We start from the raw sequence: 114410 nt of genomic DNA, 5'->3' as shown, positions 1-114410 counted from the left end.
CCCAGGTCCTCGGCACTGGTGCCGAATTCCATACCGATCGCGCCTTGCTGAACCAGTTCTGCAGCGCTTGGGCCAATCACGTGGACGCCCAATACGCGGTCAGTCTTGGCATCAGCGATGACTTTGACAAAACCACCGGTGTCGTTGGCTGCCATGGCACGGCCAGAAGCGGCAAACGGGAAGGTGCCGACGTTAACTTCAACGCCTTCAGCTTTCAACTGCTGTTCGTTCTTGCCGACCCATGCAATTTCCGGGTGGGTGTAGATAACCGAAGGGATCAGGTCGTAGTTCATCTGGGTTTTGTGGCCCTTGATGCGCTCGACAACCATGATGCCTTCTTCGGACGCTTTGTGCGCGAGCATCATGCCGCGAACCACGTCGCCAATGGCGTAGACGCCAGGCACGGTGGTAGCGCAGTGATCGTCAACGTGGATGAAGCCACGCTCGTCGATGTTCACGCCGCTGTCAGCCGCCAGCAGGTCGGTGGTCACTGGACGGCGACCCACGGCTACGATCAGCTTGTCGAAAGTGATGGTCTTTTCACCATCCTTGTCGGTGTAGTTGACGACAACTTCTTCACCGTTGACTTTCGAACCGGTCACGCGAGCGCCCAGCTTGATGTCCAGACCTTGCTTGGTCAGGGTTTTCAGCGCTTCCTTGGACACAGCCGTGTCGGCAGCCAGCAGGAACGTGTCCAGGGCTTCCAGCACAGTCACTTCAGCGCCCAGACGGGACCATACCGAGCCCAGTTCCAGGCCGATCACGCCAGCGCCGATCACGCCCAGGCGCTTTGGCACAGCCTGGAATTCCAGGGCGCCGGTCGAATCAACGATCACCTTCTGGTCAACTGGAGCGGGTGGAATGTCGATTGGACGCGAACCTGGTGCCAGGATCACGTTTTCGGCTTCGATGACTTCAACCGAACCGTCCGGCTTGGTGATTTCGACTTTCTTGCCGGCCAGCAGCTTGCCGTGGCCCTGGATCGAAGTCACGCCGTTGGCCTTGAACAAGGTGGCAACGCCGGAAGTCAGGCCTTTAACGATGTTGGCTTTACGGCCGACCATTGCGGGTACGTCCATGGTGACGCCAGCATGGTTGATACCGTGGACCGCGAAACCATCCTGGGCTTCGTGGAATTTCCAGGAGCTGTCCAGCAGCGCCTTGGAAGGAATGCAACCAACGTTCAGGCAAGTACCGCCCAGTGCCAGTTTGCCTTCCTGGTCGGTGTATTTTTCGATGCAAGCAGTCGAGAGGCCCAGTTGTGCGGCCTTGATGGCGGCAACATAGCCGCCAGGACCTGCACCAATCACAACAACGTCAAATTTCTGCGACATGAAAATAGTTCCTCTATTTAGCAGCAAGCTTTCAAGCCGCAAGCTCCAGGCCAGGCCGCCTTATCCGGCAACCTGCCCGAAGCCTGCAGCTGCTTCTATCAGATATCCAGCAGCAGACGAGCCGGGTCTTCCAGCAGGTTCTTGATGGTCACCAGGAAAGTCACGGCTTCTTTACCATCGATCAGGCGGTGATCGTACGACAGCGCCAGGTACATCATCGGGCGGATCACGACTTGGCCGTTGATGGCCATCGGACGCTGGATGATGTTGTGCATGCCCAGGATCGCAGCTTGTGGCGGGTTGACGATCGGAGTCGACAACATCGAACCGAAGGTACCACCGTTGGTGATGGTGAAGGTACCACCGGTCATCTCGTCGATGGACAGCTTGCCGTCACGGGCTTTCTTGCCGAAGGTGGCAATGCCGCCTTCGATTTCAGCCAGGCTCATCAGCTCGGCGTTACGCAGAACCGGTACGACCAGGCCACGATCGCTGGAAACGGCAACGCCGATGTCCGCGTAGCCGTGGTAAACGATGTCGCTGCCGTCGATCGACGCGTTGACTGCCGGGAAGCGCTTGAGTGCTTCGGTGGCCGCTTTCACGAAGAACGACATGAAGCCCAGGCGCACGCCGTTGTGGCTCTTCTCGAACAGATCCTTGTACTTCGAACGCAGTGCCATGACTTCGGTCATGTCGACTTCGTTGAAAGTGGTCAGCATCGCCATGTTCGACTGCGCTTCTACCAGGCGCTTGGCCACAGTGGCGCGCACGCGGGTCATCGGTACGCGCTTCTCGGTGCGGTCGCCGGCAGCGAACACTGGAGCAGCGGCAGCCGGTGCGGCAGCCTTGGCAGGTGCGGCGGCCGGAGCGTTCTTCTTGGCTTCAACAGCAGCAACCACGTCTTCCTTGGTGATACGACCGTCTTTGCCGGTGCCTTTGACGGAAGCCAGGTTGATGCCGTTCTCTTCAGCCAACTGGCGCGCAGCCGGTGCAGCGATCGGGTCTTCAGCGCCAGCAGCCGGGGCGGCAGCTGGAGCCGACGCAGCCGGTGCGGCAGCGGCGGCAGGAGCAGGAGCGGCAGCAGCGCCGCCCTCTTCGATCGAGCCCAGGACCTGGTTCGACAGGACGGTAGCGCCCTCTTCAGCAACGATCGCGCCCAGCACGCCGTCAGCCTCGGCCAATACTTCCAGTACGACTTTGTCAGTCTCGATGTCGACGATCAGGTCGTCACGCTTTACAGCGTCGCCAGGTTTCTTGTGCCAGGTGGCAACGGTGCCATCGGCAACCGATTCCGGGAATGACGGGGCTTTGATTTCGATAGCCATTATCTGTGGGTCCTTAAAATTCGGTTTCAGTCAGCGCGAAGGCGTTAAACAGTGAAAGCATCTTGCAGCAGTTTTTCCTGCTGCTCGGCGTGCATCGACGCATAACCACACGCAGGTGCAGCAGATGCATCACGGCCGGCGTACTCCAGGCCCAGGGCCTTGTTGTGGTTACCGATGCTGCGACGCAGGTGATGCTGGCTGCTGTACCACGCGCCCTGGTTCATCGGTTCTTCCTGGCACCACACCACGTTAGTGAGGTTGGTGTAAGGCGCGATGGCCTCCATCAGGTCGTCTTCCGGGAACGGGTAAAGCTGCTCGATACGCACGATGGCGATGTCTTCGCGGCCTTCGGCACGGCGTTTTTCCAGCAGATCGTAGTAAACCTTGCCGCTGCACAGGATCAGGCGAGTGACCTTGGCTGCGTCCAGCGTATCGATTTCTGGAATCACGGTCTGGAACGAACCATCGGCCAGATCTTCCAGGGTCGAGATGGCCAATTTGTGACGCAACAGCGATTTCGGGGTCAGCACTACCAGCGGCTTGCGCAGCGGGCGGATCACCTGGCGACGCAGCAAGTGGTAGATCTGGGCCGGGGTGGTCGGCACGCACACCTGGATGTTGTGCTCGGCGCACAGTTGCAGGTAGCGCTCCAGACGGGCCGAGGAGTGCTCCGGACCCTGACCTTCATAACCGTGCGGCAGCAGCATGGTCAGACCGCACAGGCGGCCCCACTTGTGCTCACCGCTGGTGATGAACTGGTCGATCACCACTTGGGCACCGTTGGCGAAGTCGCCGAACTGGGCTTCCCAGATCACCAGCGCGTTTGGCGTGGTGGTGGAGTAACCGTATTCGAACGCCAGTACGGCTTCTTCGGACAGGAACGAATCGTACAGGTCGAAACGTGGCTGGCCTTCGTACAGGTGCTTGAGCGGAATGTAGGTGCTGGCGTCTTTCTGGTTGTGCAATACCGCGTGACGGTGCGAGAACGTACCACGGCCAATGTCCTGGCCGGTCATGCGGATCGGGTGACCTTCGAACGCCAGGGTCGCGTACGCCATGGTTTCGGCGTAACCCCAGTTGATCGGCAGGCCACCGGCTTGCATCTTCTGACGGTCTTCGTAGATCTTCGCAACCTGGCGCTGCACCACGAAACCTTCTGGAATCTCCAGCAGTTTGGCGGACAGTTCCTGCAGGGTCTTGAGGTCGAACGTCGTGTCGTGACGGGCAGTCCAGGCATGGCCCAGGTATGGGCGCCAGTCCACGAACAGCTCTTTGTTCGGCTCTTTAACCAGGCTTTTCACTACGTGCAGACCATTGTCCAGCGCGTTGCGGTATTCATCGACTTTCGCCTGAACACGCGCATCGTCTACCACACCGGCCTTGATCAGGTTGTCGGCGTACAGCTCACGGGTGGTGCGCTGCTTGGTGATCTGCTGGTACATCAACGGCTGGGTGCCGCTTGGTTCGTCCGCTTCGTTGTGACCGCGACGGCGGTAGCAAACCAGGTCGATCACCACGTCACGCTTGAATTGCATGCGGTAGTCGACAGCGAGCTGGGTCACGAACAGCACGGCTTCCGGATCATCACCATTCACATGGAGGATCGGCGCCTGGATCATCTTGGCAACGTCGGTGGCGTACTCGGTGGAACGCGCGTCCAACGGGTTGCTGATGGTGAAGCCCACCTGGTTGTTGATGACGATGTGAACGGTACCACCGGTCTTGAAGCCGCGAGTCTGCGACATCTGGAAGGTTTCCAGGACCACGCCTTGACCGGCGAATGCCGCGTCACCGTGGATGGAAATCGGCAGAACCTTCTCACCGGTGGCGTCGTTACGACGGTCCTGGCGAGCACGCACCGAACCCTCGACCACTGGAGAAACGATTTCCAGGTGGGATGGGTTGAAGGCCATGGCCAGGTGAACTTCACCGCCGGTGGTCATTACGTTGGACGAGAAGCCCTGGTGGTATTTAACGTCACCGGAACCCAGCTCGACCTTCTTCTTGCCTTCGAACTCGTCGAACAGTTCACGCGGGTTCTTGCCGAAGGTGTTGACCAACACGTTCAGGCGACCACGGTGAGCCATGCCGATCACGATTTCCTTGGTGCCGTAGGAACCGGAACGCTGGATCAGCTCGTCGAGCATCGGAATCAGGCTTTCGCCGCCTTCCAGGCCGAAACGCTTGGTGCCTGGGTATTTGGTGCCCAGGTATTTTTCCAGGCCTTCGGCAGCGGTTACGCGCTCGAGCAAGTGGCTGCGCACATCGGCGGACAACACCGGACGGCCACGCACGCCTTCCAGGCGATGCTGGAACCAGTGACGCTGCTCGGAATCGGTGATGTGCGTAAACTCAGCGCCGATGGTGCGGCAATATGTCTGCTGCAACGCTTCGTGAATTTCGCGTAGGCTCGCTTCCTCTTTGCCGATGAACAGGTCGCCGGCACGGAAGGTCGTATCAAGATCGGCATTGGTCAAGCCGTAATGATTGATCGACAGGTCAGCAGGTGCAGGACGCTGCCAGAGCCCCAGCGGGTCAAGCTGGGCCGCCTGGTGGCCACGCATCCGGTAGGCCTGGATCAGTCGCAGTACTTCAACTTGCTTCTTCTCGTGCTCACTGCTCACGCTGCCGGCGGAAACCGGTTGGGCGCGGCGCTGGTTCTTTGCCAGCAGCACAAACTGATCGCGAATTGTTGCATGCGATACATCGGTGGCAGCGTTGCCGTCTGAAGACAACGTCTGAAATTTGGTGCGCCATTCTTCTGGCACAGCGTTAGGGTCGTGCAGGTAGAGCTCATAAAGCTCTTCCACATAGGCAGCGTTACCACCTGAAAGATAGCCGCTGTTCCACATGCGCTGCATCACGCTTTCTTGCATGCTTGGTCACCCTCGGTTAGGGGACACCACCGGCGAAGACACCGAGTCTGCTTGCAAAAGGCCGAGTGCAGCGACCAAAACAAGCCACTTAGGATCACGCTGATAGTCCGGGTACCAACCCGGATGCCCCTGCTTGTCTCATTTCTTCAAAATAAGAGCCGCGACCTTGTAAGTCGCTGCTCAGGTTAAAACTACGGCGCCGGTTGAAGCCTGCGCCGCAGCATCTACGGGCACAACGGTCCTGCTTTGCTACAACGTCGCTTACACGCCGCTTTGCAGCAGCATGTTACGGATGTGACCAATGGCCTTAGTCGGGTTCAGGCCTTTGGGACATACGTTGACGCAGTTCATGATCCCGCGGCAGCGGAATACGCTGAACGGGTCATCCAGTGAAGCCAGACGCTCGGAGGTCTTGGTATCACGGCTGTCTGCCAGGAAGCGATAAGCTTGCAGCAGAGCGGCTGGACCCAGGAATTTGTCCGGGTTCCACCAGAAGGACGGGCACGAAGTCGAGCAGCAAGCGCACAGGATGCACTCGTACAGACCGTCGAGCTTTTCACGTTCTTCCGGGGACTGCAGACGCTCGATGGCCGGAGCCGGCGTGTCGTTCTGCAGGAACGGCTTAACTTTCTCGTATTGCTTGTAGAAGATGCTCATATCAACGACCAGGTCACGGATAACCGGCAAACCTGGCAGAGGACGAACGATCAGCTTGTTGCCTTTCACCACGGCGGACAGTGGCGTGATGCACGCCAGGCCATTCTTGCCGTTGATGTTCATGCCATCGGAGCCACAAACGCCCTCGCGGCAAGAGCGACGATAGGAGAAACCTTCGTCCTGCTCTTTGATCAGTGCCAATACATCCAGCACCATCAGGTCTTTACCACCGGTATCGACCTGGAACTCCTGCATGAACGGCGCAGCGTCCTGATCAGGGTTGTAGCGATAAACACTGACTTTCAACATGGCAGCCACCCTTAGTAAGTCCGAATCTTCGGTTCAAACGTCGGAACCGTCTTCGGCGAGAAGTTCACGGCACGCTTGGTTACGCGCTTGTCACCCGGGAAGTACAGGGTGTGGCACAACCAGTTTTCGTCGTCGCGATCTTCAAAGTCTTCACGGGCGTGGGCACCACGGGATTCTTTACGAACCTCGGCGGCGATCGCAGTCGCTTCAGCCACTTCCAGCAGGTTTTGCAGCTCAAGGGCTTCGATACGGGCAGTGTTGAACGCCTTGCTCTTATCGTTGATCTTGACGTTGGCGATGCGCTTGCGCAGGTCTGCCAGCTGAGCAATACCCTTCTGCATGTATTCGCCGGTACGGAATACACCGAAGTAGTTCTGCATGCAGCTTTGCAGCTCGCGACGCAGGGTAGCCACGTCTTCGCCATCGGTACGCTCGTTCAGAGCGTTCAGGCGCGCCATGGCCCGGTTGATGTCGGCTTCGGTCGCGTCGTCGTAATGGATACCGTCGGTCAGCGCCTTTTCCAGGTGCAGGCCGGCAGCGCGGCCGAATACCACCAGGTCGAGCAGCGAGTTGCCACCCAGACGGTTGGCGCCATGTACCGATACGCAAGCCACTTCGCCTACGGCGAACAGACCGTGGATGATCTCGTCCTGGCCGTCGGCATTCTGGGTGATCGCCTGGCCGTGAATGTTGGTCGGCACGCCGCCCATCATATAGTGGCAAGTCGGAACAACCGGAACCGGGGCAACTACCGGGTCAACGTGGGCGAAAGTCTTGGACAGTTCGCAGATACCTGGCAGGCGGCTGTGCAGTACTTCTTCACCCAGGTGATCGAGTTTCAGCAGTACGTGGTCGCCATTCGGGCCACAGCCGTTACCGGCGATGATTTCCTTGACCATCGAACGGGCCACGACGTCACGACCGGCAAGGTCTTTGGCGTTCGGAGCGTAACGCTCCATGAAACGCTCGCCATGCTTGTTGATCAAGTAACCACCTTCACCACGGCAACCTTCGGTCACCAGTACACCGGCGCCGGCAATACCGGTCGGGTGGAACTGCCACATTTCGATATCTTGTACCGGCACGCCAGCACGCAGAGCCATGCCGACGCCGTCACCGGTGTTGATCAGGGCGTTGGTGGTCGAAGCGTAGATACGGCCTGCGCCCCCTGTCGCCAGAACGGTAGCGTTGGCGCGGATGTAGGTGGTTTCACCGGTTTCGATGCAGATGGCGATCACGCCGACGAATGCACCGTCGGCGTTCTTCACCAGATCCACCGCGTAGTACTCGTTCAGGAACGTGGTACCGGCTTTCAGGTTGCCCTGATAAAGGGTGTGCAGCAGCGCGTGACCGGTACGGTCGGAAGCGGCACAGGTACGGGCAGCCTGCCCGCCCTTGCCGTAATCCTTCGACTGACCGCCGAATGGACGCTGGTAGATACGGCCTTGCTCGGTACGGGAAAACGGCAGACCCATGTGGTCCAGCTCGAACACCGCGGCCGGGCCTTCCTGACACATGTATTCGATAGCGTCCTGGTCACCGATGTAGTCGGAACCCTTGACGGTATCGTACATGTGCCAGCGCCAGTCATCGTTCGGGTCGGCGGAGGCGATGGCGCAAGTGATGCCACCCTGGGCCGATACGGTGTGGGAACGGGTCGGGAACACCTTGGTGATCACGGCAGTCTTGTGACCGCCCTGGGCCAGTTGCAGCGCTGCGCGCATGCCCGCACCGCCGCCACCAATAATGATGGCGTCGAAGGAAATAGTTGGAATGTTAGCCATGAATCAGATACCCCAAAGAATCTGCACACCCCAGACGAAGTAAGCGAACATCGCGACGCCGCATACTGCCTGGAAGAGGAAACGTACTGCGGTCGCGGACTTGCCCAGCGCCATCGGCGTCAGGTAGTCGGTCGCGATGGTCCACATGCCGACCCAGGCGTGAGCGCCCAGGGCTACAAGGGCCAGCAGACTGAAGATTCGCATCGCATTATGGGAAAACAGGCCGTGCCATTGCTCATAGCCGATGCCCGGATTTGCGACGAGGTATCCGATCAGGAAAATGAAATAAGCCGCGAGAACGACCGCAGACACACGCTGTGCCATCCAGTCATAGAGGCCCGAACGCGAAAGGTTCGTAACGCTGGTTACCATATCCAAACTCCTGCCAGAACGATCAGCACCACGGAAATGGCGATGATGATTTTCGAGCCCAGGCGGCCGCCTTCCAGCGTCTCACCGATACCCGCATCCATGATCAAGTGGCGCACACCGGCTACCAGGTGATAAAGCAGAGCGGACAGGAGGCCCCATGCTACGAACTTGGCCAGCGGGCTGGTCAAGCATGCCTTCACCTCGGCGTATCCTTCCTCGGAACCCAGGGATTTGCTCAATGCATAAAGCATGATGCCCAAGCCCAGGAACAGGATGATGCCGGAAACACGGTGCAGGAACGACGTAACGCCGGTGATGGGGAGTTTGATGGTCCTTAGGTCTAGGTTTACAGGTCGTTGGCTATTCACGGCTTTTTTTCACACTGAAGAGCCCCTAACAATCAGGGCAAAGTTGTTGGGGAGTGCACTGGTCAGGTAACCACCACCCAGGGATGCGACCCCCATCAAATCAGGCCCAAAAGCCCCTGGCGGTCGGAGGCCGAGTATAGACAGTTAGGTTACTAATGACAACGCGCACTCCTCACCCGAATAGCGCATTGCTTTAACCGGATAAAAGGCGTAAATGGCAGGCAATTTCGACGAAAAAGTATGGTTAAAGCCTTCTGGAGCAAGACTTTAGGCAAATTGACATCTGAATTTATCTCACTATAGTGGTGCGGGCCCTGCGTGGGGGGTCTGTCTGATGATTTGAAGCATAAATAGGAGGCCACATGGCTGACAAAAAAGCGCAGTTGATCATCGAGGGCGCAGCCCCCGTCGAGCTGCCCATTTTAACCGGCACCGTTGGTCCCGATGTAATCGACGTACGGGGCCTGACGGCCACGGGCCGTTTCACATTCGACCCAGGCTTCATGTCGACCGCCTCTTGCGAGTCGAAGATCACCTATATCGATGGGGATAATGGCATCCTGCTGCATCGGGGCTACCCGATCGAGCAACTGGCTGAGAAGTCGGACTACCTGGAAACCTGCTATTTGCTGCTAAATGGCGAATTGCCAACCGCCGAGCAGAAAGCCAAGTTTGTCAGTAACGTCAAGAACCACACCATGGTTCACGAGCAGTTGAAGACCTTCTTCAACGGTTTCCGTCGCGATGCCCACCCGATGGCGGTCATGTGTGGCGTGGTCGGCGCCCTGTCGGCCTTCTATCACGACTCCCTGGACATCAATAACCCGCAGCATCGCGAAATCTCCGCGATCCGCCTGGTTGCCAAGATGCCGACCCTGGCCGCGATGGTTTACAAGTACTCCATGGGCCAACCCATGATGTACCCGCGCAACGACCTGTCGTACGCGGAAAACTTCCTGCACATGATGTTCAACACCCCGTGCGAGATCAAACCGATCAGCCCGGTACTGGCCAAGGCGATGGACCGGATCTTCATCCTCCACGCCGACCACGAGCAAAACGCCTCCACTTCTACCGTACGCCTGGCCGGCTCTTCGGGTGCCAACCCGTTCGCCTGTATCGCCGCCGGTATCGCCGCATTGTGGGGCCCTGCCCACGGCGGTGCGAACGAAGCCGTATTGACCATGCTCGATGAAATCGGCGATGTCTCCAACATCGACAAGTTCATCGCCAAGGCCAAGGACAAGAACGATCCGTTCAAGTTGATGGGCTTCGGTCACCGCGTCTACAAGAATCGCGACCCGCGTGCCACCGTGATGAAGCAGACCTGCGACGAAGTGTTGAAGGAACTGGGCATCAAGAACGACCCGCAACTCGAACTGGCCATGCGCCTGGAAGAGATCGCCCTGACCGACCCGTACTTCATCGAACGCTCGCTGTACCCGAACGTCGACTTCTACTCGGGGATCATCCTCAAGGCGATCGGCATTCCAACCAGCATGTTCACCGTGATCTTCGCTCTGGCGCGGACCGTGGGCTGGATCTCCCACTGGAAAGAAATGCTCTCCAGCCCGTACAAGATTGGCCGCCCGCGCCAGCTGTACACCGGTTACGAGTCGCGTGACATTACCAAGCTGGAAGATCGCAAATAAGCACCGACTGCTTGTTGCAATGAAAACGGCCTCCCTTTGTGGAGGCCGTTTTTGTTTGTGTCGGCCGGCCTGATCATTCCCACGCTCCGCGTGGGAATGCATACCGGGGCGCTCTGCGTCCCACGGCGTGACGCGGAGCGTCACAAGAGGCATTCCCACGCAGAGCGTGGGAACGATCAAACCACTCGCGTGACATTACGAAGCTGGAAAATCGCAACCAAGGAATGCATACCGGGGCGCTCTGCGTCCCACGGCGTGACGCAGAGCATCACAAGAGACATTCCCACGCGGAGCGCGGGAACGATCAAACCAGTCGCGTGGCATTCCGAAGCTGGAAAATCGCAACCAAGCCGATCGTTCCCACGCTCCGCGTGGGAATGCATACCGGGGCGCTCTGCGTCCCAAGGCGTGACGCGGAGCGTCACAAGAGGCATTCCCACGCGGAGCGTGGGAACGATCAAACGCCAGGCAAAAAAATGCCCCGGCCTTTCGACCGGGGCTTTCTTATCCAGCGCCAACCTTAGTGATTGACCGCCCCGCTCGCCCCCAGGCCAGTCTGCGAACGCACAAACTGCGGGAAGAACAGCGCACGCTCCTTCTCTGCCGCCGCCGACTTGTCGGTGATGGAGAAGAACCAGATGCCGATGAACGCAATGATCATCGAGAACAGCGCCGGGTATTCATACGGGAAGATGGCTTTTTCATGGTGCAGGATCGAGACCCAGATGGTCGGGCCGAGAATCATCAGGCCGACAGCACTGACCAGCCCCAGCCAGCCGCCGATCATCGCGCCACGGGTCGTGAGCTTTTTCCAGTACATGGAAAGCAGCAGTACCGGGAAGTTACAGCTGGCAGCAATCGAGAACGCCAGGCCGACCATGAACGCGATGTTCTGGCTTTCGAACAGAATACCCAGGCCGATCGCCAAGACACCCAAGGCCACGGTGGTGATCTTCGACACGCGAATCTCATCTTTCTCGTTGGCCTTGCCCTTCCTGATCACGCTGGCATACAGGTCGTGGGACACCGCCGACGCACCGGCCAGGGTCAGGCCGGCAACCACCGCCAGGATGGTGGCGAAAGCCACGGCCGAGATGAAGCCCAGGAAGATACTGCCACCCACCGCATTGGCCAGGTGCACCGCCGCCATGTTATTGCCACCCAACAAGGCGCCTGCCGCATCCTTGAACGCCGGGTTGGTGCTGACCAGCAGGATCGCGCCGAAGCCGATGATAAAGGTCAGGATATAGAAGTAGCCGATGAAGCCCGTGGCATACAGCACGCTCTTACGCGCTTCCTTCGCGTCGCTGACGGTGAAGAAGCGCATCAGGATATGCGGCAGGCCGGCGGTCCCGAACATCAGGGCCAGGCCAAGGGAGAAGGCGGAGATCGGGTCTTTGACCAGGCCGCCGGGGCTCATGATCGCTTCACCTTTAGGGTGAACCTTGATCGCCTCGGAGAACAATGTATTGAAGTCGAAGTTGACGTGCTTCATCACCATCAGCGCCATGAACGAGGCACCGGACAGCAACAGCACCGCCTTGATGATCTGCACCCAAGTGGTCGCCAGCATGCCGCCGAACAGCACATACAGGCACATCAGGATCCCCACCAGGATCACCGCAACGTGGTAATCCAGGCCGAACAGCAACTGGATCAACTTGCCCGCGCCCACCATCTGCGCGATCAGGTAGAACGCGACCACCACCAGCGAGCCGCAGGCCGACAGGCTGCGGATCTGGGTTTGGCCCAGGCGATAAGACGCCACGTCGGCAAAGGTGTACTTGCCCAGGTTACGCAAGCGCTCGGCGATCAGGAACAGGATGATCGGCCAGCCCACGAGGAAGCCGATCGAGTAGATCAACCCGTCATAACCCGAGGCGTAGACCAGTGCGGAAATGCCCAGGAAGGACGCTGCCGACATGTAGTCACCGGCAATCGCCAGGCCATTCTGAAACCCGGTGATCTTGCCGCCGGCCGCATAGTAGTCGGCCGCCGACTTGTTGCGCTTGGACGCCCAGTAAGTGATGCACAGGGTCGCGCCGACAAAGGCGATAAACATCACGATCGCCGAGATGTTCAGCGGTTGTTTGTGCACTTCGCCGGTCAATGCATCCGCAGCCCAAACAGCTGGAGCCAACAGCGAAGCGCCGAATACTGCCAATAGACGCCGGATCATTGCGCAGCCTCCTTGAGAATCGCATTGTTCAGGTCGTCAAATTCGCCATTGGCCCGGCGCACATAAATGCCGGTCAGGATGAAAGCGGACACAATCAATCCGACGCCCAAGGGAATGCCCCACGTAATCGAGGAGCCAGGACTGATCTTGGCGCCCAGCACTTGCGGTCCATAGGCAATCAACAGGATGAAAGCGGAGTAAAGCCCAAGCATGATCGCCGAGAGAATCCAGGCGAATCTTTCCCTTTTTCTCACCAGCTCCTTGAAACGCGGGCTGTTTTGAATCGAGAGGTAAATGCTGTCGTTCATTGTTTTTATCCTCGCAGCACAGCTTTTTATTATTGGAACGTATCCACTGTATGCGGCTCTGGAACAGGTTCCAGACGACCTTAGTATTAGAGGGAGTGTAGCGAGGGTTTTCGAGGATGCAGGAGGATTTGCAGAGGGGGGATACCCCTGTGGGAAAGGGCAAGCCCCCTCCCACAAGGTTAAATCAGAGAATATTACTTAGCGGTCCACTCAGCGACGCGCTCAGGGTGCTTGGCCACCCAATCCTTGGCCGCGGCATCAGGCTTGGCACCCTCCTGGATCGCCAGCATGACTTCGCCGATTTCGTCCTTGGAGGCCCACTGGAATTTCTTCAGGAAGGCCGCGACTTCCGGCGCTTTCTTCTCCAGGCCCTTGCTGCCGATGCTGTTGACGGTTTCAGCAGCGCCATAAACGCCCTTTGGATCGTCCAGGAAGCGCAGTTTCCATTTGGCGAACATCCAGTGCGGCACCCAACCGGTGACGGCAATGGATTCCTGCTTATCTTCGGCACGGGTCAGTTCGGCGATCATCGCCGCGCCCGAGCTGGCTTGCAGCTTATAGTCCAGACCGTATTGCTTGATGGCTTCGTCGGTCTTGAGCATCACGCCTGAACCGGCATCGATGCCGACGATCTTGTTCTTGAAGGTCGTATCAGTCTTGAGGTCTTCGATGGATTTGGCCTTGACGTACTCCGGCACGATCAGGCCGATCTTCGCATCCTTGAAGTTGGGGCCGTAGTCGACCACCTTGTCTTTGTTCTTGGCCCAGTACTCACCGTGGGTCACAGGCAACCACGCAGAGAGCATGGCGTCGAGCTTGCCGGTGGCGACGCCCTGCCACATGATCCCGGTGGCGACGGCTTGCAGTTTCACGTCGTAACCGAGTTTTTCCTTGATCACCTCTGCCGCCACATGGGTAGTGGCAACGCTGTCGGACCAACCGTCCACATAGCCGATGCTCAGGGTTTTGCTGTCGGCGCTGGCCAGTGTGGAGCTCATCGCAACTACCAGAGTGGCAGCTGCGCCCAAGAGTCGTCGCATCTTCATAATACTTCCCCGAAAGTGCTGCGCCCGACGGATGCCGGGCGACATCAACCTGTGTTGTTTTAGGGTGCGCCGCGCGCCCTTCACGCGCATCGATCCGGATGTTGCGGCATCAGTGGAGTGCTGACCTTGCGATAATCAACCTGCCGGGGTGTTTGACCTGCTCTGTCAGCGACCTTGTACGAGCAAGAAACGACATCACATAGCCAGTAGGACGCTTTGTCTTACCTGGCGTCAAAATCCCGCCCGAACTTTGCATGTCAAAATCATGCAGCCCACTGAAACGGGCTAAATCGGGGTAAGATGCGCGCCTTTGCTCCCCAGATAAGCTGACCATGCCCGCGACTGCCCGCTTTCCTGCCCTGCCCTACTTTTTCGCTTTGTTCCTCGGCTTGCTTGCCATCGTCGGCTATTGGTACGGCATCGGCCGGCCCGTGGTGCTGCCGGACGTCGCCAGCGCCACACACAAGATGCAGTGCGCGTCCTACACGCCCTTCGATAAAGACCAATCGCCCTTTGACCAGCCATTCAAGCTGCGCCCCGAGCGCATGGATGCCGACCTTGCGCTGCTGGCCACGCGCTTTGAATGCATCCGCACCTACTCGATGACCGGCCTGGAAGCGTTGCCGGACATGGCGCGCAAACACGGGCTGAAGTTGATGGCCGGCGCCTGGGTCAGCAGTGACCCGATTGCGACTGAAAAAGAAGTCGACGAACTGATTGCAGCCGCCAACGCCAACCCCGACGTGATCACCTCGGTGATCGTCGGCAACGAGGCCCTGTTGCGCAAGGAAGTCACGGCCAGGCAACTGGTCACGCTGATCCATAAAGTCAAAAGCCAGATCAAGCAGCCGGTCACCTATGCCGACGTCTGGGAATTCTGGCTGAAACACCCGGAAATCGGCCCGGCAGTGGACTTCCTGACCATTCACCTGCTGCCGTACTGGGAAGATGATCCTTCCGGCATCGACCAGGCTCTCAAGCATGTCGGTGATGTACGCCAGACCTTCGGCAACAAGTTCGCCCCTAAAGATGTACTGATCGGCGAAACCGGCTGGCCCAGCGAAGGCCGCCAGCGCGAAACGGCTGTGCCGAGCCGGGTCAACGAAGCCAGGTTCATGCGCGGTTTCGTGGCCATGGCCGAAGCCAATGGCTGGCGCTACAACTTGATCGAAGCCTTCGACCAGCCGTGGAAACGCGCCAGTGAAGGCGCCGTCGGGGGCTACTGGGGCTTGTTCGATGCCGATCGCCAGGACAAAGGCATCCTCGCCGGCCCGGTGAGCAATGTGCCGTACTGGCCGCTGTGGCTCGGCGTAGGTGGCCTCATCCTGCTGGGCAGCCTGACGCTGGGCGGGCGCGTTCGCAGCCCTCGCAGCGCCCTGGTGCTGCCATTGCTCGGTGCCGTCGCAGCCTGCTCCATCGGCACCTGGGCGGAACTGACCCGCGTGACCGCACGCTTCAATGATGAATGGGTATGGGCAGGCTTGCTCGTGGTGTTGAACCTGCTGGTACTGGCCCACGCCGCCCTCGCCCTCAGCACCCGTCAGGGCTGGCGCGGGCGAGCCTTCAACTGGCTTGAGCAGCGTGCCGGCTGGCTGATCGCAATCGCCGGGTTTGCAGGGGCGGTGATGATGCTGGCGCTGGTGTTCGACCCGCGTTATCGCAGCTTTCCGAGTGCGGCGCTGGTGCTGCCGGCCCTGGTGTATCTGGTACGCCCGGTGACCGGGCCACGCCGGGAGATTGCCCTGCTGGCCTTCATCATCGGAGCCGGCATTGCGCCGCAGCTGTACCGCGAAGGGGTGTTGAACCAGCAGGCTTGGGGTTGGGCGGTGGTCAGCGTGCTGATGGTTGCAGCTTTGTGGCGTTGCTTGCGGGTGCGCAAGGTCTGAAACTGCTATCGGGAGCAAGCCCCCTCTCACAGTGGACTTCATTGCCTCAGGCAAATGCTTTCAACTGTGGGAGGGGGCTTGCTCCCGATGAGGCCCTATCAGACGCCGCGCGGCTTGCGGACCAACCGCAGCCCGGCAATCACCACCGCAAATACCGCAAACGTCGTGTTGTACAACGCCAACGCCGGCAACCCGAACACCATCCCCAGCACAGCCAGCCCCCACCCCGCGCGGCCCGGCACAAAGAACGCCAGCACCGACGCCACCAACGCCGCCCAACCCAGCACCTTGAAGTGAATCATCAACCCCAGGTTGGAGCGCAGCTGGCATTCCCAGCGGCTGGCTTCATCGACGCAAATACCCACCCACCGGCCATCCTCCATGAAACCGTAGCGAGCGCCATAACTGGCGGCCAACCATAACGGCAGGGCAATAAGCAGCAGGATCAGCGGCAAACGACGAGACATGGGGCACTCCGATAGACAAAAACGGCGCCCAGCTTAATGCTCCGACGCCCATTGGCAAGGTACAAACATACAATTAGTGTTCAGCAGGGCCTGGCAAAGTGTATCGTCTGGCTGCTACACCCCCGATTCCTACGTTATTTTCCGATATTTCGTGCCGTGTGATGGCACTTCGGCGACAGGGCGGTGGTCATAGCCTGCGATCTTCATTCAGCACGTTTCCTCTTAGGGATTAAGTCATGCTCCGTTCCTTGCGCTGTGCGGCCCTGTTGGGCAGCCTATTTTTGAGTGCGTCAGCACTGGCGGTCGATATCGACCAAGCCACCTATGGCTACCCTTTGACCAACCCGTTTGAAGCGACCATCGCGACGACACCGCCCGACCTGCGGCCAAAGCTGCCGAGCAACGATGAGATCAACCAGTCCGACTACAGCCTGACCATGCGCCCGGAGCGTGAGTTCAGCCTCCCGGACAACTTCTGGGCCGTCAAGAAGCTCACCTACCGTATCGCCAAGCAAGACCGCGCCGCGCCGCTGATCTTCCTGATTGCCGGCACCGGCGCACGGTATGACAGCAGCCTCAACGAATACCTGAAAAAGCTCTACTACCAGGCCGGCTACCACGTGGTGCAGCTCTCCTCGCCCACCAGCTTCGACTTCATCGCGGCCGCCTCGCGCTTCGCCACCCCGGGCATCACCCAGGAAGACGCCGAAGACATGTACCGGGTGATGCAAGCGGTGCGCGCGCAGAATGCGTCGCTGCCCGTCACTGACTACTACCTGTCCGGCTACAGCCTGGGCGCGCTGGACGCGGCATTCGTCAGCAAACTCGACGAAACCCGGCGCAGCTTCAACTTCAAGAAAGTGCTGTTGCTCAACCCGCCGGTCAACCTCTACACCTCGATCACCAACCTCGACAAACTGGTACAGACCGAGGTCAAGGGCATCAACAACACCACCACCTTCTATGAGCTGGTACTGGGCAAGCTGACCCGCTACTTCCAGCAGAAGGGCTACATCGACCTCAACGACGCCCTGCTCTATGACTTCCAGCAATCCAAGCAACACCTGACCAACGAACAGATGGCCATGCTGATCGGCACCTCGTTCCGTTTCTCGGCGGCCGACATTGCGTTCACTTCGGACCTGATCAACCGCCGCGGCCTGATCACCCCGCCGAAATACCCCATCAGCGAAGGCACCAGCCTCACGCCCTTCCTCAGGCGTGCGCTGCAATGCGACTTCGATTGCTACCTGACCCAGCAGGTCATTCCGATGTGGCGCGCGCGCACCGACGGCGGCAGCCTGTTGCAACTGGTCGACCAGGTCAGCCTTTACGCCCTCAAGGACTACCTGCACAGCAGCCCGAAAATCGCGGTCATGCACAACGCCGACGACGTGATCCTCGGCCCTGGCGACCTCGGTTTCCTGCGTCAAACCTTCGGCGATCGCTTGACCGTCTACCCGTTGGGCGGCCACTGCGGCAACCTCAATTACCGCGTCAACGCCGACGCCATGCTGGAGTTCTTCCGTGGCTAAATATCTTTTGCTGCTCGCCGCCTTGATGTGCGCGGGCGTGGCCAACGCCGACAACAGCAAGGCCCACGAGCCGATCAAGGTTGACTCCGATGGCTTCAAGGAGCCGCTGTCCAAGCTCAAGTTCAACCCCGGCCTGGACCAGCGTGAGTTCGAACGCTCCTCGCTGACCGCGCTCAACGTCTACGACCCGCTGGAGTCGTGGAACCGCCGCGTCTACCACTTCAACTACCGGTTTGACCAATGGGTGTTCCTGCCTGTGGTCGACGGTTATACCTACATCACCCCACGCTTCCTGCGTACCGGCGTGAGCAACTTCTTCAACAACCTGGGCGACGTGCCCAACCTGTTGAACAGCCTGCTGCAGCTCAAGGGCCACCGCTCCCTGGAAACCACCGGGCGCCTGCTGCTCAACACCACCATCGGCATCGCCGGCCTCTGGGACCCGGCCACCGCCATGGGCCTGCCACGCCAGAGCGAAGACTTCGGCCAGACCCTGGGCTTCTACGGCGTGCCCGGCGGCGCGTACCTGGTACTGCCGATCTTCGGCCCATCGAACCTGCGCGACACCACCGGCCTGATCGTCGACTACGGCGCCGAAACCGAGGTCAACTTCCTCAACGTGTCCAAGGTCAGCGAAAACCACCCGGAAATCTGGGCCCTGCGCGCAGTCGACAAGCGTTACCAGACCAGCTTCCGTTATGGGCAGATGAACTCGCCGTTCGAATACGAGAAGGTGCGGTACATCTATACCGAGTCGCGCAAGTTGCAGATTGCCGAGTAACCTCCCGAGGGGCCTGTCGACCGTGGCGGGCCCCTTTTGATCTCGCCGTAAAACAGCCACTCGTCGAATGCCGCCCGCATCGGCCAATCCCGCCTTCGCTTCGTAACACTTCAGCAGTTGCACAGCCGCTAGCAAAACTGCTGCAAAAGCCATCACTTAGCCATCCTCGGTTGCATCGGGTGATCGCCGTCAAAAAAAAACCTCGCGCACTCACTTCCAAACGCTATAACTACGCAGGCCAAACAAGCGAATTGGTTGGCCTCGCTCATTGCCATTACTTGTCGTTACTTCTATAAATTCCCTACCTCTTTTCCAGGGGGTAACAGCTTCGAATAATCGAGGCACTTCAACGCCACTCAGAAATAATAAGCACGTTTCATCCGTGGTGAACTTTCGCGGCCGTTACGGACAGCCATCCGTGAGGGCATCGGACTAAAACAGTTAATCGCAGATTTCATAAGGAAATGACGAAATGAAAACGCTTACTTCAATGCCTCCTTACGTCAAAGATGTCCGCTTATTCTCCGAACAGTTGAAAGAAGCCAACAGTTTTTTTGACGACCCGGCACTCAAAGACATTCAACTCAAGGACAACGACAATCCCTACGCTGATAAGGATGGGCTCATTGAATTTATCATCGGCAACGAACTGGTCAATGACCCGGAGGTGATGAAAAAAATCTCCGAGCTGAAAGAGTACCTGATCGGCATGACGTCCGTCGTTACCAACTATGTGCAGCGCAAGGCCGCCGCCGAAGGGGAGCAGTATAAAACCGATGTAAAACTGTGGAGCCTTGCGCTGTCAAAACTGCCGTTGATGGGTCCTAGTAAAATCGATGAGCAAACCTATTCGCGGCATATTCGCGGGGTCAGTATTGCCACTGACTTTGTGAACTTCATACTGGACATCGTCGCATCGCAAGGAAGCACCGCCCTGGACAGTTTTCAGAAGTTCCTGGCCAAACAAGGTGACGCCCTGCGCTTTGGTGTTGAAAAAAACAAGGACTTCTATAGAACCATTACGGTGGGTGTTTCCGTCGAAGTCTTCAAGATCGGCAACACCATCATGTACATTCCGAAAATCAAACAGTACCGCGTTAATTTCGACAGAAGCAACTCGAAGTTTTCGTCCGCGTGTGCCAGCGCCGAGTTCGTCGACATCAACTTTGCCTACCAATATGGTGCCAATGTCTTTGACTATGAAGCACTGAAGGATCCTGCCATCAAAAAAGACTTTGATGACTTCCTGCGCAAACAACGCAAATCACAAATTGAAGACGCTACTACGTTCTTCGACGATGATTTCCCTGTAAAAAAACCGACATCCGACCAGGTCAGCAAAGCCGGTTAGTTACTCCTGACGCGCCATGACACAGAAGCGACCAGTGAGGGGCCAGCCCTCATTGGTCGCTTTATCTGCTCGTTCAGTGTTACCACCCGCCTCCCGGCAGCCGAACGGTTGTGGGAACACTGAGCACCTTGCTTAAACTCGTGGAGCAACCACTCGACCACATCGCCCGTATACTGCAGCGCAGTCAGCGCAAACGCCCAGCTTGCAAGGGCGCGGCGAGTTTCTTGAGCCCTGCGCAAGGCCGGTGCTACCATGCCCGACCGCCTGTCTTGGCAAGGAATCAACTGGTTTATGAGCAGCATTCGCGAGCGCAACAAAGAAAAGATCCTGCGGGCGGCCAGCGAGGAGTTCGCCGACAAAGGCTTCGCCGCGACCAAAACCAGTGATATCGCCGCCAAGGCCGGGCTGCCCAAGCCCAACGTCTATTACTACTTCAAGTCCAAGGACAACCTCTACCGCGAGGTGCTCGAAAGCATCATCGAGCCGATCCTGGCCGCTTCCACGCCGTTCAACCCGCAGGGTGCCCCCAAGGAAGTGTTGAGCAATTACATCCGCTCGAAAATCCGCATCTCCCGCGACCTGCCCTTTGCCTCCAAAGTGTTCGCCAGCGAAATCATGCACGGCGCCCCGCACCTCAGTGCCGACCAGGTCGAGCAGCTTAATGCCCAGGCCAAACACAATATCGATTGCATCCAGAGCTGGGTGGAGCGCGGCCTGATCGCAGCCATCGACCCCCATCACCTGATGTTCAGCATCTGGGCGGCGACGCAGACCTATGCGGACTTCGACTGGCAGATCTCGGCAGTGACCGGCAAGGCCAAGCTGGATGAAGCGGATTATGAGGCAGCGGCGCAGACGATTATCCGGTTAGTGCTCAAGGGCTGTGAGCTGGACTGATACACCGAGTGGCCTGTGCCCATCGGGAGCAAGCCCCTTCCCACATTTAACTGTGGACACAGTCAAAATTGTGGGAGGGGGCTTGCTCCCGATGGGGCCATCAAGTCAGGCTGACACACCCGCATCCGCCCACAACCCCAGCCCCTCGATCGCCGTGATCGCACACTGCTCGTCAATATCCGACGTATCCCCACTGATCCCGATCGCCCCCAGCACCAGCCCTGCCTGATCCCGAATCAACACGCCACCCGGCGCGGGCACCACGCTGCCCTGCCCCAGGCTGTTCAATGCCGCAATAAACGCCGGGCGCTGCTGGGCGTCCAGTGCCAACAAGCGAGAACCCTTGCCCAGTGCAATCGCCCCCCAGGCCTTGCCGATGGCGATCTGCGGGCGCAGCAGGCTGGCGCCGTCTTCGCGCTGCAAGGTGATCAAGTGCCCGCCGCTGTCGAGCACCGCAATGGTCAGCGGAGCAGCCGAAATCGTGCGGCCTGCGGTAAGGGCCTGCCCGGCCAGTTGGGTGGCGAGTTTCAAGGTTAAAGCGCTCATGGTGCCGTCCTTCTTTTGTTATTGGAAATACGGTGGAGGTCTGCTTGATCAGATGCTCGATCAACCAAATAGAACACAATGAAATAAATTTTTGTATACAATATTTTCAGACAAAGTCTCCACATGTCGGAAAAACCCCTTCCGACGAGCGTAAAGGCTGGTTCATGAAATGCATTGACCTGCGCCTCTCGCCGTGAATACACTTTGACCACTCACCACTTGTATACAATTACAAAACGCAAGAGGCACCAAAACCATGAGCAAAATGAGAGCAATCGAAGCCGCCGTTCTGGTGATGCGTCGTGAAGGCGTCAACACCGCCTTTGGTATCCCGGGTGCTGCGATCAACCCGTTGTATTCGGCCTTGCAGAAGGTCGGTGGCATCGATCACGTCCTTGCTCGCCACGTTGAAGGTGCCTCGCACATGGCCGAGGGCTACACCCGCACCAAGGCCGGGAATATCGGCGTGTGCATCGGCACATCGGGGCCGGCGGGTACCGACATGGTCACCGGCCTGTACAGCGCCTCGGCCGACTCGATCCCCATTCTCTGCATCACCGGCCAGGCACCGCGGGCCCGCCTGCACAAGGAAGACTTCCAGGCCGTCGACATCACCAGCATCGTCAAGCCGGTGACCAAGTGGGCTACCACCGTGCTGGAGCCCGGCCAAGTGCCCTATGCGTTCCAGAAAGCCTTTTATGAAATGCGCTCCGGCCGCCCCGGCCCGGTGCTGATCGACCTGCCGTTCGACGTGCAGATGGCCGAGATCGAATTCGACATCGACGCCTACCAGCCATTGCCCCTGGCCAAACCCTTGGCCACCCGCGTGCAAGTGGAGAAAGCCCTGGCACTGCTGGACCAGGCCGAACGTCCACTGCTGGTCAGCGGCGGCGGCGTGATCAACGCCGACGCCAGCGAACTGCTGGTGGAGTTCGCCGAGCTGACCGGTATTCCGGTCATCCCTACCCTGATGGGCTGGGGCACGATTGCCGATGACCACCCCCTGATGGTCGGCATGGTCGGTCTGCAAACCTCGCACCGTTATGGCAACGCCACCCTGCTCAAGTCGGATGTGGTGTTGGGCATCGGCAACCGCTGGGCCAACCGTCATACCGGTTCGGTGGATGTCTATACCGAGGGCCGCCGGTTCATTCACGTCGACATCGAACCGACGCAGATCGGCCGCGTGTTCACCCCGGACCTGGGCATCGTCTCCGACGCGGGCAGCGCACTGACGATGTTCATTGAAGTGGCGCGCGAGTGGAAAGCCGCCGGCAAGCTCAAGGACCGCAGCGCCTGGTTGCATGACTGCCAGCAGCGCAAAGCCACCCTGCAGCGCAAGACCCACTTCGACAACGTGCCGGTCAAGCCGCAGCGGGTGTACGAAGAAATGAACCAGGTGTTCGGCAAAGACACCTGCTACGTCAGTACCATCGGCCTGTCGCAGATTGCCGGCGCGCAATTCCTGCACGTCTACAAACCCCGCCACTGGATCAACTGCGGCCAGGCCGGCCCCTTGGGCTGGACCATCCCGGCCGCGCTCGGCGTGGTCAAGGCGGACCCGAGCCGCAAGGTCGTGGCGCTGTCGGGCGACTATGACTTCCAGTTCATGATCGAAGAGTTGGCGGTGGGCGCGCAGTTCAAGCTGCCGTACATCCACGTGGTGGTGAACAACTCCTACCTCGGCTTGATCCGCCAGGCCCAGCGCGGTTTTGAAATGGACTACTGCGTGCAGTTGTCTTTCGACAACCTCAACGCGCCTGAACTCAATGGCTATGGCGTCGACCACGTGGCGGTCGCCGAGGGTCTGGGTTGCAAGGCACTGCGTGTGTTCGAACCCAGCCAGATTGCGCCGGCGTTGCGCCAGGCCGAGCAAATGATCGAAGAATTCAAGGTGCCGGTGATCGTTGAGATTATTCTGGAGCGGGTGACCAATATTTCCATGGGCACCGAGATCAACGCCGTCAACGAATTCGAAGATCTGGCCCTGGTCGGCAACGATGCGCCGACCGCCATTTCCCTGCTCGATTAAGGAGAACCTTATGCCGCGTTTTGCCGCCAACCTGTCCATGCTGTTTACCGAGCAGAACTTTCTTGCCCGCTTCAAAGCGGCCGCCGACGCCGGTTTCCAGGGGGTCGAGTATCTGTTTCCGTACGAGTTCAGCTCGGCCGAAATCAAGGCGCAACTCGACGCCCATGGCCTGACCCAAGTGCTGTTCAACCTGCCGGCCGGTGACTGGGCCAAGGGCGAGCGCGGCCTGGCCTGTCATCCGGACCGGGTCGAGGAATTCCGCGCTGGGGTCAAGCTGGCCATCGCCTATGCCCAGGTGCTGGGCAATACCCAAATCAACTGCCTGTCGGGCATCCGGCCTGCCGGGGTAGATGATCAAACCCTGGAAACCACCTTCGTCGCCAACCTCAAGTATGCCGCCGACAAGCTGCAAGCGGCGGGCATCAAGCTGGTGATGGAGATGATCAATACCCGCGACATCCCAGGCTTCTACCTGAACAACACCGCCCAGGCCCTGTCGATCCGCGAGCAAGTGGGCAGTGACAATCTGTTCCTGCAATACGACATCTACCACATGCAAATCATGGAGGGCGACCTGGCCCGAACCATGGCGGCGCATCTGCAAGCGATCAATCACATCCAGCTGGCGGATAACCCCGGGCGCAATGAGCCGGGCACGGGGGAGATCAACTACCGCTTCCTGTTCGAACACTTGGACCGCATCGGTTACACGGGCTGGGTCGGCTGCGAATACAAGCCGCTGACCACCACCGAAGCGGGTTTGGGTTGGTTGAAGACCCACAACGCCATCTAATAAAAAGAGGATTGCTTCATGGCTAAGATCGGATTTATCGGCACCGGCATCATGGGCCAACCCATGGCCGCCAACCTGCAGAAAGCAGGTCACCAACTGTTTCTTTCCGAACACCACGGCAAGGCCCCCGCCGAGTTGATCGCAGCCGGCGCCGTGGCGTTGGCCAACCCGCAGCAGGTTGCCCAGGAAGCCGAGTTCATCATCGTGATGGTGCCCGACACCCCGCAGGTCGATGACGTACTGTTTCGCAAAGACGGCGTCGCCGCAGGCTTGTCACCGAATAAAGTGGTGATCGACATGAGTTCGATCTCCCCTACCGCGACCAAAGCCTTCGCCGCGAAGATCAACGAGACTGGCGCGCAATACCTGGATGCGCCGGTGTCCGGGGGTGAAGTCGGCGCCAAGGCCGGCACCCTGAGCATCATGGTCGGCGGCGAGCCGCAGACGTTTGAACGCGCACTGCCGTTGTTCCAGAGCATGGGCAAGAACATCACCCTGGTGGGCGGCAATGGCGATGGCCAGACAGCCAAGGTCGCCAACCAGATCATCGTCGCGCTGAACATCCAGGCCGTGGCCGAAGCGCTGTTGTTCGCGTCGAAAAACGGCGCCGATCCGGCCAAGGTGCGTGAAGCGCTGATGGGCGGCTTTGCCTCGTCGAAGATCCTGGAAGTGCATGGCGAACGCATGATCAAGGGTACCTTCGATCCTGGTTTCCGTATCAACCTGCACCAGAAGGACCTGAACCTGGCCCTGGCGGGTGCCAAAGAGCTGGGGATCAACCTGCCGAACACCGCCGGCACCCAACAGGTATTCAGTACGTGCGCCGCAATCGGTGGCGGCAACTGGGACCATTCGGCGCTGATCAAGGGCCTGGAGCATATGGCGAATTTCTCGATTCGCGATCACTAAATCCTGACCTGGAATGCGATCGATTGTGGGAGGGGGCTTGCTCCCGATAGCGGTGGATCAGTCAGCAAAGCGGTGAATGACACACCGCTATCGGGAGCAAGCCCCCTCCCACAGATTGATCGCATTTCAAGCTTGAAATGGTTGCACCTCTAATAACAAAAATTCCCGGGAGCCCGCTTATGTCGGTCGATCCGCAACACCTGCTTCGCGAGCTGTTTGCCACAGCCATCGAGGCCGCCCACCCCCGGCAAGTCCTGGAACCTTATCTGCCCGCCGACCGCAGCGGCCGGGTGATCGTGATCGGCGCCGGCAAAGCCGCGGCGGCCATGGCCTTGGTCGTCGAGAACTGCTGGCAGGGCGAAGTCACCGGCCTTGTGGTCACCCGCTACGGCCACGGCGCGCCGTGCAAGAAAATCGAAGTGGTCGAAGCCGCCCACCCCGTGCCCGATGCAGCGGGCCTGGCCGTGGCACAGCGTGTGCTGGGGCTGATCAGCGACCTGGGCGAGGACGACCGGGTGATCTTCCTGCTCTCCGGCGGCGGCTCTGCCTTGCTCGCCCTGCCCGCCGAAGGCATCACCCTGGCCGACAAGCAAGCCATCAACAAAGCCCTGCTCAAATCCGGCGCCACCATTGGCGAGATGAATTGCGTACGCAAGCACCTTTCAGCCATCAAAGGCGGCCGATTGGCGAAAGCGGCCTGGCCCGCGACGGTCTACACCTATGCGATTTCCGATGTGCCCGGTGACCAGGCCACGGTGATCGCCTCCGGCCCCACGGTGGGTGACCCCAGCACGTCGCAACAGGCCCTGGCGGTCCTCAAGCGCTACGGCATCGACGCCCCCGCCTCGGTGCGCAACTGGTTGCAGGACCCGGCCTCGGAAACCGTCAAACCCGGCGACCCGGTACTCGCGCGCAGCCACTTCCAATTGATCGCACGCCCCCAGCAATCCCTCGAAGCCGTGGCGGTCAAAGTCCGCCAAGCGGGGTTCAGCCCGCTGATCCTCGGTGACCTGGAAGGCGAAGCCCGCGACGTGGCCAAGGTACACGCCGGTATCGCCCGGCAGATCGTGCAACATGGCCAGCCGTTGGCCGCGCCGTGCGTGATCCTCTCCGGCGGTGAAACCACCGTCACCGTGCGCGGCAATGGCCGTGGCGGACGCAATGCCGAGTTCCTGCTGAGCCTCACCGACAGCCTCAAGGGCCTGCCCGGCGTGTACGCCCTGGCCGGCGACACAGATGGCATCGACGGCTCGGAAGACAATGCCGGCGCAATCATGACCCCCACCAGCTACGCCCGCGCCGAAGCCCTGGGCCTGTCGGCCAGCGACGAGCTGGACAACAACAACGGCTACGGCTATTTCGCCGCGCTCGACGGTCTGCTCGTCACCGAGCCGACCCGTACCAACGTCAATGACTTGCGCGCCATCCTGATCCTTGAGACTGCCCACCATGACGCCTGACAAGAAGGTCAAAATCCTCGCCACCCTGGGGCCGGCCACCGACGGTATCGACGATATCCGCGAACTGGTGGAAGCCGGAGTGAACATCTTCCGCCTCAACTTCAGCCACGGTGAGCACGCCGATCATGCCCAGCGCTACCAGTGGATTCGCCAGGTGGAGCGCCAGTTGAATTACCCGCTGGGCATTCTCATGGACCTGCAGGGGCCAAAGTTGCGGGTCGGACGTTTTGCCGAGGGCAAGGTGCAACTGGTGCGCGGCCAGGCCCTGCGCCTGGACCTGGACCCGACGCCGGGCGACCAATGCCGGGTCAACCTGCCTCACCCGGAAATCATCGCAGCGCTGGAGCCGGGCATGGACCTGCTGCTGGACGACGGCAAGCTGCGCCTGCGGGTCATCACCAAGCACGCCGACGCCATCGACACGACCGTGCTCAATGGTGGTGAGTTGTCCGACCGCAAAGGTGTGAATGTCCCACAAGCCTTGCTGGAACTCAGCCCGCTGACCGCCAAGGACCGCCGCGACCTGAGCTTCGGCCTGGAGCTGGGCGTGGACTGGGTGGCGCTGTCCTTCGTGCAACGCCCGGAAGACATACGCGAAGCCCGCGAGCTGATCGGCGACAAGGCGTTCCTGATGGCCAAGATCGAAAAACCGTCGGCCGTGCAGCGCCTGGCGGAAATCGCCGAATTGAGCGACGCGATCATGGTGGCCAGGGGCGACCTGGGGGTGGAAGTGCCGGCCGAGAGCGTGCCGCACATTCAGAAAAACATCATCCGTACCTGTCGCCAGTTGGGTAAACCGGTGGTGGTAGCCACGCAGATGCTCGAATCCATGCGCTTTTCGCCTGCGCCGACGCGCGCCGAAGTCACCGACGTAGCCAATGCGGTGGCTGAAGGGGCGGATGCGGTGATGCTGTCGGCGGAAACCGCCTCGGGCGATTACCCACTGGAGGCCGTGCAGATGATGAGCAAGATCATCCGCCAGGTGGAAAACGGCCCGGACTACCAGACGCAACTGGACGTCAACCGACCCAAGGCGCAGGCCACGGTGTCCGACGCGATCAGCTGCGCCATCCGGCGCATCAGCAGCATCCTGCCGGTGGCGGTGCTGGTGAACTACAGCGAGTCGGGCAACTCCAGCCTGCGTGCGGCGCGGGAACGCCCGGTGGCGCCGATTCTCAACCTCACGCCGAACCTGTCCACGGCGCGGCGTTTGAGCGTGGCGTGGGGCGTGCATTCAGTGGTCAATGACCGGCTGCGGCAGGTGGATGAGGTGTGCTCCACGGCGCTGGAGATCGCCCAGGCCCAAGGAATGGCGCAGCGTGGGGATACGTTGGTCATTACAGCGGGGGTGCCGTTTGGGCAGTTGGGGTCGACCAATTCCTTGCGGATTGAGACGTTGATCTAGCGCCTGTCAGGGCCTCATCGGGAGCAAGCCCCCTCCCACAACTGAATGCGCTCACAAATTCTAAGCTGTGAACACCATCAAGTGTGGGAGGGTGGTGCGACGATTCGACTTGCTCCCGATTGGGGGCAACCCAATCCAACTGACTGACCACCATGCACAACCCAACCTGCCCCGACTGGGCCGAAGCCCTGCTCAACGGTTTCAGCCAGATCTTCCTGCAACGCCACCCGCTATGCGGCCTGCTGTGCCTGCTGGCCATCCTGATCGGCGCTCCGGCGCTGTTCGGCGGGGCACTGCTGGGCGGTGTGGCGGGATTGCTGACCGCCCAGCGCCGAGGGTATCCGAAGGCTGAGCGGCAGGCCGGCCTCTATAGCTATAACGGCGTGCTGCTGGGGTTGTTGATCAGCCAGCACTGCGCCTGGTCGGCGTTACTGCCGCCACTGATCCTGGCGAGCGGCGGCTTGAGTGCGATCCTCACACGGCAATGGCTGCAACATGCCACCCAAGCGCAAGCCTTGCCCGCCTACACCGCACCGTTTGTCGGCCTTGGCTGGTTGCTGCTGGGCACGGTGCCTGATAACCCCACTGCCCTGAGCGAACCCGATGCAGTGGCCTTGCTCACCGCCACCTTTACGGGGCTCGCGCAAGTCCTGTTGCTCGATCAACCGCTGGCCGGCGTATCGATTGCCCTGGGCCTGCTGCTGGCCAACCGCAGCGCCGCGTTATGGGCGCTGACCGGCGCCGGCAGCGGCGTGTGGGTCGGCTGGTTGCTGGATGACCCCACCGGCGCCCTGCTCGGCCTGCACAGCTACAACCCGGCACTCGCGGCCCTGGCGCTGAGCCAGGCCCATCGGCGCCCCTGGCTGCCGTTGCTCGGCATCCTGCTGGCGATTGCACTCACACCGGGTTTTGCCGCGCTGCACCTGCCGGCGCTGACCTCGCCGTTTATCCTCGCGTGCTGGCTGGTGCGCGCCAGTTGCCGGGTACTGCAGAAAACCCGCATGGACAGCCCCTTCGAATCCTCCTAGGCTGGCGCGATATTCGATTCAGGCGACTTCCATGGACAGCAACAACTGGCGTCAACGGCTGTATGTAATGGTGTTTCAGAGCGACACCGCGGCCGGGCGACGCTTCGACAGCACCCTGCTCTTGATCATCCTTGCCAGCCTGGTGATCGTGATCCTCGACAGTATCCAGGCGGTGCACGATAACTATGCCGACCTGCTGGCCTACATCGAATGGGGTTTCACCATCATCTTCGCCATCGAGTACGGGCTGCGCCTGTATTGCTCGCCCAAGCCGCTGCGCTATGCCTTCAGCTTCTACGGGTTGGTGGACTTGCTGGCCATCGTGCCGGGCATTCTGGCGCTGTACTACAGCGACGCCCAATACCTGCTGATCATCCGCATTATCCGCATGCTGCGTATCTTCCGGGTGCTCAAGCTGGGCCCCTACCTCAAGCAGGCCAACTACCTGATGTCGGCGCTGCGGGGCAGCAAGCAGAAAATCGTGGTGTTCCTGGTCAGCGTGTGCACCCTGGTCACGGTGTTCGGCACCCTGATGTACGTGATCGAAGGCCCGGAGCACGGGTTCACCAGTATTCCCAAGGGCATTTACTGGGCGATCGTGACCCTGACCACCGTCGGCTTTGGCGATATCGTGCCCAAGACCCCATTGGGCCAAGTGATTTCGTCGCTGGTGATGATCACCGGTTACTCGATCATCGCCGTGCCGACCGGGATCTTCACCGCGGAACTGGCCAACGCCATGCGTGGCGAGCAACTGCACACTGACTGCCCGGTGTGCAAGAAAAACAGCCACGAAGCCAATGCCGCATTTTGCTCCCGATGCGGTAATGCACTGTTTAAGAAAGTGGAATAAGCAAAGTTCGTTTTAATCTTTAAGCGACTATGCGCCCCCGGCTATAGTCGCTGGCAAATTGCCGCCCCCTCTTCTCCCGAACAACAAGGAATGAGCAGTGAAAAAAATCCTCAGCGCGTCTCTACTGGCCGCCGGCCTGGCCCTGGCCGGTGCCGTCCAAGCCGCACCGGTCACCCTGCTCAACGTCTCCTATGACGTGATGCGTGATTTCTACAAGGACTACAACGCGGCGTTCCAGAAGCACTGGGAAGCCGAGCACCCGAACGACAAGCTCACCTTGCAGATGTCCTTCGGTGGGTCGAGCAAACAGGCGCGCTCGGTCATCGACGGCCTGCCGGCTGACGTGATCACCATGAACATGGCCACCGACATCAATGCCCTGGTCGACAACGGCCAACTGGTGCCCGACAACTGGGTCACCCGCCTGCCGAACAACAGCGCACCGTTTACCTCGGCCACGGTGTTTATCGTGCGCAAAGGCAACCCCAAGGCCCTGAAAGACTGGCCGGACCTGCTCAAGGATGGCGTGCAGGTGATCGTGCCCAACCCGAAAACCTCGGGTAACGGGCGCTATACCTACCTGTCGGCCTGGGGTTATGTGCTCAAGAACGGCGGCGACGAAAACAAGGCCAAGGCGTTTGTCGGCAAGCTGTTCAAACAAGCACCGGTACTGGATACCGGTGGCCGCGCCGCCACCACTACGTTCATGACCAACCAGATCGGCGACGTGCTGGTGACCTTTGAGAACGAAGCGGAAATGATCGCCCGTGAATTCGGGCGTGATCAATTCGAAGTGATCTACCCGAGCGTCTCCGCCGAAGCCGAACCACCCGTGTCGGTGGTCGACAAGGTGGTCGAAAAGAAAGGCACCCGCACGGCCGCCGAGGACTACCTGAAATACCTGTGGTCGCCGCAAGGCCAGGAAATCGCCGCCAACAACTACCTGCGCCCACGTGATCCGCAGGTGCTGGCCAAGTACACCGACCGTTTCCCGAAGGTCGACTTTCTGTCGGTGGAAAAAACCTTTGGTGACTGGCGCACGGTGCAGAAGACCCACTTCAATGATGGTGGCGTGTTTGACCAGATCTACTCTGGCCAATAACCCTTTCAGATAAACCTGGTAAAAAATGTGGGAGGGGGCTTGCTCCCGATAGCAGAGTGTCAGTCAATGAATGAGTTGACTGATACACCGCTATCGGGAGCAAGCCCCCTCCCACACTGGGTTTTGTGACTGGCTGCTACATGGGCGGCGTTACGCCGTCCTTGCCGGCTGAGATGGCTTGAGCGGTGATCGTTCCATCCGGCCCTTTCGTCGCAAACAGCACCACCTTCATCCCGGCCTTGAGCAGACTGCGATCCCCCGGCTCCAGGTTGACGATGGGCACACCCTCCGGCACTACGATCTTCTGCTCGCCACCCTTATATTTGACGGTCAGGGTGCGACCGTTACTGACCACCAGATCACCGACGGTGCCGTTGGTCATGCTGCTGCCTTCCTTCAAGTCAAATGCACGGTGCCCGTCGCCGGTGCCAGCCATGGCTGGCGGGAACACGTGCACTTCGAGCGCCGTGAGGGTGCCGTCGGCATTCGGCATTGCGGCCGAGCCGATATAGCTGCCGGGCTTGATTTCATCGATCCTGGCCAGCGTGACGGCGCGCACCTGGGTGGCTTGGGTGAGGTTGACGGTGACCTCTTCACCGCTGTTGGCCTTGACCTGCAGCGCGTCACCGTCGACCGCCGTAATCTCGCCGCGAACCCCGACACGCGGAGCCTCGGCAGCGTGGGCCAAGCCCACGGCCATGGCGGCGGCGAGGGTCGAAGCCATGAGCATCTTGTTCAAAGTGATCTTCATCGCAAGCGTTTCCTGTTTCAGCCTTTGTGCCTGAATGTATCATCACCCTTGGCGCAGAAAATCAACGATTCAGTCATCAATGCCGCGCATGAGTGATATCACTGCCAGCGGCCTACCCCGGCGGTGGTGTTGCCTTTAGGCTTGCGCCACTTTCCTACGCTTTTATGAGAACACCATGAACGCTACTTCCCACACTGCGAGCACGATGACCCGGAGCATGGTGATGCTGTTCGCATTTTGCTGCGGCGCCATCGTTGCCAACATCTACTACGCACAACCGATCATCGAGCTGATTGCACCGGATATCGGCCTGACCCCGGCGATGGCCAGCCTGATCGTGTCCCTGACGCAGATCGGCTACGCCCTCGGCCTGTTCTTCCTCGTACCGCTGGGTGATCTGCTGGAAAACCGCAAGCTGATGATCACCACGACCGTCGTGGCCATCGCCAGCCTGCTGGGCGCAGCGTTTACCGAACAGCCGAACCTGTTCCTGCTGGTGTCGTTGCTGATCGGTTTCAGTTCGGTCTCGGTGCAGATCCTGATCCCGCTGGCCGCGCACCTGGCGCCCGCCGAGTCCCGTGGACGTGTGGTCGGCAGCATCATGGGCGGCCTGTTGCTCGGTATCCTGCTGTCACGCCCGGTGTCCAGTGTGGTGGCCGACCATTTCGGCTGGCGTGCGATGTTCATGGCCGCCGCCGCGCTGATGGCGTTTATCAGTGTGGTGCTGCTGCTGACCATCCCCAAGCGCCAACCCGACCACAGTGCCAGTTATGCTCAGTTGTTGCGCTCCCTCGGCACCCTGGTGCGTGAGCAACCGCTGCTGCGCCAGCGCGCGTTCTATCAGGCCTGCCTGTTCGCCACCTTCAGCCTGTTCTGGACCGCCGCCCCATTGGAACTGGCGCGCAACCACGGCCTGAGCCAAAGCGAAATCGCGCTGTTTGCCCTGGTGGGCGCCCTGGGCGCTGTTGCCGCGCCCATCGCCGGTCGCCTGGCCGATGCCGGCCACACCCACCGCGCCTCGTTGCTGGCGATGTTGTTCGCGGCGCTGAGCTTCCTGCCGGCCTTCGTACACCCGCTGTACAGCGTCATCGGCCTGGCCGTCACCGGCGTGGTCCTAGACTTCTGCGTGCAGATGAACATGGTCCTCGGCCAACGCGCCATCTACGCCCTCGACGCCAAAAGCCGCAGCCGCCTCAACGCGCTGTACATGACCAGCATCTTCATCGGCGGCGCCTTCGGCTCGGCGATTGCCAGCAGCGTGTATGAACAGGGCGGTTGGTTGGGGGTGATGCTGGTAGGCAGTGCCTTCCCGCTGGTGGCGTTGTTGCGGTTCCTGAGTGCGGCACGTGGCGTCTCGGTGGCCACCGCCTGATCGATCTTCTATCCGTCGGAATATTGTTTCAAATGCACAAAAGGGCAGGACTTGATCAATCACCGATCAGTCCTGCCCAGCTTTAACGAATGCCACGGCGATCATTGAAAATACGCCGCATGCCCCTTAGAGATAGCCATCCTCCTTGATATTCAGCCCAATGACATCTTCCGGGCTGATCATTCGTGTGCTTTTGATCAGGAAGTCCGTCTTGCCGTCACCATCCAGGTCTATTGCCAGCAGGTAGCGCCCCGATTGCGGATTGAACTTGATGAGGGTGTCACCCGCTTGACCGGTGTAGGCATTCACGAAGTTAAAGGCAACCTTGCCGTCGATGGCCATCTGCGACAGATCGATCTTGTCCTGGCCGGTGTTGAAGTCCAGCAATAAATCGGCTTGGGTGCGTGTCGAGTCCGCGAAGGCATTGAACTTGAAGGTGTTCCACCCGCCCCCGCCGACCAAGGTGTCCGCTCCCGCGCCCCCGGTCAGCACGTTGTCCGCAGCATTCCCCACGATCCGGTCGTTACCACGGCCCCCAATGGCATTTTCGATCACCGTGTTCTCAGCGATCCTGACGTTTTCCCTCAATCCCCCCACGTTGGACCGTGAACCGCCCCGCAAGTCGATCGACTGATCCTGCTCGAAACCGGAAAAATCAAATGTATCCACTCCTCGGTCGTCCCAGACGGTGAAGTCTGGTTTGTCGGAGGCGGACGTGAGGGTCATTTCCGGTTTACCCGTGTTGGAGTTGAAACCGTAGATGGTGTCATCCGACAGGGTTTTAACTCCAGGTTTCGCGTCATCGGTGGGTTTGGTTTCGCCTTTAGGCTTCGCATCACCAGCGGGTTTGGTTTCGCCTTTAGGCTTCACATCACCGGCAGGTTTGGTTTCATCTTTAGGCTTCGCGTCACCGGCAGGTTTGGTTTCGCCTTTAGGCTTCACATCACCAGCGGGTTTGGTTTCGCCTTTAGGCTTCGCGTCACCGGCAGGTTTGGTTTCATCTTTAGGCTTCGCGTCACCGGCAGGTTTGGTTTCATCTTTAGGCTTCACATCACCGACGGGCTTGGGTTCACCTTTAGGCTTCGCATCACCGACGGGCTCGGGTTCACCTTTAGGCTTCGCATCACCGACGGGCTTGGGTTCACCTTTAGGCTTCGCATCAGCAGGTTTCGTTTCACCCTGAGGCTTGGGTTCTGGAGTTGGCCGAGGTTCATCTCCCTGAGGCATAGGCTCACAGCTGGCAGTGGCTACGTTACCGCTGAAGCCGATGATGGCCGCGAAAGATAAGTTGCTCAAGGCTGTTTCTCCAGGCTGCAATAACTTGGAGGGCACACCGACATTCGGGTTTGATCCATAAAGGCGCTGAAGACTGGAAAACCCATTTGTCACCGACATAGACAAACCGAGCAACGGAGACCGCGTAGAGGTCTGTTTTTCAATAAGCGAGTGCTCGTATGGGTTATGTACAATGGGTAACAGCTGAGGAGCCACATTGGTGGATGCATGGAAATTTACAACGGGTGCATTCACATTAATCATAATTACTTTTCTCTTTAAGTTAAAAAAACAACGGCCCAACACTTCGCAACAGTAGAACTTACGAATTATTAAATAGTTACTTTCGAGCCATAGCTCACACACCAAGGCGATTAATGCACCACCTTAATTTCTGAGCGATGCCAAAAGACCATTCTCATCACACTGGATTTAGACTGATCAAGCGATCAGCGAGAGGATCAACTATTCAAGTAACACAACTTACTTAAATATATTTCACACATTTTTATTATTTAATGGATCGATTTGCCATGCCCGCGCCGTAAATGCAGCGCTATCAAAGGCCGACATCAGCGTCGATCGATGCTCCGCAGATTTGGCATGGAATCTATGTGCGTCATTCAGGCCCCCAGGGCCCACCTGCGGCCCGCAAAGATCCGCTGGAGGTCGTGGACGCGGGTCTGTCTTCGGCTCGCAGACATCCGGACGTGGAGCTGGCTTGGGCTCCTTCGGCACAGGGCATGGCTCCGGCCTAGGCTCTTTCGGCACAGGGCATGGCTCCGGCCTGGGTTCCTTCGGCACAGGACGTGGCTCCGGCCTGGGTTCCTTCGGCACAGGGCATGGCTCCGGCCTGGGTTCCTTCGGCACAGGACGTGGCTCCGGCCTGGGCTCCTTCGGCACAGGGCATGGCTCCGGCCTGGGCTCCTTCGGCACAGGGCATGGCTCCGGCCTGGGTTCCTTCGGCACAGGGCATGGCTCCGGCCTGGGCTCCTTCGGCACAGGGCATGGCTCCGGCCTGGGTTCCTTCGGCACCGGACGTGGCTCCGGCCTGGGTTCCTGCGGCACAGGACGTGGCTCCGGCCTGGGCTCCTTCGGCACAGGACGTGGCTCCGGCCTGGGCTCCTTCGGCACGGGCGAGGGTGCCGGATTTTCGCCATTCGCCTGGACATCCCCCGCCTTCATCTGGCCAATGCTATTTATCAACAGATCCGCCTTGCCGTTGCCCGTCAGGTCCAATGCCAGGCTTCCCTCGCGACTACCCGCGTCGTACCTGAGCACGACTTGACCCGGTTGACCGGTTAAATGATCGACGAACTTGACCGCTTTGATACCTGTAGCTTTCAGGACCGCAGAGAGATCAATCGTATCTGCGCCACTTTCAAAATCCAGAATGACATCGGGGTTGTCCGGGGTGGAGTCACTTGCCCGGTCATAGACAAAAGTGTCGCCCCCACCACCGCCTTGCAGACGATCTGCGCCGCCGCCGCCTTTGAGGCGGTTAGCCACCTGATTGCCCAGCAGCGTGTCATTTCCCTTGCCGCCCAGGGCATTTTCCACCACGACACCCTTGGCGATGGAGACATTGCCCTTTAACGCTCCTACGTCTGAAAACGACTCAGCATTGAGGTTGATCTTCTGATTCTGTGAAAACCCGGAAAAATCCAATGTATCGTTCCCACCACCGTCCCACACACAGAAAATAGGATTGTCGCTGTCCGCCTTCAAACTAAGGGCTTCACGGTTCGTATTGGAGTTGAACCCGTATGTGGTATCGGTATTACGGGTTTTGTTGTTCGCGCCGTAGAGTTTCTGAATAGCCGCAATGTCATCCATCATCGGCGCAGAGGGGTTCAGCGACTTGAAATCGTGCCCGGGCTGATTCTTTTCCGAGAAGTAGCTCATCACCGAGCGCGCCCGGGTATCCCCCGCATACTCCGCGTGAAGCCCATAGTCGCCAAAACCATCATAACCACCTGGGTGTTCCAGCCCGATGGAATGGCCGATTTCGTGGATGAGCACCTCACGGAAAAAACTGCCGATCTTCGGGTCTGCCCCCACACCCAGGGTCCCAATATTTGCGAATGTTCGATTCATTGACTTATTGGGGAGCGAGGCCACGCCAGAAGGTGTTCCAGCCATATCATTGATATCGACATGGCCGTCGGCTTTTTGCGCGTTTTCAGTAAACGTCACATTGGCGACATCCTGCCAAGATTGCAGTGCTTGCCTGGCCTGATCCGCCTGCTGCGGAGTGAAGCCCTTGGCGATCCGATACGACAAGTCAATTTTCTTGTCGCCATCGCGGTCATGAAACCGGTAGCCACCTCGGGTAATTTTCTTCCCAGCCTGCTCTGTTGTTAATACGGCCTTCTTACTGCCCAAGGTGTACGTCTTGATAGGCTGCCCAGGGCTGATACTGCTCCAGGGATTAGACGCCTTATTTACACTAACGGCAGTAGCGGGCGGTCCGGGTACTCTCATAAACCATAGTCCTCATTTCAATCAAACTCGGGGTAAACAATTGTCAAACTCGAGATACCGAATCCCCGTTCATCAAGAGCGGCACTAGTTGTCGGCACACCCTTAAGTTCGCACACAGCCGCTTGGCATTCCAGGCACTAATTAATTCACCCTGACACATTCTAAATCCTGATCACACTTTTCCTTAACCACGCAAAACCCTGAAACCACCCCCACCTCAGACACACACGTAGAACCTTCATAAGCCACTGACTTTGCAGAAAAAACAAATTATAAAGCACACTAAAAATCAGAATAATTTCATCGCATTGCTCACAATCAGATAACACCAACCTCATCAAAAACTCAAAGTTAAACACCCCCTCTCTTACTATGACTACATAACTATCCATTCAAGACAAGGATCTAAGAATCTGGCTTGAGTGAAAAACTCAACATTTCAAAAAAATAGATTATTCTCTGTCTCGCGTCGGTAAATTAATGCCTACAGCATTATTCCTGCCTGAAAAATCAAACCTTCGGAGCGAAAGAAGTAAAATGCAGGCGAATGCGTCAACCAGGTCGACAAGACGGCCAAGTGCACACATTTGCCTCAGCAAAGCTAAGTAGGGGGAAGGATCATGCCAGGAGGGGTTGATAGCGCCGACACGGAGCCTTCAGGCTGCCATGCTGAATCAGAAAGCAGGCTTGAACGCGAAGCCAGGGCGCGTTTCAAGCCTGTAAATAGATAAATATGAGGCTGATAGTTACAGCGAGGGGATCAACGCAATGTTTCCGTGCACATCAGTCGAGCGCACGGCTCATGTGTTCAGGACAATCCGATGACATCCTCCGGGCCGAAAGGCCGAGTACTCTTTATCAGGAAGTCACTGTGGCGATTACCCGACATGTCGACCGCCATAAAATAGCGCCCGCTGTTTGCATTGTATTTAATGATTGTGTCACCGGGTCGCCCCGTGAAGCTGTGCACCAGGTTCAGCCTGACGCCAGCCGCATTTGCCATGCCGCACAAATCAATCTTGTCCCAACCTGTCTTGAAATCCGTGAGCAGGTCGGCATTCTCGTAAGTGGAGTCAGCTGCCGCATTATATTTGAAGACATTACTCCCGCCGCCGCCACTCAATGTGTCTGCGCCCTCCCCCCCAAGCAGGACATTATCAGATGAGTTACCGATTATCCGATCGTTGCCTGCCCCCCCCACAGCATTTTCAATCTTCGACTCGCGGCTGATATAAACATTGTTAGCCATCCCACCGACACTGGAGTAAGTACCCGCCCCCAGATTGATAACCTGATGCTGCTTGAACCCGGAAAAATCCAAGGTATCGTTGCCCCCTGCATCCTTGACGCTGAACCATGGTCTGTCATAGGTAGATACCAGGGAAGTTTGAGTATTCCCGGTATTCGAATTGAACCCATACCGGGTATCGCCCGGAAAGTGTTGCGCCGGACGCGGCTCAGGCTTCGGGCTTGGCTCCAGCACAGGGGCTGGGCATGCCGCCAAGACAGCCTTCGAAGCAGGCTTGGTTTCAGATGCCGGGCGCGGATGCGCACTCCCCCATGGCGCGTATCGGGTAAAAGCCTGCTGGAATTCCATATAGGCCCTGGCGAACAGGCTCATCACTTCGCTCCCCCCTGGAAACCCCGCCATAATCTGCTGATTGCCGCCGGAGGCGGACGGTAGGTTTGCGTTCCCCGGGCCCGCCCATCCCCTGTCGAGTACGTTGGGTGCCAGGACATTTACCGTGGACGAAAAATGACTACGGGTGTGGTAGTTGTGCAGGCGAGAAGTACTGGACATCATCGTATCATCAGGCCGACCACTCAAAGTAGACTGCTCCGCAAAGCGCGATGAACTATACGTTTGAAAACTGATATTAGAGCCATGAACCGTCATAAGCCAACACTCTCCATCCAGAAAATATTTCGAATACAAATAATTAAAACCCATTGCCGGAATCAAATACACATAGGAAATAAATGAGCATCCGATCAAAGCAGCTCTAAATTCTCACGACAAAAAAAGCGCGACAACAGCTTATTTATTTCAGACTAAAACACTCACCCATGCTGACAAGAAGAGCAATACAAAAACACCAATGCAAACTTTGACAAAAACCTTCCAACCCCCTCTTTAAAACTAAAGACAACAGGCCAACCGCTTTTAAAATAACCTCAAATCCTGTAACGCGCTGTCTTTAAACACTAGGTACTCACCCGCACAGGGTACAAACTGGCTTGGCATTATTTGAACCATGAAAATATTCGGCTCACCCAGCCGATGGCCGTCGTGGAGAGTTTATTCACCGTTCTTTTGACGAGCCCAGCCAAGCCGAAAGTGAGCGGGGCCGGAGCCGAGTCCGGAATCGGCTCAGGCTCAGGCTCAGGCTCAGGCTCAGGCTCAGGCTCAGGCTCAATGGTTGGTTCTGGTTCAGGAGCGGGTTCCACATTTGGTGCGACCGTCGGCCCAGGGGCGCTCCAGATCACATCCGTCTGCTTGATCTGGCCACGACTGAGGATCAGCAGATCAGCCTCGCCGCTCCCTGTCGTATCCACAGCCAGGCGGTAACGGCCTGTATTCGAATCATGACTGAGTATGGCGTCGCCCGCCTGGCCGCTGAACCGCTCGGAGAAGTTCAGGTCCTTGAGGCCTGCTGCTCGAAGCACACCGGAAACGTCGATCCGGTCGACACCACTAGTGAAGTCCTCAAGGGTGTCAGGCTTTTGTGGGGTAGAGTCACTGATGCGCTCATAAATGAAAGTGTCCGATCCAGCCCCCCCACGCAGCTTATCGCTGCCCTTGCCGCCTTTGAGGCGATTGTCGCCGTCGTTCCCTTTCAACGTATCGTCACCGTATCCGCCGATGGCATTTTCGATAACCACCCCTTTGGCAATGGAGACGTTTCCCCGCAGCCCACCCACATCCGAGAACGCCTCGGCATCGAGGTTGATGTTCTGGTTATGGGCAAACCCGGAAAAATCCAGCGTATCGTTGCCCGCGCCGTCCCAGACCGTGAAGACCGGCTTTTCAGTTGCACGCTTGAGGCTATAAACCTCACGACCGGCGTTGGAGTTGAAGCCATACGTGGTATCGGTATCTCGGGTCTTGGTGTTCTTTCCATAAAGCCTTTGAACCGCCGCAATATCATCCATCATGGGCGCACAGGGGCTTTGGTTGGCGAAGTTGTGCCCGGGTTGGTTGGTTTCCGCCCAGTAACTCATGACGCTGCGCGCTTTGGTGTCCTGTTTGTAGGCCGCAGAACTGCTGTAGCTGTGGCCCATGCCGTCGTAGTCGCCCGGATGGCTGAGCCCCAGGGTATGTCCCAGTTCATGGATCGCCAAACCCAGGAACGCGCTGCCTATCGCCGGCTTACCCCCGCCACCCCCGGTGCCTATATTGGCGGTGACCCGAGATTGAGACTGGTTAGGCATATACGCGTGACCAGACCAAGAACCCGCCACGCCATTGACCGTGATATGGCCATCGGTGTTCGAGCCATTTTCAACAAAGTTGATGTTTGTAACATCCGCCCAGTATTGCAAGGCTTCCTTGATACGCACCTTCTGAGGCTCGGTAAATCCTCCAACCAGGTTAAAACCAACAACGATTTTATTATCACCATTGCGATCATAAAACTTGCAACCTTCGCGTGTTATATGTTTTGCCGCTTGATCCGTATTAAAGGAGCGCTGTGTACCGACCCACTTTAAAACATCAATTTTATTCGAGCACGGTGGTTCGGACGGCAAAGAATCGGGGTGTGACAGGAAAGGATGTCTGACAGGGATCTGCATGCCATGAATACTCTTGGGCGTTGAGCACAATCCATAATGAATTTTCGATGCTGACCAATCCGTCGCCAGCCCGATAAAAGTCCCATAGATAAAAAGCGCCAGCCACCCAGACTTTATTGCAAGACCACTGCCTGAAAACCGCCGAACAATAAGCTGCCTTGACTGTTCTATTACAAACCGTCAACAAGCTGTTTTATAAAGAAAAAATACTTCGCAACAAGCGAGCAATCTATTGAAGTGAAAACATCAAGAAACCCACCCAAACGCACCGGTAACTAGTGGAACACTCTCGTTACCCCTGTCTCACTTCCAACACGTCTGACGCCTACATTACGCAATGAACGCGGACGTCAGGCACATGCCGCGTCCCCGTGATCCAGGCAGCACAACAGGCGCTCGACGGTATGCTCAAGGGGGCCGGAGTTATCCAGCACGAATAATCCCGCGCCATTGCCGGCAATCAGCTCGGCGGTGAACCGCACGTTGCGCGCCAGGCGCTCTTCAATGTCCGCCAGCGACTCACGCCCGCGTGCGATGAGGCGTTCACGCAACACCGCTTGATCCACGGTCAGCAGCAACACCAACGAGGTCGGATAGCGTTCACGCGTCTGCGCCAGATGCGCTCGGGAGCCATTGACCAGCACATCCTCCCCCGCCGCCAGCCAGACGTCGATTTCCCTCGGGATGCCATAAGACAGCCCATTGGCCTGCCAACTCAGGGCAAATGCGCCCTCGTCCTGCATCGCGGCAAACTGCTGCGGGCTCACGCCCTGCGCCGCCTCGCCCACCGCCTCCGCCGAACGCGTGATCACGCGGCGCACAATGCGGCAGCCGCGCTCAAGCAAACGTGGGCGTGCGGCCTCCAGCAGGCTGTCCTTGCCCGAACCCGACGGCCCGATGAGATAGATCAACCTGCCCGCCATCAAAACACCCTCTTCGCTTGTCGCCAGACTGGCCTGGTAGTCGCTGGAAAGTATACCCAGCAATCCCCCGGCCGCCAGGCCGGCGGCGGCCACATTACCCGAGTGCGGTTTGCCGCGCACTAGGGTCATACCGACCTCCGGGGCGCGAATAAGCCGATACCAAGCCCCCCGTTGTAACAACGCCAGGCAGAGGGATGTGAAGATCCGCCCTACACAGATTTCGGGTTGCGTCCGATGAACCTCGCCGCTAACCTTCGCCGGTCGCTGCAAAATCAGCGAACGGGTGTGGAAGCCCGAACTCTCCAGGCGTATAAGCGCCCATAGCCTCTAGCGGGCGTTTTTTTCATGCCCGCTATAAAGTGTTATGGCGGCTGTGCGCGGGGCACTTTCGAGTGCGCCGGGGTCCTGGAGTCCGGTCTTCCACACCTGCGTACAGTCGCCACCCATCATGTGGAAGTGATTGTGGCGGCTCCGTTAACTCCAGGAGCTATCGTATGAAAAAAGTCACACCCAATCCCCCGCCATCCGACTCGGATGACGCCAAACAACCCCCACCCGACATCATCTTCACCGTTCGGCCTGGCCTGAGTACCGAAGCGGCCTTGAGCAATGCCAGCGAGATGCTGGAATCGGCAACGGCGTGTGCGTACGACTGTGCCGAGCATCTGGATGGATCAAACCGCAAGCAGGTATTGGCGGTGGTACAGATGATTGAGATTGCGCAGTTGCTGGTGGATGACGTACTGAGCCGGGAGTGCCCCGTGGCACGCTAGCCCAGTGGTCTCCTGTGGGAAGAGGCTTGCCCTAACGCCATGCAGTTAAGACATTTTGTAGGAGCGAGCTTGCTCGCGAAAAACTCACAGGCGCCGCGTTCATTCAGGCAACTCGCGTTATCGTTGACGTTTTTCGCGAGCAAGCTCGCTCCTACAGACGGCGACTTAGGGCTTGCCCCTCCCACATTTGCCCAGCAGTGACCGGCAAAGTGGATTTCAACCCCATGAAAAAGGCGACCCGAAGGTCGCCTTTTGTCATTGCGCGTACTGCTTGCTCAACCCTGGCGGCACGCCGTGCACATCGGTCTCTTCCCAGGGGCCGTTCGGGCTGATCGAACGACTCCAGCCGTTGCTCCAGCGGTAGTAGGTGCGCTGGCGATAGAAGGTGTCGGGCTGGTCGTCGAGCACGTAGACCTGCATCTTGCCGTCCCAGTGGCTGGCGGCGCCTGGTGGCGGGGCGAACGTCGGCGATTTGCTGGGCTGTGGTTTGGGGGCCGGAGTGACTGGGCCGGACGGCTTGGTGCTCGGTTGGGTCGATGGGCCTGACGGTGGGATCGTCGGGCCGGTGGGCGCTGGAGGGGGCCGGTGGACCGCACAGGCGCTCAGGCCGAGTACCAGGCTGAGCAAGGTGATGCGTGCAAATGCGGTCATGGCGTTTCCTCGAATTACGGGTTCGGACTGTCGATGGTCAGTTGCTGCAGCGCAGTGGTGCTGCTGGCCAAGGGTTGGCTGCGGCCGATCCACTCACCGGCGGTGGCAACACCCGCCCGGGATATGCGCGCAACCAGTTGGACTTCGGGGAAGTTCGACAGTTTCAACTGCGGCATCATCGCATCGGCGTCGCCCAGTTCGACGGTAATCGGCAGCTCAGCCACGGTAACGCGTTTGGCCGCCAAGGGCGCCGGCGGGCCGGAGACGGCGCGGGCGAAGATGAACACGCTGTCGGTAGGCAGGGCCTTGGCCTTCACCTCGGGCGACACATCCACACGCACTCTCATCACCGCCTTGGGTGCGACGGCGCTACCGCTTTCTTTCAGTTTTTCGGCAGCACGGTCAATCCCACCTTGCAGCGCGGCGCGGGAGTTGTCTTGCGCCGGCAGTTGCGCCAGCAGGCGGCTCCAGTAGTCGATAGCCTCCTGATAACGCTGGCCTTCAAAGGCTGCGATACCCAACAGGCCCAGGCTGGTGACTTCCTTGGGATCTTGCTTCAACGCTTCGTCGGTCAGGGCTTGAACCTTGGGCGACCACTGTTTGTTGTCGGCAAAGTACTGCGCCTGCGCCCACTGGCCGAGCAGTTCGGGCTGGCGACCGGCCAGGGCCACGGTGCGCTCGAAGACTTTCGCGGCATCGGCGGAGCGATCCTGCGCCATGTAGGCGCGACCGAGGAAGTACAGGCCTTCGGCCGAGTCCGGCTGGGCCGCCGCGGCGCGCTCCAGGCGCTGGGTCATGTCTTCCATGGACACCGGCGGCTGGGAGAATTCGCGGGTCAGTTCGACCTTGTCGCTGGCACCGAAGTGCAGGTAGAGGCTGATGCCCAGCACCGGGACCAGAAGCGCGGCGAGTAATGGCAGTGGTTTGCCCAGGCGCGACTCACGGGTTTTTTCCGCCCCTTCGGTGTCAGCCAGCAATTCACGGGCTGCCTCCGCACGGCCGGCATCGAGTTGCGCGGCATTGAGCACGCCTTCGGCCTGCTGCGCTTGCAGTTCGGCAACACGCTCCTGGTACAACGCCACGTTCAACGCGGTGCGATCCTCCTCACGCTGGGCACGACGGCCGCGCAGCACAGGGATCAACAGGAAACTCAGGGCAATCAGAAGCAGCAAGCCGGCTGCGAGCCAGAAATCAATCATCAGTCTTGGTGTCCAGCAATTGGTCGAGACGTTTACGCTCTTCAGGCGACAGTGCGTCGCTGCCATCAATCGGCGCGGCGCGGCGACGGCGCACGATCACCGCCATGACGACCACACCGGCCAGCAACAGCCCGGCAGGGCCGAACCAGAGCAGCGCGGTCTTGCCGGTGAGGGCCGGTTTGTAACGCACAAAATCACCGTAGCGATCGACCATGAAGTCAATGATCTGCTGGTTGTCCTTGCCCTCCCCCAGCATGCGGAAAATTTCTTTACGCAGGTCGGCGGCGATCGGTGCATTGGAATCGGCGATGTCCTGGTTCTGGCACTTGGGGCAGCGCAGTTCCTTGGTCAGGTCGCGGAAACGCTCACGCTCGGCATCATTGGCAAACTCGTAGGTATCGATGGCGGCGTGGGCCACACCTGCCAGTCCGAGTGCCAGCACAGCGGCAGTCAACCAGCGCTTCATGGCTTGGCCTCATCGACCAGGGCCTGGTACTTGGCGGCCAGTTGCTCACGCCACACGACTTCGTCGATCACGCCGACGTATTTGTCGCGGATCACGCCCTTGGCATCGATGAAGAAGGTTTCCGGGGCGCCATATACGCCGAGGTTGAGGCCGAGGTTGCCGTCTTCGTCGCGGATATCCAGCTGATACGGGTTGTGGAACTCCGCCAGCCACTTCAAGGCCGCCGCATTGTCGTCCTTGTAATTGATGCCGTAGATCACCACGCCCTTCTCGGCCAGCTTGTTCAGCACTGGGTGTTCAACGCGGCAGGAGATGCACCAGGTACCCCACACGTTGACCAGCGCCGGCTTGCCCAGCAGGTCGGCCTGGGTCAGGGTCTTGTCGCCCTGCACCGTCGGCAAGCTGAACGCCGGGAACGGCTTGCCGATCATCGCCGAGGGCAGCTCGGCCGGGTCCAGGTACAAGCCGCGATATAGGAACACCGCCACCACCAGAAATGCCGCCAGCGGCAACACCATCAACCAACGCTTCATACCGCCGCTCCCTGCAGGCCGAGGGCTTCGTGCACCCGGCTCTTGACCTTGACCCGATAGCGCCGGTCCAGCGCGGCAAGCAAACCACCGAACCCGGTGAGCAAACCGCCAAACCAGATCCAGCGCACAAACGGCTTCACATGCACGCGCACCGCCCAGGCACCCTCACCCAGGGGTTCACCCAGCGCCACATAGAGGTCGCGGGTGAAACCAGCGTCGATACCCGCTTCAGTCATCATCGATGACTGCACGGTATACAAACGTTTTTCCGGGTGCAGCACAGCCACTTCGCGGCCGTTGCGCACGACGCGCACGGTGCCTTTATCCGAGGTGAAGTTCGGGCCTTCGAAGTGCTTGGCGCCCTCGAAAATAAAGTGGTAACCGGCCAGGTCCATGGCCTCGCCCGGCGCCAGGCGCAGGTCGCGCTCGGCGCTGTTCTGGCTGGACAACACCACGCCCAGGGCGCACACGGCGATGCCGATGTGGGCGATCTGCATGCCCCAGTAGCTGCGGGTCAGCGTCGGCAAGCCTTTGATCAAACCTTTGTGGCGGGTCTTGTCGAAGATATCCCGCACACCCGCCAGCAACACCCAGGCCGCCAGCAGGAAGGTGGCGAGCACCGCCCAGTTGAAGTCGCCATAGGCGATACCGGCGATCACCGCCAGGGCCACACTGCCCAGCAGCACCGGCATCAGCATGCCGGCCAGCCATTTGACGGGCGTGTCCTTCCAGCGCACCAGCACGCCAACCGCCATCACCACCATCAGCAGGCCCATCAGCGGGATAAACAACGCATTGAAATACGGCGGGCCGACGGACAGCTTGGCGCCGCTCAAGGCATCCAGCACCAACGGGTACAGCGTGCCGAGCAGGATCATCGAGGCGGCCACCACCAACACCAGGTTATTGCCCAGCAGCAGGGTTTCGCGCGACCACAGGTTGAAACCCACCTGGCTCTTGACCACTGGCGCGCGCAGGGCGAACAGCGTGAGTGAACCACCGACCACGAACAGCAGGAAGATCAGGATGAATACGCCGCGCGCTGGGTCGGACGCAAACGCATGCACCGAAGTCAGTACGCCCGAACGCACGAGGAAAGTACCGAGCAGGCTGAGGGAAAAGGCAGCAATCGCCAGCAGCACGGTCCAGCTTTTGAACACGCCGCGTTTTTCAGTGACGGCCAGGGAGTGAATCAGCGCAGTGCCCACCAGCCAGGGCATGAAGGAAGCGTTTTCCACCGGGTCCCAGAACCACCAGCCGCCCCAGCCGAGTTCGTAGTAGGCCCACCATGAACCGAGGGTGATGCCGATCCCGAGGAAGGCCCACGCCACAATGGTCCATGGCCGCGACCAGCGCGCCCAGGCGGCATCGAGGCGCCCACCGAGCAAGGCGGCGATGGCAAACGCGAAGGCCACCGAGAAGCCGACATACCCCATATAGAGCATCGGCGGGTGCACGATCAGGCCGATGTCCTGCAGCAGTGGGTTGAGGTCGCGACCGTCCACCGGGATCTGCGGCAGGATGCGGCTGAACGGGTTGGAAGTCATGATCAGGAACAGCAGGAAACCCACGCTGATCATGCCCATCACCGCCAGCACGCGGGCCAGCATCACTTGCGGCAGTTGGCGCGAGAACACCGACACGGCGAACGTCCAGCCGCCGAGGATCAACGCCCACAGCAGCAGCGAACCTTCATGTGCGCCCCATACGGCACTGAACTTGTAGTACCAGGGCAGAGCGCTGTTGGAGTTATTGGCCACATAGGCGACGGAAAAATCGTCGGTCATGAAGGCGTAGGTCAGGCAGCCAAACGCAAACACCAGGAAGGCGAACTGGCCCCAGGCGGCCGGCTGCGCCAGGCTCATCCACAGGCGGTCGCCGCGCCAGGCACCGAGCAACGGCACCACGGCCTGCACGATGGCAAAGCACAGGGCGAGGATCATCGACAACTGGCCCAGCTCAGGAATAAACAGTGCGGACGTCATCACTTATCCCTCCTTGGCAGGCTGTGAATTAGAGCTTGGGGCGGATTGACCACTGTCTTTCAACGCTTTGGTCACTTCCGGCGGCATGTATTTCTCATCGTGCTTGGCCAGCACTTCATCGGCCACCACCACGCCGTCGGCGTTGAGTTTGCCCAGGGCGACAATGCCCTGGCCTTCGCGGAACAGGTCCGGAAGGATGCCGCGGTAGGTAATGGTCACGGCCTTGTTGAAGTCGGTGACCACGAAGGTCACGTCGAGGGAGTCGGCAGAGCGTTTCAGCGAGCCTTTTTCCACCATGCCACCGGCGCGGATACGCGTGTCCTGCGGCGCTTCGCCATTGGCGATCTGGGTCGGGGTGTAGAACAGGTTGATGTTCTGCTGCAGGGCGCTCAAGGCCAGGGCCACGGCGATGCCGACGCCGGCCAGGATGGCAAGGATGATCAACAGACGTTTTCTACGCAGCGGATTCACTTATCGGTCTCCCGGCGCAGACGACGCGCCTCTTGTTGCAGGTAACGCTTGCGGGCCAGGACTGGCGCGGCGACGTTGAGGGCCAGCACCGCCAGGCAGATGCCGTAGGCCGTCCAGACATACAGGCCATGGTGGCCCATGGCGAGAAAATCACTGAAAGAAGCAAAGCTCATCCACGCGCTCCCAGGCTGGCTTGCACTTCGGCCTTGACCCAACTGGCGCGGGCCTCACGCTTGAGCACTTCAAGGCGCATGCGCATCAAGAGCACGGCACCGAAGAAACAGTAGAACCCCAGCACCATCAGCAGCAACGGCGCCCACATTTCCACGGGCATCGCCGGCTTTTCGGTGAGGGTGAACGTGGCGCCCTGGTGCAGGGTGTTCCACCACTCGACCGAGTACTTGATGATGGGGATGTTGATCACGCCGACAATCGCCAGCACCGCACAGGCCTTGGCGGCGCTGTCACGATTGCTGATCGCATTGCCCAGCGCAATCAGACCGAAGTACAGGAACAGCAGGATCAACATGGACGTTAGTCGCGCATCCCACACCCACCACGAGCCCCAGGTCGGTTTGCCCCAGATCGCGCCCGTGACCAGCGCCACGGCGGTCATCCATGCGCCGATGGGCGCAGCACATTGCAGGGCGACGTCCGCCAGTTTCATCTTCCACACCAGGCCGACGATGCCGCACACCGCCAGCATCACGTAGCAGGACTGGGCCAGCATCGCAGCGGGTACATGGATATAGATGATGCGAAAGCTGTTGCCTTGCTGGTAGTCCGGCGGCGCGAAAGCCAGGCCCCAGACCAGGCCGACGCCGATCAGCAAGAGGGCGGCGATGCTCAACCACGGCAGCAGCTTGCCGCTGATGCCATAAAACCATTTGGGCGAGCCGAGCTTGTGAAACCAGGTCCAGTTCATTGCTGTTTCCATCACGGTGGCTTCCCGTCGTAGCGGGACGCTCAGGGTCTTTACTGGTCAAGGGTATGACGCGCTCAACCAGACCTCATTATTCGCCGACGCTGATCTTCAGGCCGGCGGCTATAGCAAAGGGTGTCAGGGTTACCGCCAGGGCGGTCAGGCTCCCCAGCCACAGAAGGTAACCGGTCGCCGGCATCCCCATGAGCGCGGCTTGCAGAGCGCCGCTGCCCAGGATCAACACCGGGATATACAAAGGCAGAATCAACAGGGCCAGCAACAGGCCACCCCGCTTCAAACCGACGGTCAACGCTGCGCCCACCGCCCCCAACAGGCTGAGCACCGGCGTACCGAGCAACAAGGATAGAAGCAATACCGGCAGGCACTCCACGGGCAGCCCGAGCATCATCGCCAGTAACGGGGAGAGCAAGACCAGCGCCAGACCGGAAAAAACCCAGTGTGCCAGCACCTTGGCCAGTACCAGAAGTGGCAGGGGGTGCGACGAAAGGACCCACTGTTCCAGGGAACCGTCTTCGAAATCACTGCGAAACAGCCCGTCCAGCGAGAGCAGGACGGACAAAAGCGCAGCCACCCACACCAGGCCCGGAGACAAGGTTTGCAACAGTTTAGTCTCGGGGCCGACCGCCAGCGGAAACAAGGCAATCACGATGGCGAAGAACACCAGCGGGTTGGCCAGTTCGGCTGGGCGACGGCACAGCAGCCGGGCTTCACGCGCAACCAACAGGGCGAACACACTCATAGCGACCACCGCCCCAAATCCAGCTCACGATAACCGGCCGGCAGGCGGGCCAGGGTGTGGTGCGTGGTCAGCACGACCAGACCGCCCTGCTCACAGTGCCGGGCCAGGTGCTCTTCGAGTTGGGCGACGCCTTGTTTGTCGAGGGCGGTGAACGGTTCATCGAGAATCCACAGCGGCGGGCCGGGCAGATATAAACGCGCCAGGGCCACGCGGCGCTGCTGGCCGGCAGACAGGGTGTGGCAAGGCACGTCTTCAAAACCCTTGAGGCCGACCGCCGCCAAGGCCTGCCAGATGGCGTCGCGGGAGGCCGGGTGATGCAGGGCACTGAGCCAGCTGAGGTTTTCTTCAGCGCTGAGCACATCCTTGATACCGGCGGCGTGGCCGATCCACACGAGGTTGCGCGCCAGCGTGCTGCGTTGTTCGTTGAGGGGCTTGCCGTTGAGACGAACTTCGCCGGCCGTCGGCTGCATCAAGCCGGCCAGCAGGCGCAGTAAACTGGTCTTGCCACTGCCGTTGGGGCCGCTGATTTGCACCATGTCGCCGCCCGTCAGCCGCAGTTCGAGGTGTTCGAACAGCAGGCGCAGGTCGCGTTCACAGGCAAGCGCTACGGCTTCAAGAAGAGGGTTGGTCAAGAGATCGCGGGCCTTTACGGTTCAAGTCGGCGGTGCAGCGGCCGTTATAGAGAGATGCACAATAACGGCTTTGGCGACCGATTTTAGAGAGCTGGATCAAATAGTTGTGAGGTTTTTACCGCTCTCTTTGCAGACGGGCGGCATTATACATGTGATGCCCTACTCTAAAGAGGGCAATTTCCCCAGAGACGACGCGCACGATGACCGGTGAGATCAACCTTCCTCCGCTGCCTCCCACCCCGGCGCCCGGGCCTGCTCCACTGCCGGCGACCGGTGAGTTGCTCAAATTGTTGGAGCCGCAGGCGGGGCTGATCGACCCTGGAAAAACCGCAAACGCCGAAGTGCTCGCGCTTAAACAAGGCGGAGACTCGTTTCAACTGCTGCTCAAGCTGACCCTGGATGGCGGGCGCCAGACGTTGGTGCAAGCCAGCAGTGCGCAACCGCTGCCACTGGGCAGCAACGTGGCGGTAAGCCAAACGCCGACAGGCAACCTGACCCTCTCCCTGCAGCAAGCCATGAGCGCCAACGTCGCCGCCCTCACCCGCATCGACACCACGCAAATGCCCGAAGGCACGCTGTTGCAGGCCAAGGTGCTGACTACCCAGATGTTGCCTCAGGGCGCCACGCAGCCGGCAATCTATCGCTCGCTGGTGAGCGTGCTCAATAACGCCCTGGCAGGCACCACCCTCACGGTGGAGAGCCCGCAGCCGCTGCGGGTCGGCAGCTTGCTCAGCGCCGTGGTACAGAATGCGCAAACCCTGAATTTCGTGCCCTTGAGCGGGCTCAAGGATCAACTGGCCATCGCGCAGCAACTCACCACCCAGCAAAGTCGCCAGGGCTCGCTGGATGTGCTGTTCACCGCGTTGCAGAACCTGCCCGCCAGCAGCACGTCCGCCGACCTGCGCGCCGCCGCCGACCGCTTGCTCGCTGCCCTGCCCGACCTGGCACAAGCCAGTAACCCCAAGGTGCTGGCGCAACTGGTGCAGAACAGCGGCGCCTTTCTCGAAGCCAAATTGTTGGCCGGGCAAAACCCGCAGATACCGCCGCTGGATATGAAGGGCGCGCTGCTGCGCCTGGTCGCCGACTTGCTGCCGGCCCTGCCCACCCCGACCAACCTGAACGCGGTGCTTGCCGCCAACACCCTGGCCCAGGTGCTGCCGAACTTCGTACGCAACCCGCTGAACACCCTTGGCCAGATCGGTGCCCGTCAAGCGCCTGCGGGCTTTCCGTTACCGGACCGGCTGATGCAGCGCCTGGAAGGTGAAGGCGACCTGGAAAACCTGCTGCGCCTGGCGGCTGCGGCGATCTCGCGGTTGCAGAGCCATCAGCTGTCGAGCCTGGAGCAGACCGGCACCACCGCCGATGGCCGCCTGCAAACCACCTGGCAGTTGGAGATCCCCCTGCGCACCCTGCAGGACATCGTGCCGTTGCAAGTCAAGTTCCAGCGTGAAGAGCCAACGCCGGACAAGGAGCAAACCGAACGCAAAGACAAAAAAGACCCCAAGCAGATGCTCTGGCGCGTCGAGCTGGCGTTCGACATGGAGCCGCTGGGGCCATTGCAGGTCCAGGCCCAGCTCAGCCAGGGCAAACTGTCCAGCCAGTTATGGGCGAGCCGGCCCTTCACCGCCAGCCTGATCGAAAGCCATTTGGGCAGCCTGCGCGAGCGTCTGGTGACCTCGGGGCTCAACGTCGGTGACCTGGATTGCCACCTCGGCACCCCGCCACGCGGGCCGCGAACCGGGCTGGAACAACGCTGGGTGGATGAAACCGCATGAAGAACGCTAACCCGCCGCGCCAGGCGATTGCCCTCAAGTACGACGGCCAGCAGGCCCCGACGCTGACGGCCAAAGGCGATGACGCACTGGCTGAAGCGATCCTGAAATTGGCGCAGGAGAATGAAGTACCGATCTATGAAAACGCCGAGTTGGTAAAGCTGCTGGCGCGCATGGAACTGGGCGACAGTATTCCTGAGGAGCTGTACCGCACGGTGGCCGAAATCATTGCGTTTGCCTGGACGCTCAAGGGCAAGTTCCCGGTGGGCTACGACCCCCATGCGCAGCCGCCGGAACGAGACGTCACAGAACGTGGCGACGACTATTAACCCTCGTAGTGAGCGGGCTTGCCCTAATGCCAGTCAGTTAAGCGATAAAGCGGGCGATGAATAAATTGTGGGAGGGGCGGTGCGACGATTCGACTTGCTCCCGATGGACTGCGTAGCAGGCCCATTTTTGAGGCCGCTGCGCGGCCTATCGGGAGCAAGCCCCCTCCCACAGTGACCGCATTAATCCTTAACTGACTGGCATTAGAGCAAGCCCCGCGCTGGGTGGCGCAGCCGCCCCAACAAGACCGCCCCGGTGTTTCAGAAAGACCGAGGTGCCTGGGTTTGGGGCCGCTTCGCAGCCCAGCGCGGGGCAAGCCCGCTCACTACAAGTGGGCTCTGGGTCAGTTCAGGACTTCACTCAACGGGATGAAATTGACTCGATCACCCACCGCCAGCGTCGTGCCTTCCAATACCTCCACAAACCCCTCCGCCCACGCCGCGCTGCGCAGCACGCCGGAGCTCTGGTTGCGGTAGATGATCGCCTTGCCCTGTTCGATGCGCCCGCGCAGGTATTCGCGGCGGTTACCCGGTTTGGGCCACACGAACCCCACCGGCACTTCGAAACGCAGCGGCGTCACTTCGTGTACGCCTTGACGGCGCAGTAGATACGGGCGCGCCAACAGGGCAAACGTCACCAGGGTCGAAGCCGGGTTACCCGGCAAACCAATCACCGGCACACTGCGAAAGTGACCGAACGTCAGCGGTTTGCCCGGTTTGATCGCCAACTTCCACAGGGCCAGTTCGCCCTCTTCGCGCAAGGCGATGCCAAGGAAATCCGCTTCGCCCACCGACACACCGCCAGTGGACAGGATCAGGTCGACATCACCCAACCCTGCCAGACGCGCACGGGTCTGTTCCAGATCATCCGGCAGGATTCCGCCATCGATCACTTCGCACCCCATACGCGCAAGCCAACTGCACAGTACGCGGCGATTGCTGTTGTAGATCTGGCCCGGCCCCAGCGGCAGCCCAGGCTCGATCAACTCATCGCCGGTGGACAACACCGCCACCCGCACCCGGCGCACCACGCTCAGGCGGTCACGGCCAAGGGAGGCGGCCAGGCCCAGTTCGATCGGGCCCAGGCGCGTGCCGGCGGTCAACACCCGCTCACCAACCGTGGTTTCCTGGCCGCGTGGGCGAATGTTCTGGCCCGCCTGCAACGGCTCGCTGAAGCTCACACGCTCGTCGGCGTGAAGCACGGCATTTTCCTGCATTTCTACACAATCAGCGCCTTCGGGCACCGGCGCGCCGGTAAAGATTCGTGCGCACGTCCCGGCGGCCAATGGCTGCGGCGCCTGGCCGGCGAAGATGCGCTGGCTGACCGGCAGCGGCTCACCCTTCCAGTCCGACAGACGCAGGGCATAACCGTCCATGGCGCTGTTGGGCCATGGCGGCAGGTCGAGGGTGGAGATCAGGTCTTGCGCCAGCACGCGCCCATCGAGGTCAGCCAGGGGCAACACGTCCTGCTCGCGGATCGGCGTGGCTTCGGCCATGTCCAGCAGGCGCTGCAGCGCTTCTTCCACCGGCATCAGGGCGCCGGTCTTGCCGGGCTTATCCACGGGATTCACAGGGCTCGGCCTGCTTCAAATGAGGCACGAAATTGCACGGGCGGTGACGGTTGTCCAACTGCTCGGCGAGGATACCGTCCCAGCCCGTGCGCACGGCGTTGGTGGAGCCCGGCAGGCAGCACACCAGCGTGCCGTTGGCCAGGCCGGCCAGGGCGCGGGACTGCACGGTGGAGGTGCCGATATCCGCCACGGATATCTGGCGGAACAGCTCGCCGAAACCGTCGACCTGCTTGTCCAGCAGGCAGCTCACCGCTTCGGGCGTGCTGTCACGGCCGGTGAAACCGGTGCCGCCGGTAATCAGCACCACCTGCACGACGTCTTCAGCGATCCAGTGGGCCACTTGGGCGCGGATTTTATAGAGGTCATCCTTTAGCAACACGCGCTCGGCCAGGTGGTGGCCAGCGGCGGTCAGGCGATCGACGAAGACCTGGCCCGAGGTGTCGGTGTCCAGGGTGCGGGTGTCACTGACGGTCAATACAGCGATGTTCAGGGGTACGAAGGGCGCATCAGCCTTGGCTTTCATGGCTCGGTCCGGTTGTCGAAGGAACAGCCCGATGTTATATCACAGGGCCTTATTGACCTGCCGCAGCGAAACCGCCATGTCCCTCGATGACTCACCCCTGCCCTGTTCGATCCTGCTGCTGGCCGGTGGCCGCGGCCAACGCATGGGCGGCCAGGATAAAGGCTTGCTGCAATGGCGCGGCCGGCCGTTGATCGCGCACTTGCAGGAGCTGACCAGGCCGCTGACAGATGACCTGATCATCTCGTGCAACCGCAACCATGACCTCTACGCCCCCTATGCTGACCAACTGGTGAGCGACGACAGCCAGGACTTCCCCGGCCCGCTCGCCGGCATCCGTGCCGGCTTGCGCGCCGCACGTCATCAGCACCTGCTGGTCCTGCCGTGTGATGTGCCGAACATTGATGCACGATTGCTCGCCGACCTGTGGAAGACATCGCGTAGCCATCCCTGCGTGCCGGTCATGGTCCGACAAGGTGGGTTCTGGGAACCCTTGCTGTGCATCATCCCCACCGCCCTTAAAAACCCAGTGGAATGTGCCTGGGCCGCAGGCGAACGCAGCCCGCGCAAGATCCTGCTGCAACTGGGTGGCGTCGCACTGGAATGCCCGGACAATGACCCGCGCCTGGCCAACCTTAATACACCCGAACTGTTGCACCCTGGGACTGGCGTGTCAGAATGATGGGCGAACAAGGAACTTTGACGACGCCCTGCGCGTCACAAGCTCAGTCATTCAAAAGTATTTTCTCGGAGACAAACTCATGACTCAACGGACCATCGCCGCTCTCATGCTTGCACTGGGCCTGGCTACCCTCGCCGGTTGCGCCTCGCCAACAGTGATCACCCTGAATGACGGTCGCGAAATCCAGGCCGTCGACACCCCGACTTACGACAAGGCATCGGGCTTCTACGAGTTCAAACAGCTTGATGGCAAGGAAACCCGTATCAACAAAGATCAGGTTCGCACCGTTAAAGACCTGTAAGTCTTAACGCTTGCCGCCCAAGGCCCGCCTCGTGCGGGCCTTGTCGTTTCCGGGGGTCACCAGTCGAGGGTGATCCGGCTGCGGAAACTGCGCTCCAGGCCGGTGATCGGGTCAATAAAACGCACGCCCTGGGCCAGCAGTTTGAGCGGGTTGGCGTAGTCATCCACGGCGTCCTTGATCACATCCGGGTAGAACGGATCGTTGCAGATACTCGCGCCGAGTGCGGTCATGTGCACGCGCAACTGGTGCTTCTTGCCGGTCACGGGAAACAGGCCATATCGCCACAGATCGCCGTGCTGTTCCCGGACCTCAACCGCTGTTTCAGTGTTGCAGGCACCGGGCCCCTCCTGCATGCGAAAGAACGGTTCGCCATCTACCAGGCGACTTTTATGCACCAGAGGGAAAGTCAGGTTGGGCAACGCCGGCGCGATGGCTTCGTAGAATTTGTCGATACGCCGCGTGGGAAACAGTTGTTGATAGGCCGAACGGCTTTGTGGGTTGGCCGAGAACAACACCAGCCCCGCCGTGTGGCGGTCGATACGATGCAGGGGCACCAGCGAGGGGTTGTCCAGGCGGCGGATCAGGCGCCGCAGCAGGGTCTGCTCGACGTATTCGCCGGCTGGCGTCACCGGCAGGAAATGCGGTTTGTCAGCCACCACCAGGTGCTCGTCGGCATACAGGATGGTTTCCTGCACCGCGATGACCTTCTCATTGGGCACTTCCCGGAAGTAGTAGATGCACAGGCCCTCCTTGTAAGCCAGGCCCTGGCTGATCGGCTGGCCATTGAGATCCAGCACTCGCCCCCGCGCAATACGGTCCAGCCAATGCTCGCGACTGATGGCCGGGAAGTGTTCGCACAGGCAATCGAGCACCGTCGCCCAAGGCCCCGGAGGTAGATACAGAGTGCTGGCTTGATGCTGGGACGCGGAAAAACCGGAAGTGGACATGAAGAGGCTCGAAACCTGGAAAAACACAGCGGTATTATCCCGCACGGAGCGGGATTGAGCCTAGGGTCGATCTCAAGCTTTGGCCAATTGGGTTCGCAGGATGGGCGAAGCACTCGCGGCCTCGGTGAACTCCTTGAGCCAGCGCAGCACGTCGACCGCATCCCAACGGCCGGGATCGTACAGCGCGTACAACAACCCCTGGTAACCCACCACATCCAGCTGCTTGTGATAACCGGCGCGCTGGAACAACGCCTCGATCTCGGCAAAGCAGGTGTTGAAATGCACTTTGTTAAACGGCGTCTTGCCTTCCGTGACCAGGCCGTCGAGGCGCAGCTCGTTCACCGCATCACGCACGACATCGACGGACATGCGATTGACGCTGCTTTTCAATTGTTCAACATTCACCACGGGCGTTCCCTCTATTCAATCGCTGTACAAACATACAGTAACTTAATATTTGGAAACCTGCCATCGCATAAAGCTAGAGCAAGAACGTCACGACCTGTTCCGTATCGAACGGCCAATCCAGCTCAGCTCCGGTGTCTACCCGGCGAAGCACCGGAATCCGCAGGCCGTAGGCTTCGGTCAGGTCGTCGGGGTCGGTGATATCGACCAGTTCCACCAGCAAGCCACGTTCGACGAGCGGCATGATTTCGGCTTCGGCAACTTCACAAAGATGGCAACCCAGGGTGCCGAACAACTGGCATTCAGGAGGCATGATGAATGGACCCGGTCAGAAAACAGTCACCTATTCTAAGCCCGGTGACTGCATGAAGCCCACCACCACAAAAAACCTGACCCAGATCAGCATGGCGTATAACTGATTCAGCGATTCTCGCGGCTTTTTGCCCGCCCAACCTGCAAGGAAGCTGTCCGTGTTTGCCAACCTGTTGATCATTCTGGCCTCATCCCTGGTGGTGATTGCGCTATTTCGCCGCCTGCAATTGCCTCCCGTGCTGGGCTATCTGTGCGTCGGCCTGGCCGTAGGCCCCACTGCGCTGGATTGGGTGAATGACAGCGAAGAACTGCCGGACCTCGCCGAGCTCGGCGTGGTATTCCTCTTGTTCTCCCTGGGCCTGGAGTTTTCCCTGAGCAAAATGCTCGCCCTGCGGCGGGTGGTGTTTGGCCTGGGCAGCCTGCAGGTGCTGGGGTGCGGCGTGCTGCTGGGTGGTTTGTTGATGGGCTTGGGCCTGTCGCCCGGTGTGGCGCTGCTATTGGGCGCTGGGCTGGCGTTGTCTTCCACCGCTATCGTCAGCAAGGAGCTGGGCAGCCTCGGGGAAATCTTCAGCAGCCATGGCCAGAATGCGATTGGCGTGCTGCTGTTTCAGGATGTGGTCGCCGTGTTGCTGCTGACGCTGGTGCCGGTGTTTGCCGGCAGCAGCACCCAAGCGTGGTACTGGGCGCTGCCACTGACACTGGGCAAAACCGTGGTGCTGTTCATCGGCCTGCTAGGCGCCAGTCGCTGGCTATTACCGCGGTTGTTCCATGAAGTCGCTGCGTCCCATTCGGCGGAGCTCTTTGTGTTGCTGGCGCTGGTGATCGTCCTGTTGACCGCCTGGCTGACGCACCTGCTCGGACTCTCGCCGGCCCTCGGTGCATTCCTGGCCGGCATGCTGCTGGGTGAAAGCCATTACCGGCATCAGATCGAAGCGGATATCCGCCCGTTTCGCGACATTCTACTGGGCTTGTTTTTCGTCAGCATCGGCATGCTCATCGACCTGCAACTGTTCGTCAGCCATAGCCTGCTGATCCTTGGGCTGACCCTCACACTGATGCTGGTCAAGGGTTGTGTGGTGGCGGGGCTGGTCAAGTGGCGTGGCAGCGACACTGAAACCGCCTGGCGCAGCGGACTGGCCCTGGCCCAGGGTGGCGAATTCTGTTTTGCGCTGATGGCGCAGATGCAACAAAGCCGGTTGATTCCCGATGAGTTCAATGGCCTGCTGCTCGCCGCCACGTTCTGCTCGATGCTGTTTACTCCATTGCTGCTGCGCGCCGCGCCGTCGATCGCCCAGCGCCTGCACCGCAAGCCCAACCTGCAAGTGCAGTTGGAGCACATCACCGCGCTCAACGCCCAGTTACGCGGCCATGCAGTGATTTGCGGATATGGCCGGGTCGGGCAATCCATCGGGCGTTTTCTGCGCCGCGAACAGCAGGCGTTTATCGCACTGGATGACGACCCGGAACGGGTGCAGGAAGCCGCCACTGAAGACAGCAGCGTGCACTACGGTGACTGTCGCCGTGGCGCCTTGCTGAGTGCGGTCGGGCTGGAACGGGCGCGCTTGGTGGTGATCGCGGTGGACGATACGGACGTCGCACTGGTGGTGCTCAAGGAAGCGCGGCGGATCAACCCTGAAGTGCCGATCCTGGTGCGTACCCGCGATGACAGCCAACTGGCCGAACTGAAAGCTGCGGGCGCCAGCGAAGTGGTGCCCGAACTGCTGGAGTCCAGCCTGATGCTCGCCTCCCACGCCTTGATCCTGTTGGGCCTGCCGGACCAACAGGTGCAGGCGCGGGTGGATGAAGTGCGACATAACCGTTATCGCCTGCTGCACGGCTTCTACCCGCAGGCAGAACCGCCGATCAGTCCTGACTGACCGCGCCGATTTTGTGGATCGACAGGTCGGCGCCGTAATACTCCTCTTCCTGGCTCAGGCGCAGCCCATGCACGCGCTTGATCAGGCCATACACCAACAGGCCGCCGGCCAACGCCACCGCGACACCCAGGGCCGTACCGATCAGTTGGCTGATCAGGCTGACACCGCCCAGGCCGCCGAGGGCCGTCTGGCCGAAGATACCGCAGGCGATACCGCCCCAGACGCCGCACAGGCCATGTAGCGGCCACACGCCCAGCACGTCGTCGATCTTCCAGCGATCCTGGGCCGCAATGAAGAACCACACAAACAACCCGCCGGCGACCGCACCGGTGGCCAGCGCGCCCACCGGGTGCATCAGGTCGGACCCCGCGCACACCGCCACCAGCCCAGCCAGCGGGCCGTTATGCAGGAAGCCTGGGTCATTGCGACCAATGATCAGGGCCGCGACCGTGCCACCGACCATTGCCATCAGCGAGTTGACGGCGACAAGGCCGCTGACGCCGTTGAGGGTTTGCGCACTCATCACGTTGAAGCCGAACCAGCCGACAATCAGAATCCACGAGCCCAACGCCAGAAACGGAATGCTCGACGGCGCAAAGGCGACCAGCCGTCCCTCCCTGTATCGCCCATTACGTGGCCCCAGCAGCAAAACTGCCGCCAGCGCCAACCACCCTCCCATGGCGTGCACCACCACGGACCCGGCGAAATCATGGAAACTGGCCCCAAAGGTAGCCTGCAGCCAGGCCTGCACGCCGAAATTGCCGTTCCACACCATGCCTTCGAAAAACGGATAGATAAACGCCACGATCAAGGCGGTGGCACACAGCTGAGGTGCGAACTTCGCCCGCTCGGCAATACCGCCGGAAATGATCGCCGGGATCGCTGCGGCAAACGTCAGCAGAAAGAAGAACTTCACCAGGCCGTAGCCGTGATCGGCGCTGATCACCGCTGCCGGTTGCAGGAAGCTCACGCCGTAGGAGATCCAATAGCCTATAAAGAAATAGGCCAGGGTGGAGATGGCGAAGTCGCTGAGGATCTTCGACAGGGCATTGACCTGGTTTTTCTGGCGCACCGTCCCGACTTCAAGGAACGCGAAGCCGGCGTGCATGGCCAGGACCATGACCGCACCGATCAGGATAAACAGGGTGTTGGAGCTGTGGACTAAGGTGTCTACTGCGCTTTGCACATTTTCCATGGACGTTGGCAGGCCTGCATCAAAGGCAAAAAAGCACCAAACCGGTTCAAGCCAGCGTTTCGCGCACTAAATTGGCACCGACGGCCCCACCCCTCTATTGGGGGTGTGAACCGCTTTAGCGCAGCGATCAACACAACAGGCCGTAACCGACAGGGTTTTTCCGCGAGTTTCAATTATTTAGGGTAAGGTTTTTCAAGGCTTTAGGCCCGACCGCCCGGATTCAGCGCAGCCCGTTGGGCCTGCGCACCAAGGCAAAGCAAAAGCTGTACCAGACAATTGCACTGAACCTTCACCGAACGCGGTGACTCGAAACCACACACACCGATCAGCCAATCACGGAGATACCCATGGCCAGACGCACTGCAAAGACTGCTCAAGAAATACTGATGGCGGATTTTCAAACCCTGGTCAGTGACACCGAAAAGTTGCTGGACGACACCGCCGTGCTGGCCGGTGACCAGGCCGACGAGCTGCGTACCAAGATCCATGAGAGCCTGCTCAAGGCTCGCGAAACCCTGCAACTGACCGAAGATTCCCTGCGTGAGCGTGGCCAGGCAGCGGTTGCCGCCACCGAGGATTACGTACAGGCCAACCCTTGGCAGTCGGTCGGCATCGCCGCTGGCGTGGGCTTTCTGATCGGCCTGCTGGCCACAAGGCGCTAATCATGTCTATCGGCGAAACCGAGTCGTCCAAGGGCGCAAGCTCAACCTCTCGACGCCTGGGCGCGGCCGTTCTGGGCTTGCTGCACAGCCACGTCGAGCTGTTTGGTATCGAACTGCAGGAACAGAAGTCGCGCACCGTCAGCCTATTGCTGTTTGCCGGGCTCTCGCTGGTGTTTGCCTTGCTGTTATTGGTGGGGTTGTCGGCACTGGTGATGATTCTGGTATGGGACACCTACCGTATCACCGGGATCATCAGCCTCTGCGGGTTTTACATCCTGGCCGCGGCATTCTGCGGGTTGCGCTTGAAAGCGGCGATATTCGACGAGTCCACGCCCTTCCACGCGACCCTGGAAGAGCTGGCCAATGACCGGGAGCGCCTGCTGCCATGAGCCTGACTGAAATCCCGCCATCCACCTCACGCCGGGAAATGCGCAAGGCGTTGATTCGCCTGCGCATGGAAATGCACCGCCAGGAGATCCGCCACGAGTCGCAACAACTCATGGTGCCCCTGCACAAAATGCGCGACATGCGCCATAACTGGCAAGACAGCCTGGGAATCAAGCATGCGCCGCTATGGGGCGTTGCGGCAGTGACGTTGCTGGGCTTTTTTACCGGCAAAGGGGCCAAGGGCGGCAGTATCAGTAGTGTGACGCGCCTGGTGCGCTTGGGCGCCGGCTTGATCCCACTGATCAAGCTGGCCATGCAAGGCGCGCGCAAAGGCTGAACCCATACGCTGCCTGTTGCCTCGACAGAACCGGCCTGGCCCTTATCAGAACAGGGCCGGGCCTTTTTTCGCCCGCGCATCTGCCGGTAGATTTTCGCTTGCCCAGGCCACGCCGAACCGGGAAGCTGGGCGCATCCTTCACCAACGGAGAGTACCCGCCTTGGATTGGCCTACCCTGCTGACTCGCGAACGCCTCGGAAAACCCCTGCACAGCCCGGAAGAACTGGGCCGTAGCCCATTTCACAAAGATCACGACCGCATTATCTTTTCGGGTGCTTTCCGGCGCCTGGGCCGCAAGACCCAAGTGCATCCGGTGTCGAGCAACGACCATATCCATACGCGCCTGACGCATTCCCTGGAAGTCAGTTGCGTTGGCCGCTCCCTCGGCATGCGCGTCGGCGAGACCCTGCGCAGCGCCCTGCCCGACTGGTGCGACCCGAGCGACCTGGGCATGGTGGTGCAATCGGCTTGCCTGGCCCATGACATCGGTAACCCGCCCTTCGGGCATTCCGGTGAAGATGCCATTCGCCATTGGTTTCAGCAGGCTGCGGGCCGTGGCTGGCTGGATGGCATGAGCCCTGCCGAACGTAATGACTTCCTCAATTTCGAAGGCAACGCCCAGGGTTTTCGAGTGCTGACCCAACTGGAGTACCACCAGTTCGACGGTGGCACGCGGCTGACATACGCCACCTTGGGCACCTACCTGAAATATCCCTGGACCGCGCGTCACGCCGACTCCCTGGGCTACAAGAAACACAAGTTCGGCTGTTACCAGAGCGAACTGCCGATTCTGGAGCAGATCGCCCACAAACTCGGGCTGCCCCAACTGGAAGAACAACGCTGGGCGCGTCATCCGTTGGTTTACCTGATGGAAGCCGCGGACGACATCTGCTACGCGCTGATCGACCTGGAAGACGGGCTGGAGATGGAGCTGCTGGAATACGCCGAGGTCGAATCGCTGCTGCTCAACCTGGTCGGCGACGACCTGCCGCAGACGTACCGCCAGTTGGGCCCGCTGGACTCGCGCCGACGCAAATTGGCGATCTTGCGCGGCAAGGCGATCGAGCACCTGACCAACGCGGCGGCACAGGCATTTGTCGAACAGCAGGACGCCTTGCTGGCCGGCACCCTGCCCGGCGACCTGGTGGAGCATATGCATGGGCCTGCCAAGCGTTGTGTACTGGATGCCAAAGACATGGCGCGCAAGAAAATTTTCCAGGACAAGCGCAAGACCCTGCATGAAATCGGCGCCTACACCACCCTGGAAATCCTGTTGAATGCATTTTGCGGTGCCGCCCTGGAACAACATGGCGGGCGCACACCATCGTTCAAGAACCGACGCATTCTCGACTTGCTGGGCAATAGCGCACCGGACCCCGCCTGGCCGTTGCATGCCTCGTTCCTGCGCATGATCGACTTTATCGCCGGCATGACTGACAGCTACGCTACCGAAATGGCGCGAGAGATGACCGGCCGCTCCAGCCCCCAATAACCCTCGGATCCCGCAGCCTGTTCCCTGAACAGAATTAACCTACAAAGGGAACAGAGCGGCCTGATCGAATTCGTACAGGCACCCGAAGAATAATCACGCACGCTCCTCGCGGGCGTCGCAAACAATTCCTACATCCCACCGACGCTTGACCCACTGTGTGCTCTCTATGCCCAGACACTCTCTTCGTATTCTTGTGGTGGAAGATCATCCCTTTCAACTCCTGGCCACCCAATGCCTGCTCAGAAGCTTCGGTTTCGATCAACTCACACCCGTAGAAAACGCCGAACAGGCCATCCGCACAATGACCCAGTCCGAACGACCTTTCGACCTGATGCTGTGTGACCAATGCCTGCCTGACTTACCCGGCCTCGAATTGATAGAAATAGCCAGCCGCGGCCGTTTTATCAGTGCTGCGATTCTGCTCAGCGGGTTACCTGCCACCGAATTGATCAACCTCGCTCTACAAGCTGCGCAGCGAAGCCTGCCACTGTGGGGATATTTACCCAAGCCGTTAAATAAAGAAGAACTTGAAAAGCTAATAACATCCAATCGATAAATGTAGGACATTAAACATCTCGACTGGTGAAAAGCGACTCTAAGCGCATCGTAAATTCCCGGCCACTTCCCGTCACCGCTTTCGCGCCCAAAACTCTGTCCGTTTCATTTCACAACTACCCTGTAGCTGGTAGGCATATGCCTTTTTTTATGTAGGACTTTTCTTGTTTTATGTCTAGGCCGTCGGCGTCGATCCTCCTCACTCATCTTCTGAGCTAATGTGCCCGCTTTATTTGCATCGGCGCGGAGCGTGACCATGAATACAGTTTTTATTATCGACGACCATCCGGTTATACGATTGGCCATTAGAATGTTACTTGAACATGAAGGTTACAAAGTCGTTGGCGAAACAGACAATGGCTGCGATGCCATCCAAATGGTCCGCGAATGCCTCCCGGATCTGGTAATTCTCGATATCAGCATCCCCAAACTTGATGGCCTCGAAGTACTCTGCCGATTCAACGCCATGAATACTTCGATGAAAACCCTGGTGCTCACGGCCCAGTGCCCTACCTTGTTTGCAACACGCTGCATGCGCTCGGGCGCTGAAGGCTATGTGTGCAAGGAAGGTGACCTCAGCGAGCTGCTGAGCGCGATCCGTGCAGTACTCTCCGGTTACAACTATTTCCCCAGCCAGGCACTGAATGGCAACGGCAGCGAAGGCGTTGAGGTGGAGGAGTTGGAATTATTCAAAACAGTCAACGACCGGGAGTTGATGGTATTACAACTTTTTGCACAAGGACGCACTAATAAAGAAATAGCCAAAGGCATGTTCCTGAGCAATAAAACCGTCAGTACTTATAAAAAGCGACTCATGCAGAAGCTCAAAGCCAAATCCTTGGTAGAACTCATCGAGATGGCAAAACGAAACGCGCTAGTGTGAGAAAGCGGATGCCCAGCCGTATAAAGGACTATCTGATTGTATTATGTGCCGGCTTGTGCTTCAGCACCGTTGCGCTCGCACAATATCAACCCGACCCGGAACATTTCACCTTATTAAGTCGTGCAGGAAGCGTTCAACTGGACATTCAATTGGACAGAGCACAACGCCAGTGGCTACAGAACAAACGCGAGCTGGTACTGGGCACTTCCGCACCCGACTACCCGCCCTTCGACCTCACTTCCAGCGGCCATGACTATGAAGGCCTCACCGCCGATTATGCGGGGCTGCTGGCCAAGGCACTCGCCTTGCCGGTCAGGGTCGTGCGCTACCCTTCCCGCAAGGCATCCATTCAAGCCCTGGAGGCGGGTGACATTGATCTACTGGGCTCCTCCAACGGCTTTGAAGCCGCGAACCCAAAGCTGATCCTGTCCGCACCCTACGCCGTGGACCAGCCGGTGCTGGTCACCCGTGAGGGTGAAACCCGCAGCCTCAACGATGGCTTGGCGGGGCTTCGCCTGAGCCTTGTCTATCATTACCTGCCCCTGAGTGAAGTGGAAAAGCTGTACCCCAACGCGATCATTCGCGCCTATCCCTCTTATCAAAATGCCTTGAATGCGGTGGCCTTCGACCAGGCGGATGTGTTTCTGGGCGACACCATTTCCACCCATTACATGATCAACAAGGGCTATCTGAAAAATATCCACATGGCTAACTTCGGCAAACATGAGGCCTTTGGTTTCAGCTTTGCACTGCGCCAGGACCAACACATCCTGTTGAGCATTATCGACTCGGTACTGGCCGCCGTGCCTACCAACGAACGGGACAACATAGCCAAGCGCTGGAGTGCCGGTAGCGACATCCTGCTGACCGACAAAAAACTGCAACTGACCCAACGTGAAGAGCGCTGGCTGAAACAGCACCCCGTGGTAAAGGTCATCGTGAACGAAACCTTTGCACCGCTCACGTTCTTCGATGCAGACGGCAACTTCCGCGGCATCACTGCCGACCTCCTGGAGTTGATTCGCCTGCGCACCGGCCTGCGTTTCGTGATCCAGAACGGCCGCGACGTCAACGACATGATCGAGCAGGTCGCCACCGGCAAAGTGGATATGATCGGCGCCATCGTTCCGAGCAACGAAAGGGAAGCGCAGCTCAACTTCCGTCGGCCCTACCTGGAAAACTCCTACGTACTGCTGACACGCAAGGAGCCCGGTGCTCCGCTGAGCCTGGAGCAGATGGCCGGAAAACGCCTGGCCATCACCCAGGGCAACCCACTGGCCGGTACCTTGGGCAAGGACTTCCCACAGATTCACCTGGTGGAGACCAGCGACACGTTCAAGGCTTCGGAACTGCTTGCACAAGGCCATGTGGACGGCGCCGTGAACTCGCTGGTCATCGCCAACTACTTCCTCTCCTCGCAGGTCTTCCAGGACAAACTGCAGATCAGCAGCACTATCGGGACGGTCCCCGCCACGTTTGCCCTGGCCACATCACGCCATGCGACCGAACTGAGTTCGATCCTCGACAAGGCACTGCTCAGTATCGCCCCGGATGAAATGGGCGTGATCAACAGCCGCTGGCGTGGCTATACCGCCGCGTCCGACAGCTATTGGCGCAACTACCATCAATTGATTGCCCGGATCGTTATCGGCACCGGGCTGCTGCTGTTGATCTCCTTGACCTGGAACGCCTACATGCGTCGCCAGATCAAGCATCGGCAAATGGCCGAGCGCGCCCTCAACGACCAGTTCGAGTTCATGCGTGCGCTGGTCAATGAAACCCCACACCCGATCTACGTACGTGATCGCAACGGTTTGTTGCAGACCTGCAACGACAGTTACCTGCAGGTATTCGACGTCAAACGCGAAGACGTCATCGGCAAAAGCGCGGTCCAGATGAGCATGGCCCTCGAGTCGGAGGCGACGCAGTATCACGCCGATTATCAACGCGTCGTGGCCGAAGGTAACCCGCTGATCCTGGACCGCACCCTGCACATCCACGACAAGAAACTGACCATCTACCACTGGATCCTGCCGTACCGCGATTCCACCGGCGAAGTCCAAGGCATCATCGGTGGCTGGATCGACATCAGTGAAAGGCGCCAACTGTTTGATGAGTTGCGCGCTGCCAAGGAGCGCGCCGACGAAGCCAACCGTGCCAAAAGTACGTTCCTTGCCACCATGAGCCATGAGATCCGCACACCGATGAATGCCGTGATCGGTATGCTCGAACTGACACTCAAGCGCGCCGATCACGGGCATCTTGATCGACCGGCCATTGAAGTGGCCTACAACTCGGCCAAGGACCTGCTTGAACTGATCGGCGATATTCTGGATATCGCACGCATTGAATCCGGGCGTCTGAGCCTCGCCCCGGAACGCGTCAACCTGCGGGAAGTAATCGAGTCCGTCGTACGCGTATTCGATGGGCTTGCGCGCCAGAAAACCCTCAGCCTGTTGCTGGAGTTCAAACCCGACCTGAACGATATCGAGGTTCAGATTGACCCACTGCGCTTCAAGCAAGTGCTGTCCAACCTGGTGAGCAATGCGATCAAGTTCACCGAGCGTGGGCAGGTAAAGATCAAAGTTGAGGTGTCGCCGACTCAAGCACCGGAACAGATCGAGCTCAAACTGGTGGTGGAAGACACCGGCATCGGGATCAGCAGGGACGACCAGTTGCGTTTGTTCGAACCCTTCGCCCAAGCGGACAACTCCGGGCACCTGGCCAGGAGCGGCGCAGGGCTGGGGCTGGTGATCTGTCGTAGCTTGTGCGCGATGATGGGCGGCCAGCTAAGCCTGAGCAGCGTGCCCATGGTCGGCACCCAGGTGCACGTCAACCTGAAGATGCCTCGCCTGCACACGCAGAACCAGGTCGGTGAACTGATACCGGTCGCGGCCGCCCCGACCCCGGTGCTCAATGTGCTGGTGGTGGACGACCATCCGGCCAATCGCTTGCTGATGTGTCAGCAACTGGGCTACCTGGGCCACCAGTTCACCGCGGCCGAGCACGGTGCGGCCGGTTTCCAGGCGTGGCGCCAGGAACATTTCGACCTGGTGATCGCCGACTGCAACATGCCCATCATGAACGGCTACGAGTTGAGCCGCTCGATCCGTGAATACGAGCAACGCGAACAACGGCCGCCCTGCGTGGTATTGGGCTTCACCGCCAATGCACAACCCGAGGAACGGCAACGGTGCGTGCAGGCCGGTATGAACGACTGCCTGTTCAAACCCATCAGCCTCACGGTGTTGGAGCGACAACTGGCACACATCGCCCCACAACCGGCGAGCCCGTGCCTGGACCTGGCGTGCCTGGAGGCCCTGACCGGCGGCGATACGCAATTGAGTCGGCGCTTGCTGGAGGAACTGCTAAATAGCAGCCGGCACGACCGCCAGGAACTCATGGGCATGCTGGCTCGACAAGCCCCGCACCAGGACATCATCGAGCAAGCCCACAAAATCAAAGGAGCCGCCCGCATCGTCCAAGCCCACTCATTGGCGGGGCAATGCGAAACACTGGAACAAGCCTGCTCTCGCAGCGAAGATCGTCCCGTGATCGACGCCGGCATCAAAGCCCTGGAAAAGCTGATGCTGGAATTGGAAAGAATGCTGCAAACGCAACTGCATGACCTGGATCGCCAATAAGAGGCAGGGTTGAGTCAAGCGGTAGGAGCGAGCTTGCTCGCGAAAAACGTCAACGATAACGCGTTTTTCCTGGATCAACGCGGCGCCTGTGAGTTTTTCGCGAGCAAGCTCGCTCCTACACAAAGCCTTACCCTGGCATCTTTGTTCAGCAATCCGTCAAACGTAGGAAAATCGCCGCCAGCTGTTCAATCCCGACCTGGTCCTCGGGCGTAAAGCGCGCCAGCGAGGGGCTGTCGAGGTCGAGGACACCAATCAACCGGTTGTCCTTGACCAACGGCACCACCAACTCGCTGTTGGAAGCGCTATCGCACGCAATGTGCCCAGGGAACGCATGCACATCCTCCACCCGCTGGGTTTGCCGCGAAGCCGCAGCCGCACCACACACGCCACGGCCGAACGGAATCCGCACACAGGCGATCTGCCCCTGAAATGGTCCGAGCACCAGTTCTTCGTTACGGTTGAGGTAGAAACCCGCCCAGTTCAGATCATCCAGCTGGTTGAACAGGAACGCGGAAAACTGCGCACTGTTGGCGATGAAATCACGCTCATCCGCCAACAGCGACTCCAACTGCGCGCAAAGCATGGCGTAGCCATCAAGGCCGGTACCGGCCTGTTGTAAATCGATCATGGTTGACGTTCCAGCAATTTGAGACCCACCCAATAACGGGCGAATTGATAAGCACACCGGCCGTTGCGGTTGCCGCGACCGGTAGCCCAGCGCACGGCGAGGATATCGAGGGCCTCATCGCGTTGCCACTGTAAACCGGCTTTATTGGCCAGCTCACCGATCCAGTGCTCCACCACATCCAGAAAGTGCTCCTGGGTAAAGGGGTAAAACGACAGCCACAAGCCAAAACGGTCAGACAAGGCAATCTTGTCCTCGACCGCCTCGCTGGGGTGCAACTCACCGTCTACGCGTTTCCAGTTGTCGTTATCACTCTGGTTTTCCGGCACCAGATGGCGGCGGTTCGACGTGGCATACAGCAACACATTGTCCGGTGCCTGCTCCAGCGAACCGTCAAGTACGCTTTTGAGCACACGGTAATCACTTTCACCGGCTTCGAACGACAGGTCATCGCAGAACAGAATGAAGCGTTGCGGCAGCTTGAGCAGCTGCTCGACCACACGTGGCAGGTCGGCCAGTTGATCGCGCTCGATTTCGATCAGGCGCAAACCCGCCTTGGCATGCTGGGCCAGCAGCGCGCGCACCATGGACGATTTGCCGGTGCCACGCGAACCCCAGAGCAACGCATGGTTGGCGGGCAGGCCCTCGATAAATTGCTGGGTGTTGCGGGCCAGTTGCTCACGCTGCCGGTCAACGCCGATCAGGTCGGACAGGCGCATATCCAGGCTGACGTCCAGCGGCAACAGGAAGCCGCTGCGGCCTTCGCGCTGCCAGCGGGCCGCCAGGCACTGGTTCCAGTCAATAGCTTGGCGTGGGGCGGGCAACAAGGGTTCCAGGCGTGCGAGCACCGCATCGGCCCGCTCTAGAAAGGCATTCAATCGAGAATCCACGATTATTCCTCTGGAAAGTTCCTGCAAAAGATGGCGTATTGGCAACCCTGCGGCAGACCGCACGAGGCTGCGTAAAAAACGATTTATGCCGGGTAAGCCTGAGCCTGTGGATGTTCAGCTATGCTTGCCGGGCGAAGGGAAACGTGAAGTGGTTCAACACTCGATGGATATCAAGTTCGCCCACCGCTTGTCTTATAAACAAGCCAGATTGACTGTGCTGGTCGGTTTCGTCTTGGGAACCCTGCTCAGTCTGATCCAAATCGGTATTGATTATGCCAGCGAAGACGCATCCATCAACCGTGAAATACGTTCGCTGATCGAAATCAGCCATAACCCCGCGTCACGTATTGCCTACAACATCGATGCCGAACTCGCCCAGGAATTGACCCTGGGCCTGCTGCAGTCCCCTGCCATCACTCATGCGCAATTGATCGACAACAATGGCGTGGTCCTGGCAGACGTGGTGCGTGCGCCCAAGGAAAGCAGCTACCGGCCCCTCAGTGATTTTCTGTTCGGCGCCAACCGTCAGTTTGAAGACCGCTTGTTCCTCAGCCATATGCCCAATGATTCGCTTGGGGTGCTGCGGCTGGACGTCGACACCTACGCCTTCGGCAGCCGTTTCCTGCATCGCGCCGAAATCACCCTGCTCAACGGATTTGCCCGCAGCCTGCTGCTGACCGGAATACTGCTGGCGTTGTTCTACGTCATGTTGACCCAGCCGCTGGTGCGCATTATCCGTGCCTTGAGCACCAGTAAGCAGACCCATCTGGACTGCCCGCCGGGGCACGAAAACGACGAAATCGGCGTGCTGGTCAACGTCGCCAACCAGCAGTTCGAAAACATGCAGACCGAAATCCAGCAGCGCCGCCACGCTGAAGACCGGCTGACTGAATACCTCGGACAGCTGGAAGATATTGTCTCGGCGCGCACCCTCGAGCTCAAAGCCAGTAACCAGCGCCTGATTCAATCCAATGATGAGCTGGAAGCGGCAAAAATGACCGCCCTGGGCATGGCCCAGGCAAGGGCGGCATTCCTGGCCAACATGAGCCACGAAATCCGCACGCCGCTGAACGGCCTGCTGGGGATGATCGCACTGTCACTGGACAGCCCATTGAACGCCGAACAGCGCCAGCAACTGTCCATTGCCCATGACTCGGGCAAAGTGCTGGTGGAATTGCTCAACGATATCCTCGACCTGTCCAAGTTCGACGCCGGTCAGCTGGAGCTTGAGCACATCCCGTTCGACCTCGGCTCACTGGTGGAAGACACCGCAAACCTGCTGTCTCAGAACGCAGCTCCCAGTGTCGAACTGACGTGCCTGATCGACCCACAGTTCCCCGCCCAGGTCATTGGCGACCCGACCCGTGTACGCCAAATCGTCAGCAACCTGCTCTCCAACGCGTTGAAGTTCACCCGCTTCGGCCGGGTCGATGTACGCCTGCGCGCTCAAGCCGACCGGGTCAGCATCGAAGTGTGCGACACGGGTATCGGCATCGCCCAGGAAGCGCAGGCGAAGATCTTCCAGCCGTTCACTCAGGCCGGTGCCGGTATCACCCGTCAGTTCGGCGGCACTGGCCTGGGCCTGGCGCTGACCTACAACTTGTGCGAAGCGATGAAGGGCCGGCTGACGATCAGTTCGGAGGTCGGGTTTGGCAGCCAGTTCTGCGCCGATCTGCCTTTGCCTACGCATTTGCCGGCCGCCCCGGTGGCACCGCTGACGGGCGAAGTCATTGCCATAACCAACGCGGGCAGCGGCCTGACGGAACTGCTCACCACCCTGCTCCCCCATTGGGGGCTGACACCGCGCTGCTATTCCCAGGACGATGACTTGAGGGGGCAAACGCCGGACCTGCTGATCACGGATTGCCCCGAGTGCCTGTTCCGCCTGCGCCCGGCGATCAGCGCACCGATTCTGGTGGTGACCGCCTATGGCAACTTCATGCCCAGTGAAGAAGTGGCGGCCCTTGCGCCATTGCAGCAACAGGCACGCCCGTTGAGCCGCAACGCGTTGTACCAGATCTTGCAACGTAACCTGCACAGCGACTCGCCGTTGATCCTCGACCCGGTGCAGATAGAAGCCGCCCCCCTTGCCCACCGCGCGTACATCCTGCTGGTGGAGGACAATCCGGTCAATCAACTGGTAGCCAAGGGCATGCTCAACAAATTGGGGTGCAAGGTCATCGTCGCCGCCCATGGTTGCGAAGCGCTCAAGCTGCTTGAAGACCAGCGCTTCGACATGGTGCTGATGGACTGCAACATGCCGGTGATGGACGGCTACGAGGCGAGTCGGCAAATTCGTCGCAGCGGGCGTTGGCCGGACCTGCCCATCGTCGCGTTGACGGCCAACGCGATGTCTGAAGAACGCGAGCGTTGCCGGGCGGCGGGGATGAATGATTATCTGGCCAAGCCGTTTCGCCGTGAAGAACTCAATGCGTTGCTGGACCTCTGGGTGCCTAAGACGACAACCCTTTGACCTGCGCCAGCAACTGGTCCAGGCCATTGCGCAGGGCGTCAGCCTGATTCAGGTCGATGCCACTGTCGCACAGTAACCGGGTCTTCAAACTCTGAGTCCGGTCGCGCAATTGCACGCCGGCCTCGCTCAGGCTCAGGTGCACTTCGCGCTCATCCTTGGCGCTGCGCTGACGCCTCACCAGTGCAAGCTGCTCAAGCCGCTTGAGCAACGGCGTCAACGTGCCCGAATCCAGCATCAGCCGTTCCCCTAACGCCTTGACCGTGGGTTGCGCCGGTGCAGCGTCGTGCCATTCCCACAACACCAGCATCACCACGTATTGCGGATAGGTCAGGCCCAACTGATCCAGCATCGGCTTATAGGCCCGGGTGACCGCGCGTGAGGCGGCGTAGAGCTTGAAACACAACTGGTTGTCCAGGGCGAGGGATACGCCAGGCAGATCGGTCATTTGAGCAGCGCTTCGATCTCTTGGGTCAGGTCCTCAGGCTTGGTGGTCGGGGCAAAACGCTTGACCACCTGACCGTTGCGACCGACGAGGAACTTGGTGAAGTTCCACTTGATGCCCTTGGAACCCAGCAGCCCCGGTGCCTGTTTTTTCAACTGAACAAACAAAGGGTGAGCATCGCTGCCATTGACGTCGATCTTCTTGAACAGCGGGAAACTGACGCCGAAGTTCAGCTCGCAAAACTCGGAGATTGCCCCTTCATTGCCAGGTTCCTGCTTGCCGAACTGGTTGCAGGGAAAACCCAGCACCACCAGACCCCGGTCTTTGTACTGCTGCCAGAGTTGCTCCAACCCTTTGTACTGCGGCGTGAAACCGCATTTGCTGGCGGTATTGACCACCAGGATGGCTTTGCCGGCGAAATCGGCCAAGGTCTTTTGCTCACCCTTGATGGTGGTGCAAGGGATACTCAGCAAGTTGTCGCTCATGACAGTGCCTCGGATAAGGGGAAGAAGCAAAAAGATAGTGGGTAATTCAATTGTGTGCAATTTAATTACCGGGATTGATGGCGCGTTATCAGCCTCGACTCAGGCCAAATGTGGGAGCGAGCTTGCTCGCGAAAGCGGTCTATCAGCTGACATATCTACTGACTGACACGCCCTATTCACGAGCAAGCCCGCACACAATTGAAGGTCGTTGCCGGTCTAACGCGGTACCAGGTCCAGGCACACCGAATTGATGCAGTAACGCAGGCCGGTCGGCGGTGGACCGTCCGGGAATACATGACCCAGATGGGCATCACACTTGGCGCAGGTGACTTCGGTACGGATCATGCCGTGGCTGACATCGCGGATCTCGATCATCGCGCTGTCGGCAATCGGCGCGTAGAAACTCGGCCAGCCGCATCCCGAATCAAATTTCGTGGTGGAGTCGAACAGCGGCTCATTGCAGCAGACGCAGTGGTACACGCCGTCGGTCTTGGTGCCATTGTATTTGCCGCTGAAAGGTCGCTCGGTGCCCTTGAGACGGCACACGTTGTACTGCTCTGGATCGAGCATCGTCTTCCATTCATCAACGGTTTTCTGCAACTTTTCCATCGGTACACCTCGGCAACTGAAAAACCCTGATCTGTGTCTTTTCCATGGATCAGGCGGCACGTATGATTGCGCCTCTTCAAAACGCCAGTCTGGCACCCACGCTACCGGCATTCAAACGTATTTATCGGATTCACAGTACGGTAGTGTCCACACCGTCTGAATCGTTCATTTTCAGGATCACATCGCCATGCAGGTCAGCAAATCGAACAAGCTCGCCAACGTCTGCTACGACATTCGCGGCCCGGTGCTCAAGCACGCCAAGCGCCTGGAAGAGGAAGGCCATCGCATCCTCAAGCTGAACATCGGCAACCCGGCGCCCTTTGGTTTCGAAGCGCCGGACGAAATTCTCCAGGATGTGATCCGCAACCTGCCGACCGCCCAGGGCTACAGTGACTCCAAGGGCCTGTTCAGCGCACGTAAAGCCGTGATGCAGTACTACCAGCAGAAGCAGGTCGAAGGTGTCGGCATCGAAGACATCTACCTGGGCAATGGGGTGTCCGAGCTGATCGTGATGTCCATGCAGGCCCTGCTCAACAATGGCGACGAAGTCCTGGTGCCGGCCCCGGATTATCCGCTGTGGACCGCCGCCGTGACCCTCGCCGGCGGCCACCCGGTGCACTATCTGTGTGACGAAGGCGCCGACTGGTTCCCGGACCTGGCCGACATCAAGGCCAAGATCACCCCGAACACCAAGGCTCTGGTGATCATCAACCCGAACAACCCCACCGGTGCCGTGTATTCCAGGGAAGTGCTGCTGGGCATGCTTGAACTGGCGCGCCAACACAACCTGGTGGTGTTCTCCGACGAGATCTACGACAAGATCCTCTACGACGACGCCGTGCACGTGTGCACCGCCTCCCTGGCACCGGACCTGTTGTGCCTGACTTTCAACGGTTTGTCCAAGTCCTACCGCGTCGCCGGTTTCCGCTCCGGCTGGATCGCCATCTCGGGCCCCAAGCACAACGCCCAGAGCTACATCGAAGGCATCGACATGCTGGCCAACATGCGCCTGTGTGCCAACGTGCCGAGCCAGCACGCGATCCAGACCGCCCTTGGCGGGTATCAGAGCATCAATGACCTCGTGCTGCCCCAGGGCCGCCTGCTGGAGCAACGCAACCGTACCTGGGAGCTGCTCAACGCGATTCCTGGCGTCAGTTGCGTGAAACCCATGGGAGCGTTGTATGCCTTCCCGAGGATCGACCCGAAAGTGTGCCCGATCCTCAACGACGAGAAGTTCGTGCTCGACCTGCTGCTGTCGGAAAAGCTGCTGGTGGTCCAGGGCACCGCGTTCAACTGGCCATGGCCGGATCACTTCCGGGTAGTGACCCTGCCGCGCGTGGATGACCTGGACATGGCCATTGGTCGCATCGGCAACTTCCTCAAGTCCTATCGCCAGTAATGGATCTATCGCTGTACGGCCCTCATTCGGTCGTACAGCGAGCATCTGGCAACACTTCTCTGCCCTGCTTCTCCGTCCTCCCTGTGGCTGCCCCCACTAATCGGCAAGCCCCCTATAATTACGGGACGGCAGGGTAAAAGTGGGGTGATGAAGGCAAGCTTGGTGGGTCAGAAAATCCTTTCAAGGCTCTACGTTCAGGCTGTAGGACACAGTTTGAAATAGTCGCTCGGTTGAATCACCCCATCCCGCACCTTATATACCCCGCAGTACGCGACATATTAAGCCTGAGGAGAACTCTACAACCATGATGCGCATCCTGCTGTTTTTGGCCACTAACCTGGCGGTCGTGCTGATTGCCAGCATCACCCTGAGCCTGTTCGGCTTCAACGGGTTCATGGCGGCCAACGGGGTTGACCTGAACCTCAATCAGCTGCTGGTTTTCTGTGCGGTCTTTGGTTTCGCCGGCTCGCTGTTCTCGCTGTTCATCTCCAAGTGGATGGCGAAGATGAGCACCAGCACCCAGGTCATCACCCAGCCACGCACCCGACATGAGCAATGGTTGTTGCAGACCGTTGAGCAGCTGTCCCGTGACGCCGGCATCAAGATGCCCGAGGTAGGCATTTTCCCGGCTTATGAGGCCAACGCATTCGCCACCGGCTGGAACAAGAACGACGCGCTCGTCGCGGTGAGCCAGGGCATGCTGGAACGCTTCTCGTACGACGAAGTGAAAGCGGTGCTGGCCCACGAGATCGGCCACGTGGCCAACGGTGACATGGTCACCCTGGCATTGGTACAAGGGGTAGTGAACACCTTCGTCATGTTCTTTGCGCGAATCATCGGCAACTTTGTCGACAAGGTGATCTTCAAGAACGAAGAAGGCCGCGGTATCGCCTATTACGTGGCGACCATCTTTGCCGAACTGGTACTGGGCTTCCTGGCCAGCGCAATCACCATGTGGTTCTCGCGCAAACGGGAATTCCGTGCAGACGAAGCCGGTGCCCGCCTGGCCGGCACCGGGGCAATGATCGCAGCGCTGCAACACCTGCGCTCCGAACAGGGCCTGCCGGTACACATGCCGGACAGCCTGACCGCATTCGGTATCAACGGCGGCATCAAACAGGGCATGGCTCGCCTGTTCATGAGCCACCCGCCGCTGGAAGAGCGGATCGACGCATTGCGCCGTCGCGGCTGATTCCCGGTAACGCAAAAGGGGCGATTATATCGCCCCTTTTTTTTGACCGTGGTTTATACCCTGGTTAACCGATAAGCGCGCTCTTCAAGGCGAGTGACGCCATCCTGCACAAACTTCCAGCTTTCACCCAGGATGTCCTGCTCCTGCAACACCTCCAGCGTCCACCGCTCACCCAATAGCTTGTGCACTTCCTCGTCAGTCACCGCAAACGGCGGCCCGGCTTTTTGCATCTGCTCGTAATCCAGAGTGATCAACAGCCCCTGGCAACCTGGCCGCAGCAGCGTGTTCAGATGCTCGGCGTACTGCACACGCATCAACGGCGGCAACGCGATCAAGGCGGCGCGGTCATAGAGCGCAGTGCAATCAGCCAACGGCTCAGCGCCCAAGGCAAAAAAATCACCACACCAGATTTCGATCAGACCCGCCTGATATACCTTGAACACCCCCCGCTCGCTGATTCGCGGGGTCAGGTTCTGCTCGCTGAAAAACGCTTCGACCGCCTGCTCCGACAGCTCCACACCCAACACCCGCAACCCTTGGCTGGCCAGCCACATCAAGTCCAGGCTCTTGCCACACAGCGGCACCAGCACCTTGGAGCCTTCAGCGACGGCCAATAGCGGCCAGTGTCGTTGCAGATAAGCGTTGACCTGCGGCAGGTGAAAGCCGATCTGATTGCGCGCCCAGCGTTCCCGCCAAAATTTGGGTTCCATGAATCACCCTAAAAATTCGATCAAAAGGGGTTAAAACTTATATTAGATTTAGATCAATGATCTGATTGAAGATGAGCCATGTTAACGCTCAGGACCCGACTTATGCTCCCTAGCCTGTTTATTTCTCATGGATCTCCCATGCTTGCCCTGCAACCCGGCGCCAGCGGCCCGGCACTCCAACGCCTTGCCGCCGAACTGCCACGGCCGAAGGCGATTGTAGTGGTGTCGGCGCATTGGGAAAGCGACCAGTTGCTGGTCAGCGGCAGCGCTGCCCCGCAAACCTGGCATGACTTCGGCGGTTTCCCACGTGAGCTGTTTGCCGTGCAGTATCCTGCGCCCGGCAACCCGCAATTGGCTGGCCGGATCGTCGAACTGCTGCATGCCGATGGCCTGGATGCGCGCATTGATGAGCGCCGCCCCTTTGACCACGGGACTTGGGTGCCTTTGTCGCTGATGTACCCGGCGGCGGATATCCCGGTGGTCCAGGTGTCCCTGCCCAGCCGCATGGGCCCTGCCCTGCAAACCCGGGTCGGACATGCCCTCGCCGAGCTGCGTGAACAGGGCATCTTGCTGATCGGCTCCGGCAGCATCACCCATAACCTGGGTGAACTGGACTGGCATGCGGGGCCGCAGAGCATCGAACCATGGGCTCGGGACTTCCGTGACTGGGTGGTGGACAAGCTTGCCGCCGACGATGAAGCGGCCTTGCATGATTACCGTCGCCAGGCACCCAATGCGGTACGCAGCCATCCCAGTGATGAACACCTGCTGCCGCTGTACTTTGCGCGCGGCGCCGGAGGGACATTCAGCGTGGCACACCAGGGCTTCACTATGGGAGCACTGGGCATGGACATCTATCGCTTCGGTTAACCGCCGGGCAAAAAAAATCCCCGAACCAGTCGGGGATTTTTTAGGTGCGATCAATCAGCCCAAGGGCGGATCAATCTTCGCGGTAGCGACGCAGTTTGAGCTGCTTGCCGGCAACGCGTGTGTCTTTCAGCTTGGCCAGCAGTTTTTCCAGGCCGTCTTCCGGCAGCTCCACCAGAGAGAAGCTGTCACGCACCTGGATACGACCGATGGCTTCACGTGCCAGGCCACCCTCGTTGAGGATAGCGCCCAGCAGGTTCTTGGCAGCGATACCGTCACGCGCACCCAGCGCGGTACGGCAACGAGCACGGCCTTCAGCCAATGGCACCGGAGCACGACGCTCACGATCACCGCGGTCTGGACGGTCACCGGAACGCTCTGGACGATCGCCACGTGGCGCGCTGTTCGGCACCAGTGGGCGTTCTTTCTCGATGGCTGCCAGGGTCAGGGCCTGACCGTTGGTGGCTTTACGCAGCAGGGCTGCTGCCAGGGCGCGCGGGGTGCAACCGATATCGGCGGTCAGGCGGTCCAGCAGGTCGCCATGGGTCGATTCAGCGTCAGCCACCAGCGGCGACAGGCTGTTGGTCAGCTTCTTGATGCGAGCATCCAGAACTGCCTGGGCATCCGGCAGGCGGACTTCGGCAACTTTCTGACCGGTTACGCGCTCGATGACTTGCAGCATGCGGCGCTCACGTGGAGTCACCAGCAGCAGTGCACGGCCTTCGCGACCCGCACGGCCGGTACGGCCGATACGGTGAACGTAGGACTCCGGATCGTACGGCATGTCAACGTTGAACACGTGAGTGATGCGTGGAACGTCGAGACCACGAGCCGCCACGTCGGTGGCGACAACGATGTCCAGGCGACCATCCTTGAGGGAGTCGATGACGCGCTCACGTTGGTTCTGGGCGATGTCACCGTTCAGCGCAGCGGCCTTGTAGCCTTTGGCTTCCAGGGCACTGGCCAGGTCCAGGGTCGCTTGCTTGGTGCGCACGAACATGATCAGGGCATCGAAGTCTTCGACTTCCAGCAGGCTCAATACAGCCGAGGTCTTCTGGTCAGCGTGAACCAACAGGTGAGCCTGTTCGATCGCGGTAACGGTCTGAGTCTTGGTCTGGATCTTGACGTGCTCAGGATCGCGCAGGTGGCGTTCGGCAATGGCACGGATCGACTGTGGCAGGGTGGCCGAGAACAGTACGGTCTGACGGGTCGGTGGCAGAGCCTTGAAGATGACTTCCAGGTCATCCATGAAGCCCAGCTTCAGCATTTCGTCAGCTTCGTCGAGAACCAGGTGGTTCACGGTCGACAGGACTTTTTCGTCACGACGCAGGTGGTCGCACAGACGGCCCGGAGTGGCGACAACGATCTGTGCGCCATTACGGATTGCCTTGAGTTGTGGGCCCATGGGCGCGCCGCCGTAAACGGCCACAACGGTTACGCCCGGCATTTGCTTGGCGTAAGTTTCAAAGGCGGTTGCTACTTGCAGCGCCAACTCACGGGTTGGCGCCAGGATCAGGGCTTGCGGTTCGCGCTTGGCAGGATCGATGCATTGCAGGATAGGCAGGGCGAAGGCAGCGGTTTTACCGGTACCGGTTTGCGCCTGGCCAATCATGTCTTTGCCGGCCATGATGATCGGGATCGATTGCTGCTGAATCGCCGAAGGCTCTTCGTAGCCGGTCGCTGCGACGGCTGCAAGAATATTCGGGTTAAGATTAAAAGCGGCGAAGCCGCCGGTTTCCTGGGTCATGGGTCTGCCTCTAAGTGCATCCGCAAAGACCCATGCTCCAAAGCTGCGCATGCCGTGTTGAGACTCAAGAGTCGCCCTGGCTGCTTTGTCGGCGGGGATTTGCGAAAACGAATGAATGAAAAAGATTCGTCAAGGAAGAGTCCGCTGTGCGGACGTGCAGCCGAAGCTGACTTCGGGGAATTGCGCTACCTAAACGCGGCCCGGTTAAAGGCCGGCGCGCACTATACCGGAAATAGCTGAAAAAGGGAGCTTTTTTTATCGCAAAGCACTGATAAACCGCGCTGTATCACAGCCTTTGCAGAGAAGATCGGCAAGGTCTATTTTTCAAAGGCCCGGCCCTGTTGGTCAAAACACTTAAACGGTTCACCTTCCGATTGAGACCCTTTGGTCTGAAACCCTTCCCTACGCCCGAGGGCACCCCGATGAATCAAGCCAGCAGCAGCCGCGTCAGCCGTGCACTCCAGGGCCATGTCCTGCTACTGGGCCTGGACCGGGTGGCCAAACGCAATGCTTTTGATCTGGATCTGCTCAATGCGCTGAGCCTGGCGTATGGCGAATTTGATCGAAATGATGACGCACGGGTGGCGGTGGTATTTGCCCATGGCGACCACTTCACCGCCGGGCTGGACCTGGCCAATGTCAGCGCCGTGATGGCCGGCGGTTGGCAGCCGCCACTGGGGGGTTGCGATCCCTGGGGGGTGTTCGCCGGCCCCCGCGTGAACAAACCGGTGATCGTCGCGGCGCAGGGCTACTGCCTGACCCTCGGGATCGAATTGATGCTCGCGGCGGATATCAATCTGTGCGCCAGCAACACGCGTTTTGCGCAGATGGAGGTCCAACGCGGGATCTTTCCATTTGGCGGCGCGACACTACGCTTTCATCAAGTCGCCGGCTGGGGCAATGCGATGCGCTGGCTGCTCACCGGCGACGAGTTCGACGCCCATGAAGCCCTGCGCCTGGGGCTGGTTCAGGAGGTGATGGCCAGCGAAGACCTGCTACCGCGCGCCATCGAACTCGCCAACCGGATTGCGCGCCAGGCCCCGCTCGGCGTACAGGCCACGTTGATGTCGGCACGCATGGCGCGCAATGAGGGCGAGACCGTCGCGGCCGCCGCGCTGCCACCCATGGTGGAGAAGTTGCTCAACAGTGAAGATGCCAAGGAAGGAGTCCGGGCGATGATCGAGAAGCGTCCGGGGGTGTTCAAGGGTATTTGAATTGGCTGGGCCCGCCATCGGAACAAGCCCCCTCCCCCATTTGCAATGAGTTCCAAGTGTGGGAGGGGGCTTGCCCCCGATGGCGCCGGCACAGCCAACTAAGTCGCCGGCCGAATCACCTTGATCAGCGACTGCAACGAATAACCCAGGCGCGGCGCCAATGCTTCGGCACGGGCCGAGAGTGCATCCAGGTCCAGTTCCCGATCCAGCTCGGAAGGCACCAGCAAAATCACATTGCCCTCCTTTACCGGCAGCTCCCAGTAATGCCGGTGGTACAACCCACGCAGCAACGCCGCGCCCAGTGGCTTGCCATCGTCCGTGGCCCATTGGTTGATCACCAGCCAACCGCCAGGGTTGAGTTTCTTCTGGCAGTCTTCCAGGAACGTCCAGGCCAGGTGCCCGACACCCGGGCCGACATCGGTGTACAGGTCGACGAAAATCAGGTCGGCCGACTCGGCACTGCCAAGCAATTGCAGGGCGTCGCCAATGCGGATGTACAACCGCGGGTCATCGTCCAACCCCAGATATTCAATCGCCAGGCGCGGCACATCCGGGCGCAGCTCAATGGCTTCGACGTCTTCCAGCGGCAGGAACTTGAGGCACGCCTGGGTCAGCGTACCGGCGCCCAGGCCGAGAAACAGCGCACTCTCCGGTTGTTCATGGCACAACGCACCAATGAGCATGGCACGGGTATAGTCGTACTCCAGCCAGCTCGGGTCGGCGGTGAATACGCAGCTTTGCTCGATGGCATCACCAAATTCGAGAAACCGGTAATCGGCCACTTCGAGCACACGGATCATGCCGAAGTCATCATGGACTTCGGCCAACAGCTGCTCGACACGCTCCTCGCTCATCACGACTCCTAATGGGTTTGCCGCTCGGCAAAGGCGCGATTGTCGGCCAAGCGGCAGCAGCAGGTCACGCACTAATTGCTGATAACATCCGCTCTACCGACAACCCAACCAACGAGTTCATGATGAGCCAACCCTGGAGTCCCGACAGCTGGCGCACAATGCCGATCCAGCAACAACCCCAGTACCCGGATGCAGCCCACTTGCTGCAAGTGGAACAAAACCTGGCGAGCTACCCGCCGCTGGTATTTGCCGGGGAAGCCCGTGAACTGCGCCGTCAGTTCGCCGAAGTGACCCAGGGCCGCGCCTTCCTGTTGCAAGGCGGCGACTGCGCCGAGAGCTTTGCCGAGTTTTCCGCCGCCAAAATCCGCGACACCTTCAAGGTGCTGCTGCAGATGGCAATCGTGATGACCTTTGCCGCCGGCTGCCCGGTGGTGAAGGTCGGGCGCATGGCCGGCCAGTTCGCCAAGCCGCGTTCGGCCAACGATGAAACCATCGACGGCATCACCCTGCCCGCGTACCGCGGCGATATCGTCAACGGGATCGGCTTCGACGAAAAAAGCCGCGTGCCGGACCCCGACCGTCTGTTGCAGTCCTATCACCAGTCCACGGCCACCTTGAACCTGCTGCGCGCCTTCGCCCAGGGCGGTTTCGCCGACCTGCACCAGGTACACAAGTGGAACCTGGACTTCATCGCCAACTCCGCCCTTGCCGAGAAATACAGCCAGTTGGCCGACCGCATCGATGAAACCCTGGCCTTCATGCGCGCCTGCGGCATGGACAGCTCGCCGCAATTGCGCGAAACCAGCTTCTTCACCGCCCACGAAGCGCTGCTGCTCAACTACGAACAAGCCTTCGTACGCCGCGACAGCCTGACCAACGACTATTACGATTGTTCGGCCCACATGCTGTGGATCGGCGACCGCACCCGTCAGTTGGACGGCGCCCATGTCGAATTCCTGCGCGGGGTGAACAACCCGATCGGGGTCAAGGTCGGCCCGAGCATGAACCCGGACGACCTGATCCGCTTGATCGATATCCTCAACCCGGACAACGACCCCGGCCGCCTCAACCTGATTGCCCGCATGGGCGCCAACAAGGTCGGTGATCATCTGCCCGACCTGATTCGCGCCGTGCAGCGCGAAGGCAAGCAGGTGCTGTGGAGCTCCGACCCGATGCACGGCAACACCATCAAGGCCAGCAGCGGCTACAAGACCCGCGACTTTGCGCAGATCCTCAGTGAAGTGAAGGAGTTTTTCCAGGTTCACCAGGCCGAAGGCAGTTATGCCGGCGGGATTCATATCGAAATGACCGGGCAGAACGTCACCGAATGCATCGGCGGTGCACGACCGATCACCGAAGATGGTTTGTCGGATCGTTATCACACCCACTGCGACCCGCGGATGAATGCCGATCAGTCGCTGGAGCTGGCGTTTTTGATTGCTGAAACATTGAAGCAGGTCAAGCGCTGAGGTTTGAGCCGCCTGCACTGACGCCATCGCGAGCAAGCCCGCTGCCACATTTGCCCACGTACTTCCTTTGGAACGCGGTCGAGTGTGGGAGCGGGCTTGCTCGCGAAGAGGCCCTAAAGACCACCCTCCCCATAAAGCATCGCTCGCCGCAAGCGGTCGGCACTCGGTCTCTGGCAATTGAGCTGCACCTGCTCCAGCCCGAGCCAGTCGGCCATCTGGCGCAAATTAAGCGCCAGCGCCAACATCCCCTGCTCATCCAAGCCCGGCTCTTGCTCGTGCACCGCATGCACAGCCAACTGACCGTTAGCGCGCTCAGCGCGCAGATCCACGCGCGCCGCTATCCGCTCGTGATGCAGAAACGGCAGCACGTAGTAGCCATATACGCGCTTGTCTTGCGGGGTGTAGATCTCCAGTCGATAACGGAAATCAAACAATCGCTCGGTACGGCTGCGCTCCCAGATCAGCGAATCGAAGGGCGACAGCAATGCACTGGCCGCCACCTTGCGCGGCACTTTCGGCTCGGGCAGACAATACGCCGCAGCCTTCCAGCCTTGTACGCGGCAGGTCAGCAACTGCCCTTCTTCAACCAACTCCGCCAGGCGGTTGCGACTGTCGGCAGGGTCCAGGCGAAAGTAGTCGCGCAAGTCCTTTTCAGTGGCCACTCCCAACGCCGTCGCGCTGTGCAACAACAAGCTGCGCTGGGCTTGCGCCTCGTCCACCGAGGCGTGAAGCATTTCGCCGGGGATCACCCGCTCCGGCAAATCATAGAGCCGCTCAAAACCACGCCGCCCCGCAACGGTGACCAGGCCTGCAGCAAACAGCCATTCCAGCGCGTGTTTTTCCTCACTCCAGTCCCACCAGGGCCCAGCGCGCTCCTCGCGGGTCGACAAACTGCCCGCCCCCAACGCGCCTCGTTGCTCGACGGTGCGCAGGACGCGCTGGATAGTGGCCTGTTGCTCGCGCCCGAAACGCGCCATCTGCGCATAGATACCCTGCCCCTGCCTGGCCCGCTCCATGCGCCAGCGCAGCAGCGGGTACAGCGCCATAGGCAGCAACGATGCTTCATGCCCCCAGTATTCGAATAACGAACGATGGCGCCCCTGGCTCCAGGCGGCCTGCTCGAGTATCGATGGCGAGTAATTGCCCAGACGGGAAAACAGCGGCAGGTAATGGGAGCGCACCAGCGCGTTGACCGAATCGATCTGCAACACACCCAGACGCTCGATCAAGCGGTTGAGGTGTGTTGCCTTGATCAGGGCTGGCGCCTGGCGCCCGGAAAAACCCTGGGCAGCCAGCGCCATGCGTCGAGCTTGCTTGAGTGAGAAAGACAGGTCGACGGGCATGGGAATCTCCATGGGAACTCGCCCACCACCCTACTGCATCCTGGCTCACTTTCGCAGGGGGTCCTGCCAAAAGTGCAAGTGCCGCTCCTGCTCCACATCGGCACGATTGAGCCCGATGTCCTTGAGCGCGTCGTCACTCAGGCTCGCCAGCATCTGACGCTCGTGATACAGCGTCTGCCAGCGCGCCAGGGCATGCAACAGCCCGGAAAACGGACGCTTCGCCATCAACACAAAACCGGTTTGACCTTTCATCTTTTCGCCCTCCTGTGGGGATGACGAAAGTGTGTGCCAGGCACTATGATCAATCCAACGAATGTTTCTTATGCAATACATCTCGGAGATTGATCAATTGTCCAGTTTCCCAAGTATCGACACCGAGGTGCTGCGCACCTTCGTCGCCATCGCCGACCAAGGCGGTTTCACGCGGGCTGGAGAGCTGGTCAACCGAACGCAGTCGGCGGTGAGCATGCAGATGAAGCGCCTGGAGGACGACGTCCTACAGCGCAAGCTGTTCGAACGCGACGGTCGCCAGGTGCGACTGACTCCCGAAGGCCAGGTGCTGCTGGGCTATGCCCGGCGCATCCTGAAATTGCACAGCGAAGTGTTCAACACCCTGCGTGAACCGCATATGGTGGGGCTGGTGCGCATCGGCACACCGGACGATTACGTGATGCGCTTCCTGCCGGGCATTCTCAAGCAGTTCTCCAAGGCGTATCCGCTGATTCAAATCGAGATGCACTGCGAATCGTCAACGGTGCTGATGCAGCGACGTGACCTCGCATTGACTGTGGTCAGCCGCGAACCTGGCAACGAAATCGGCGAGTTATTGCGTACGGAGCGCATGGTATGGGCGGCTTCACCCTGCTTCTGCGTAGACGAGCACGAAGCCCTGCCGCTGGCGATGTCTGGCGCGGATTGCCTCTACACGCAATGGGCGCGCTCCGCGCTGGATGCGGCCGGACGGGATTATCGCCTGGCCTACCACAGTTCCAACGTGGCGGCGATCCAGGCGGTGGTCAATGCTGGCCTGGCGGTCATGGTCAGCATGGAAAGCCTGGTGACCGAGGACCTGCGCATACTGGGCAAGGACGAGGGTCTCCCGCCATTGCCCTCGATGAATCTGCACCTGCTGCGCAACCCGCAGATGACCTCGCCCATCACCGAATGCCTGGCAGCGTACATCCTCGAAGGCTTCAAACCTTAAAGGTCAGCATCACCGCGCACACCACGAGGAACGCGCAGAACAGGCCACGCAGCACACGTTCCGGCAGTGCATGGGCGACCTTCACGCCCCAACTGATACTGAGCAGGCCGCCGATTGCCAAGGGGATGCCGATCATCCAATCCACTTGGTGGTGCCAGGCATAGGTCACCAGGGTCACGCCGGTGCTGGGCAGCGCCAAGGCCAGCGACAAACCTTGCGCGACCACCTGAGTGGTACCGAACAGGCTGGTCAGCACCGGCGTGGCAACCACCGCGCCACCGACCCCAAACAACCCGCCCATGGAGCCTGAGACCGCACCGAGCACCCCCAGCCACGGCCAGGAATAACGCATCTGTGCAGTCGGCGGCGCATTGCGGGTGAACATGCGCAACAGGTTGTAAGCCGAGAGCGTCAGCAAGAACGCGATAAACCCCACGCGCATGGCGCCGGCATCCAGGCCCACCGCCCAGATCGAACCGAGCCAGGCGAAGCTGAAGCCCATGACGCCCAGGGGCAATGCATGGCGTAATTCGATGCGATTGCGCTGGTGGTAGCGCCACAGAGCCAGCATCACATTGGGCACTACCATCACCAACGCCGTACCTTGGGCGATCTGCTGATCCAGGCCGAACAACACGCCCAGCACCGGAATCGCAATCAGCCCCCCACCAATGCCGAACAGGCCGCCCAACGTGCCGAGGGCTGCACCCAGTAGCCCATACATCACAAAATCCAACACCGCCATCACTCCACACTTCCGGTCTGTGCATGCTACGCAGTCGGCCCTGGCGCGGAAACGCACAGCAACGCACAATGGCTTTGCCAATTTCGCATAAGCGCTCAGTGATGAATCCCAATACCCTCACCGACCAACTGAGCCTGTTTCTAGATGTATTGGAGACGGGCAGTTTTTCCGCCGCAGCACGCCGCCATCCCCTGACGCCCTCGGCGGTCGCCCGACGTATCGACAGCTTGGAAAGCTCTGTGGGCAGCCGCCTGTTCCTGCGCAGCACCCACGCGGTGGTGCCCACGCCGGCAGGCTTGGCCTTCGCCGAACGGGCACGCCGGATCGTCGGTGAGTTGCAATTGGCCCGGGCTGAAGCGGTGTCCTTGAGCCATGCGCCGGAAGGCCTGATTCGTGTGGATGCGCCGGCGGCCTTCGGGCGGCGGCACCTGGCCCCGGTGATTGCGGATTTTTTGAATGTATATCCCGGGCTGGATGTGCACCTGCACCTGATCGACAGTTTTGTCGATATGCAGGGTGCACACTTGGGCAAGGTCGATCTGGTGCTGCGCGCCGGGCATATCGTCGACACCCGCCTGATCGCCACCCCTCTGGCCAGCATCGTGCGTATCGCCTGCGCCAGCCCGGCCTATCTGAAAGCGCGGGGTACGCCCACCCATCCCCGGGAGCTGAGCGAGCACGACGGCCTCGACTGGGACGGCCTGGCGCCGATGTTCGCCTGGCGCTTCGAGCTGGACGGGCGCCGCGCCACCTATCGCCCGCAGCGCATCCGCATGAGTGCCAACAATGCCGAAGCCCTGCTGTCCGGCGCGTTGGCCGGGCTGGGGATTGCCCACCTGCCCACCTGGCTGGCCAGTGAATACCTGGTCCGTGGCGAGTTGCTGCCCCTGTTCTGCGAAAACGGCCTGCCCAGCCCGGAAACCGCCGGGATCTATGCGCTGCGCCTGGAGCAACAGGCCAATGCGCGCAGCCGGTTGTTGCTCGAGTACCTCAAATCCCGCTTCAGCCCGGTGCCGCCTTGGGATCTGGCACTGCAAAGCGGTCTGGTTTGACCGCCGGGATAGAATTACCTGGCGCATTAAACATTTGCCCGCTAGATTCCAGGCAATACCCGCTTTCGAGACACCGCCATGAGCAAAAACCCTGACCCTTGCCAATCCCTGATGCTGGACAACCAGCTGTGCTTCGCCCTGCACTCCACCTCGTTGCTGATGACCAAGGTCTATAAGCCACTGCTGCAAGCCCTCGGCCTGACCTATCCGCAATACCTGGCCATGATGGTGCTGTGGGAAGAGGACGGTTTGACCGTCAGCGAAATCAGCAATCGCCTGCTGACCGATCCGGGCTCGCTCACCCCGCTGCTCAAACGCCTGGAAGCCGAGGGCTTGCTCAGCCGCACCCGCAACCGCGAGGATGAGCGGGTGGTGGTCGTGGAACTGACGGACAGCGGCCGCGCCCTGCAGGATAAAGCCATGGGGATTCCCCAGTGCATCCTCGGCGCCAGTGGTTTGGAGCTGGAGCAATTGCGCAAGCTGCAGGCTGACCTGGTTGCCTTGCGCAGCAACCTGCAAAGCTCAATCTAATCGCGGTGAAGCTCTAAAATGTGGGAGGGGGTTTGCTCCCGATTGCGGCGTGTCAGCTATTGATAAGCTGGCTGATCCACCGCAATCGGGAGCAAGCCCCCTCCCACACTGGTTGGTGGTAGGGCATAAAAATTTATAAATTTATCTTGCGCACTAAACATTAGCGCTATACATTCATCTCACCAACTACTTAGCGCGCAAATAGTTAGCGCTAATAACAAAGAGGAAACGCCATGCAAACGCTCTATACCGCAGTAGCCACCGCCACCGGCGGCCGTGATGGTCGTGCCGTCTCCAGCGACAACATCCTCGACGTCAAACTCTCCACCCCCAAGGAACTGGGCGGTGCTGGCGGCCAAGCCACCAACCCTGAGCAATTGTTCGCCGCCGGTTACTCGGCCTGCTTTATCGGCGCGCTGAAATTCGTCGCCAGCCAGACCAAGCGCAAGGTTCCGGATAACGCGTCGATCACCGCCCACGTCGGCATCGGTCAAATCCCCGGTGGTTTCGGCTTGGACATCGACCTGCACATCAGCCTGCCGGGCCTGGCCCAGGACGATGCGCAAAGCCTGGTCGACGCCGCGCACCAAGTGTGCCCGTATTCCAACGCCACTCGCGGCAACGTCGACGTACGCCTGCACGTAACCGTCTGATTTATAGACGCCCACAAAAAACCCGACTCAAAGTCGGGTTTTTTTCGTATCGAGGTAGCCAGAATTACTTCTTGGCGCGACCTTTGTACGAACCACCTTCACGGGTGTCGATCTCGATCATGTCGTCGATTTCGATGAAATCGGCTACTTGCAGTTCGGTGCCGTTAGCCAGCTTGGCAGGCTTCATTACCTTGCCCGAAGTGTCGCCGCGAGCGGAACCTTCGGTGTAGGCAACCTTACGCACGATAGTGGTCGGCAGCTCTACGGAAACCAGGCGCTCTTCGAAGAAGATCGCTTCGCAAACGTCGGTCATGCCTTCTTCGATGAACGGCAGAACGGCTTCGATATCTTCAGCGTTCAGCTCGTACATGGTGTAGTCGGTGGTGTCCATGAACGTGTAGGTGTCGCCGCTGATGAAGGACAGGGTCGCTTCTTTGCGGTCGAGGATCACGTCGTCCAGCTTGTCGTCGGCACTGTAGACAGTTTCAGTCTTGTAACCGGTCAGCAGGTTCTTCAGCTTGGTCTTCATGATCGCGCTGTTACGACCCGACTTGGTGAACTCAGCTTTCTGAACCAACCAAGGGTCGTTGTCGATACGGATCACGGTACCGGGTTTCAGTTCTTTACCAGTTTTCATTGCAGATATCCGAAATTTGGATGGGATTTACAAAATTCAAGGTGGCGTATCATATCCAACTTTCATAAAACTGTACCAGCGCCGTCGCAAGATCGGCCTGCAAGCCCTGTTCCAGACACCATGTTTGCGCGTGCTGGTTCACCTCCGGCCAGTGCTCCAGCAACATTTTCCACGACTGTGCCATATCGCCATCAGCGTTCCAGGCTTGCCAAAGTGTGACTACGGCAGCACTGGCTGCCGGTGACAAGGCGGCGGTGTACAACTGCAGGAAGGCGTCGAGTTTATCCAGGTGGATATCTTCATCCTGGCGATAAATGTGCCAAAGCATTGGCCGCCCCGCCCACTGCGCCCGCACGAACGAGTCTTCGCCGCGCACCGCGTTGAAGTCGCAGCACCACAGCAAGCGGTCATATTGTTCCTGGCGCACGAACGGCAACACCTGCACGGTCAGGGCCGCGCGCTGATGAATATCACCTGCTGCCAGGCCCTCCACCCCCAGCCAACGTTGCACATCGCCGAGGATGCGGCCCTCCGGCACCAATAGATGAGTGGCACGCCCGTCCGTCGCCAACACGTCCAGCCAACTGGCCAACCCAGCATTTTCATAGGCAAACAGCGAGATCAATCGCGCATCAGTTGCCGGAAACACTCCCAGGGTCTGCAGGAATTGTCGTTGCGCCGGCACATCTTGTTGAAAAGCCTGGCGCTGCTCCAGCAACCCTGCCTCGCGCAAAAGACCGCCTGTGCCCGGGCGAAAACCGGGGAAGAAGAAATACTTCTGCACGCCCTTGAACTTCACCGACGGCAGGCGATGGCAACCCACCACCCACTCTTCGGCACTGAGGTAATCCAGGTTCATCCACAGCGGAACGCGTTCGCGCTCGGCCATGGCTTCCATGTAGGCCGGCGGCAATTGGCAGGCAAAAGCGGCGATCACGACATCGGCAGATGGGGCGCCGGGCCAGTCGGCCGGCCAGTGGCGCACCTCGACGCCGTCCTGCCATTGCTGCGGCGACCGCACATCAATCTCAGGGCACATGCGCTCGAAGGCCCGCAGATCATCAACCCACAAACACACTTCGCACCCATGCTCCACCACCAGTTGCCGGGCCAGGCGCCAGGTCACGCCGATGTCGCCGTAGTTGTCGACAACACTGCAAAAAATATCCCAGCGGGCTTTCATTCCGGGCTCCAACGATCAAAGGCTCGATTGTCCGCATAAATGCGCCAATGCAGAAGGCTTGATCGCGATTATTCTGCACAGTGGCTGTGCGACAATCGTCGCCACGCCATCAATGCCCGCCAGGAGGCCATCATGTCTGATCGTTCGCTGCCACTGTTCAAGCTCAGTGTCGCCATCGCGTTTGGTGTATGGCTGGGGTTTGTCGCCATCGTGCTGACGAGCTGGCTCGCGTCGCGCTATGTGTTCCCGCAGAGCCTGGCGCCGGTCGCCCAGGCCGTTCAACAATTAGGCAAACCTGCCGTCGTCACACCCGAGCCGCCGAACCGTATGTTCGAGCAATACACCGACAACCTGCGCAAACAGGAACAGCAGCAATCCCTGGACCAGGCCCGCAACAATGTGCGCAACCTGAACAACCCCAAATGCCAGTTCTGGTTGCAGCAAGATCAGAACGCTCCCAATGAAAAGAGCCGGGCCAATGTCCTGCAATTTTGCGAATGACCCCACTGCCCATGAATAAACATGCCGTCCACTCGTTGATCCTGGAAAAACTCAGCGTCGACCTCGACATTGCCCAGCGCGCCGCGCAGACCGCCTACGAAACTGCGACCCACGAAGAAAACATCGCAGAAAACAAATACGACACCCTTGGGCTGGAGGCCTCCTACCTGGCAACCGGCCAGGCCAGGCGCGTCGAGGAAATCAAGCAAGCGCTGTCGCTGTGCCAGAACCTGCCACTGCGGGCCTATGACGATCAGCGTGGCATTGAAATCGGCGCCTTATTAGGCCTGGAAGACGAGAATGGCCGCCAGCAATGGCTGTTCCTGGCACCGGATGGGGCAGGCTTGAAGGTGGATGTGGTGGGGCAGCCGGTGACCGTCATCACCCCGCGATCGCCCTTGGGCAAAAGCCTGCTGGGCAAGTTCGAAGGGGATGAGGTGGAGATTCTGGTGGCGGGCGCTCGGCAACACTTTACGGTTACCGAGGCCAAATGACGGTCTCAGTGAACCGGTAACTCCACGCCCTCGAACAGTTCTTCCAGTTCTTGCTTGTTGTGGCACTGGATCGCCTTGGCCATGACCTCGCGAGTCAGGTGCGGCGCGAACTTCTCGATGAAGTCGCACATGAAGCCACGCAGGAACGTGCCACGACGGAAGCCGATCTTGGTCACGCTGGACTCGAACAACTCGCTGGCATCGAGAACCACCAGGTCCTTGTCGAGGCTGGTATCGACCGCCATCTTGGCGACGATGCCCACGCCCAGGCCCAGGCGTACATAGGTCTTGATCACGTCGGCGTCGGCCGCGGTGAACACCACTTTGGGCGTAAGGCCACGGTGGCTGAAGGCTTCGTCGAGCTTGGAGCGGCCGGTAAAACCAAACACGTAGGTGACGATCGGGTATTCGGCCAGGGCTTCCAGGGTCAGCTTCGGCAGCTTGGCCAGCGGGTGGCCCTGAGGCACGACCACGCAGCGGTTCCAGCGGTAGCAAGGCATCATCACCAGGTCACCGAACAGCTCCAGGGCTTCGGTGGCGATAGCGAAATCAACGGTGCCATCAGCCGCCATTTCGGCGATCTGCATCGGCGACCCCTGGTGCATGTGCAGGGCGACATCGGGGTATTGCTTGATGAAATCGCGGATCACCGGCGGCAGTGCGTACCGCGCCTGGGTGTGGGTAGTGGCGATCGACAGGGTGCCTTTCTTCTCGTTGGAGAATTCCTGGGCAATCTGCTTGATGCTTTCGACCTTGCGCAAGATCTCGCCGGCGGTGGTGATGATGCGTTCACCAGCCGGAGTCACGCGGGTCAGATGTTTGCCGCTGCGCGCGAACACTTCGACGCCCAGCTCGTCTTCGAGCAGGCGGATCTGCTTGCTGATACCGGGTTGCGAGGTGTAGAGGCTTTGAGCAGTAGCGGAAACGTTGAGGTCGTGGTGCGCCACTTCCCAGATGTAGCGCAGTTGTTGAAGCTTCATATGTATCCCTCAAAGCAGATAGACGCCACGGGTATCAGCGACGGTATATAACTATATTAAAGGACAGATCGATAAATCTAGAACTTTTTATCATTCTTTAACGATCAAATATCATCGTTGCGGCGACGCTGCAACGATGGCACCAGGTAAACCGGCACTGTCGACAACTGCAGCACCCTTGCGGCGGTTCGCCCAAGGGGTGTGGCCGCTGCGGTTGCATCGCTGTGACTCCCTACGATCAACAGATCAACGGAAAGTTTACGCAACTGGTCGAGAATCACTTCGCAAGGATCCCCCTGAATCACTCGAACCGATTGAATCAATTTCAGGTCTTGCTCCCCTTCCCCCAACTCCTCACGAAAACTGTCCAGCACCCGTTGCTCGATCGTCGCCATGACCGTGTTCACTCCCTGACGCTGCCACTCACTCAAGGCCCGCTCATCAAGGTAGCTCTGCAACACCGATTCGGCGAACAGCCCCATGGGTTCGACCACGTGAACCACATGCAGATCGGCATTGAACGTTCGGGCCAGTGCCAGCGCATGTTGCATCACGTAAGGCGCATAGAGACCGAGGTCCGTGGCGTACAGCATCGAACGAATCATAGAACCTCCTGGGCAGCCAGGATGGCGGAGATTGAATGAGCTTAGCAGCGCCCGGGGCAGTTCGGCTCAGCTCTCGGTCTGGATTTTCAACTCATTGCTGATGCCATGGGGCACGTGCCCGGTGGCGACGACCTCCCTGGCCCTCTCACAGTGACCGGCCTGGTCATCGAAAAACACATCGGCGGCGAAAGCCTCCAGAAATGCGGACTTATCCAGGCCGCCTAGGAACAGTGACTCGTCGAGGCGAATGTCCCACTCGCGCAACGTGCGGATCACCCGCTCATGGGAAGGCGCCGAGCGGGCCGTGACCAGCGCGGTGCGGATCGGGCACGCCTCGTCGACAAACTCGCGCTGCAATAAATTGAGAGCCGCCAGGAAACCTTTGAACGGACCTCCGTGCAAAGGCTGGCGCGCCGACTCCCGCTCGTTGGCCTGAAACGCTGCCAAGCCGCCAGACTGGTACACACGCTCGGACTCGTCGGAGAACAGCACGGCATCACCGTCGAATGCGATGCGCAATTCCTCGCTCGACGCTCGACGCGCGCCGCCCGAAAGAATGGTCGCCGCCGCAAACCCGGCGTCGAGGGCACTGCGCACATCGTCGGCATGGGTGGAAAGAAACAGATGGCAACCAAAGGCAGCCAAGTAGGGATACGGACTACGTCCACCTACGAAAGCGGCGCGGGAAATATCCAAGCCGTAATGCTGGATAGAGTTGAATACGCGCAGGCCGGTGTCAGCACTGTTGCGAGACACCAACACCACCTCGACCCGCGCACGGCCCAGGCTGGCGTTGAGGCTCAGCAGCTTTTTGACCAGCGGGAAGGCATCGCCGGGCTCAAGGGTTTCTTCCTCGTGCTCGATTTGATACTTGCGGTAAGCCTCCACGCCTTCGGCGAGGTAGACCTTGTGGCTGTCACTCAGGTCGAACAGCGCCCGTGAAGAAATCGCCAGCACCAGTTTGTCGCCCAAACCTTTTGCCATGGTGTTTCCCCCCGAATCAGCGATTGTGCCGATCTATAAAACTCAAGGCTTGATACAACGCCTGGATTCGTGGCAACTCGCAACCGGCGGCCTTTGCCGCCGCCAGCGGCCGGGCGTAGATCGCCGCCAGTTCCAGCGGGCGCTTGTGCACATGGTCGTGGTACATGCTGGGCAGATAGTCATCCATGGTTTCGGTCATCGCAAACATCTGGTCGGCGTAACTCGCCGCAATGTCATGCCCGCAAGCACGGGCACCCTGCACCACTTCGGCCATCAACGCCTGGATCAATTCGCGGCTGGATTGATCCGCCATCAACGCCGTGGTGCCGGTGCCCAACAACACGGAAAGGCCGTTATAGGGAACGTTCCATACCAGCTTATGCCAGCGCGCCTGGTGCACGTCGGCCATGGCCTGGGACTCGATGCCGGCCTTATGAAACAGCGCGGCGCCCTCTTCGACGATGGTCTTCCGGCCGGCTTCATCGTCGGCGGCACCGCCACTGTGATAACCCAGGTTGACCCGGCCCAATGCCTGATGCTCGACGACACCAGGGCCGGAGCGATGTACGCCGATGTAGCACAGGCCGCCAAGCAGGTGCAGCGACGGCGGCAGGTGCTCGCGCAGACTGTCTTCGACATCGAGACCATTTTGCAGCAGCACAATCCTGGCATCCGGCGCCGCAACCTGGGCGAGCGTGGGGGCCAAGTCCACATTGCCGGTGGACTTGGTCCCCACCAGCAACCAATCGCACGCAGGCATATCGGCAGCGCGGGCGTAGGCCTGGACCGCAGACAGATGCAATTTGCCATGCACCTTGCTGTTGAGGTGCAAGCCATGCTCGCTGACGGCCGCGTATTCGCTGCGCAACAAGAAGTGCACATCGAAGCCGGCGCGGGCCAGCATCAGGCCGTAGTAGCCACCGATGGCGCCGGTACCAATGATGCCAATGCGGGGGGAAGGCTGTGCGACTGCGGTCATGGCAAATCCTCTGGAGTACGGGTAAGGGCTTGTTTTACTGCATCGCCAACGGCATCACGCGTAAGACGCGTCTGTATCTGCCCCAGGAACTGACCCTCGCACACCACGAATAACGCGGGCAAATGAAAGATCTGGTAGCGCTCGACGGCGCCGCCGTTGTGCCCGGCATCCACCCAGCACACGCGATCCACCGGCAAGTGCCAGCCGGGCAACTGCTGACGTGCGAAGCGGCAGCTGGAACAACCGACGCTGGTGAACACCACCAATGAAATACCTGGCAACCCCAGCAATTGCTGGTCAATATCCAGGTCGGTCAATTCCAGTTCCTTCACTATACTGCTGCCACTGCCGTCAACGGGACGGCGCTCGGAGTCCGTGTACATGGGTCGTTTTTTACCTCACCCTGATGATGTCGCTGTCGAGTTGATCCAACGTCCCTCTCCCACCATGCCCCGCCAACGCCTGCACACTATCGGCCTGGGCGGTGTCGCGTGCAATTATCCGCGTGCCTGGCGCCAGGGCACGGCGGTGGATCTGTGGATCCCGTCGCTGGGCGCGAGCGCCCGCTATCCAGGCTACGTGGCGTGGTGCCGCAAAGTCGAAAAGGGCTACCGTATCGGTATCTCGTTTACTGATGAGCACGCCTTGTTCGGTGCGCGGATGGGCGAACAAGTGTGCCAGATCGAGCGCTACTGCCGCTTGCACGAAGACGCCGAGCCGACACCTGCGCAGCACGAAGCCATGGCCCACGAGTGGGTTGCGCGCCATGCCGTCGAATTCTCCCATGAGGCTTTTGTGCAGCCTGTGCTGGATTAAAGCGGAGTTTGCCCATTGTCGCGGGCCGGTGATACGCGCTAAGGTTCCTTCCCCCTGCATTCAAATCATGCTGTGCTCCGCCGCACGGGGATGGCTGGCGGCCGGCACCGTGACCCTGACGAGTAACACGATGGCTGATTTACCGATCAACGACCTTAACGTCGAATCCAACGAGACCCTGATCACGCCCGATCAGCTCAAACGCGAAATCCCCCTGAGCGACGCTGCGTTGCAGACCGTCACCAAGGGCCGCGAAGTCATCCGTGACATTCTCGACGGTACCGACCACCGCCTGTTCGTGGTGATCGGCCCTTGCTCGATCCACGACCTCAAGGCTGCCCACGAGTACGCCGAGCGCCTCAAGGTGCTGGCGGCCGAAGTGTCCGACACCCTGTATCTGGTGATGCGGGTCTATTTCGAGAAGCCGCGCACTACAGTCGGCTGGAAAGGCTTGATCAACGATCCTTACCTGGATGACTCGTTCAAGATCCAGGACGGCTTGCACATCGGTCGCCAGTTGCTGCTGGACCTGGCTGAGATGGGCCTGCCCACCGCCACCGAAGCCCTCGACCCGATCTCGCCGCAATACCTGCAGGACTTGATCAGTTGGTCGGCCATCGGCGCGCGTACCACCGAGTCCCAGACCCACCGCGAAATGGCGTCCGGCCTGTCCTCGGCCGTGGGCTTCAAGAACGGCACCGACGGCGGCCTGACGGTCGCGATCAACGCGCTGCAGTCGGTCTCCAGCCCCCACCGTTTCCTGGGCATCAACCAGGAAGGCGGCGTGTCCATCGTGACCACCAAGGGCAACGCCTACGGTCACGTGGTATTGCGCGGCGGCAACGGCAAGCCCAACTATGATTCGGTCAGCGTCGCGCTGTGCGAACAGGCGCTGAACAAGGCCAAGATCAAGCCGAACATCATGGTCGACTGCAGCCACGCCAACTCCAACAAGGACCCGGCGCTGCAACCGCTGGTGATGGAAAACGTCGCCAACCAGATCCTTGAAGGCAACCAGTCGATCATCGGCCTGATGGTCGAAAGTCACCTGAACTGGGGTTGCCAGGCGATTCCAAAAGACCTCGCCGACCTGCAGTACGGCGTGTCGATCACCGATGCCTGCATCGACTGGTCCGCTACCGAGACCACCTTGCGCAGCATGCACGCCAAGCTCAAGGACGTATTGCCTAAACGCAAACGCACCTGACACTGCATGACGCACACAAAAACGCCGGGCTGAGCCCGGCGTTTTTCATGGTGCGGTTTTAGGGTTCACAGCTTCGCGGCATGGCGCTGGTGGCGCTCCATGTAGCGCTCTACGTAAGAGCACGAAGGGATCACCGTGTAGCCGGCCTCTTCGGCGAACTTCAGCGCCTCTTCGGTCAACGCGGCAGCGATGCCACGGCCGCGCAATGCGTTGGGCACGAAGGTGCGATAGATATCCAGGGTCTGCTTTCCGAGGTCCATGTAGGTCAGATAGGCACGATGACCGTCCACATTGGTCTCGAACTGATGACCAGCCTGGTCATGGTGGATGGACAACGCCTCGCTCATCACTACTCCTCGCGGGTCTGCAATTGCGACCCCTACCTTACCGATGTTTTTCCGGCGAAGGAACATCTACGCCACCCCGTGCCGGTTTCGACAACGAGAAACCCATAGCGCTCACAACCAGCACGTAGGGAGATAGTAGGCACCATTGCGGCAATTGCTCAAGCGCACACGTCATCCCTTGCTGCTGGTGGATATAGAAAGGGCCTCGATCAACCAATGATCGAAAGCCTGAACATTGCCGGCAGTTGAAGCTTGAGACGAACAGGCGCTCTTAAAGTCACCTCTACATGCGCAAAAGATGTGAGGCGGGTTAAAGGCAACCTGTACAAAAGTGTCACCCTGTATATATATATTCACACCTGTTCACTTGGCTTAACACATGCGGGCTGTAGCTTTCAGCCTGGATCCAATCTCCATCGCGATGGAGAGAATTGGATAGTTTTTATGCAGATGTCAAAAAGATTAGCCAAAATAGATGCAGCTCAAGATTTTTTTTTGCTTCTTGCGCTACGTCAGTTTACTTACTACAAGTAATGGGTAGTATGTACGCCGGCTATCAGCTCACTCTGAGAAAGTAGCCATTTAATAGAAAGTCCTTGAAGGGGAACACGATGAACAACGTTCTGAAATTCTCTGCTCTGGCTCTGGCCGCAGTTCTGGCTACCGGTTGCAGCAGCGTCTCCAAAGAAACCGAAGCTCGTCTGACTGCTACTGAAGACGCAGCAGCTCGCTCCCAGGCTCGTGCAGACGAAGCCTACCGTAAAGCTGATGAAGCTCTGGCTGCTGCTCAAAAAGCACAACAGACTGCTGACGAAGCTAACGAGCGCGCTCTGCGCATGCTTGAAAAAGCAAGCCGCAAGTAATAATCCTTCGGGGTTGTTATCAAGCCGATCCATTCTTGGGTCGGCTTTTTTATTGCCTGGGATTCAGCCCAAAACCTGCGGCAATAAAAAACCCGCCACGACCCAAGGCCATGGCGGGCTTGTCCAGAGGCTTACTGCTGCAAATCAACCGGCGCGCTGGAAGCGACCGGGGCGGCCCCAGGTACGCCGATTTCAGTCGGCAGGCCATCTTCGGCGGCGACCACATCGCGCACCTGATCCCAGTTGACCCGCAGGTTGTTGGCCAAGTCTTCGCGCTTGAGCAAGGCATTGATGACCGCAGTGTGCTTGTCGACCACTGATGGCGTGCCATCGTCGTTCAGCGGCGTGTGCGCTTCAAGGTAGACCTTGCCGCCGCTGCTGCCGAACTTGTAGGCATCGTTGATGATGCGTACCGAGGTGCCCACCGGCACCATGCTGGCCATTTCCAACACGTTGTTGTTGAACATGCGGAAGCAACCGTGGCTTGTACGCGTGCCGATACCAAATTTCATGTTGGAGCCGTGGATCAGATAACCCGGCGTGCCCAGGGTGAACTTGAACGGCCCCAGCGGGTTGTCCGGACCGGCGGGCACCACATTGGGCAGCGGGTCACCATTGGCGGCGTGTTCAGCCTTGATCGAGGCAGGCGGTGTCCACGTCGGGTTCGGCGTCTTGGCGATGATGCTGGTATGGGCGATCGGCGAGCCCCAGCCTTCACGGCCAATCCCCAAGGGGAAGGTGTAGACCACGTTCTGCCCTTTGGGGAAGTAGTAGAGCCGGTATTCCGCCAGGTTGATCACGATGCCTTCGCGAGGGCCAGGCGGCAGGATGAACCGCGTCGGCAGCACAATCTCGGTGCCCGCGCCAGGCAACCAGGCATCCACGCCCGGGTTGGCCGCGACCATTTCCGAATAGCCCAGGTCGTAGGTAGTGCCAAGGTCAGCAAAGGTATCTTCGTATTTGGCCTTGATCACCTGGACCTGACCAACAATGTCCTCACCTGGTGGTGGCAAGGGCAACTGCAAGGCTGCCGACGGGCCGGCCGCACAGAGAGCAGCGAGAGACAGGCAGCAGGTGACGACGGAAAGGCGCGACAACATCCGGGAAATCCTTCGCAGAACGGCGGGTAGGAAAAAACTGATTGTATACGTGAAGCGAGCGTCAAGCATCCATCGCCCCGCTACAGCTCGAAGCGCAGCTCCGGCCAGATCGGCGGCGTGCCGCGCTTTTGCGATTCGAGAATGGCGCGACACAAGGGGCAAAGCCGCTGATCCTGAAAAAGCGAGCGGTCCACCGATGACCAACGAGGTTGCGCGGGCAACAAAGTGCCGCACAGCGTACGGTCGATCGAGCCGCCCAACTCCAGCTGGCGCGCCACCAAATGCACCCTGACTTCCTGGCAGGCGAACAGGTCCAGCTGCTCGTCCGGCTCGATCAGTTGGTAGTTAAACAGGGACCAGGCAGGACGCGACATCAAGGGCTCCAAATCAGGGGGGCGCCACATTAGCCGAAAGCCTGCCGCTAGAAAAGCGTCATAACAGCGGTTTTAGCGTCGGCCAGACATTTTCCAGCAATTTGCCCTGGGCACCGACTGCCGGGTGCACTTGATCCGCCTGCATCAACTCCGGATACCCGCCCACGCCGTCAAGAAAAAACGGCACCAACGGCACGTTTTTCTCTTTGGCCAATACGCCGTACACCTCAGCGAATGCAGTGGTGTAACGCGGGCCGTAATTGGGCGGTAGTTGCATCCCCAACAGCAGCACCTTGGCACCACCGGCTTTGGACTGGTCGATCATCGATGCAAGATTTTGTTTCAATTGCGCTGGAGGCTGGCCACGCAAGCCGTCATTGCCGCCCAGCTCGATAACCACGACATCCGGCTTATGCTCTGCAAGCGCCGCCGGCAGCCGCGCCAGGCCTCCGGCGCTGGTGTCGCCGCTGATGGATGCATTGACTACTTTATCGTCGAAACCTTCCTGCTTGAGCCGTTGCTCCAGCAGCGCGACCCACCCTTTGCGGGTATCCAGGCCGAAACCGGCACTGATACTATCGCCAACGATCAGGACTGTACCCGCCGCTGCGTTCTGGGCCATGCACATCAAGGCCAGGCCAGCACTCAAAAACCACATTCGCATCGGATTCTCCATGGGCGCAAGCATTCTCACCGCGCGAAACCTTAGCAAAGTGGTTCCCAGCGCGGAAGGTGAACTGACTATCCTGCACCAACTGAGCCTGGAACTGAACAAAGGCGATAGCCTGGCTATCGTCGGCAGTTCCGGCTCCGGCAAATCCACTCTCCTGGGCCTGCTGGCCGGCCTCGACCTGCCCAGCAGTGGCGAAGTCACTCTTGCCGGTCAAGCCCTGAGCACCCTGGATGAAGACCAGCGCGCGCGCATCCGTGCCGAGCATGTGGGTTTTGTATTCCAGTCTTTCCAACTGCTCGACAGCCTCAATGCATTGGAAAACGTCATGCTGCCGCTGGAGCTGGACGGCCGTCAGGACGCCCGCGAGCGCGCCCGGCACCTGCTGGAGCGCGTTGGCCTGGGCCAGCGGCTGACCCACTCACCGCGCCAGCTTTCCGGCGGCGAACAGCAACGGGTGGCGATCGCTCGCGCCTTTGCGGCAGAACCTGACGTGCTGTTTGCCGACGAGCCCACCGGCAACCTCGACAGTCACACCGGCGAGCGCATCAGTGATTTGCTGTTCGAACTCAACAAGGAGAGCGGCACGACCCTGGTGCTGGTCACCCACGATGAACGCCTGGCTCATCGTTGCCGGCGGTTGATCCGCCTTGAAGCCGGCCTGATGGTCGCGCCCCTGGAGCCTTGATGGCACGTTTGCCGCTATTGCGCCTGTTCAGCCTTGCCATGCGTCAATTGCTGCGCGATGCCCGCGCCGGCGAATTGCGTGTGCTGTTCTTCGCCCTGCTGGTGGCTGTTGCTGCCAGCACTGCCATCGGCTACTTCGGCGCACGCCTCAACGGCGCCATGCTGTTGCGCGCCACTGAATTTCTCGGTGCCGACCTGGTGCTCGAAGGCAGTTCGCCGGCTCGCCCCGAGCAGATCCAAACCGGGACCGAACTGGGCCTGGATCACGCACGCATCGTAGAGTTCTCCAGTGTTATCGCCACGGATAACGGTATCCAACTCTCCAGTATCAAGGCGGTCAACGAGCAATACCCGCTGCGCGGCGAGCTTAAAAGTGCCGCGCAGCCGTTCGGGGTCGAAACAGCGGGAGGCGGCCCCAAGCCCGGCGATGCCTGGGTGGAAGCACGGCTGCTGACAGCGCTGAACCTGAAGGTTGGCGACAGCATCGATGTCGGCATGAAGACCCTGCACCTGACACGCATACTGACCTATGAGCCCGACCGTGCCGGCAACTTCTACAGCCTCACGCCCCGGGTGATGATCAACCTGGCCGACCTGGAGGCGACCGGTGTGGTCCAGCCCGGCAGCCGCGTCAGCTACCGCGAACTGTGGCGGGCGCCCCAAGGCAGTACGGCGCTGCAAACCTATCGTGACCTGGTCAAACCCGGCCTCGCCGCCAACCAGCGCCTGCAGGACTCACGCGACGGCAATCAGCAAATCGGCGGTGCGCTGGGCAAGGCCGAGCGCTACCTGAACATGGCCAGCCTGGTGGCAGTGCTGCTGGCCGGGGTAGCGGTGGCGTTGTCGGCCAATCGTTTTGCCAGCCGCCGCTTCGATGCCAGCGCGCTGTTGCGTTGCCTGGGGTTGTCACGGCGCGAAGCGATGTTGCTGTTCAGCCTGCAACTGAGCGTATTGGGACTGCTGGCAAGCCTGACCGGCGCCCTGCTCGGCTGGCTGGCGCAGTTTGGGCTGTTCTATTTCCTGCACGACCTGCTGCCGGCGGACGTGCCGCCCGGCGGGTTGTTACCTGCGGTCGCGGGGATTGGCACCGGGCTGGTTGCCCTTGCCGGCTTCGCCCTGCCGCCGCTGGCTGCCCTGGGCCGTGTTCCACCGCTGCGAGTATTGCGGCGTGACCTGTTGCCTATCCCCTCCAGCACCTGGATGGTCTACGGCGCCGCATTGTTCGCCCTCGGGTTGATCATGTGGCGCCTGAGCCTCGACCTGGTACTGACTTTCGCGCTGCTGGGCGGTGGCGTGGTGGCGGCGCTGATCCTCGGCGGCCTGCTTCTATTGCTGCTGCAAAGCCTGCGGCGATTGTTGGCCCGTGCATCCCTGCCCTGGCGCCTGGGCCTGGGACAATTGCTGCGTCATCCGTTGGCGGCGGCAGGCCAGTCCCTGGCCTTTGGCTTGATCCTGTTATCCATGGGGTTGATCGCCCTGCTGCGCGGCGAATTGCTCGATACCTGGCAGAACCAGTTGCCCAAGGATGCCCCCAACTATTTCGCACTGAACATCCTGCCGGCCGACAAAGACGCTTTTGGCGCACGCCTGCTGCAGGTGCAAGCCCAATCCGCACCGCTGTATCCGGTCGTGCCGGGCCGGTTGATCAGCATCAATGGCGTTGCGGTGCAGGAAGTGGTCAGCAAGGACTCCAGCGGCGACCGTGCCGTGCAGCGCGACCTGAGCCTGACCTGGGCCGCCGACTTGCCACCGGGCAACGTCCTGAGCGCCGGCTCCTGGTGGTCGCCGCAGCCGAGCGATAGCGTTCCTGGGGTGTCGGTAGAAGCCAAGGTTGCCGAAAGCCTGAAGCTCAAGCTCGACGATCATCTGGTGTTCACAGTCGGTGGCGAGAATCGCGAAGCCCGCGTGACCAGCCTGCGTACGATCAATTGGGATAATTTCCAACCCAACTTCTTCATGATTTTCCAGCCGGGCACATTGAAGGATCTGCCCGCCACCTACCTGACCAGCTTCTATCTCGCGCCGGGCCACGACCAACAGATCGTCGATCTGTCCAGGGCCTTCCCGGCCGTTACCATCCTGCAGGTCGAGGCACTTCTGGAACAGTTGCGCAGCATCCTCGCCCAAGTCACCCTGGCGGTGGAGTATGTGCTGCTGTTTGTGTTGGCGGCAGGAATGGCCGTGCTGTTCTCCGGTTTGCAGGCCACCCTGGATGAGCGAATTCGCCAAGGCGCGCTGTTGCGTGCCTTGGGCGCCGAACGCAAGTTGCTGGTCAAAGCGCGACGCATTGAATTCGGCTTGCTGGGTGCAGTCAGTGGCCTGCTGGCCGCACTCGGCACAGAGCTGGTGACCTGGGTGCTGTATCGCTACGCGTTTGACCTGGCCTGGCACCCTCACCCGTGGCTGCTGCTATTGCCGGTGATAGGTGCCCTACTGATTGGTGGCGCCGGGGTCTTCGGCACGCGCCGTGCGTTGAATGCCAGCCCGCTGACAGTACTGCGCGAAGGCTGAAACGCCGACGGCCTGCACCCTGCCCGGGCGCAGGCCGTCATTGCCTACTTCTCATACTCGATGTGCGTGATCCACCAGCACACTTCCCCGTTTGGGGTCTGCACAATCGCCTCATCGTCCACTTCCTTGCGCAGCAGCGCACGCGCCATGGGTGAGTCAATGGAGATGTAATCCATGCGGTCGTAGATCTCGTCATAACCCACGATGCGAAAGCGCTTGGTGTCACCCTGTTCGTTTTCGATCTCCACCCAGGCACCGAAGAATACTTTCCCCTCTTGCTCGGGCCGGTACTCCACCACGCGCATGTCTTCCAGGCGTTTGCGCAGATAACGCACCCGCCGGTCGATTTCACGCAGCAGCTTCTTGTTGTACTGGTAGTCCGCGTTTTCGCTGCGGTCTCCCAGGGAAGCGGCCCATGTCACTTTGCGCGTGGTATCAGGGCGCTTCTCACGCCACAGGTAATCCAGCTCTTTTTTCAGCGCATCATGACCTTCTTTGGTAATCAGCTTGGTACTCAAACCCTTGCATCCCCAGGTAATGTCCAATGGTGCCGATACGCCACGGCCTCATGCCCTGACGCCGGCGGGCTGGAGCTGATGATAAATGAACCCTGCAAAGTAGCCAGACCGGCAGGCAGATCAATTCTTCTCAGGCGCCTCCAGGACCCGGTCCAGCTCAAGCAGCGTGCTGTGCAGGTGCTGCCGCATGGCTGACAGCTGCGACATCATCAGCGTCAATTTTTCGGTTTTTTGGCCGGCCCCGAGCAGCTCGTCCTGCAGTTGCCTGTGACGCTGCTCGACCTCGCGGCTTTTCTCATCCAGCTGGCTTTGCTGCTGGTGCAGGCGAACTTGCCACTGTTCAAGCATCTCCTCTCGCTCGATGGCCGCATGCTTTTTTTGCGCCAGCTCCTGGGCGACCCGGGCAAGATTAGCCAGTGTGCTGTCCACCTCAAGCAAGGTGGCGTGCTCCTGGTGAGCCGGCAGTTTCGCGGGCGCAACCTCGCTCGATTCAGGCTCAACCGGCAGTGTACTCAGCTCCGCGGGCACGGATGCGTTGGGTAACGCGCTCACCGAATGCGAAGGCTCCTCGACAGTGTATTGATCCGCCGACTGAGTAGCGGCCTTCGGATGGCTCACGTCCTTCGGCGGTGCCACCATTTGGGACGAAAAGCGAATGCTCGGCACGATGACCGTCGTGCTTTCTATCGCGGGCAATGCGGGCGCTGACATGCCCAGGGTGATCACCTTCATCACCAACGCCTTCTTGATAATCACCGAGTGATGATCTTCGGGCCTGGCAGGCGGCAACCTGCAACCTTTCAAATCCACAAAATGAAAAGGCGTCTGGGGCTCGCCAAGGCCACTTGTCTTTGCGCCAGAGGCGCTCATGAGGATCTGCTTGAAGACCTGCATCGCCACTTGCAGGTCTTCCTTGGAGTCCACGGCCCCGAGGAAATAGCGCTCGAGTTTTTTACGCAATGCCGCGATATAAACCCGCGAGTGACCGGGTTCAGCCTCTTCATCCAGGCTATATACAAGAAAGTTCGAGTCGATCTGCGCGACAGCAAACCCACAGAGCAGTGCACCGTTGACGGGCGCCTCTTCACCACTGCGTTCAAGAACAAGGGTACGTAGAAGCATCATGACAGTCAGACCTCATCACAAAAAAGAAAACTTTATATAAACATCAGATAAACATCCGACCATTAACAAGCCCTCAAAACAAAACAATTGTTTCAGTGAGTAATCAAACTGAGCGTAGGACTTGTCTTATTAATCAGATCACGCGTTCCCAAGCACAACTAATGAACGTACCCTTTTTAATGCCCTCAACGGCCACCCGCCCCTGCCAAACTTATTCGGTAAACCCATGATCGAGATAAGCAACCTGACGAAACAACTTGGCAGAAAAAACATCATTACCGACTTTTCATTCTGCACCCAGCGCCGAGAATGCATAGGTCTATTTGGTGAGCGGGGTTCCGGCAAGACAACGTTATTGAACTTGATCTCGGGTGCGATCAAGCCAACTTCCGGGAAAATCAATATTCAGGGAATGAGCACCCAGACCCATCCCATTCAAACAAGGAACGCAGTGGGCTATCAACTTCATGAAGGCCTCAGTCACGATGTGATGTCCGTCAAAAGCCTGCTGAACTTTGTTGCCGCCGTCAGGGGATTGCATGGTGCCGAAAAACGCAAAAGAGTTGATCAAGTCGTTATGCGCCTGGAACTGTCATCCGTATTCAACTGCCCGATGGATACGCTCTCCCTTGGCATACAGCGCAAAGTTGCAATTGCCCAAGCCATCGTGCATTCGCCCAAGTTGCTTTTACTGGACGAGCCCTTGGAAGGACTTGGCCCTGATCAGTGGCTCAAGCTCAGGACACTTATCCAGTCCTTGAGCGAAGAAATGACCCTCATCATCGCCTCCCGTCATTGCGACGCGCTGTCTGATCTTTGCACCCGGGCGCTGGTTATCGCGGGGGGGCGCCTGAAGGCCGATACCTCTCTGGTGGACCTGCAACGCAGCTCCAGACATTACCAAGCTGTAACCCTGGCCGCCGATACACCACTGGATTTACTGGCGCTCGCCGTCTTACCCGGCGTCGCAGGCATTGAAGAAGACCGGCATACACCGGGCACTGTGACGGTTCTGGCCATGCCTGGCCACGCCATTTTCCCCTCCATTAACGCGCTCATCACCCACCGCGGCTGGAACGTCACGTCAATGCACCTGGAGCCAGGACGCTTGAACGACGTTGTTCACCATCTCAGCCAAGAGGTATCCCCTTGAAACTGCTAACCGTCATTTTCAAACGCCAACTCGCCAGTTATGCCTCTTCACCCAGCACTTATCTGAGCGTAGCGGTGTTCCTGGCGCTCTGTGCCACGCTGGGGTTGCACACCCAGCAGTGGCTGGAGCGAAACAGCGGCGACTTGCAAGCCTTCTTCGAGTTTCACCCCTGGCTCTATCTTCTGCTGATTCCCACTTTATCGACGCAGTTATGGTCAGATGAACATAACGCGAGCTTTTCGAACATGATGAAAACCTTGCCTGTCACCTCGACGGAGCGCGTTATCGGAAAGTTCATGGCGGCTTGGGTCGTGTGCAGCATTGCCCTGCTTTTAAACTTTCCAATAGTGATCGCCACTCACTATCTTGGCACCGCCGACAACGGCGTTATCGCCTCACAATTCATCGCCAGCTGGTTACTGGCGGGCAGTTACCTGGCGGTCGGTTGCTTTGTCTGTGTACTGACTCACCAACGCATTGTGATTTTCCTGTTGACACTGGGTCTGCTACTAACCATCAGCGGCCTGTCTTCCATACTCGATGCGCTGGAACATCAGGCCCCGATATGGGTGGTCGATAGCTTGATATCGCTCAATCCTATTTTACGTTTCAACACGATGGACAGCGGAAAACTGACCCTTCACGACGTGTGTTACTTCATCAGTATCATCCTTGTTTTTCTTTCAGCGACGACTGTCACACTCAACTATAAAAACCGCTGAGAAGGAAAGTCCCTGATGCGATCCGCTTTTCGTACAGGCATGACACTCATCGTCATGTCGCTACTTTTTCTCGCATTCAATCTGGTCTGGATAAAAAAAACACCTGACATTCGCTGGGATTTTTCACAAGAGAAAAATCATACTTTATCGCAGGCCGCGCGAAACTTTCTTACAACTCTCGAAGGCCCGCTGGATTTGTATTACTTCAACTCAATCAATGATCCCAAGAAACCCCACGCATTAAAGCGCTACGGTCAACGGGTGGAAGATTTACTCAGGGAGTTTGAAAAAGCAGCCAGGGGCATGATCAACCTGCATGTTATCGACCCGGCTCCATTTTCCGAGGAAGCCTACAAGGCCAGTTTATTCGGACTGGATAATACGCAAGGTTTCATGGGCCTCATCGGCACACGCACCGGCCAAAGTGCACAGCGCATCGAAGCTTTCAGCCCAGACCAGGCGCCCTTGCTTGAGTATGAAATCAGCCGACTGATCCATGCCTTGATGCAGCCTGAACGTCCGACTGTCGGGGTGCTGTCGGGGCTCGCGTCCAATGCTGCTGCGGGAGAACTGTTGGCGCAGATGCGCGGGCATTTCAACCTGGTTGAACTGAGCGCCAACATCGCCCAGGTACCGGCATCGATCGGGACGTTGATGGTCATCCATCCGCGCACCCTGCCCGAGCAAGCCTTGTATGCGATTGAACAGCACGTATTAAAGGGTGCCAGGCTGATGATCTTCATCGACCCGGTGAGCGAGATGGCCACGGGCTCCGTCTCGACAGACTCCAAGCTGGAGGAACTGCTTGCGGCCTGGAGTGTGCAGATGCCGACGGACAAGCTGTTGGTCGATAACCTCTACGCCTCATCGGCCACCCAGGGCCCCGGAAAGCCGATGGTTTTGCACCCGGCCAGGCTGAACCTGCCACGACAGGCCATGACCGCCAACGATATAAGCAGCTGGAAACTGAGCTCAATGATCGTGTCGAGCAGCGGCGCACTTTCCCGCACCCGCAAAAGCCGTATGACCTTCACGCCCCTGCTGCAAAGCTCCCGGCAATCGGTACTGCTCGACGCAAGGCAATTTGCTTTCGCGACGACGTTCGATTCACTCGCCGATAACGCCGCTGCGCCCAGGCAGGCCCACGTCATTGCGGCTCGCCTTGAGGGCCCCGCCTACTCGGTGTTTCCCGAGGGACTGAATGGAAAGCCGCCCGGCGTGCAGAAAGCCTCACAGATCCAGGTCGTGGTGATCGCCGACACGGATATGCTCGCAGACGCGGTCATCCGCTCGGCCCCCAACAGCAACGTGCAATTTGTCTTGAACACCTTGGATAACCTGGCGGCATCACCGGCGCTTGCGGCCATTCGACCACGCGCCACGCACAGCCGGCCCCTGCATACGCTCGAACACATGCGTGAGACCGCGGCGCAGGCTTATCGGGAAAGCGCGGGAGAGCTGGAACGACGACTTGAGCACACGGAACAAGAGTGGCAACGCTTGAACCCACAGGCTGCGAGTGTGGGTACCCAGGCAGTGGCAGCCAATACCCAGTTGCAAGCGCTCAACAAGGAGCGCCTGCGACTGCCCATGGAACTCAACGCGCTGAGGGTCAAGGCTTACGCGCCCGTGCATCGCTTCGAAGACAGCCTGAAGCTGCTGCTGATCGCGACGGTGCCGCTGCTGTTATGCCTGATCGCCTGGATGCTGGCTTTTTGGTTGCGTCGGCGTCGGGCGCGCTCTTCAGCGGCCGGTCACTGAGCTCTCAGCGGCGGGTGATCAGGCCCTGTCGGGCAATACGCGTGAGGTGGCGGATCACGTCATCGGCATTGCCGGCACTGGGCGCCTGTATCACCGCGAGGTCGAAACTGTTGCTGGCAAAACGCGCCAGGGAATCACCGTCTTCAACGAACTGGATCAGAAACGCCGAAGGCCGCCCAGTACGACGAGGCCAGCCATCCAGATAACGCAGCAGCGTCGGCTGGTGCTTGCCGCCAAGCAGGATCTTTGGATTGCGTTGAGTCAGGCCCGCAGTGATCGGGGCGAGTCGAATAAGGGGGCGTAGTGCATTCATCGTGTCGTGTCTCTGCCTCAAAAGTCTGCGGGCAGGTGAGAGGCAACACCGAACCAGCGCTTTAGCGGTATTTCGAAGTGTGCTCTGCAGGGCAGAACCGTCTTCTGTCGGGCTGCATCGAGTCCCGGTGGCGCCCCGCAATTAGCTGTTTAAATCGGCGCATGAGCAGCATCCTAGAGAAGCCGATAGGCCAGTGTCAAGAATCCCGGACAACGAAAAAGCCCGCACGTGGCGGGCTTTTGGGGGACGTTAACCGAGGGTCAGCGGCTGATGGCGCCATCGGCCGACAGTTTGCCGGCGCCTTCCAGCAACACGGCCAGCGTACCGCCCAGCAAGGCCAATGCGAACTCATAACCGTTGTTGGCCATGAACAGACCGTTGTGGATATGCACCGAGAAAATCGCCACCAGTGTAAGAATGGTCAAACCCAATGCCGCAGGGCGTGCCAACAAGCCGATGATCAGCGCCAGGCCGGCAAAGAACTCGGTACCGCCCGACAACACGGCCATCAGGGTGCCGGGTGCCAGGCCGATGCTTTCCATCCACTGTGCCGTGCCGGCCAGGCCATAACCGCCAAACCAGCCGAAGAGTTTCTGTGAGCCGTGGGCGGCGAAGATAATGCCGACAAAGATGCGCAGGATAGTCAGGCCATAACCGGCGCGGGTGGACAGAATGCTTTTGATCAGTGGGCTCATCGGGGTAATCCTTTTCTAAGTAGGAGGTGGTTGGCCGCTATATTAATCAAATTAGGCAATGTTAAAAGCCGAAAAAATGCCTAATAGACATCGAATAAATCGATTATTTGCGTGAGGCGATCTTTGGCCCTGCCGGCTCCAGGGACTCCCGCTCCCGATTGAACGCCAGGTAATACTTGTTCACGCTATTAACATAGCTGACGCCACCCATCCCCACCTGCTCCATGGCAATGCGTTCAACCTGGAAGAACCACTGGTTCGGATTCAGCCCACGCCGTCGCGCCTCCGCCCGCATGCCCTGTACGCGCTCCGGGCCCATGTTGTAAGCCGCCAATACAAAGGCCATGCGCTCTCTTTCGTTGAGCTTGGGGCTGGCGAAGAACTTCCGACGGATCATCGACAAGTAGCGCGCGCCCGCCTGCACATTGCTATCAAGGCTCTCGATACTATTCACCCCGACCCGCTGGGCCGCTGAAGGGGTGATCTGCATCAAGCCCGTCGGGCCACCGCTGTTGCGCGCACCGGGGTCCAGTGCGGACTCCTTGAACGCCAGCGCGGCCAGGTTCAACCAGTCAATGCCCTGCTCCCGGGCATGTTTTTGCAGGACCGGGCGCAGCTTCTCCAGACGCTGGCGGTCGGCGCGAGCCAGTGGGTTGCGCACCTGATAGAGGCGTCGGTAGATCCGTTGAAAGGCCACATCCTGATCGGACGGGGTGCGATAAACCTTGAGGAACCGATCGATGCTGGCCCGCAGCATCGAAGCATCCTGGCGCACGAACCAATATTCGTCACCCGGCTCGCTGATCACGACCTGCTTGTCAAAACGAAGCTTGGGCAGGATTTTCGACCAGCGTTCGGCGATGGGTTTCTCAACGATGGTCAAATGGAAGATCCCGGCCTGGACCATCTCCAGCACATCTTCTACCGCCAATGTCGGATCGACCCACTCCACCTTTATCGGTGGTTGCTTGTGCAGCGCAAGCTTCTGATTGACCTGGCTGATGGCATCCGCCGCGGCACTGCCGGTGGTCAGCGACAATGTTCGCCCCGATAATTGTTCAAGCCTGGTAAACCGGCGCTCACCTTTCACTCCCACCAGCCATAACGGCACATTGCTGACGATCGGATCGCTGGTGCTGAGCTTGTGCGCGGCCTTTACATCCAACAGCTCGCCGGGGGCGACCAGGTCACCTTCGCCACGGGCCAACGCACCGAGCAACTGGTCCTTGGCCTTGGGAATGATCTTGAGGCTGATTTCTTCACCGTCACGGGCGTGGCCGTTCAAGTACTGCTCAAAGGCGCGCAGGCGGTGGTACTCGACACCGATCGCCTGGCCCTGAATTTCGCCCGAGCTGTTGCGGCTCTGATTGACCAGCACGCGCAGGGTGCGGCTGGAACGAATCTGCGCCAGGTCTCGCACCTTGCCGGGCTTGGTCACTTCCACCGGGCCGTCCAGACGCGCTGCCGCCGTCATCGGCAGCAGCAACGTCAAGCACAACATGAGCAACGCCGAGGGTCGGATCATCCGCTCTCCGGAAAGAATACTGGCCAGCGCCCTCGTGAAAGACGAGGCACTGGAGGTCAGAAACAGAGCGCTTAAAGCGCTGGCAAAGCGCGCAACGGTGGCATAGAGGCAGGCATTCGGCCCACCACAATGTCACTTGCGACGTTCAAAGACAGCTTTAACTCGTTGTAGTTCTTCGTTTTCTTATAAATCTACAGCTCTGATATGCTTTCCGGCCGCAGGCGGAGATAGCACCATGCAACTCATTGATATCGGCGTCAACCTGACCAACCCCAGTTTCGACGAGAGGCATCAAGCCGTTCTCGATCGCGCCTATGCCGCCGGCGTACAACAATTGGTGCTGACCGGTACCAGTGTCGACGGCAGCGAACAAGCCTTGGAACTGTGCGTAAAACTCGACGACAGCGGCCAGCACCTGTTCAGCACGGCGGGCATCCATCCGCACTCCGCCAGCGACTGGAACGGCGACAGCGCCCAGCGTTTACGCGGCTTGCTCAGCGAAGGCCGGGTACGTGCCGTGGGCGAATGCGGGCTGGATTTCAACCGGGACTTTTCCCCGCGCCCTCAGCAGGAAAAAGTCCTCGAAGAGCACCTGGCCCTGGCGGTCGAGTTGAAACTGCCGGTGTTTCTCCACGAACGCGATGCCAACCAGCGCCTGCTGGAGATCCTCAAGGATTACCGCGACCACCTGACCGCCGCCGTGGTGCATTGCTTCACCGGCGAGCAGCAGGCGCTCTTCAGCTACCTCGACCTTGACCTGCATATCGGCATCACCGGCTGGATCTGCGACGAACGCCGTGGGACACATCTGCATCCACTGGTCAGGGAAATCCCGCGCGGGCGCCTGATGCTGGAAAGTGACGCGCCCTACCTGCTGCCGCGCACCCTGCGACCAAAGCCGAAAAATGGTCGCAATGAACCGGCCTATTTGCCGCAGGTGCTGCATGAGGTTGCCCTGCACCGCAGCGAAACCCCGGAAGATCTGGCCGAACACAGCACAGCCTGTGCCCGTGCGTTTTTTGGGCTGCCCTGCCTGGGTTGAGACAACCGTGTCGATGCGGTGCATTGACCCATGTCAAAACCGGATTTCTGAATAGCGGCACAATAATGGCACCTTGCCAATGCTGTTTCCGCTATCAGAGAAAACCTTCCATGGGTGCCTGGCTTAGCAATATCTCGCTGAAATACAAATTCTGGGCCGTCAACGCGGTGGCCTTCATCACCACCCTGTTGCTGGTGTTGTACGCCGTGCAGCTCGAACAACAGGCACGCAACGATGCGGCCCGAACCTCGGCGCAAGCGCAAGCACGATTGCTCGCGGCCTGGCCTGCCGACAAGGCGCTGCCCACGGACGAGCATTGGTTGACGTTTGCCCGGGGCCAAGTCCCACAATTGGCAGACCAGGATCTGTCAGCCCTCAGCAGCGCCAGCGGCTGGGTCGAGCTGAATCACAGGGCCCTGTTCGGTGAAAACCCGCTGATCGGTGCTGAAGTCATTGCACGTGCCGACGGGCCACAGATCGCCGTGTTGGCCTACGGACGCAGCCTGAGCCAGGTCTTCGCCGAACGCTTCGCCAACTACGCCGTGGCCGTGCTGATCCTGATGCTGGCGATGCTCGGTGCCTCGCAACTGCTGATTCGTTTCCTGCTCAGTCAACTCAATACCCTCAAGGACGTGATGCTGCACGTTGAGAAAACCGGCGATCTGTCGGCCCGCGTGCCCCTGGCCTGCAAAGACGAAGTCGGCCAGATGGCCAGCGCGTTCAACGCCATGCAGGCCGGCTACCAGCGCGTGGTCAACACCGTGGCAAACACCGCTCGGCAACTGGACGAGGGCGCCGCACGCCTGGCCAGCAGCATGAACGAAGTGCAACACGGCATGCTCGGCCAGCAGAGCGAAACCGACCAGGCCGCCACGGCGATCAATGAGATGACCGCCACCGTCCACCACATCGCCCAACACGCCGGCGCCACCCGCGACCTGTCCCAGACCGCCGACACCCTTGCAGGCAGCGGCCAGGAGGTGGTCATCCGCGTGCAACACTCCATTGCCGGGCTGTCCACCGGCGTACAACAAACAGCGGAAATGATCCAGAAACTTGCCGAGGACAGCCAGAAAATCAACGGCGTAGTCAGCGTGATCCACAGCATCGCCGAACAGACCAACCTGCTCGCCCTCAACGCCGCCATCGAAGCCGCTCGCGCCGGGGAAATGGGCCGGGGCTTCGCCGTAGTCGCCGACGAAGTGCGCAACCTCGCCAAACGCGTGCAAAGCTCCACCGACGAAATCACCCGCATGGTCTCGGCGCTGCAAGCCGGTACTCGCGATGCGGTGGATTTCATGCAGGAAAGCTCATTCAAGGCCGACGACTGCGTGCAGCAGGCCCAGGAAGCCGGCGCCGCACTGGCCGAAATCACGGGGGCCGTGGCACAGATGCGCGAGAGCAACACGCAGATCGCCGTGGCCGCCGAGCAGCAAAGCCATGTCGCCGAAGAAATGAACCGGGCGGTGGTGAGTATTCGCGATGTGACGGAAAACACCGTGCAACAGACCGTGGGCTCGGCCAGCACCAGCAATGAACTGGCGACGCTGGCGGGAGCACTGAGCAAGGCGATCGGGCAGCTGAAGCTCTGACGCAATAGCCAAGCAAGGCTGGCTATGGCCCCCATAGTCAGCCCCAATTCGCCCACCCGCCCCACCCCGCCTAAACTCCTCTGCATGTTGTTTCAACGGACAGAGGATTCACCATCATGGGCAAACGTCACCCCAATCTCCCCGCCTGGCAATGGCGTAACTACCCACAGAACCATCAACACCCGACCAACCTGGCGCTGCACCTGATTGCCGTGCCGCTGTTTATCATCGGGTTTCTGTTGATCGTATCCGGGGTGTTCAGCCTGAGCCTGGCCAGCGTTGCCGTGGGCATCATCGGCATCCTGGCTGGCCTGGCGTTGCAGCGCCATGGCCATAGCCTGGAAGCCCAGGCCAGTGAGCCCTTCAGTGATCGTAAAGATGCGGTGCAACGGCTGGTGGTCGAACAG

At 59.6% G+C, this 114410-nt stretch carries 112 protein-coding genes (2 of these 112 cut by a window edge); 51 read left to right on the top strand and 61 right to left on the bottom strand.

What is annotated here, in order from left to right; all coding sequences use genetic code 11:
- The 7 genes from lpdA to sdhC all read right to left on the bottom strand — a co-directional run.
- Positions 1–1334 carry the 5' portion of a dihydrolipoyl dehydrogenase gene (gene lpdA, locus DK870_RS13680; RefSeq protein WP_161548866.1) on the bottom strand. Its footprint begins 103 nt before the window's first position, so the window shows 1334 of its 1437 coding nt (coding positions 1–1334); the start codon lies at positions 1332–1334; the stop codon falls past the left edge of the window.
- 98 nt (positions 1335–1432) lie between these two features.
- Positions 1433–2659 (bottom strand): 2-oxoglutarate dehydrogenase complex dihydrolipoyllysine-residue succinyltransferase, encoded by a 1227-nt coding sequence (odhB, locus tag DK870_RS13675; RefSeq protein ID WP_161548865.1) that lies wholly within the window; start codon positions 2657–2659, stop codon positions 1433–1435.
- Positions 2660–2703: 44 nt separating this feature from the next.
- Positions 2704–5535 (bottom strand): 2-oxoglutarate dehydrogenase E1 component, encoded by a 2832-nt coding sequence (locus DK870_RS13670; RefSeq protein WP_161548864.1) that lies wholly within the window; start codon positions 5533–5535, stop codon positions 2704–2706.
- A 261-nt stretch (positions 5536–5796) separates the two neighbouring features.
- Positions 5797–6501, bottom strand: coding sequence for a succinate dehydrogenase iron-sulfur subunit (locus DK870_RS13665; RefSeq protein ID WP_003172807.1), 705 nt, complete (start codon positions 6499–6501; stop codon positions 5797–5799).
- Positions 6502–6512: 11 nt separating this feature from the next.
- A complete protein-coding gene (gene sdhA / locus DK870_RS13660) occupies positions 6513–8285 on the bottom strand; it encodes a succinate dehydrogenase flavoprotein subunit (protein WP_060754520.1) in 1773 nt (590 codons plus the stop codon).
- 3 nt (positions 8286–8288) lie between these two features.
- The gene (gene sdhD, locus DK870_RS13655) at positions 8289–8657 is read right to left on the bottom strand and encodes a succinate dehydrogenase, hydrophobic membrane anchor protein (RefSeq protein ID WP_003172805.1); all 369 of its coding nucleotides are present in this window, start codon (positions 8655–8657) and stop codon (positions 8289–8291) included.
- On the bottom strand, positions 8651–9025 hold the full coding sequence (sdhC, locus tag DK870_RS13650; RefSeq protein WP_016979564.1) for a succinate dehydrogenase, cytochrome b556 subunit: 375 nt from the start codon (positions 9023–9025) through the stop codon (positions 8651–8653). Before sdhC ends, sdhD begins: the two co-directional genes overlap by 7 nt.
- A gap of 362 nt (positions 9026–9387) precedes the next feature.
- Between sdhC and gltA the strand changes: the two genes are divergently transcribed.
- On the top strand, positions 9388–10677 hold the full coding sequence (gltA, locus tag DK870_RS13645; RefSeq protein WP_060754521.1) for a citrate synthase: 1290 nt from the start codon (positions 9388–9390) through the stop codon (positions 10675–10677).
- A gap of 520 nt (positions 10678–11197) precedes the next feature.
- Here gltA and DK870_RS13640 read toward each other — a convergent pair.
- The 3 genes from DK870_RS13640 to DK870_RS13630 form a co-directional block, all read right to left on the bottom strand.
- Positions 11198–12856, bottom strand: coding sequence for a cation acetate symporter (locus DK870_RS13640; protein WP_060754522.1), 1659 nt, complete (start codon positions 12854–12856; stop codon positions 11198–11200).
- Complete coding sequence (locus tag DK870_RS13635; RefSeq protein ID WP_003190001.1) at positions 12853–13164, bottom strand: DUF485 domain-containing protein; 312 nt, start codon at positions 13162–13164, stop codon at positions 12853–12855. Before DK870_RS13635 ends, DK870_RS13640 begins: the two co-directional genes overlap by 4 nt.
- A 194-nt stretch (positions 13165–13358) precedes the next feature.
- A complete protein-coding gene (locus DK870_RS13630; RefSeq protein ID WP_060754523.1) occupies positions 13359–14210 on the bottom strand; it encodes a glycine betaine ABC transporter substrate-binding protein in 852 nt (283 codons plus the stop codon).
- 332 nt (positions 14211–14542) lie between these two features.
- Between DK870_RS13630 and DK870_RS13625 the strand changes: the two genes are divergently transcribed.
- Positions 14543–16096 (top strand): glycosyl hydrolase family 17 protein, encoded by a 1554-nt coding sequence (locus tag DK870_RS13625; RefSeq protein ID WP_161548863.1) that lies wholly within the window; start codon positions 14543–14545, stop codon positions 16094–16096.
- Between the two features lie 98 nt (positions 16097–16194).
- Here the strand turns inward: DK870_RS13625 and DK870_RS13620 are convergent, their stop codons facing one another.
- On the bottom strand, positions 16195–16563 hold the full coding sequence (locus DK870_RS13620; protein WP_090365963.1) for a hypothetical protein: 369 nt from the start codon (positions 16561–16563) through the stop codon (positions 16195–16197).
- Between the two features lie 236 nt (positions 16564–16799).
- On the opposite strand from DK870_RS13620, the gene DK870_RS13615 reads away from it, so the two are divergent.
- From DK870_RS13615 to DK870_RS13600, 4 genes are all read left to right on the top strand, one after another.
- Positions 16800–18098 carry a serine/threonine protein kinase gene (locus tag DK870_RS13615; protein ID WP_060754526.1) on the top strand — a complete coding sequence of 433 codons (1299 nt, stop codon included), beginning with the start codon at positions 16800–16802 and terminating at the stop codon, positions 18096–18098.
- The gene (locus DK870_RS13610; RefSeq protein ID WP_060754527.1) at positions 18091–18879 is read left to right on the top strand and encodes a VacJ family lipoprotein; all 789 of its coding nucleotides are present in this window, start codon (positions 18091–18093) and stop codon (positions 18877–18879) included. The genes DK870_RS13615 and DK870_RS13610 overlap by 8 nt, the downstream gene beginning before the upstream one ends.
- A gap of 472 nt (positions 18880–19351) precedes the next feature.
- On the top strand, positions 19352–20230 hold the full coding sequence (locus DK870_RS13605) for a hypothetical protein (RefSeq protein WP_158510691.1): 879 nt from the start codon (positions 19352–19354) through the stop codon (positions 20228–20230).
- Between the two features lie 291 nt (positions 20231–20521).
- The gene (locus DK870_RS13600; RefSeq protein WP_060754529.1) at positions 20522–21127 is read left to right on the top strand and encodes a TetR/AcrR family transcriptional regulator; all 606 of its coding nucleotides are present in this window, start codon (positions 20522–20524) and stop codon (positions 21125–21127) included.
- A gap of 105 nt (positions 21128–21232) precedes the next feature.
- Here DK870_RS13600 and DK870_RS13595 read toward each other — a convergent pair whose 3' ends face one another.
- Complete coding sequence (locus DK870_RS13595; RefSeq protein ID WP_060754530.1) at positions 21233–21673, bottom strand: heme-binding protein; 441 nt, start codon at positions 21671–21673, stop codon at positions 21233–21235.
- A 256-nt stretch (positions 21674–21929) separates the two neighbouring features.
- Here DK870_RS13595 and gcl point away from each other — a divergent pair, with 256 nt between their 5' ends.
- The 8 genes from gcl (at position 21930) to DK870_RS13555 (ending at position 31255) form a co-directional block, all read left to right on the top strand.
- Positions 21930–23705 (top strand): glyoxylate carboligase, encoded by a 1776-nt coding sequence (gcl, locus tag DK870_RS13590; protein ID WP_090365967.1) that lies wholly within the window; start codon positions 21930–21932, stop codon positions 23703–23705.
- A gap of 10 nt (positions 23706–23715) precedes the next feature.
- Entirely contained in the window at positions 23716–24498 is a 783-nt protein-coding gene (hyi, locus tag DK870_RS13585; protein WP_161548862.1) for a hydroxypyruvate isomerase, read from the top strand.
- Positions 24499–24516: 18 nt separating this feature from the next.
- Positions 24517–25407 carry a 2-hydroxy-3-oxopropionate reductase gene (locus tag DK870_RS13580; protein WP_161548861.1) on the top strand — a complete coding sequence of 297 codons (891 nt, stop codon included), beginning with the start codon at positions 24517–24519 and terminating at the stop codon, positions 25405–25407.
- A 179-nt stretch (positions 25408–25586) separates the two neighbouring features.
- A complete protein-coding gene (locus DK870_RS13575; protein WP_161548860.1) occupies positions 25587–26867 on the top strand; it encodes a glycerate kinase in 1281 nt (426 codons plus the stop codon).
- The gene (gene pyk / locus DK870_RS13570) at positions 26857–28272 is read left to right on the top strand and encodes a pyruvate kinase (RefSeq protein WP_161548859.1); all 1416 of its coding nucleotides are present in this window, start codon (positions 26857–26859) and stop codon (positions 28270–28272) included. Before DK870_RS13575 ends, pyk begins: the two co-directional genes overlap by 11 nt.
- Positions 28273–28424: 152 nt before the next feature.
- Entirely contained in the window at positions 28425–29300 is an 876-nt protein-coding gene (locus DK870_RS13565; protein WP_161548858.1) for an urea transporter, read from the top strand.
- Between the two features lie 31 nt (positions 29301–29331).
- Entirely contained in the window at positions 29332–30153 is an 822-nt protein-coding gene (locus tag DK870_RS13560; RefSeq protein WP_060754537.1) for an ion transporter, read from the top strand.
- A gap of 97 nt (positions 30154–30250) precedes the next feature.
- A complete protein-coding gene (locus tag DK870_RS13555) occupies positions 30251–31255 on the top strand; it encodes a sulfate ABC transporter substrate-binding protein (protein ID WP_161548857.1) in 1005 nt (334 codons plus the stop codon).
- Positions 31256–31391: 136 nt separating this feature from the next.
- Here the strand turns inward: DK870_RS13555 and DK870_RS13550 are convergent, their stop codons facing one another.
- The gene (locus DK870_RS13550; protein ID WP_161548856.1) at positions 31392–32006 is read right to left on the bottom strand and encodes a DUF5666 domain-containing protein; all 615 of its coding nucleotides are present in this window, start codon (positions 32004–32006) and stop codon (positions 31392–31394) included.
- 175 nt (positions 32007–32181) lie between these two features.
- Between DK870_RS13550 and DK870_RS13545 the strand changes: the two genes are divergently transcribed.
- Positions 32182–33378 (top strand): MFS transporter, encoded by a 1197-nt coding sequence (locus tag DK870_RS13545; protein WP_161548855.1) that lies wholly within the window; start codon positions 32182–32184, stop codon positions 33376–33378.
- A 126-nt stretch (positions 33379–33504) separates the two neighbouring features.
- Here the strand turns inward: DK870_RS13545 and DK870_RS13540 are convergent, their stop codons facing one another.
- From DK870_RS13540 to phnN, 5 genes are all read right to left on the bottom strand, one after another.
- Positions 33505–34674, bottom strand: a complete 1170-nt coding sequence (locus DK870_RS13540) for a M10 family metallopeptidase C-terminal domain-containing protein (protein ID WP_256679847.1) — start codon at positions 34672–34674, stop codon at positions 33505–33507.
- Positions 34675–35151: 477 nt separating this feature from the next.
- Positions 35152–37038, bottom strand: coding sequence for a M10 family metallopeptidase C-terminal domain-containing protein (locus DK870_RS13535; protein WP_305986888.1), 1887 nt, complete (start codon positions 37036–37038; stop codon positions 35152–35154).
- Between the two features lie 907 nt (positions 37039–37945).
- Entirely contained in the window at positions 37946–38758 is an 813-nt protein-coding gene (locus tag DK870_RS13530; RefSeq protein ID WP_256679846.1) for a M10 family metallopeptidase C-terminal domain-containing protein, read from the bottom strand.
- Positions 38759–39381: 623 nt separating this feature from the next.
- On the bottom strand, positions 39382–40932 hold the full coding sequence (locus DK870_RS13525; protein WP_161548851.1) for a M10 family metallopeptidase C-terminal domain-containing protein: 1551 nt from the start codon (positions 40930–40932) through the stop codon (positions 39382–39384).
- 350 nt (positions 40933–41282) lie between these two features.
- A complete protein-coding gene (gene phnN / locus DK870_RS13520; RefSeq protein ID WP_161548883.1) occupies positions 41283–41855 on the bottom strand; it encodes a phosphonate metabolism protein/1,5-bisphosphokinase (PRPP-forming) PhnN in 573 nt (190 codons plus the stop codon).
- A gap of 494 nt (positions 41856–42349) precedes the next feature.
- Here phnN and DK870_RS13515 point away from each other — a divergent pair, with 494 nt between their 5' ends.
- Positions 42350–42628, top strand: a complete 279-nt coding sequence (locus DK870_RS13515) for a DUF6124 family protein (protein WP_161548850.1) — start codon at positions 42350–42352, stop codon at positions 42626–42628.
- A gap of 255 nt (positions 42629–42883) precedes the next feature.
- Here the strand turns inward: DK870_RS13515 and DK870_RS13510 are convergent, their stop codons facing one another.
- From DK870_RS13510 to ccmA, 10 genes are all read right to left on the bottom strand, one after another.
- Positions 42884–43279, bottom strand: a complete 396-nt coding sequence (locus DK870_RS13510) for a hypothetical protein (RefSeq protein ID WP_060753302.1) — start codon at positions 43277–43279, stop codon at positions 42884–42886.
- 14 nt (positions 43280–43293) lie between these two features.
- Positions 43294–44478 carry a c-type cytochrome biogenesis protein CcmI gene (gene ccmI, locus DK870_RS13505; RefSeq protein WP_161548849.1) on the bottom strand — a complete coding sequence of 395 codons (1185 nt, stop codon included), beginning with the start codon at positions 44476–44478 and terminating at the stop codon, positions 43294–43296.
- Positions 44471–44944, bottom strand: a complete 474-nt coding sequence (locus tag DK870_RS13500; protein WP_090365984.1) for a cytochrome c-type biogenesis protein — start codon at positions 44942–44944, stop codon at positions 44471–44473. Before DK870_RS13500 ends, ccmI begins: the two co-directional genes overlap by 8 nt.
- Positions 44941–45477: a DsbE family thiol:disulfide interchange protein gene (locus DK870_RS13495; RefSeq protein ID WP_008434782.1), complete on the bottom strand. Its 537-nt coding sequence runs from the start codon at positions 45475–45477 to the stop codon at positions 44941–44943. The genes DK870_RS13500 and DK870_RS13495 overlap by 4 nt, the downstream gene beginning before the upstream one ends.
- Positions 45474–47462 (bottom strand): heme lyase CcmF/NrfE family subunit, encoded by a 1989-nt coding sequence (locus DK870_RS13490; RefSeq protein WP_161548848.1) that lies wholly within the window; start codon positions 47460–47462, stop codon positions 45474–45476. The genes DK870_RS13495 and DK870_RS13490 overlap by 4 nt, the downstream gene beginning before the upstream one ends.
- Positions 47463–47465: 3 nt before the next feature.
- Complete coding sequence (ccmE, locus tag DK870_RS13485; protein WP_104995914.1) at positions 47466–47933, bottom strand: cytochrome c maturation protein CcmE; 468 nt, start codon at positions 47931–47933, stop codon at positions 47466–47468.
- Complete coding sequence (gene ccmD / locus DK870_RS13480) at positions 47930–48106, bottom strand: heme exporter protein CcmD (RefSeq protein WP_060753296.1); 177 nt, start codon at positions 48104–48106, stop codon at positions 47930–47932. The genes ccmE and ccmD overlap by 4 nt, the downstream gene beginning before the upstream one ends.
- Complete coding sequence (gene ccmC / locus DK870_RS13475) at positions 48103–48858, bottom strand: heme ABC transporter permease (RefSeq protein WP_161548847.1); 756 nt, start codon at positions 48856–48858, stop codon at positions 48103–48105. Before ccmC ends, ccmD begins: the two co-directional genes overlap by 4 nt.
- Positions 48859–48946: 88 nt before the next feature.
- Complete coding sequence (gene ccmB / locus DK870_RS13470) at positions 48947–49615, bottom strand: heme exporter protein CcmB (protein ID WP_014717701.1); 669 nt, start codon at positions 49613–49615, stop codon at positions 48947–48949.
- Entirely contained in the window at positions 49612–50247 is a 636-nt protein-coding gene (gene ccmA, locus DK870_RS13465; RefSeq protein WP_161548846.1) for a cytochrome c biogenesis heme-transporting ATPase CcmA, read from the bottom strand. Before ccmA ends, ccmB begins: the two co-directional genes overlap by 4 nt.
- Positions 50248–50447: 200 nt before the next feature.
- On the opposite strand from ccmA, the gene DK870_RS13460 reads away from it, so the two are divergent.
- Positions 50448–52022: a flagellar hook-length control protein FliK gene (locus tag DK870_RS13460; protein ID WP_104995910.1), complete on the top strand. Its 1575-nt coding sequence runs from the start codon at positions 50448–50450 to the stop codon at positions 52020–52022.
- The gene (locus DK870_RS13455; RefSeq protein WP_060753292.1) at positions 52019–52348 is read left to right on the top strand and encodes an EscU/YscU/HrcU family type III secretion system export apparatus switch protein; all 330 of its coding nucleotides are present in this window, start codon (positions 52019–52021) and stop codon (positions 52346–52348) included. Before DK870_RS13460 ends, DK870_RS13455 begins: the two co-directional genes overlap by 4 nt.
- Positions 52349–52689: 341 nt before the next feature.
- Here the strand turns inward: DK870_RS13455 and glp are convergent, their stop codons facing one another.
- A complete protein-coding gene (gene glp / locus DK870_RS13450) occupies positions 52690–53916 on the bottom strand; it encodes a gephyrin-like molybdotransferase Glp (RefSeq protein WP_161548845.1) in 1227 nt (408 codons plus the stop codon).
- Positions 53900–54439, bottom strand: a complete 540-nt coding sequence (gene moaB, locus DK870_RS13445; protein WP_010211803.1) for a molybdenum cofactor biosynthesis protein B — start codon at positions 54437–54439, stop codon at positions 53900–53902. The genes glp and moaB overlap by 17 nt, the downstream gene beginning before the upstream one ends.
- 76 nt (positions 54440–54515) lie before the next feature.
- Between moaB and mobA the strand changes: the two genes are divergently transcribed.
- A complete protein-coding gene (gene mobA, locus DK870_RS13440) occupies positions 54516–55118 on the top strand; it encodes a molybdenum cofactor guanylyltransferase MobA (protein ID WP_161548882.1) in 603 nt (200 codons plus the stop codon).
- 79 nt (positions 55119–55197) lie between these two features.
- The gene (locus DK870_RS13435; RefSeq protein ID WP_060753290.1) at positions 55198–55419 is read left to right on the top strand and encodes a YgdI/YgdR family lipoprotein; all 222 of its coding nucleotides are present in this window, start codon (positions 55198–55200) and stop codon (positions 55417–55419) included.
- A gap of 56 nt (positions 55420–55475) precedes the next feature.
- Here the strand turns inward: DK870_RS13435 and DK870_RS13430 are convergent, their stop codons facing one another.
- The 3 genes from DK870_RS13430 to DK870_RS13420 all read right to left on the bottom strand — a co-directional run bounded on the left by DK870_RS13430 (position 55476) and on the right by DK870_RS13420 (position 57084).
- Positions 55476–56366 carry a pseudouridine synthase gene (locus tag DK870_RS13430; protein ID WP_161548844.1) on the bottom strand — a complete coding sequence of 297 codons (891 nt, stop codon included), beginning with the start codon at positions 56364–56366 and terminating at the stop codon, positions 55476–55478.
- Positions 56367–56438: 72 nt separating this feature from the next.
- The gene (locus DK870_RS13425; RefSeq protein WP_060753288.1) at positions 56439–56774 is read right to left on the bottom strand and encodes a hypothetical protein; all 336 of its coding nucleotides are present in this window, start codon (positions 56772–56774) and stop codon (positions 56439–56441) included.
- A 73-nt stretch (positions 56775–56847) separates the two neighbouring features.
- A complete protein-coding gene (locus DK870_RS13420) occupies positions 56848–57084 on the bottom strand; it encodes a glutaredoxin family protein (protein ID WP_060753287.1) in 237 nt (78 codons plus the stop codon).
- 157 nt (positions 57085–57241) lie between these two features.
- Here DK870_RS13420 and DK870_RS13415 point away from each other — a divergent pair, with 157 nt between their 5' ends.
- The gene (locus DK870_RS13415) at positions 57242–58960 is read left to right on the top strand and encodes a monovalent cation:proton antiporter-2 (CPA2) family protein (RefSeq protein WP_161548843.1); all 1719 of its coding nucleotides are present in this window, start codon (positions 57242–57244) and stop codon (positions 58958–58960) included.
- Here the strand turns inward: DK870_RS13415 and DK870_RS13410 are convergent.
- On the bottom strand, positions 58947–60155 hold the full coding sequence (locus tag DK870_RS13410; protein WP_161548842.1) for an ammonium transporter: 1209 nt from the start codon (positions 60153–60155) through the stop codon (positions 58947–58949). The genes DK870_RS13415 and DK870_RS13410 overlap by 14 nt on opposite strands.
- Positions 60156–60502: 347 nt before the next feature.
- On the opposite strand from DK870_RS13410, the gene DK870_RS13405 reads away from it, so the two are divergent.
- The 7 genes from DK870_RS13405 (at position 60503) to DK870_RS13375 (ending at position 68115) form a co-directional block, all read left to right on the top strand.
- Positions 60503–60817, top strand: coding sequence for a YqjD family protein (locus tag DK870_RS13405; protein WP_161548841.1), 315 nt, complete (start codon positions 60503–60505; stop codon positions 60815–60817).
- A 2-nt stretch (positions 60818–60819) separates the two neighbouring features.
- Positions 60820–61206, top strand: a complete 387-nt coding sequence (locus DK870_RS13400) for a phage holin family protein (RefSeq protein ID WP_060753283.1) — start codon at positions 60820–60822, stop codon at positions 61204–61206.
- Positions 61203–61541 carry a hypothetical protein gene (locus DK870_RS13395; RefSeq protein WP_161548840.1) on the top strand — a complete coding sequence of 113 codons (339 nt, stop codon included), beginning with the start codon at positions 61203–61205 and terminating at the stop codon, positions 61539–61541. Before DK870_RS13400 ends, DK870_RS13395 begins: the two co-directional genes overlap by 4 nt.
- A gap of 160 nt (positions 61542–61701) precedes the next feature.
- A complete protein-coding gene (locus DK870_RS13390) occupies positions 61702–63033 on the top strand; it encodes a deoxyguanosinetriphosphate triphosphohydrolase (RefSeq protein ID WP_060753281.1) in 1332 nt (443 codons plus the stop codon).
- 166 nt (positions 63034–63199) lie between these two features.
- Complete coding sequence (locus DK870_RS13385; RefSeq protein ID WP_060753280.1) at positions 63200–63589, top strand: response regulator; 390 nt, start codon at positions 63200–63202, stop codon at positions 63587–63589.
- 255 nt (positions 63590–63844) lie between these two features.
- Entirely contained in the window at positions 63845–64471 is a 627-nt protein-coding gene (locus DK870_RS13380; protein WP_060753279.1) for a response regulator transcription factor, read from the top strand.
- A gap of 8 nt (positions 64472–64479) precedes the next feature.
- Positions 64480–68115 carry a transporter substrate-binding domain-containing protein gene (locus DK870_RS13375; RefSeq protein WP_161548839.1) on the top strand — a complete coding sequence of 1212 codons (3636 nt, stop codon included), beginning with the start codon at positions 64480–64482 and terminating at the stop codon, positions 68113–68115.
- A gap of 145 nt (positions 68116–68260) precedes the next feature.
- Here DK870_RS13375 and DK870_RS13370 read toward each other — a convergent pair whose 3' ends face one another.
- Together DK870_RS13370 and DK870_RS13365 are read right to left on the bottom strand one after the other, a co-directional pair.
- Positions 68261–68743 (bottom strand): GAF domain-containing protein, encoded by a 483-nt coding sequence (locus tag DK870_RS13370; protein WP_090366007.1) that lies wholly within the window; start codon positions 68741–68743, stop codon positions 68261–68263.
- Positions 68740–69630: an ATP-binding protein gene (locus tag DK870_RS13365; RefSeq protein ID WP_161548838.1), complete on the bottom strand. Its 891-nt coding sequence runs from the start codon at positions 69628–69630 to the stop codon at positions 68740–68742. The genes DK870_RS13370 and DK870_RS13365 overlap by 4 nt, the downstream gene beginning before the upstream one ends.
- 163 nt (positions 69631–69793) lie before the next feature.
- Here DK870_RS13365 and DK870_RS13360 point away from each other — a divergent pair, with 163 nt between their 5' ends.
- Positions 69794–72103, top strand: coding sequence for a response regulator (locus DK870_RS13360; RefSeq protein ID WP_161548881.1), 2310 nt, complete (start codon positions 69794–69796; stop codon positions 72101–72103).
- On the opposite strand, the gene DK870_RS13355 is transcribed toward DK870_RS13360, so the two are convergent.
- From DK870_RS13355 to msrB, 3 genes are all read right to left on the bottom strand, one after another.
- Positions 72084–72548 (bottom strand): MarR family winged helix-turn-helix transcriptional regulator, encoded by a 465-nt coding sequence (locus tag DK870_RS13355; protein WP_060753274.1) that lies wholly within the window; start codon positions 72546–72548, stop codon positions 72084–72086. The two genes, DK870_RS13360 and DK870_RS13355, sit on opposite strands and share 20 nt — an antisense overlap.
- Positions 72545–73030 carry a glutathione peroxidase gene (locus DK870_RS13350; RefSeq protein ID WP_060753273.1) on the bottom strand — a complete coding sequence of 162 codons (486 nt, stop codon included), beginning with the start codon at positions 73028–73030 and terminating at the stop codon, positions 72545–72547. Before DK870_RS13350 ends, DK870_RS13355 begins: the two co-directional genes overlap by 4 nt.
- A gap of 216 nt (positions 73031–73246) precedes the next feature.
- Positions 73247–73639 carry a peptide-methionine (R)-S-oxide reductase MsrB gene (msrB, locus tag DK870_RS13345; RefSeq protein ID WP_161548837.1) on the bottom strand — a complete coding sequence of 131 codons (393 nt, stop codon included), beginning with the start codon at positions 73637–73639 and terminating at the stop codon, positions 73247–73249.
- Positions 73640–73826: 187 nt separating this feature from the next.
- Between msrB and DK870_RS13340 the strand changes: the two genes are divergently transcribed.
- Positions 73827–75038 (top strand): pyridoxal phosphate-dependent aminotransferase, encoded by a 1212-nt coding sequence (locus DK870_RS13340; RefSeq protein ID WP_025857865.1) that lies wholly within the window; start codon positions 73827–73829, stop codon positions 75036–75038.
- A gap of 304 nt (positions 75039–75342) precedes the next feature.
- The gene (gene htpX, locus DK870_RS13335) at positions 75343–76230 is read left to right on the top strand and encodes a protease HtpX (RefSeq protein WP_060753271.1); all 888 of its coding nucleotides are present in this window, start codon (positions 75343–75345) and stop codon (positions 76228–76230) included.
- Positions 76231–76283: 53 nt separating this feature from the next.
- Here htpX and DK870_RS13330 read toward each other — a convergent pair whose 3' ends face one another.
- Entirely contained in the window at positions 76284–76940 is a 657-nt protein-coding gene (locus tag DK870_RS13330; protein WP_161548836.1) for a thiopurine S-methyltransferase, read from the bottom strand.
- A 102-nt stretch (positions 76941–77042) separates the two neighbouring features.
- Here DK870_RS13330 and DK870_RS13325 point away from each other — a divergent pair, with 102 nt between their 5' ends.
- A complete protein-coding gene (locus DK870_RS13325; RefSeq protein ID WP_060753269.1) occupies positions 77043–77810 on the top strand; it encodes a class III extradiol ring-cleavage dioxygenase in 768 nt (255 codons plus the stop codon).
- 70 nt (positions 77811–77880) lie between these two features.
- On the opposite strand, the gene DK870_RS13320 is transcribed toward DK870_RS13325, so the two are convergent.
- Positions 77881–79554 carry a DEAD/DEAH box helicase gene (locus DK870_RS13320; protein WP_016972326.1) on the bottom strand — a complete coding sequence of 558 codons (1674 nt, stop codon included), beginning with the start codon at positions 79552–79554 and terminating at the stop codon, positions 77881–77883.
- 422 nt (positions 79555–79976) lie between these two features.
- Here DK870_RS13320 and DK870_RS13315 point away from each other — a divergent pair, with 422 nt between their 5' ends.
- Positions 79977–80768 (top strand): crotonase/enoyl-CoA hydratase family protein, encoded by a 792-nt coding sequence (locus DK870_RS13315; RefSeq protein ID WP_104995899.1) that lies wholly within the window; start codon positions 79977–79979, stop codon positions 80766–80768.
- A gap of 98 nt (positions 80769–80866) precedes the next feature.
- Here the strand turns inward: DK870_RS13315 and DK870_RS13310 are convergent, their stop codons facing one another.
- The gene (locus DK870_RS13310) at positions 80867–81622 is read right to left on the bottom strand and encodes a spermidine synthase (protein WP_161548835.1); all 756 of its coding nucleotides are present in this window, start codon (positions 81620–81622) and stop codon (positions 80867–80869) included.
- 122 nt (positions 81623–81744) lie between these two features.
- Here DK870_RS13310 and DK870_RS13305 point away from each other — a divergent pair, with 122 nt between their 5' ends.
- Positions 81745–83091: a class II 3-deoxy-7-phosphoheptulonate synthase gene (locus DK870_RS13305; protein ID WP_060753326.1), complete on the top strand. Its 1347-nt coding sequence runs from the start codon at positions 81745–81747 to the stop codon at positions 83089–83091.
- Between the two features lie 113 nt (positions 83092–83204).
- Here the strand turns inward: DK870_RS13305 and DK870_RS13300 are convergent, their stop codons facing one another.
- Both DK870_RS13300 and DK870_RS13295 read right to left on the bottom strand, forming a co-directional pair.
- A complete protein-coding gene (locus DK870_RS13300) occupies positions 83205–84434 on the bottom strand; it encodes a winged helix-turn-helix domain-containing protein (protein WP_161548834.1) in 1230 nt (409 codons plus the stop codon).
- Between the two features lie 45 nt (positions 84435–84479).
- Positions 84480–84686 carry a DUF1127 domain-containing protein gene (locus DK870_RS13295; RefSeq protein ID WP_060753265.1) on the bottom strand — a complete coding sequence of 69 codons (207 nt, stop codon included), beginning with the start codon at positions 84684–84686 and terminating at the stop codon, positions 84480–84482.
- Between the two features lie 70 nt (positions 84687–84756).
- On the opposite strand from DK870_RS13295, the gene DK870_RS13290 reads away from it, so the two are divergent.
- The gene (locus tag DK870_RS13290) at positions 84757–85638 is read left to right on the top strand and encodes a LysR family transcriptional regulator (protein WP_161548833.1); all 882 of its coding nucleotides are present in this window, start codon (positions 84757–84759) and stop codon (positions 85636–85638) included.
- Here the strand turns inward: DK870_RS13290 and DK870_RS13285 are convergent.
- The gene (locus tag DK870_RS13285; RefSeq protein ID WP_161548880.1) at positions 85628–86377 is read right to left on the bottom strand and encodes a sulfite exporter TauE/SafE family protein; all 750 of its coding nucleotides are present in this window, start codon (positions 86375–86377) and stop codon (positions 85628–85630) included. The genes DK870_RS13290 and DK870_RS13285 overlap by 11 nt on opposite strands.
- 107 nt (positions 86378–86484) lie before the next feature.
- Between DK870_RS13285 and DK870_RS13280 the strand changes: the two genes are divergently transcribed.
- From DK870_RS13280 to DK870_RS13270, 3 genes are all read left to right on the top strand, one after another.
- Entirely contained in the window at positions 86485–87435 is a 951-nt protein-coding gene (locus DK870_RS13280) for a LysR family transcriptional regulator (protein WP_060753263.1), read from the top strand.
- A gap of 78 nt (positions 87436–87513) precedes the next feature.
- Positions 87514–87966 carry a MarR family winged helix-turn-helix transcriptional regulator gene (locus tag DK870_RS13275; RefSeq protein WP_090366021.1) on the top strand — a complete coding sequence of 151 codons (453 nt, stop codon included), beginning with the start codon at positions 87514–87516 and terminating at the stop codon, positions 87964–87966.
- A gap of 233 nt (positions 87967–88199) precedes the next feature.
- Positions 88200–88619, top strand: a complete 420-nt coding sequence (locus DK870_RS13270; RefSeq protein ID WP_060753261.1) for an organic hydroperoxide resistance protein — start codon at positions 88200–88202, stop codon at positions 88617–88619.
- A gap of 64 nt (positions 88620–88683) precedes the next feature.
- Here the strand turns inward: DK870_RS13270 and DK870_RS13265 are convergent, their stop codons facing one another.
- Together DK870_RS13265 and earP are read right to left on the bottom strand one after the other, a co-directional pair.
- Positions 88684–89256, bottom strand: a complete 573-nt coding sequence (locus tag DK870_RS13265; RefSeq protein WP_016975379.1) for an elongation factor P — start codon at positions 89254–89256, stop codon at positions 88684–88686.
- Between the two features lie 49 nt (positions 89257–89305).
- Positions 89306–90439, bottom strand: coding sequence for an elongation factor P maturation arginine rhamnosyltransferase EarP (gene earP, locus DK870_RS13260; protein ID WP_104995894.1), 1134 nt, complete (start codon positions 90437–90439; stop codon positions 89306–89308).
- 132 nt (positions 90440–90571) lie between these two features.
- Here earP and DK870_RS13255 point away from each other — a divergent pair, with 132 nt between their 5' ends.
- Positions 90572–90940, top strand: coding sequence for a hypothetical protein (locus tag DK870_RS13255; protein ID WP_060753259.1), 369 nt, complete (start codon positions 90572–90574; stop codon positions 90938–90940).
- Between the two features lie 11 nt (positions 90941–90951).
- Complete coding sequence (locus DK870_RS13250) at positions 90952–91434, top strand: GreA/GreB family elongation factor (protein ID WP_090372223.1); 483 nt, start codon at positions 90952–90954, stop codon at positions 91432–91434.
- Positions 91435–91439: 5 nt separating this feature from the next.
- Here the strand turns inward: DK870_RS13250 and cysB are convergent, their stop codons facing one another.
- From cysB to DK870_RS13225, 5 genes are all read right to left on the bottom strand, one after another.
- A complete protein-coding gene (gene cysB, locus DK870_RS13245) occupies positions 91440–92414 on the bottom strand; it encodes an HTH-type transcriptional regulator CysB (protein ID WP_060753258.1) in 975 nt (324 codons plus the stop codon).
- Between the two features lie 104 nt (positions 92415–92518).
- Entirely contained in the window at positions 92519–93019 is a 501-nt protein-coding gene (locus DK870_RS13240) for a universal stress protein (RefSeq protein WP_060753257.1), read from the bottom strand.
- Positions 93020–93085: 66 nt separating this feature from the next.
- Entirely contained in the window at positions 93086–94003 is a 918-nt protein-coding gene (locus DK870_RS13235; RefSeq protein WP_161548832.1) for a 5'-nucleotidase, read from the bottom strand.
- A 16-nt stretch (positions 94004–94019) separates the two neighbouring features.
- Positions 94020–94982: a putative 2-dehydropantoate 2-reductase gene (locus DK870_RS13230; protein ID WP_161548831.1), complete on the bottom strand. Its 963-nt coding sequence runs from the start codon at positions 94980–94982 to the stop codon at positions 94020–94022.
- Complete coding sequence (locus DK870_RS13225; RefSeq protein WP_090366031.1) at positions 94979–95365, bottom strand: thioredoxin; 387 nt, start codon at positions 95363–95365, stop codon at positions 94979–94981. Before DK870_RS13225 ends, DK870_RS13230 begins: the two co-directional genes overlap by 4 nt.
- On the opposite strand from DK870_RS13225, the gene DK870_RS13220 reads away from it, so the two are divergent.
- Together DK870_RS13220 and DK870_RS13215 are read left to right on the top strand one after the other, a co-directional pair.
- Complete coding sequence (locus DK870_RS13220; RefSeq protein WP_060753253.1) at positions 95364–95798, top strand: PilZ domain-containing protein; 435 nt, start codon at positions 95364–95366, stop codon at positions 95796–95798. The two genes, DK870_RS13225 and DK870_RS13220, sit on opposite strands and share 2 nt — an antisense overlap.
- A gap of 130 nt (positions 95799–95928) precedes the next feature.
- Positions 95929–97005, top strand: coding sequence for a 3-deoxy-7-phosphoheptulonate synthase (locus DK870_RS13215; protein WP_060753323.1), 1077 nt, complete (start codon positions 95929–95931; stop codon positions 97003–97005).
- Between the two features lie 65 nt (positions 97006–97070).
- On the opposite strand, the gene DK870_RS13210 is transcribed toward DK870_RS13215, so the two are convergent.
- The gene (locus DK870_RS13210; RefSeq protein ID WP_003189869.1) at positions 97071–97352 is read right to left on the bottom strand and encodes a GNAT family N-acetyltransferase; all 282 of its coding nucleotides are present in this window, start codon (positions 97350–97352) and stop codon (positions 97071–97073) included.
- Between the two features lie 611 nt (positions 97353–97963).
- Here DK870_RS13210 and oprI point away from each other — a divergent pair.
- The gene (gene oprI / locus DK870_RS13205; RefSeq protein ID WP_003172710.1) at positions 97964–98215 is read left to right on the top strand and encodes an outer membrane lipoprotei OprI; all 252 of its coding nucleotides are present in this window, start codon (positions 97964–97966) and stop codon (positions 98213–98215) included.
- 131 nt (positions 98216–98346) lie between these two features.
- Here the strand turns inward: oprI and DK870_RS13200 are convergent, their stop codons facing one another.
- The 3 genes from DK870_RS13200 to DK870_RS13190 form a co-directional block, all read right to left on the bottom strand.
- Positions 98347–99315 (bottom strand): L,D-transpeptidase family protein, encoded by a 969-nt coding sequence (locus DK870_RS13200; protein WP_060753252.1) that lies wholly within the window; start codon positions 99313–99315, stop codon positions 98347–98349.
- Between the two features lie 80 nt (positions 99316–99395).
- Positions 99396–99689: a hypothetical protein gene (locus DK870_RS13195; RefSeq protein WP_060753251.1), complete on the bottom strand. Its 294-nt coding sequence runs from the start codon at positions 99687–99689 to the stop codon at positions 99396–99398.
- 58 nt (positions 99690–99747) lie between these two features.
- Positions 99748–100353, bottom strand: coding sequence for an arylesterase (locus DK870_RS13190; protein WP_161548830.1), 606 nt, complete (start codon positions 100351–100353; stop codon positions 99748–99750).
- A gap of 10 nt (positions 100354–100363) precedes the next feature.
- Between DK870_RS13190 and DK870_RS13185 the strand changes: the two genes are divergently transcribed.
- Together DK870_RS13185 and DK870_RS13180 are read left to right on the top strand one after the other, a co-directional pair.
- Entirely contained in the window at positions 100364–101047 is a 684-nt protein-coding gene (locus DK870_RS13185; RefSeq protein WP_060753249.1) for an ABC transporter ATP-binding protein, read from the top strand.
- Positions 101047–103557 (top strand): ABC transporter permease, encoded by a 2511-nt coding sequence (locus DK870_RS13180; protein WP_161548829.1) that lies wholly within the window; start codon positions 101047–101049, stop codon positions 103555–103557. The genes DK870_RS13185 and DK870_RS13180 overlap by 1 nt, the downstream gene beginning before the upstream one ends.
- Before the next feature lie 44 nt (positions 103558–103601).
- On the opposite strand, the gene greB is transcribed toward DK870_RS13180, so the two are convergent.
- Entirely contained in the window at positions 103602–104075 is a 474-nt protein-coding gene (greB, locus tag DK870_RS13175; protein ID WP_060753247.1) for a transcription elongation factor GreB, read from the bottom strand.
- Between the two features lie 120 nt (positions 104076–104195).
- Complete coding sequence (locus tag DK870_RS13170) at positions 104196–105200, bottom strand: hypothetical protein (RefSeq protein WP_161548828.1); 1005 nt, start codon at positions 105198–105200, stop codon at positions 104196–104198.
- Positions 105201–105426: 226 nt separating this feature from the next.
- Between DK870_RS13170 and DK870_RS13165 the strand changes: the two genes are divergently transcribed.
- Genes DK870_RS13165 through DK870_RS13155 form a run of 3 tightly spaced genes read left to right on the top strand, consistent with a single transcriptional unit; the run spans position 105427 to position 108836 of the window.
- Positions 105427–106353 (top strand): ABC transporter ATP-binding protein, encoded by a 927-nt coding sequence (locus DK870_RS13165; RefSeq protein ID WP_104995888.1) that lies wholly within the window; start codon positions 105427–105429, stop codon positions 106351–106353.
- Complete coding sequence (locus DK870_RS13160) at positions 106350–107075, top strand: ABC transporter permease (RefSeq protein WP_161548827.1); 726 nt, start codon at positions 106350–106352, stop codon at positions 107073–107075. Before DK870_RS13165 ends, DK870_RS13160 begins: the two co-directional genes overlap by 4 nt.
- 15 nt (positions 107076–107090) lie before the next feature.
- Positions 107091–108836 carry a GldG family protein gene (locus DK870_RS13155; RefSeq protein WP_161548826.1) on the top strand — a complete coding sequence of 582 codons (1746 nt, stop codon included), beginning with the start codon at positions 107091–107093 and terminating at the stop codon, positions 108834–108836.
- 4 nt (positions 108837–108840) lie between these two features.
- On the opposite strand, the gene DK870_RS13150 is transcribed toward DK870_RS13155, so the two are convergent.
- The 3 genes from DK870_RS13150 to DK870_RS13140 all read right to left on the bottom strand — a co-directional run bounded on the left by DK870_RS13150 (position 108841) and on the right by DK870_RS13140 (position 111369).
- Complete coding sequence (locus DK870_RS13150; protein WP_060753242.1) at positions 108841–109149, bottom strand: hypothetical protein; 309 nt, start codon at positions 109147–109149, stop codon at positions 108841–108843.
- A 260-nt stretch (positions 109150–109409) separates the two neighbouring features.
- Positions 109410–109844, bottom strand: a complete 435-nt coding sequence (locus tag DK870_RS13145) for a DoxX family protein (RefSeq protein ID WP_060753241.1) — start codon at positions 109842–109844, stop codon at positions 109410–109412.
- A gap of 103 nt (positions 109845–109947) precedes the next feature.
- Complete coding sequence (locus DK870_RS13140; protein ID WP_060753240.1) at positions 109948–111369, bottom strand: transglycosylase SLT domain-containing protein; 1422 nt, start codon at positions 111367–111369, stop codon at positions 109948–109950.
- A gap of 235 nt (positions 111370–111604) precedes the next feature.
- Between DK870_RS13140 and DK870_RS13135 the strand changes: the two genes are divergently transcribed.
- From DK870_RS13135 to DK870_RS13125, 3 genes are all read left to right on the top strand, one after another.
- Positions 111605–112411: a TatD family hydrolase gene (locus DK870_RS13135; protein ID WP_060753239.1), complete on the top strand. Its 807-nt coding sequence runs from the start codon at positions 111605–111607 to the stop codon at positions 112409–112411.
- Between the two features lie 110 nt (positions 112412–112521).
- Positions 112522–114003, top strand: a complete 1482-nt coding sequence (locus tag DK870_RS13130; protein WP_161548825.1) for a methyl-accepting chemotaxis protein — start codon at positions 112522–112524, stop codon at positions 114001–114003.
- Positions 114004–114119: 116 nt separating this feature from the next.
- Positions 114120–114410 carry the 5' portion of an Mpo1-like protein gene (locus DK870_RS13125; RefSeq protein ID WP_161548824.1) on the top strand. 72 nt of this gene lie beyond the right edge of the window, so the window shows 291 of its 363 coding nt (coding positions 1–291); the start codon lies at positions 114120–114122; its stop codon lies off the right edge, out of view.

Origin of the sequence: Pseudomonas sp. Q1 (genome assembly GCF_009935975.1) — a bacterium.
GTDB lineage: Bacteria > Pseudomonadota > Gammaproteobacteria > Pseudomonadales > Pseudomonadaceae > Aquipseudomonas > Aquipseudomonas palleroniana.
Note: the sequence above shows the minus strand (reverse complement) of the source record. Positions and strands in the feature narration are given on the sequence as shown.

What these genes read in the sequence shown, in the direction of transcription:
- DK870_RS13315 (WP_104995899.1), top strand. Translation starts at nt 79,977, where the DNA reads ATGAATCAAGCCAGCAGCAGCCGCGTCAGCCGTGCACTCCAGGGCCAT.
- hyi (WP_161548862.1), top strand. Translation starts at nt 23,716, where the DNA reads ATGCCGCGTTTTGCCGCCAACCTGTCCATGCTGTTTACCGAGCAGAAC.
- DK870_RS13140 (WP_060753240.1), bottom strand. Translation starts at nt 111,369, where the DNA reads ATGATCCGACCCTCGGCGTTGCTCATGTTGTGCTTGACGTTGCTGCTG.
- DK870_RS13240 (WP_060753257.1), bottom strand. Translation starts at nt 93,019, where the DNA reads ATGATTCGTTCGATGCTGTACGCCACGGACCTCGGTCTCTATGCGCCT.
- DK870_RS13615 (WP_060754526.1), top strand. Translation starts at nt 16,800, where the DNA reads ATGCTCCGTTCCTTGCGCTGTGCGGCCCTGTTGGGCAGCCTATTTTTG.
- DK870_RS13490 (WP_161548848.1), bottom strand. Translation starts at nt 47,462, where the DNA reads ATGACGTCCGCACTGTTTATTCCTGAGCTGGGCCAGTTGTCGATGATC.
- DK870_RS13515 (WP_161548850.1), top strand. Translation starts at nt 42,350, where the DNA reads ATGAAAAAAGTCACACCCAATCCCCCGCCATCCGACTCGGATGACGCC.
- DK870_RS13185 (WP_060753249.1), top strand. Translation starts at nt 100,364, where the DNA reads ATGGGCGCAAGCATTCTCACCGCGCGAAACCTTAGCAAAGTGGTTCCC.
- ccmC (WP_161548847.1), bottom strand. Translation starts at nt 48,858, where the DNA reads ATGAACTGGACCTGGTTTCACAAGCTCGGCTCGCCCAAATGGTTTTAT.
- DK870_RS13435 (WP_060753290.1), top strand. Translation starts at nt 55,198, where the DNA reads ATGACTCAACGGACCATCGCCGCTCTCATGCTTGCACTGGGCCTGGCT.
- DK870_RS13310 (WP_161548835.1), bottom strand. Translation starts at nt 81,622, where the DNA reads ATGAGCGAGGAGCGTGTCGAGCAGCTGTTGGCCGAAGTCCATGATGAC.
- DK870_RS13255 (WP_060753259.1), top strand. Translation starts at nt 90,572, where the DNA reads ATGTCTGATCGTTCGCTGCCACTGTTCAAGCTCAGTGTCGCCATCGCG.
- DK870_RS13320 (WP_016972326.1), bottom strand. Translation starts at nt 79,554, where the DNA reads ATGACCCAGGAAACCGGCGGCTTCGCCGCTTTTAATCTTAACCCGAAT.
- DK870_RS13170 (WP_161548828.1), bottom strand. Translation starts at nt 105,200, where the DNA reads ATGATGCTTCTACGTACCCTTGTTCTTGAACGCAGTGGTGAAGAGGCG.
- DK870_RS13220 (WP_060753253.1), top strand. Translation starts at nt 95,364, where the DNA reads ATGGGTCGTTTTTTACCTCACCCTGATGATGTCGCTGTCGAGTTGATC.
- DK870_RS13225 (WP_090366031.1), bottom strand. Translation starts at nt 95,365, where the DNA reads ATGTACACGGACTCCGAGCGCCGTCCCGTTGACGGCAGTGGCAGCAGT.
- odhB (WP_161548865.1), bottom strand. Translation starts at nt 2,659, where the DNA reads ATGGCTATCGAAATCAAAGCCCCGTCATTCCCGGAATCGGTTGCCGAT.
- DK870_RS13190 (WP_161548830.1), bottom strand. Translation starts at nt 100,353, where the DNA reads ATGCGAATGTGGTTTTTGAGTGCTGGCCTGGCCTTGATGTGCATGGCC.
- DK870_RS13410 (WP_161548842.1), bottom strand. Translation starts at nt 60,155, where the DNA reads ATGGAAAATGTGCAAAGCGCAGTAGACACCTTAGTCCACAGCTCCAAC.
- DK870_RS13230 (WP_161548831.1), bottom strand. Translation starts at nt 94,982, where the DNA reads ATGACCGCAGTCGCACAGCCTTCCCCCCGCATTGGCATCATTGGTACC.
- DK870_RS13455 (WP_060753292.1), top strand. Translation starts at nt 52,019, where the DNA reads ATGAAGAACGCTAACCCGCCGCGCCAGGCGATTGCCCTCAAGTACGAC.
- sdhA (WP_060754520.1), bottom strand. Translation starts at nt 8,285, where the DNA reads ATGGCTAACATTCCAACTATTTCCTTCGACGCCATCATTATTGGTGGC.
- ccmB (WP_014717701.1), bottom strand. Translation starts at nt 49,615, where the DNA reads ATGAGTGTGTTCGCCCTGTTGGTTGCGCGTGAAGCCCGGCTGCTGTGC.
- DK870_RS13180 (WP_161548829.1), top strand. Translation starts at nt 101,047, where the DNA reads ATGGCACGTTTGCCGCTATTGCGCCTGTTCAGCCTTGCCATGCGTCAA.
- DK870_RS13405 (WP_161548841.1), top strand. Translation starts at nt 60,503, where the DNA reads ATGGCCAGACGCACTGCAAAGACTGCTCAAGAAATACTGATGGCGGAT.
- DK870_RS13430 (WP_161548844.1), bottom strand. Translation starts at nt 56,366, where the DNA reads ATGTCCACTTCCGGTTTTTCCGCGTCCCAGCATCAAGCCAGCACTCTG.
- DK870_RS13265 (WP_016975379.1), bottom strand. Translation starts at nt 89,256, where the DNA reads ATGAAAACTGGTAAAGAACTGAAACCCGGTACCGTGATCCGTATCGAC.
- DK870_RS13625 (WP_161548863.1), top strand. Translation starts at nt 14,543, where the DNA reads ATGCCCGCGACTGCCCGCTTTCCTGCCCTGCCCTACTTTTTCGCTTTG.
- DK870_RS13360 (WP_161548881.1), top strand. Translation starts at nt 69,794, where the DNA reads ATGGATATCAAGTTCGCCCACCGCTTGTCTTATAAACAAGCCAGATTG.
- DK870_RS13600 (WP_060754529.1), top strand. Translation starts at nt 20,522, where the DNA reads ATGAGCAGCATTCGCGAGCGCAACAAAGAAAAGATCCTGCGGGCGGCC.
- gcl (WP_090365967.1), top strand. Translation starts at nt 21,930, where the DNA reads ATGAGCAAAATGAGAGCAATCGAAGCCGCCGTTCTGGTGATGCGTCGT.
- pyk (WP_161548859.1), top strand. Translation starts at nt 26,857, where the DNA reads ATGACGCCTGACAAGAAGGTCAAAATCCTCGCCACCCTGGGGCCGGCC.
- gltA (WP_060754521.1), top strand. Translation starts at nt 9,388, where the DNA reads ATGGCTGACAAAAAAGCGCAGTTGATCATCGAGGGCGCAGCCCCCGTC.
- DK870_RS13560 (WP_060754537.1), top strand. Translation starts at nt 29,332, where the DNA reads ATGGACAGCAACAACTGGCGTCAACGGCTGTATGTAATGGTGTTTCAG.
- DK870_RS13330 (WP_161548836.1), bottom strand. Translation starts at nt 76,940, where the DNA reads ATGGAACCCAAATTTTGGCGGGAACGCTGGGCGCGCAATCAGATCGGC.
- sdhD (WP_003172805.1), bottom strand. Translation starts at nt 8,657, where the DNA reads ATGGTAACCAGCGTTACGAACCTTTCGCGTTCGGGCCTCTATGACTGG.
- DK870_RS13340 (WP_025857865.1), top strand. Translation starts at nt 73,827, where the DNA reads ATGCAGGTCAGCAAATCGAACAAGCTCGCCAACGTCTGCTACGACATT.
- DK870_RS13250 (WP_090372223.1), top strand. Translation starts at nt 90,952, where the DNA reads ATGAATAAACATGCCGTCCACTCGTTGATCCTGGAAAAACTCAGCGTC.
- DK870_RS13395 (WP_161548840.1), top strand. Translation starts at nt 61,203, where the DNA reads ATGAGCCTGACTGAAATCCCGCCATCCACCTCACGCCGGGAAATGCGC.
- DK870_RS13355 (WP_060753274.1), bottom strand. Translation starts at nt 72,548, where the DNA reads ATGACCGATCTGCCTGGCGTATCCCTCGCCCTGGACAACCAGTTGTGT.
- DK870_RS13165 (WP_104995888.1), top strand. Translation starts at nt 105,427, where the DNA reads ATGATCGAGATAAGCAACCTGACGAAACAACTTGGCAGAAAAAACATC.
- DK870_RS13290 (WP_161548833.1), top strand. Translation starts at nt 84,757, where the DNA reads ATGCAATACATCTCGGAGATTGATCAATTGTCCAGTTTCCCAAGTATC.
- DK870_RS13620 (WP_090365963.1), bottom strand. Translation starts at nt 16,563, where the DNA reads ATGTCTCGTCGTTTGCCGCTGATCCTGCTGCTTATTGCCCTGCCGTTA.
- DK870_RS13385 (WP_060753280.1), top strand. Translation starts at nt 63,200, where the DNA reads ATGCCCAGACACTCTCTTCGTATTCTTGTGGTGGAAGATCATCCCTTT.
- DK870_RS13195 (WP_060753251.1), bottom strand. Translation starts at nt 99,689, where the DNA reads ATGTCGCGTCCTGCCTGGTCCCTGTTTAACTACCAACTGATCGAGCCG.
- DK870_RS13130 (WP_161548825.1), top strand. Translation starts at nt 112,522, where the DNA reads ATGGGTGCCTGGCTTAGCAATATCTCGCTGAAATACAAATTCTGGGCC.
- DK870_RS13370 (WP_090366007.1), bottom strand. Translation starts at nt 68,743, where the DNA reads ATGATCGATTTACAACAGGCCGGTACCGGCCTTGATGGCTACGCCATG.
- DK870_RS13605 (WP_158510691.1), top strand. Translation starts at nt 19,352, where the DNA reads ATGAAAACGCTTACTTCAATGCCTCCTTACGTCAAAGATGTCCGCTTA.
- DK870_RS13275 (WP_090366021.1), top strand. Translation starts at nt 87,514, where the DNA reads ATGAGCAAAAACCCTGACCCTTGCCAATCCCTGATGCTGGACAACCAG.
- ccmD (WP_060753296.1), bottom strand. Translation starts at nt 48,106, where the DNA reads ATGAGCTTTGCTTCTTTCAGTGATTTTCTCGCCATGGGCCACCATGGC.
- DK870_RS13325 (WP_060753269.1), top strand. Translation starts at nt 77,043, where the DNA reads ATGCTCCCTAGCCTGTTTATTTCTCATGGATCTCCCATGCTTGCCCTG.
- earP (WP_104995894.1), bottom strand. Translation starts at nt 90,439, where the DNA reads ATGAAAGCCCGCTGGGATATTTTTTGCAGTGTTGTCGACAACTACGGC.
- mobA (WP_161548882.1), top strand. Translation starts at nt 54,516, where the DNA reads ATGTCCCTCGATGACTCACCCCTGCCCTGTTCGATCCTGCTGCTGGCC.
- DK870_RS13270 (WP_060753261.1), top strand. Translation starts at nt 88,200, where the DNA reads ATGCAAACGCTCTATACCGCAGTAGCCACCGCCACCGGCGGCCGTGAT.
- ccmI (WP_161548849.1), bottom strand. Translation starts at nt 44,478, where the DNA reads ATGATTGATTTCTGGCTCGCAGCCGGCTTGCTGCTTCTGATTGCCCTG.
- DK870_RS13380 (WP_060753279.1), top strand. Translation starts at nt 63,845, where the DNA reads ATGAATACAGTTTTTATTATCGACGACCATCCGGTTATACGATTGGCC.
- DK870_RS13400 (WP_060753283.1), top strand. Translation starts at nt 60,820, where the DNA reads ATGTCTATCGGCGAAACCGAGTCGTCCAAGGGCGCAAGCTCAACCTCT.
- DK870_RS13530 (WP_256679846.1), bottom strand. Translation starts at nt 38,758, where the DNA reads ATGAGCCTGTTCGCCAGGGCCTATATGGAATTCCAGCAGGCTTTTACC.
- DK870_RS13420 (WP_060753287.1), bottom strand. Translation starts at nt 57,084, where the DNA reads ATGCCTCCTGAATGCCAGTTGTTCGGCACCCTGGGTTGCCATCTTTGT.
- DK870_RS13155 (WP_161548826.1), top strand. Translation starts at nt 107,091, where the DNA reads ATGCGATCCGCTTTTCGTACAGGCATGACACTCATCGTCATGTCGCTA.
- DK870_RS13595 (WP_060754530.1), bottom strand. Translation starts at nt 21,673, where the DNA reads ATGAGCGCTTTAACCTTGAAACTCGCCACCCAACTGGCCGGGCAGGCC.
- DK870_RS13300 (WP_161548834.1), bottom strand. Translation starts at nt 84,434, where the DNA reads ATGCCCGTCGACCTGTCTTTCTCACTCAAGCAAGCTCGACGCATGGCG.
- DK870_RS13635 (WP_003190001.1), bottom strand. Translation starts at nt 13,164, where the DNA reads ATGAACGACAGCATTTACCTCTCGATTCAAAACAGCCCGCGTTTCAAG.
- DK870_RS13665 (WP_003172807.1), bottom strand. Translation starts at nt 6,501, where the DNA reads ATGTTGAAAGTCAGTGTTTATCGCTACAACCCTGATCAGGACGCTGCG.
- cysB (WP_060753258.1), bottom strand. Translation starts at nt 92,414, where the DNA reads ATGAAGCTTCAACAACTGCGCTACATCTGGGAAGTGGCGCACCACGAC.
- DK870_RS13495 (WP_008434782.1), bottom strand. Translation starts at nt 45,477, where the DNA reads ATGAAGCGTTGGTTGATGGTGTTGCCGCTGGCGGCATTTCTGGTGGTG.
- DK870_RS13200 (WP_060753252.1), bottom strand. Translation starts at nt 99,315, where the DNA reads ATGTTGTCGCGCCTTTCCGTCGTCACCTGCTGCCTGTCTCTCGCTGCT.
- DK870_RS13550 (WP_161548856.1), bottom strand. Translation starts at nt 32,006, where the DNA reads ATGAAGATCACTTTGAACAAGATGCTCATGGCTTCGACCCTCGCCGCC.
- phnN (WP_161548883.1), bottom strand. Translation starts at nt 41,855, where the DNA reads ATGGCGGGCAGGTTGATCTATCTCATCGGGCCGTCGGGTTCGGGCAAG.
- DK870_RS13460 (WP_104995910.1), top strand. Translation starts at nt 50,448, where the DNA reads ATGACCGGTGAGATCAACCTTCCTCCGCTGCCTCCCACCCCGGCGCCC.
- DK870_RS13280 (WP_060753263.1), top strand. Translation starts at nt 86,485, where the DNA reads ATGAATCCCAATACCCTCACCGACCAACTGAGCCTGTTTCTAGATGTA.
- oprI (WP_003172710.1), top strand. Translation starts at nt 97,964, where the DNA reads ATGAACAACGTTCTGAAATTCTCTGCTCTGGCTCTGGCCGCAGTTCTG.
- htpX (WP_060753271.1), top strand. Translation starts at nt 75,343, where the DNA reads ATGATGCGCATCCTGCTGTTTTTGGCCACTAACCTGGCGGTCGTGCTG.
- DK870_RS13375 (WP_161548839.1), top strand. Translation starts at nt 64,480, where the DNA reads ATGCCCAGCCGTATAAAGGACTATCTGATTGTATTATGTGCCGGCTTG.
- DK870_RS13235 (WP_161548832.1), bottom strand. Translation starts at nt 94,003, where the DNA reads ATGGCAAAAGGTTTGGGCGACAAACTGGTGCTGGCGATTTCTTCACGG.
- DK870_RS13305 (WP_060753326.1), top strand. Translation starts at nt 81,745, where the DNA reads ATGAGCCAACCCTGGAGTCCCGACAGCTGGCGCACAATGCCGATCCAG.
- DK870_RS13640 (WP_060754522.1), bottom strand. Translation starts at nt 12,856, where the DNA reads ATGATCCGGCGTCTATTGGCAGTATTCGGCGCTTCGCTGTTGGCTCCA.
- DK870_RS13670 (WP_161548864.1), bottom strand. Translation starts at nt 5,535, where the DNA reads ATGCAAGAAAGCGTGATGCAGCGCATGTGGAACAGCGGCTATCTTTCA.
- moaB (WP_010211803.1), bottom strand. Translation starts at nt 54,439, where the DNA reads ATGAAAGCCAAGGCTGATGCGCCCTTCGTACCCCTGAACATCGCTGTA.
- DK870_RS13295 (WP_060753265.1), bottom strand. Translation starts at nt 84,686, where the DNA reads ATGAAAGGTCAAACCGGTTTTGTGTTGATGGCGAAGCGTCCGTTTTCC.
- DK870_RS13580 (WP_161548861.1), top strand. Translation starts at nt 24,517, where the DNA reads ATGGCTAAGATCGGATTTATCGGCACCGGCATCATGGGCCAACCCATG.
- DK870_RS13215 (WP_060753323.1), top strand. Translation starts at nt 95,929, where the DNA reads ATGGCTGATTTACCGATCAACGACCTTAACGTCGAATCCAACGAGACC.
- DK870_RS13350 (WP_060753273.1), bottom strand. Translation starts at nt 73,030, where the DNA reads ATGAGCGACAACTTGCTGAGTATCCCTTGCACCACCATCAAGGGTGAG.
- DK870_RS13145 (WP_060753241.1), bottom strand. Translation starts at nt 109,844, where the DNA reads ATGAGCCCACTGATCAAAAGCATTCTGTCCACCCGCGCCGGTTATGGC.
- DK870_RS13575 (WP_161548860.1), top strand. Translation starts at nt 25,587, where the DNA reads ATGTCGGTCGATCCGCAACACCTGCTTCGCGAGCTGTTTGCCACAGCC.
- msrB (WP_161548837.1), bottom strand. Translation starts at nt 73,639, where the DNA reads ATGGAAAAGTTGCAGAAAACCGTTGATGAATGGAAGACGATGCTCGAT.
- DK870_RS13150 (WP_060753242.1), bottom strand. Translation starts at nt 109,149, where the DNA reads ATGAATGCACTACGCCCCCTTATTCGACTCGCCCCGATCACTGCGGGC.
- DK870_RS13210 (WP_003189869.1), bottom strand. Translation starts at nt 97,352, where the DNA reads ATGAGCGAGGCGTTGTCCATCCACCATGACCAGGCTGGTCATCAGTTC.
- DK870_RS13135 (WP_060753239.1), top strand. Translation starts at nt 111,605, where the DNA reads ATGCAACTCATTGATATCGGCGTCAACCTGACCAACCCCAGTTTCGAC.
- DK870_RS13510 (WP_060753302.1), bottom strand. Translation starts at nt 43,279, where the DNA reads ATGACCGCATTTGCACGCATCACCTTGCTCAGCCTGGTACTCGGCCTG.
- DK870_RS13630 (WP_060754523.1), bottom strand. Translation starts at nt 14,210, where the DNA reads ATGAAGATGCGACGACTCTTGGGCGCAGCTGCCACTCTGGTAGTTGCG.
- DK870_RS13565 (WP_161548858.1), top strand. Translation starts at nt 28,425, where the DNA reads ATGCACAACCCAACCTGCCCCGACTGGGCCGAAGCCCTGCTCAACGGT.
- DK870_RS13525 (WP_161548851.1), bottom strand. Translation starts at nt 40,932, where the DNA reads ATGCAGATCCCTGTCAGACATCCTTTCCTGTCACACCCCGATTCTTTG.
- DK870_RS13500 (WP_090365984.1), bottom strand. Translation starts at nt 44,944, where the DNA reads ATGAAGCGCTGGTTGACTGCCGCTGTGCTGGCACTCGGACTGGCAGGT.
- DK870_RS13545 (WP_161548855.1), top strand. Translation starts at nt 32,182, where the DNA reads ATGAACGCTACTTCCCACACTGCGAGCACGATGACCCGGAGCATGGTG.